Raw genomic sequence first — 110,682 nt, 5'->3', positions numbered from 1 at the left:
GCGTTCAGGCAAGTCTTCAACGAGGTTGCCGGGAAGGTCGAGGCGGCCCGCCACGCACAAGTCATCAGCACCGTCTACGTGATCACGTACTTGGGAAGTGCCGTACCGGTGATGGGGCTGGGACTGGCCGTCTCGGCACTCGGCCTGCAGGCCGCCGTCGTGGTTTTCACCGTTCTGTGCGGGATCGCTGCGCTGACGCTTGCTGCGATCTCGCTCCGCAGCGCACTGCGTTTCTGACGGGCGTCCAGCGTTCCTGACGACAGGGGACGGCGCCCTATGGCGCCCTATTCGGGCAGCGGACCGCGGTTGCCCGGTATGTGCTGGAAGACCATGGTGGTTTCCGTGTGCCCGACGACGGGGTCCGTGGCGAGGTTGTCCAGCAGCCAATTGCGGAGGTCGTCAGTGTTGGCTACGGCGATGTGGAGCAAGTAGTCCACCGAGCCCGTGGTGTGGAACGTGGAGATGACCGCCGGAAGCTTCGGTACGCGGGCAGTAAAGCGGTCGATCTGGTCGCGGTCGTGGGCTCGAAGCCGCACCGCGATGAGTGCCTGGACCGAGCGGCCGATGGCAGGAAGGCTCAGGACGGCCTCAAAACCTTCAATGATTCCGCGTTCGGACAGGGCCCTGGTCCGCATGAGGGCCGTGGACGGGGCGATCCCCACAAGCTCTGCCAACTGCTTGTTGGAGATGCGCGCGTCATCCACCAGCGCTGCGAGGATACGTTCGTCGATCGCGTCCAGCGGCTCTGCGCTACCGGTGCTTGACCGAACATTCTTCGTGGGGTTGCTCACGGATCCTCCTGAAATTGCCTTTCGTTCATCCTAATCGGTGAAATCTTCACCTGACTATTGCTTGGAGGCGGTCCGCGGAGGGTGAAGCGTCCGGCGGTCACGCCGCCGGGCCAGACGTTGGAGGGGTTCACTGAACAACATCAGCAACAACGGAAGGTTCCCGGCGCCCGGAATGGCGAGAGCCAACAGCAAGGCGGCCAGGAAAAGCCCACTCACGATGCTGCTTGCCTGGATTCCCGATCGGCTCTCCACTGCGTCCATGTCATGGAGGTCCGGGTGGGAGCGCAGGTACAGACGGGCCAGCAGGAGCACCAGGCTGGTAGCAAACAGGGTTCCGATGTAGATCAGGGGTTGAGCCCAGTCAGCCCGCATCTGGGTGGACAGCGATGTGGCAACGGGCATCACCACGATGGTGAACATCCAAGCGACCGTCAACCACAACAGGCCCGAGTCAACCCGCTTGACCTGACGGAACAGCCGGTGGTGGTGCACCCAGAAAACCGCTATGAGGATAAAGCTCAAGGCAAAACCCAGCAGGGCGTACTGCTCTTCCGCCAGCCATTTGGCCGTGGTGCCATCGTGGTCCGCCAGTTCGCCCACGCTCTCCATCAGCGGCAGGATCAGCAACGTCAAAGCGATCGCCACCACAGCATCAGTAAACGCCTGCAAACGTTCGGGCGACGACAGTTCCCGGGCTTTTGTGACCTGTGTCATGCCTCCGATTGTAGGGGCAGCAGGGCAGGAATCAGCGGGGCGGGCGCGGTGTCCGGTGCACTATCAAGGTGACTGCCGCCGTCGTGCAGGCAAGGGCGATGACGCTCAACGCCAGAGCGGGCCAGCCGAAAGCCTGGAACGCCAATCCGCCGGCCCAGCCGATGACGCTGGAACCCAGGTAGTAGGACAGGTTGTAGAGCGAAGCTGCCTGCGCCCGGCCTGTCGTGGCGATGGCGCCGGTCCAGCCTGAACCGACGCTGTGGGCGGCGAAGAATCCTCCCGTGAAGACCACGAGTCCTGCCAGGGTTGCCGCCAGGTTCTCCACCAACGTCAAAGCCAGTCCAGCCGACATGATGGCGACCCCGGCAATCAGGACATTCCGCCTGCCGAACCTCGTGGTCAACCCTGCAGCCCATCGTGAACTGACGGTTCCGGACAGATATGCCAGGAAGATGAGGCTGACCACGGTGGCAGGCAGGTGGAACGGTGCTGCGTGCAATCGAAAGCCGAGGTAGTTGTAGACGGCCACGAAGCCGCCCATGAGCAGGAAAGCCTGCAAATACAGCGCCAGCAGCTTGGGGTTGCTTGAGTGGCCCTGAAGGGTCCTGAACGCGCCACGGAATCCCAGGGCCGGTGCCGGGCTGAATCGACGCTGCTTGGGTACGAGCACCAGGAACAGGACGGCTGACACCGTGGCCAGCAGTGACACCGCCAGGGCTGCGGCACGCCACCCCCAGAGTTCGCCCACCGGGCCGGCCACCAGGCGCCCGGCCAACCCGCCCAGCGTGGTTCCGGCGACGTAGGTTCCGGCCGCCAAGGCTGTGTGGACTTTGGTGACTTCCTCATTGAGGTATGCGATGGCAATGGCTGGGATCCCGCCCAAGGCCATGCCTTCCAAGGTCCTAAGCGCCAACAACAGCGGGACCGTGGGCGCCAAGGGCACTAACAGCCCCAACAGCGTTGCAACAGCAATGCCAATGGCCATGGCACGCACCCGGCCGATCCTGTCCGCCACAAAGGACCAGGGCAGCACCGTCACCGCGAGGCCTACGGTGGCGAGCGAGATGCTGAGGGCGGCTTCTGCGGCCGTGATGTGGAGGTCGCTGGCCATAAGGGGCAGGACAGCCTGAGTGGAGTAGAGCTGGGCAAAGGTCGCGACACCCGCAAGCGCCAACGCTGCGAGTATCCGGCTGTAACCACGGGAACCTTTGGCATGGCCGTCCCATGTTTCTGCGCTGCCACCGGCGATTACGTTAGTCACCCGGCAAGGGTAGGATCCATCGGACTCAGCATTCCAATGCATGGGTTCCCTACAATTGATGCAAGAGAGCATGAATCAATGAGCGTTGCCCCTCGGGAGGCGCCGCCGACGGAAGAAGACCATGGAGCCGGACCACCAGCAGCTCATTCAACTCCTCCCGCTCCTGCCCGTCCTTGCTGAACTTGGCCGCACGGAACACATGACCGAAACCGCGGAGCTCCTTGGCGTTCCACAATCGACGGTGAGCCGGGCGGTGGCGCGGGCAAGTGCCATCGTAGGAATGGACCTCCTGGTCCGTGACGGCCGCGGCATCCGGCTGACCCCGGCTGCCAAATCCCTGCTGCCCTACATCGAGGCCGCGCTGGAGAGTTTCCAGGCCGGGCTGGACAGGGTCAGGCATGAATCGGACGTCGTGAGGGGACGCATCGGGGTGTCCTTCCAACACACGTTCGGCGAAGCGACACTTCCACTGCTCATCAGCGCCTTCCGGGGCCGGCACCCCCACGCAGTCTTCGAACTCTGGCAGGGTCCGCGCGACGATTGCCTGAAGCAGCTGGCCAGCGGGGACATGGACTTTGCGCTGACGGCGCCCATCGCGCCGGAGGGCAAGGGCATCCGATCCCTGCCGCTTTACCGCGAACCGTTGAGGGTGGTCCTGCACTACCGGCATCCGTTGGCAGGGCGGTCCAGCGTGCACCTCTCGGAGTTGCGCCACGATCCCTATGTCACGCTTCCGGCCGGAGTTGGCCTGCGGGCACTCGGCGAGGCACTCCTGCGTGAGGCCGGCTTCCGCCCGCGGATCGCCTTCGAAGTCCAGGAATCCACCTCAGCCCGCGGGCTGGTTTCGGCCGGACTGGGGTTCAGCATCCTTCCGCCCGCCGGGCCTGGTTCAGGCACGGGACAGTTCCTGCCCAAGGCCGAGCTTGGCTTGGTTGAAGTGGCCATCGAATCAGAGCTGGCGTTCCGGCAGATCGGCATCGCCTGGCGGGAAAGAAGCTTCGAACCTGACGCTGTGCGGCTGTTCCGCGAACTGGTGGTCGCCGAGGGCGGAGAGTTGCTCGCGGAACTCGTCAGAGCCCGCTCAGGAACTCCCTGACCACATCCTTCGCTGACCCTTCCCGGGCCCGCTGCCAACCCGTCCCTGCCCAGAGGTTGAGCCGCTGCGGATCTCCTGCCGCGGACGATGCAGCCCGTACCGGTGCCGTGAGGTGATGGATGGCGGGGTAGCCCTCCGGAGCGTCCTGATGGTCGCGGACGAAGTCGTTGACCAGGGCTCGGGCCATGCGCCCGGTGAAGGCCCGGGTCATGGCGGTTTGAGTGAAGGCAGGACTGCCCAAGGCGTCCTTGTGGGCTTGCCGTGCGCCGCTCTCCTGGGTACGGAGCAAGGCGGTACCGACCTGCGCGGCTGATGCGCCGGCGTCAAGCACGCCACGAAGTGCGGCATGGTCCATGATGGCACCTGCCGCGATCAGGGGAAGTCCGACGGCGGCACGCACCTGGGCGACCAGTTCCGCCGTCGTCCGCGCTGCCGGGGTTCCGGCTGATTCCTTGGCGCCCGGCAGGAAGGCGGCCGAGTGTGCGCCTGCAGAGCTGTGTTGGACGACGATGGCATCCGGTCCTTCCTCGGCAGCTGCAACGGCTTCCCGGACACTGGTGACACTGCAAATGACAGTGGTGCCGGCCTTCCGGAGCGCGGCCACCACCGGCTTGCCAGGCAAGCCAAAAGCGAAGCTGACGAACTCCACGGGATTCGCCAGCAACGCCTCGATCTTGTCCTGCCAGGCGTCGTCGTCATCGAGGCGGAGCGGCGGCAAGGTCACGCCGTACCGGGCAGCCTCGGGTTCCAGCTCTTCCCGGTAGGCCTCAAGGCGTGCCAAGGCCTCCGGGTCGGGATGCAGCTGGCGTGCGTCGGGGACGAAGACGTTCATCCCGCAAGGAACGTTGAGGGCCCGCACGGCCGCGATCTCGGAAACCATGGCCTCCGGCGTCTTATAGCCGGCAGCCAGGAAACCGAGGCCACCGCCCTCATGCACGGCCTGCACCAAGGCAGGCGTTGACGTTCCACCTGCCATCGGAGCTGCAATAAACGGTGTGGTGAACAGTGAATCAGGCATGGGCAGTTTCTCCTCCGGACGCTCCAAGCTAGTCTTTCACGGTGAACAATCATGACTCTGCCCAACATTCCCCTGCCTCGACGGAGGCCTTGAGCGGAACTGTCATCGGGCTCGATATCGGCGGCACCAAGACCCGTGGTGTGCGGTTCCAGGACGGCACGCCCGTCCGTGACGAAAGCGCCGGCAGTTCCAACGTACAGAACGTCAGCAGGGAGCAGGCAGCAGCCCACCTCGCAGAACTGTTCGGCAAGATCGGCGGCGGCAAAATCGACGAGGTCTACGCAGGCGCCGGCGGGATCGACACCGACGAAGACGCCCAGGCACTCGCGGACCTGATCGCCCCGCACGCCCCCGGAGCGCGCATCACGGTGGTTCACGATTCCCGACTGCTGTTGGCGGCCGGCGGTTCAAGCACGGGCGTCGCTGTAATCGCCGGGACCGGCTCAGCCGCCTGGGGAAAGAACGACGCCGGGGAAGAGGCCCGCGCGGGCGGCTGGGGCTACCTGTTGGGCGATGAAGGAAGCGGCTACTGGTTGGGGCGCGAAGCGGTTCGGCACAGCCTGAGGCGCATGAACCAGGGCTTGCAGCCCGATGGTCTCAGCCAGGCGCTGTTGGACTCGTGCGGCGTCGATGAGCCCGGCAAGTTGATAGCCATGTTCCATTCGCCGGAGACCGGCCGCCGATACTGGGCGCAGCAGGCCAGGATCGTTGTTGAAGCCGCCGACGCCGGCGATGAGACCAGCCAGGCGTTGGTGGACCAGGCAGGCAGGGATCTTGCCGACCTGGCCCGGCAAGCCGTTCGCCAGCTGGGCCTGGACGGGCCTGTGATCCTCGGAAGCGGACTTGGCATGAACGTCCCCCGGCTGCAGGAAGCCTTCAAAGCCAAATTGGCTGAAGATGGCATTGTGGACGTCCGCATCCTGCAGCAGGATCCGGTGTTCGGCGTCCCGCGGCTGGTGGCCGAGCAACGGTCCTAGCGAAGACTCAACCGCGGGTACGCGGGCGCAGCTTGACTCCGGGGAGTGGGGGAGCAGGAATGCGGCCGGCTTCGGGTCCTGCGTCGGGACCGTGGCCTTGGACGAATCCGAAGCGGGAGGTGGCGGCAGCAGCGTCGTCGAGCAGCCCCTCCGCTTCCCATTCCCCGCGGGCCTGTTCCACTTCTTCATGGGTCCGCCCCACGAAGTTCCACCACATGAGCAGGTCTTCACCGAACGGTTCGCCGCCGAGGAGCATGAAGCGGGTGTCCGGCTGCGCTTCAACGGCAAGGCTGGACCGGCCGGCACCAAGATAGGCCAGCGGGCCCGCCTCTATTTCCTGACCGTCGATTGTCAGGTGGCCGTCCAGTACCAACACGGCGTGTTCAAAGTCCGGACGCAAGGGCAGCTCGAGGGAGCCGGAGCCGGTGATGTCAGCTCCGACGATGGGGCTGAACATGGTGGCCGGGGAGCGCTGCCCGGCGAATTCGCCCACCATGACCGTGGCAGTGAAGCCTTCGCCCACGGCTACGGGCAGGTCCCGGACCTGTTCGAAAGACGGTGCACGATGGCGGTGTGCGTCGGGCAGTGCGACCCACAACTGCAGGCCCCGCGATACCGGGAGTTCTTCGACCACCGGGCTCGATCCCGTACCGGTGGTCGCGGGGAGCACGGAGAATTCGGAGTGGGAGATGCCGTGGCCTGCTGTCATGATGTTCAGCTCGCCCGGCCGGACCACCACATCGCTGCCGACGCTGTCACGGTGCCGGACGGCTCCTTCGAGTGGCCACGTCACTGTTTGCAGTCCGCAGTGCGGGTGGGGGAGGACGCTCATGGCCACTCTGTCCGGTCCGAAACTATCCAGGAAACACCACGCTCCCACGGTGGGCAGACCACGCTGGGGCAGCGTCCGGAGGACGTTCATGGCGCGGACGCCACCCAGGGGGACCTCGCGTTCGGGCCACAACTGAACGCAGGGCCCTTGACCTTCGCGGGCGGCCGGGCAGACTTCCTGGGCCGGAGAAGTATCAAGATTGGTCATGTGTTCATCACCTGTGCATAAATGTTGGAAATTGAGCTAATCTGTTCCGTGTGAACAACGCCCTCTTGAGCTACCACGACGCCGTCCTTTACCGTTCGGGTGAACCGTATCGTATCCTCGCCGGAGCCATCCACTACTTTCGGATCCATCCGGATCTCTGGCGGGACCGTCTGCGTCGGCTGAAGGCGATGGGCGCCAATACCGTCGACACCTACGTCGCCTGGAACTTCCACCAGCCTAAGCGCGATCAGGCCCCCGACTTCAGCGGCTGGCGTGACCTCGGGAGGTTTATCGACCTCGCGGCGGAAGAGGGACTGGACGTCATCGTCCGCCCCGGTCCCTACATTTGTGCCGAGTGGGACAACGGCGGCTTCCCTGCCTGGCTGACAGGTATCCCCGGCATTGGCCTGCGATGCATGGATCCGGTCTTCACGGCGGCCATTGAGGAGTGGTTTGACCACCTCCTGCCGGTCGTCGCATCGCGTCAAGCGTCGGCAGGCGGGCCCGTGGTAGCCGTGCAGATCGAGAACGAATACGGCAGCTACGGCGACGACCACGAGTACATCCGTTGGAACCGGCGCGTCCTGGAAGAGCGCGGCATCACGGAGATGCTCTTCACAGCCGACGGCGGCAACGACTACTTCCTCGACGGCGGTTCGATCGAGGGAACGTGGGCGACAGCTACGTTGGGAAGCCGGGGCGACGAAGCAATAGCGACATGGCAGCGACGCCGGCCCGGCGAGCCATTCTTCAATGTTGAGTTCTGGGGCGGCTGGTTCGACCACTGGGGCGAACTGCACCACCGACGCGACGCCGATGATGCCGCTCGGGAAGCACGCAAGATGCTGGACCTGGGTGGTTCGCTCTGCGCCTATATGGCCCACGGCGGGACCAACTTCGGGCTGACCTCCGGCAGCAACCACGATGGCACCATGCTCCAGCCCACGGTCACCAGCTACGATTCCGACGCCCCCATCGCAGAGAACGGCGCCCTGACGCCCAAATTCCACGCCTTCCGCCGGGAATTCTTCCGCGCCCAAGGCATCGACGAGCTGCCGGAACTCCCCGTGGAGTTGCTTGCGGACGCGCCGGTGCTTCCGGCCCGGTCCCTGACCTTATCCGAGGGGCCGGCGTTGCTCGGACTGGTCAGGAAAGCAGGCGTAGCCGTCAGCAGCGTCAAGCCGCTCAGCTTCGAACAGTTGGGACTCGACGCCGGGATGGTCCTCTACGCTGCCGAAGCCATCCTGCCCGGACGAACCGGCGATCCCACCGAGAGCCGGCTAAAGATCACCGGCTTGAACGACCGTGCCTACGTATGGGTAGACGGTGACTTCGCCGGTGTGCTCGACGATGTCACGGGCGCGGAGGGGCTCGTCGTCACCGGCACCGGAGTTCCCGCAAAGCTGGAGATCCTCGTGGAGAACCTGGGCCGCATCAATTACGGCCCATTGACTGGCCATGGCAAAGGCATCCTGGGCGGTGTCCTCATCAACCAGCGGTACACGTTCCATTGGACGCAGACACCGGTGCCCGTGGCCGACTGGAATCAGGAAGACCTGGACGGCTTGGCCGGAGCCGACTTCGAGATTGGCGAACCGGCCGACACCTACCTCGCCCTGCCTGATTCCGGGAAGGGCTTCGTGTGGATCAACGGTTTCCTCCTCGGAAGGTACTGGGAGAAGGGGCCGCAGGTGACGCTCTACGTGCCAGCGCCCCTGCTGAAGCCTGGCCACAACAGCATCAAGGTGCTTGAGCTCGGCAAGCCAGGTACCGTCGTCGAACTTCGCGAAACGCCCGATCTCGGGCCTGAGGAAGCCGGTCCGATTGCGGCTGCGGAACTTCCGTAGGGACCTGTCCCGAGCAATTATGCTGGCTCCATGAGCCTGCAGTTCGATACCCGCCCAGCCGCTTATGCCGTCATTGTCCAGGACGGGAAGATCCTGCTGGCCTATTGGAAGCAGGACGGCAAAGAAGGGTGGACGCTTCCGGGCGGTGGCCTGGACCTCGCGGAACATCCCGTGGACGGCTGCAAGCGGGAAGTTTTCGAGGAAACCGGTTACGAAGCGCGCATTGAACGCATGTTGGGTATCGACGTCGGCCACTGGCCCGGTGATATCCGCCCGGACGGTTCGGTGAAAGATTTCCAAGCCCTGCGCCTGGTCTACGAGGCCACGGTGGTCGGTGGCGAACTGACGCACGAGGTGGACGGAAGCACCACCCATGCTGCCTGGATTCCCCTGGAAGACGTCCACAAACTCAACCGGGTCTCCTTGGTCGACACTGCGCTGCGCCTCTACAGGGAGCGCCCGGTAGACGGGAAGCTCAGCTAAATCCGTTTGCGGCAAGGCCTAGCCAAATCCACGGTTGCTTGGCTACGCTGAACAACGTTGCCGGCTTCTTAGTTGCCGGCCCGGATGCCGAGGGGGTGGATTTTGATGATTGCAGCCATCTTGCGCGCCCCGCTCCCAGTTGCGGTGCGCCGTCATCAGCCCATCATTCCTGTCCCGGCATCAGCCTGCCAGAGCTAGGTGGCCGGGCCTCAGCAGAGGCTTCCATTGAACACTTTCGCTTCTTCAAGCACCCCTTTAACCAGTTCCACCCTGGACCTTCGTGGTCCCGTTGACTACGGATTCACCGAGGAAACCGCCGGGCTTTTCCGCGCCAACGCCTCCACCCACCTCCAAGAAAATGCCAGTCCGGGCCGCGTTGTCCGTTTGGACAGGAACCGGGTCCTGGTCGCTTCGGACGGCGGCCTGCTCCACCTGCCCTATCCATCCCACGGGCTGGTGCCTGCTACCGGAGACTGGGTGTGGCTCGGCCACAACGCAGCGGGTGAGCCCGCCGTCGTCGACGTCTTGCCGCGTCGTTCGGCGCTCAGCCGCAAGCGAGCCTTCGAAGCCTCCTCCGAGGAGCAGATCCTGGGCAGCAACATCGACATCGTCGCGGTGGTGGTTCCGGTGGACCGCCCGCTGACCCACAACCGCCTCGAACGGACCTTGGTTGCCGCCTGGGATTCCGGCGCCACACCGCTGGTGGTCATTACCAAAGCCGATCTTGCCCAGTTGGCGGACGACGTCGTGGGGGAAGTCATCCTGCAGGCAGCCGGCGTGGATGTCGTGACTACCTCGGCGGAGCAAGGCGACGGGCTCGACGAGCTCAGACAGCACATCCCCGCAGGGGCCACCCTGGTCTTCCTGGGACCTTCGGGAGCAGGGAAATCAACACTGATCAACGCGCTCGCCGGACGTGAGGTCCAACAGACAGGAGAGGTGCGGGCCGGTGACGGCAAAGGAAAGCACACCACTACGTCCAGGGAACTGGTGCCGTTGTCCGATGGTGCTGTGCTGATGGACACCCCCGGGGTCCGGGGGTTCGGCCTGTTCGATGCAGACGAGGGGATGGAGGAGATGTTCGGCGACCTTGAAGAACTCTTCGCCAAGTGCCGCTTCGCCGACTGTGCCCACCAGGCAGAGCCGGGATGCGCAGTCCAGGACGCCTTGGCTGACGAAACCCTCGATCCCCGGAGATGGGCAAGCTACCTGAAGCTGCAACGCGAACTGGCCGCATTGGCCCGGAAACACGATGCGGCAGCCCGCCGCGCCTATCAACGTGAATGGCATCAAAAGGTGGTCTCAGCCGACAGGGGGCAGCGCGCGGCGGAACGATACAGGCACGACCTGGCTGAGGAACGGTCCGGGAAAAGCGGCAAACGACGGAAACGTTGAACATTGCCGATTCATTACGGAAAACGTGGCGGCGCTGACATCGTCGGTGGTGCTGGCTAGTCTGGGTGAAGATTGCTTTGCAGCCAAGTAATAAGAGTGCATATGATCATGTGGCTCTGCCGATGTTCTCGACCACAGATAGGTAAGCCCGGGTATGGCCGAAGCCATGATTGAGTTCCAGAGCGTCACCAAGCAATACCAGGGCGGGCAACCGGCGGTAGACGGTCTCAGCATGTCCATCGACAAAGGCTCGATCACTGTGTTCGTTGGGCCTTCGGGCTGTGGCAAGACCACCTCCCTGCGCATGATCAACCGCATGGTGGAGCCCACCAGCGGAACCATCACCGTGGCGGGCAAGGACGTTTCGCAGGTTCCGGCACCGGAGTTGCGCCGCTCCATGGGCTATGTCATGCAGTCATCCGGCCTGATGCCGCACCGCTCCGTGCTGGACAACATCGCCACCGTTCCGCGACTCAACGGCGTTTCCAAGGCAGATGCCCGAAAACGCGCCACGGAACTGCTCGACGTCGTCGGGTTGGCTTCGGTGCTTGGCAAACGGTACCCGTCACAACTTTCAGGGGGTCAGCAGCAGCGCGTCGGGGTTGCCCGGGCGCTCGCTGCTGATCCGCCTGTGCTGTTGATGGACGAACCCTTCAGCGCCGTGGATCCCGTAGTGCGCGACGAACTGCAGCAGGAGCTGTTGCGCCTTCAGCGGGAACTGGCCAAGACCATTGTTTTCGTCACGCACGACATTGATGAAGCAACCGTGCTGGGGGACAAAGTAGCGGTTTTCGCCGTGGGCGGGAAACTTGCCCAGTATGCTGCGCCGGAAGAAATCCTTCGGGCGCCAGCCAATGATTTCGTGGCCTCGTTCGTGGGACGCGACCGCGGATTCAGGCACCTTGCCTTCAACCCGGCGGATGCCGTGACCCTGCACCCCGTAACCATGGTCAGTCCTTCCGACGGCCATGATGCGGGCCGTGTGTCAGGGGAGTGGGCGCTGGTTGTGGACGCCGATTCCCGGCCGCTGGGGTGGTCCTCGCCGCGTGACGGTGCGGGCTTGATCCCGGGTGGTTCGCTGTTCCGCAAGGGAGACACCCTTCGCCGCGCCCTGGATGCGGCATTGTCGTCGCCGTCGGGCCTTGGCGTCGCAGTGGACGACGACGGCCGCGTCGCCGGAGTCCTGAAGGCGCCGGAAGTCCTGGCACTCATCGAGGAAGTCCGTCACCACAGGGAGGACGCCACCTGATGGAGTGGTTCCTCAACAACAGTGGCATGGTCCTGGGACTGGCGGGCCAGCACATGGTGCTCGCGCTCATTCCCATGATCCTTGGCTTGCTGATTTCCATCCCGTTGGCCCAGCTGGCCAGGCGCAACAGCACGCTAAGGTCGATCGTGGCCACCGGTACGTCGCTGCTGTACACCATTCCCTCACTGGCGTTGTTCATCATTCTTCCCACCATCCTCAACACCAGGATCCTGGATCCGCTGAACGTCGTGGTGGCGCTGACCATCTATGCCGTCGCCCTGCTGGTCCGTGCAGCCATCGACGCATTCGATTCCGTGGACGACGACCTCCGCAACGCAGCTGTCGCCATGGGCTTCAAACCCCTGGCGCGTTTCTTCCAGGTGGACATTCCGTTGTCCTTGCCGGTGATGTTCGCAGGGTTGCGCGTGGTCTCGGTCAGCAACATCTCGCTGGTCAGCGTCGCAGCGCTGCTTGGCGTAGGCAATCTTGGATTTCTGTTTACTGACGGGTTGCAGCGTACGTTCATCACCGAAGTAGTGGTGGGCATTGTCGCCATCCTGGTTCTGGCTTTGCTGATGGACGCCGTCCTGGTGGTTCTTGAGCGGCTTCTGACTCCTTGGACGCGGGCAGCAGGCGGGAAGTCGTCGCGGAAGGACGGCACCGCGCTGACCACGGAACCGAAGTCAGGACCCGTGAGGCCGCACGCCGCCGGCGCCGTCCGCCCGGATCCGGGGGCGTCCGCATGAACATCTTTGCCGAAACCATCGCCTGGTTGACGAGCCCCAAGAACTGGACCGGGAGTGGAGGAATCCCCACCCGGCTGCTGGAGCACCTCCAATACAGCGCACTCGTGCTCCTGATCGCCGCAGCCATCGCCGTGCCCATCGGCCTCTACATCGGCCATACCGGTCGTGGCCGGGTAGTTGCGGTGGCGGTCGCCGGCGCACTGCGCGCCCTCCCGACCCTCGGCTTGCTGGTCCTGTTCGCCTTGCTCGCGGGCAGTGGCCTCATGCCTCCCGTGTGGGCGCTGGTCATCCTCACGGTTCCGCCACTGTTGGCCGGGACCTACGCCGGCATCTCCAGCGTCGATGCCACCGTGGTGGACGCTGCCCGCGCCATGGGTATGACAGAGCTCCAGATCCTGTTCCGGGTGGAACTTCCCAACGGCCTGCAAGTGATGTTCGGCGGCATCCGAACCGCGGTTTTGCAGGTCATCGCCACCGTATCCGTAGTGGCCTACCTTCCTCTGGGGGGACTGGGGCGCTACCTGTTTGACGGTCTCGTCCTTCAGGACTTTCCCCGGATGCTCGGCGGCTCCCTGCTCATCGCGGGTCTTGCCATCGCCGTCGACCTCATCCTTGCCGGCGTGCAGAGGCTTGTCCTCTCGCCCGGCCTGACCCTCGACTCAAGCGGCCGCCAGAAGGCGGCCGATGATCTCACAGCCACAGCTCCCGCCGGGGCTGCCGTTCAAGGAGGTACACCATGAAAAACCCTGTTCCCATGACCCTTACGCGCCGTGGTCTTGGCGGCCTCGCAGCCGGACTGGGTGTTGCCCTCGCGTTGAGCGCGTGCGGCGGCAGCCCCCTGGCCACGCCCTCCACCTCCGCCGCCAGCGGTTCCGCTGCCGGTGGTTCCCTGGTAGTTGGCTCCGCCGACTTCCCCGAAAGCCAGGTCATCGCCGAGATCTACGTTGGGGCGCTCAACGCTGCAGGTCTCACGGCCACGTCCAAGCCGAACATCGGTTCGCGCGAGATCTACTTTAAGGCCGTCCAGGATGGCTCCATCGACCTCGTACCGGACTACTCGGGCAACCTCCTTTCCTACGTTGATACCGAGGCCTCGGAGGTGTCTGCGGAGGACGTCTACAAGGCGCTTTCGGGCAAGCTTCCGGAGGGGCTGGCAGTCCTGGAGCCTTCCAAGGCAGAGGACAAGGATGCCATGGTGGTCACCAAAGCCACGGCCGAGAAGTACCAGTTGAAGTCCATCGAGGACCTGGCAAAGGTCTGCAAGGACTTCACCATGGCGGCCCCCGCCACCTTCGAGACACGCTCGTACGGTTTCCCGGGTTTGAAGAAGAACTACAACTGCGAGCTCAAGGGACTGCAGCCGTTCAATGACGGCGGCGGCAACCTGACCCTGCAGGCACTCCTGGAGGACAAGGTCCAGGTAGCCGACATCTACACCACCACTCCGTCCATCGTCGACAACGACCTCGTGGTCCTGGAGGATCCGAAGAACAACTTCAAGGCCCAGCAGGTACTGCCGCTGTACAGCAAGGCCAAGATGACGGACAAGGCCAAGGAAGCGCTGAACAATGTTTCCAAGATCCTGACCACGGACGACTTGATCAACCTGAACCGCGCCGTCAGCGGTGACCAGAAGCAGGCTCCCAAGGATGCTGCTGCCGCTTGGCTGAAGGACAAGGGCATCGTCAAGTAACGCCTGATCAAGACCGCGTACGACGGCGGTGACGGACCCGCGCGGGACCGTCAGCGCCGTCGTCGTATCTGTGAGTTAAGTCTCAGCTGAACTCCATCACCCGTGTGGCATATTTGAGGGATGGCGAATTTCAAGCAGTCCACCAAGCTTCGTAATGTCCTCTACGACATCCGTGGACCGATTCTTCAGGCCGCCCAGCAAATGGAGGCGGAGGGTCACAGGATCCTCAAACTGAACATCGGAAACCCGGCCCCTTTCGGTTTCGAAGCGCCCGACGCCATTTTGGTGGACATGATCCGGCACCTGCCCAATGCGCAGGGCTACAGCGACTCCCGCGGTATCTTCTCTGCCCGGACCGCGGTCTCGCAGTACTACCAGACCCGTGGCATCCAGAACATCCACGTTGATGACATCTATCTCGGCAACGGTGTCAGCGAGCTCATCACCATGTCCCTGATGGCCCTCCTGGAGGACGGCGACGAGGTCCTGATTCCGACGCCCGACTACCCGCTCTGGACTGCTTCAGTTGCCTTGGCCGGCGGCCGTCCCGTGCATTACCTCTGTGACGAGGATTCCGGGTGGCAGCCCGATCTTGAGGATCTGGAATCCAAGATCACGCCGCGGACCAAGGGCATTGTGGTGATCAACCCCAACAATCCCACCGGCGCGGTGTACCCGGAAGAGACCCTCAAGAAGATTGTCGCCTTGGCGGAGAAGCACGGTCTGGTGCTCTTTGCCGATGAGATTTACGAGAAGATCCTCTACGAGGATGCAGTCCACGTGAACCTGGCCAGCCTGACGGGTGACGATGTCCTGTGCCTGACGTTCAGTGGATTGTCCAAGGCTTACCGTGTCTGCGGTTACCGGGCCGGCTGGATGGCTATTTCGGGTCCCAAAAAGGACGCCGCAGATTATCTCGAAGGCATCAACTTGCTGGCCAACATGCGGTTGTGTGCCAATGTGCCGGCGCAGCACGCCATCCAAACGGCGCTTGGCGGCTACCAGAGCATCAACGACCTCATCCTGCCGGGCGGAAGGCTCCTGGAGCAGCGCAACAAAGCATACGATCTCCTGAATGCCATCCCGGGAGTCAGCACCCAGCAGGCCAGAGGAGCGCTTTACCTGTTCCCCAAGCTGGATCCCGAGGTCTATCACATCCGCGACGACGAGAAGTTTGTCCTGGATTTGTTGAAGGAACAGAAAATCCTGGTTTCCCATGGCCGGGCCTTCAACTGGGTCCGCCCGGACCACTTCCGAATGGTGACCCTGCCCAACGTCAAGGACATTGAAGAGGCCATCGGCCGCATGGCGGACTTCCTGTCGAGGTACCCGGGCAACTAGCCTGAGGACCATGGCCGCGCCACGGGGGCGCGGCCGGGCAGAAAGGCACGCCAATGGCAGTTGCAGTTGAGTTCGCCAAGAGTCCGGCCAAGGTCCTCAAAGCAGGACCCAGGTTTTCGCTTGCAGGGGTGGATCCCGATTCCACGCCCGGGTATTCCGGCGCGAAGGCTGACGGCAAAGCTCTGCTGGCTGCCCAGGACGACCGCATGGCGGAGCTGCAGGAAAAACTCTTCGCCGAGGGTAAGTTCGGCAGTACCAAACGGATCCTGTTGATCCTGCAAGCCATGGACACGGCCGGCAAGGGCGGCATCGTCAGCCACGTCGTGGGCGCCATGGACCCACAGGGTGTTCAACTGCATGCCTTCAAGGCCCCCACGGACGAGGAAAAGGCGCATGACTTCCTGTGGAGGATCGAGAAGGAAGTTCCTGCTGCCGGGATGGTGGGAGTCTTCGATCGTTCGCAGTACGAGGATGTCCTGATCCATCGCGTCCACGGGTGGGCTGATGCTGAAGAGCTGGAACGGCGATACGCTGCGATCAACGACTTTGAGGCACGGTTGGCCGGGCAGGGGACCACCATCATCAAAGTCATGCTCAATATCAGCAAGGACGAGCAGAAGAAGCGGCTGATCGCGCGGCTGGATGATCCCAGCAAGCACTGGAAGTACAGCAGCGGGGACCTTGCCGAACGTGCCTACTGGGACGACTATATGGATGCTTATGGTGCGGCGTTCGAGAAAACGTCAACGGACGTAGCGCCTTGGCACGTGATTCCAGCCAACAAGAAGTGGTACGCCCGCATCGCCGTGCAGCAACTGCTGTTGGACGCTCTTGAACGACTGCAGCTGGACTGGCCCAAAGCCGAGTTCGACGTTGCCGCCGAGCGTGCCCTCGTGGTGGCTTCCTAGGAAGACTCTTGCCCTAGGCCCTAAGGGCTTGAGCCGCGCTACTGGGTGCCGGCAGCAGTTCCGGCATCGGTGCCGGCATCCCGGGCTGTGGCGAGGCGTTTCCGCGCTCCCTCCAACCAGTCCTCGCAGCGTTTTGCCAATGCCTCGCCCCGCTCCCAGAGGGCCAGGGACTCTTCCAGGCTGGCGCCGCCTGCTTCGAGGCGGCTGACCACACCGACGAGCTGCTCACGGGCTTCCTCGTAGCTCAACGAGTCGAGGGCTTCCGCTGAAGGTGCTGCTGGGTTGTTCTCGGTCATGATGTCCTTTGTGTTCGGTAGTGGCGATGGTGACTGCAGCATCAACGCTCGACGATGTGTCCTTGGCCGGTGGAAACTGCCCTGAAACGGCCTTCCGCGACTCGAATGGCGAGTGCGGTTCCGTCAGGTGCTTCCTCAGGGCTGCTCACCACTGTGTGTCCGGCCTGGTCCTCGCCAACAATCTGAACGACGGCATAGCCGCGGTCCAGGGTCTTTTGGGGAGACAGGGCCCGGACCTGCGCCCGGAGGTGCTGCACGTGGTCCAGGGCGCGGACGACGGCGGTGCTGACCGCTGAATGGGACCGCCGCTGCAGGCGGTGGATGTCCTCCGCCCGGGCGTCAACCATCGACGCCGGTGTGGCCAAAACCGGCCGTGACCTCAACGCATGGAGGCGGTCTGTCTCCCGATCAACCATCCGGCCGATGCTCCGGCGCAGGTGGTCCCTGGCTTGGCGGACCATGGCCAACTCCTCAGCGACATCAGGAACTATTCGTTTGGCGGCGTCGGTGGGAGTCGACGCGCGAAGGTCCGCTACGTCGTCCAGGATGGGTCGGTCCGCTTCGTGTCCGATCGCACTGACCACCGGGGTGGTGGCGGCTGACACGGCGCGGATAAGGTCCTCGTTGCTGAACGGAAGGAGATCCTCCAAAGCTCCGCCACCGCGGGCAAGGACAATAACGTCCACATGGGGGTCGGCATCCAGTTTTTTCAACGCTGCGATGATTTGCGAAACGGCAGTGTTTCCTTGGACTGCGACTTCCCGGACATCGAACTCCACAGCAGGCCACCGCAAGGCTGCATTGCGCAGAACGTCCTTTTTGGCGTCCGAATCACGGCCGGTGATGAGGCCGATGCGGTGCGGAAGCAGCGGCAGCTTGCGCTTCCTGGAGTCCGCGAACAGGCCTTCTGCCGCGAGGGCTTGCCTCAGCCGCTCAATCCGCGCCAGCAGGTCACCGAGGCCTACCGGACGGATGTCCTTGACAGACATGTTCAGGCGCCCTGTTTTGACCCAGAAATCCGCCTTGACCAAGGCGACCACGCGTGATCCACGTTCCAGGGGTATTTTTTGGCGGTCCAGCACCGTGGACCACACCGATGCGGGCAGGGAAATCTCGGCATCAACATCACGCAGTGTCAGGAAGGCGTTGCCGCCCCGGCGGTTCAGCTCAATAACCTGGCCTTCGATCCACGCCGCCGGCGCACGCTCGATGTGGGCTTTCAGCTTGCGGGACAGCAGTTGGAGCGGCCAGGGGTTATCGGGGCTGGTTTCGGCCGCTGTCCCAGGCAGTGTTGATTCCGGAGTCGCTTCAGCGGACATGGGCGGTCCGTGCCTGTTCCAGTCTCCGTGATTGCTGCTGCATGATGTGTCCTCGCTCAGGGATGCGGCTTTGGTTGCCTGCCGCCTTCCAACTCTATCCATAGCTTCCATGCCGACCCCGACATTTTCTCTCTCATGTGGACAGACCTAGGATGGTGGCACGGCCCACGACCCTGAGGATGACGTTGCGTACTTTTGTTTCAGCACTGGGAGTGATCCTCGCCCCTCTGCTCACAGCCGTCGCTGTTCCTGCGGCGTGGGTGGACCAGAACATTGTCAAGGAAGAGGGATTCGTTCGGATCGCCGGCTCGCTGGGCAACGATCCGGACTTCCAGAACCGTTTGGCCTCCGCCGCTGTGGGAACCTTCGAATCGTCTGTTGACCTCCCCGGTCCTTTGCAGTCCCTGGCTGCCGACGCCTTGAAGAACGCCGCCACGGGCATGCAGTCGTGGAGTGACTATCCCCAGGCCTGGGAGGAAACCGTACGGAACAGCCACAGGTTGAACTTCGGAACGGCCACAGCAGCCGAGGAGTCGGCTGCGTCCACCGCCCTGGTCTTGGATATCGGGCCCCTTGTACGGCTGATTCGCGACCATTTCGCCGAGGCCACCCGGATCAGGCTCGATGTCCCTGCGGAAAGCCTTGTCTCTCTGGGGGAGCCGTCCCACCGCCAACTCGTGGAACGGGTGGCTGCCTTTGCTCCTTTGTGGTGGGTAGCCGCTGCCGGCGCGCTGGTATCTGCCCTTCTGGCACTGGCCGCTGCACGGCGAAGGTCCCTGGCGTTGGTATTCCTCGGACTTGGGGGCTTGGCTTTGGCAGCGCTCTGGACGGCGGGGGCAGACCTCGCGGGTGGCATGATCGGGAACCTTGCCAGCGCCAACAGCGTGGCAGAACTTTTCAAGAACGAGTTCCTCACCGCGGCCCGCAATGGATTCGGTCAGTGGGTGTGGATCGCAGCGGTGGCGTCCGGGGCCCTTTTGGTGGTCGGAGTCATAGGGACAGTGGTCTCAGGGCGACAAGGGTCACGTTCGGCCCGAAGCTAAAGGCAGGGCCGGTAGCATGGAGGAATGACCAGCACAGCAGTTTCCATTCCTATGCCCACGGTGCCCCGCAGGCGGCGATCTCCGGAAGAGGTACAGGCAGCGGCACCCGTCACGGGTCCCAAAAAGGTTCTGCTGGCAGCCCCGCGAGGGTATTGTGCCGGCGTGGACAGGGCAGTCATTGCCGTTGAGAAAGCCCTTGAACACTATGGGCCTCCGGTTTACGTGCGTAAACAGATCGTCCACAACGTCCATGTGGTGAGCTCCCTGGAGGAACAAGGAGCCATCTTCGTCGAGGAAACAGACGAGGTCCCGGAGGGCGCCCTGGTCATTTTCTCCGCCCACGGCGTATCACCGGCTGTGGTCCAGTCCGCCGAAGACCGCGGCCTCCGTACCATCGACGCCACCTGCCCGCTGGTTACCAAAGTCCATAAAGAAGCGGTGCGCTTCGCCAAGGAGGACTACGACATCCTGCTGATTGGACATGAGGGCCATGAGGAAGTCGAAGGAACCGCCGGCGAGGCTCCTGAACATATCCAGATCATCAACGGTCCGCATGAAGTGGACAAGGTCACCGTGCGGGACCCTGAGAAGACCATCTGGCTGTCGCAGACGACCCTGAGCGTTGACGAAACGATGGAAACGGTCCGTCTGTTGAAGGACCGGTTCCCGACCCTTCAGGACCCGCCCAGCGACGACATTTGCTACGCCACCACCAACCGCCAGGTTGCCATCAAGAAGATCGCCCCCCAGGCTGACCTCGTCATCGTGGTCGGCTCCGCCAACTCGTCCAACTCCGTGCGTCTGGTTGAGGTCGCCTTGGAATATGGAGCTAAGAGCTCCTACCGAGTGGACTTTGCGAATGAGGTCGACGAGGCCTGGTTCGAGGGAGTTGCCACGGTCGGCGTTACGTCCGGCGCGTCTGTTCCCGAAGTGCTGGTCAAGGATGTCCTGCGTCTCTTGGCTGACTACGGTTACGGCGAAGTCCAGGAAGTCGTGACGGCAGAGGAAGACTTGCTCTTCTCGCTGCCTAAGGAACTCAGGGCAACCCTGAAGAAAGCCGGCGACGTGACCCGTGCCCTCGGCGGCCGGGGGAACAGGCCCACCTCCTAGGGGTAACTGACCTCATCGAGCAGGCCCGTAGCGGTTGCCGTCACAAAACGACAACCACTACGGGTCTCTTCGGTTAAGCTGCCGATTCGCGGTCTTCCCTGTCCTGGTCACTGTCATCATGACGGCCCAGAGGTGACTGCTGCTCGTGGGTGTCGACAGCCAGAAGCTCCGGGGCGGCCAAAGCGCGGGGGACAACCTCGACAGACATGGGGGCCGCGAGACCGGCGTCGTCCATGGTGTTCAGCTTGCGCGCGGTGGGCAGTACCCGGGCCTCCAAAGTGCCCACCATGGCGTTGTAGCGGTCTACGGACGTCTTCAGGGAACTGCCCAGCTTGCCGACATTTTCACCCAAAGTACCCATGCGCTCGTAGAGCTGCTTGGCGAGCTCGAACAGTTCGTGGGCGCTGTCCGTGAGCACATCCTGACGCCACGTGAATGCCACCGACTTGAGGACCGCCAGCAGGGTCCCGGGCGACGCCAGCACGACGTTCCTTGACAGGGCATATTCAAGAAGGCCCGGGTCAGCTTCCAGGGCAGATGCCAGGATGGACTCAGCGGGGAGGAAGCAGATCACCAGCTCGGGGGAGTTCCCCGGAATGTCCCAGTACTTCTTGCCCGCCAAAGCATCGATGTGGGACTTCAGCGCTTTGGCGTGCTGGGACAGCAAGGTCTTTGAATCATGGTTGCTGGCGTGTGCCACCGATTCCCCAAAGGATCCTTCTCCGTGCAGTTGTTCCTGGGCGGAGAGGTACGAGGCCAGTGGGACCTTGGCGTCGACCACCAGTTGCTTGCCGCCCGGCAACTGGACGACGAGGTCCGGACGAAGGGTGTTCTCGGTCCGGCCTGAATGAACCTGCTCCTGGAAGTCCACGTGCCGCAGCATTCCCGAAGCCTCCACCACCCTGCGAAGTTGTACCTCGCCCCACTGGCCGCGCGCACTGTTGGAGCGCAGGGCCGAGGCAAGGGCGTGTGTTGACCGCAGGAGCTGCTCGTCTGACAAGCGGGCATCCTGCAGTTGCTGGGCAAGCTGTCCGTATTGCTCTACCCGGTCACGCTCCAACAACGAGACTTGTTGCTGCACCGCTGTCAGCTTCTCCGCAACCGGGGCCAGCGCCCGTAGAACACTGCCGTCCGAGTTCCTGGACGCCGTCAGCTCGCGGTTCTGTGCGAACAAGAGCCGCCGTTCGGCGTCAGCGGCTGCCAGCTGCGCGGTCACGTCCGAGAGGCGGGCAGATACGGCATCGAAGTCTTCCTCCAAGCCGGCTCCCCGGCGTCGAAAGACAACATAGCCTGCCGCCAGGCCCACGGCGGCGCCGATCAACAGCATGAGCAGGGCCAAAACCAATCCAAATCCATCCATGAGGCAACCCTGTCACAGGGGTACGACAGTTTTAGCGAAGCGGCCTCGCTGAGGGCCATCAGCGGCACCGGCACGCAAGGTCAAGGTCCCAACGGGTAGAATCAATGCTCGTGGCTCTTACTATTGGCATCGTCGGACTGCCCAACGTCGGCAAATCAACTCTTTTCAACGCACTGACCCGCAACCAGGTGCTCGCGGCGAACTATCCCTTCGCAACGATCGAACCCAACGTCGGCGTCGTGAACCTGCCGGATCCCCGGCTGGCGAAGCTGGCCGAGATCTTCGGTTCCCAGAAGTTGCTGCCCGCTCCGGTGTCCTTCGTGGACATCGCCGGCATCGTGAAGGGTGCCTCCGAGGGTGAAGGCCTGGGCAACAAGTTTCTGGCGAACATCCGCGAGGCCGAGGCCATCGCGCAGGTTGTCCGTGTGTTCGATGACCCCGATGTCATCCACGTCGACGGCAAGGTTGATCCGCGCTCCGACATGGAGACCATCAACACCGAGCTGATCCTGGCCGATCTCCAGACCATCGAAAACGCCATCCCGCGTATCGAAAAAGAAGTCAAGATCAAGAAGCGCGAAGCAGCCGAACTGGCCGCGATCAAGGCGGCGCAGGCAGTTCTGGAACGCGGCGACACCATCTTCTCCTCGATCCAGAGCGACAAGCTGGAGATGGGGCACCTCAAGGAGCTCGGACTTCTCACCGCCAAGCCCTTCATCTACGTGTTCAACGCCGATGAAGGCATCCTTGGCGATCCGGCAAAGCAAGAAGAACTGCGGGCGATGGTTGCCCCCGCAGATGCAGTCTTCCTCGACGCAAAGCTTGAATCAGACCTCGTGGAACTCGACGAGGAAGAAGCCCGCGAGATGCTGGAAATGAACGGCCAGAGCGAGTCCGGCCTGGACCAGTTGGCGCGCGTTGGTTTCCACACTCTTGGCCTGCAGACGTACCTGACGGCAGGCCCCAAGGAAACCCGTGCATGGACCATCCGCCAGGGTGACACCGCTCCCCAGGCCGCAGGTGTGATCCACTCCGACTTCCAGCGTGGCTTCATCAAGGCTGAGGTCGTCTCCTTCGATGACCTCATCGACGCCGGTTCCATGGCCGAGGCAAAGTCCCGCGGCAAGGTCCGGATCGAAGGCAAAGAGTACGTGATGGCCGACGGCGACGTGGTGGAGTTCCGCTTCAACGTGTGATTAGGCCCGTTTCCCCGCTTGTTTGCTGGGGTTAGGCTTGCTGAGTCCGCAAGGAGTCCGCAGAAATGCTGAGAGCCTCATCCATCATGGCGCCGGCAGCGGTTCTTGTGCGGTCCTCGGCGGTAGGCCAGAGGTGCGCGTAAGTGTTTAGCGTGGTTGTTGCCTTCGAATGCCCCAGTGCTCGCTGGACGGTCACCACGTCACAGCCGGCAGCAACCAAACCGGAAGCATAGTAGTGCCGCAGGTCATGAAGCCTTATACCTTCAAGGCCTGCGGCCTTTACTGTCTTACGCCACCAATACCCGGTTGTGTTCTGATGGGGTGGCAAGCCTTGGTCACCCAAGAACAACCACTGCTGCGGGCCGTGTACGCCGATCTGCTGGACGTGTGCCGCTAGAAGCTGAACTAGCCCGTCCGGGATGTGAACGAGACGCTCAGAGCCGTATTTGGGCAGCGTGATGGAAACCTGCCCCTTGCCGGCCCGCTGTATCTGTCGCCGTACCTTGAGAGTCCTGCGCAGAAAGTCGATATCACTGAGTTGCACAGCCGCAGCTTCCCCAAGGCGTAGCCCTGCGAAAGCGCACATCGCTATGAATGGCTGAAACCACACCTCCGATACAGCCATGATCTTGCCGACATCTTCGGGCGACGGGATAGTCATTGCATGCTCGGCCTTACGGGCGCGGGGGAGCGTTACTCCGTCAGCCGGATCCACAGCAAGAAGCCGGTCATTCTTTGCCCCGCGGAGCACTGAACGCACGTTGTTGTAGCGTGTCTTCACGGTCCCTGGTGCCAGGCCGTCTTGGCTCATCTTTTTTATCCACGACTCAACGTGTGAGCGCTTGAGGTTGCGAAATTCGATGTCAGCGAACGTGCATGAACGAACAGCCAAGCTCATGGCCTTTGTGGTCCCGTCCGCCCACATCTGCCGGCCTGACCACTCAGCAAAGAAGCTGGCAAGAGTGATGCGTCCAGATTTCGGATCGACATAACTGCCTGTAACGACAGAGGCCGTCACCTCATCAAGCCACCGCTGAGCATCTATCTTGCGCGGGAAGTGCTTTGCGTGCTCCTTGCCGGCTTCGTCACGGTACCGAGCCCTCCAAGAACCGTTCGCTCGTTTCTGGATGCTAGCCATTGGGTGCCGAATCGTCGGACTCGAAATTGGGATTCTCGCCAGTGCCGATGAACTTCCTTGTAAAGCGAGCAATCACGTCAACGACCTTTTCGGCGTCTACATCGTCGGGCGTGTACGTGAAGTTGTCATCCGGAACTTCCCAGCGCTCGAGCCGTCCAGCCACCCAGCTCAGGTAGTCGTCCGCCGACTTCGGCGTCCCGAGGGCGTCATCGTGGAGGGTTTCGAGAAGTTCGGGGTGCTTGTGTAAATGAGCATAGGCGTCGTAAAGAACAAAGATGGCCCGCGGAAGGCTCTCTTCCAAGTCATGGAATGCGAAATCCGCCCAACGCCTTAGCTTTCTGAATTGCTGCGCTGGTGTTTCGGAGTTTGCTATGAGCCTTTCAATGTCAACGTCCAAGACTTCGGCTATGGTCATGGCCTCTACTAGGCGCACTGACCTGGTTCCCTTCTCGATTCTGGAGACAGCGGACGCGTCAACAGGCATCCCCCGATCGGTCAATTTGGCGGCGAACTCCCGCTGACTCAAAGAGAGTGACGTGCGGACAGCGCTGACCGTTTCGCCAAACTTGGCCTCTGGGCTCATATTTTGTTGCATGGGCAACATGCTATGCGCTTGACAACAACTTTGCCAACTGCCTACTATTGAATTGTCAGCAGGAACAAGTCATGTTGACTACGACAACAAGGAGAGCTGTGGAAGCCATAAAACTACTGACTCTTCCGGAAGTGGCAGAGCTTCTCCGGAAGTCTGATGCTCAAGTTCGCTGGATGATCCATCAGGGGACTGCGCCGAAGTCGGCGCGCATCGGAGGCAGGCGGATGTTCAGGGAGTCCGATGTACGGGACTTCATCACCGCCGCTTTCGACGCAGCAGCGTAAGAAAACAGTTCCAACGCGCATGCTTTACCCGGCCCACCACCACACAAGGGCCACAAACCAGCTTGGACATTCCGCCATGGGGGCGCATCCGTCCGAGCATCACTATCCAAACCAGCAAAAGATTGGTAATTCATACAATGAACAGCAACACCCAGCCCCGCCCGCAGACCACTCGCGTAGCCGATGACACGTTCTCCATGTGGCGGGATCTGTTCGACAATGCACCCAGCGTTACAGCCAACGAGCTGACGCTTTTCAAGGCGCAGACCACCCCGGCCGGCTACGCAGCAACAGTGCTGCACCTCGCACGCACCAACAAGCTTGCACCCGAGGTTCTGACTGACGCGGTTTACTCCGCTTGGTTGTACGCCGAGAACCCCAAGAAAGCCTTGTGCGGATCCGGCTGGGCTGAACTGTTCCGCCTCGCGTACAACCCTGACCATGAGTTCTTTGAGCGTATGAACTAGCCGAAAATCGCCGGCCCCAGATGAGCGCGGGGCCGGCACCCGGCGAACCCACAACCAAATCTGCACCAACAGACCAATAGGACAACCTTTATGCTCGCGAACCCTGTGTTCCGTATTGACCTCGCTGACTACGCTACTGAACGCAATTCATACGACTCTATGGAACTCGACCGTCAGATGCGATGGGCCCTCGGCGTCCTGCCACCAGGTTCCAACGTCCGATTCATCGTCCACAAATACACACCTGCCGGGGATCCACTCGGCTGGATGCGACCGGACCTCATCTTGCAGGTAGAAGCATCGGACGCCACCAACATCGCGGCCTGGATGAATGCCCTCAACCAGGAAGAAGCTGCCGCGTGACCAGTAACCTTGCGCAAGGTGTTTCCAACGAGTGGGCACCAACCGACTGGTTCCAACGAGTATCCGGAAACCCCGTCGGTTCGGCGGTTCAGGCGGTTCCGTCGGTTCCGTCAGATACCCCTCCGGTTGAATCGGTAGCTGACGTTCTCAGGGACCTGAGAACGCAACTGGGACGGTTCATCTGCGTCATGGATGACCTTGACCTAGATCTGCTCACCCTGTGGGCATTTCACACCCACCTCGCTTTTGAGACGTACTCAACGCCTCGCCTGCAAATCGACTCCACAATGCCAGGTTCCGGGAAAACGACTGTCTTAGAACATCTCTCCCGTTACTGCCTGAACCCCATACAGGCAGCGTCTCTTTCATCCCCGGCACTGCTGACCCGCATGTTGAACAACGGTCTGCGAACGATCCTTATCGACGAGGTTGACCGCTCCCTGGACCCTAAGAAGGAAGGCGTTGGGGAACTTATCGCCGTCTTGAACTCGGGATACAAGCGCGGGGCAACGCGGCCTGTTCTCGTTCCGGGTAAGGGCGGTGACTGGGAAGTAGCGGAGATGTCCACCTTTAGCCCCGTGGCGATGGCGGGCAACGCGCCGGCACTCCCGGATGACACTAAGTCGCGGTGCATCCGCGTGCTTCTGATGCCTGATCTTCATGGGGTAGTTGAGTCATCGGACTGGGAAGAAATCGAGGAAGAAGCCCAGGCGCTTGGGCGCCGACTGGGGGAAGCCGCGGACAACGTGCGCGACTTCGTGAAGGCGGTTCGACCCGAACTGCCTGAGGGATGCATCGGCCGCATTAAGGAGCGGTGGAACCCGCTCAAGCGTGTTGCTGCATCAGCTTCTCCCGAGTGGGAAGCCATCGCAGACAAACTGATCATCCGAGACATAGCCGAGGTGGAAATGGATCGTGAAGACGGCATGACCAACCTTCCACCCGCAGTAATTCTGCTACAGGACATAGCCAAGGTGTGGGAGCAGGATGTGACATTCATGGCCAGCACCAGGGTGGTTGAGGAACTGGTCGAGTACAACCCGCAGATGTGGGGGCCCATGAGCAGCTACGGAAAGGTCCTGACCGTTCAGCGTTTCGGCAGGATGCTGGTCCAGGCGTTCAAGATTCACTCCAAAAGGCAGGGCGATTCGAAGCGTGGATACTTCCGCCACCAGTTCGATGTCGCTTTCCGTCGGATGAACATCACCCCTCCTGTCTCAACCGACGTTACTGACGGAACCGGCGAACCGACGGCAAGGGAGGCGGCATGACGGACGCGGAACTTGCTGAGTACTGGAAACGGCAGACAATCCACTACCGCAACCTCTCCAACACCTACCTACAGCAACTCCTGGCATCGAAGAACAAGCCTGAACGCCACCACGGCAAAACCACCCTCCACCGCGACCCAACAGGGACCGCAGCAGTGAACGCCGTGGACCGCGAACGCAAACGAAAGGACGCCTAATGTCCGGATATTTTTACAGCCCCAAGGCCGTCGAATGCTGGGATTGGCCCGCCCAAGCTACCTATTACCAGCAAGTCGCCCAGCATGAAGCCTCACGGGCCCGCTACTGGCAGCGCCGTTACGAATCTCTCGCGACTACCGAACAGACCTCTTAGGAAGACGACGAATGCCTACGAACGGACTCTTCACCGCAGGGCCGGAAAACTACGCCCGCAACTACGACACAGGCGCGCACCTCCGCGTCTCACCAGCAACACTCCACCACGCAGCCGGCACAACACCAGGAGTAGCAATCTTCTCCCGGCAAAGAGTCGTCATGGTCATCGCCGCCGAACACGCTTACGAACTCGCCAACGGCATCGCTGACGCACTGGAGCACGGTAGGGGCGCGGAATGACCACACCGCAGCGGCAAGCATCTGCCTACGTTCATGGCGTCGGGAGCCCCGTGGTGGTCCTCCCTGGACGCGTGTGTGCGTGGCTGGAGCGGTACGCGAAACTCAACGAGGTACGGATCCAAAACCGTGGAGCCGACGCCGAAGTTGATGCAGTCCTGGTGGCTGTAAGGCTCGCTGCTCTGGCTTGGAGGGATGCCGCCACCGGTAGTTCTGTGGCAGCAAAACCGGAAGCGGCCACAGACTTAAAGCGATGGTTCACCACAACCCAGGCAGGCGACAAGATCGGCATCACCGACCGTGCAGTGCGCCTCGCCATTAAAGAACACCGGCTCAAAGCCAGCAATATCGACGGGCGTTGGCGAATCGCCCTCGAAGACATCGAACACTTCAAAGCCGCCAAAGCGGCAGCAGCGTAAAGGACACGCAATGACTTACGACCTCCGCACCACCGCACAGGGCCAGCAAGCCGCCACCGTACAAGAAGGGCTCCGGCAGCAGCTCGCCTACATCAGAGCGGACAAACGCTTGACTGATACGGGGCGGCGTCAGCAGATCGCAGCCGTTTACCTCCAGGCGAAAAACCAGCTCACCGCGCTCAAGAATGACGAGTCTAAGAAGCGCACCGACCAAGTTAACTACCTGCGTCGGCTTCTGTTCGGTTCAGCCGGCACCTCTGACGCCCAGACCGCGATCAGCTACAGGGACGCACAGGAACGAGTGGGAGTTCTCGGATTGGAAGATCAGGATAAGGCGGCGAAGCTCTTGGACCAGGCTCAGCTCTCAGGTGACGATGTCATGGTGAAAGCCATCATTCAGCGGGCCTTGGACTTGCAGTGGGTTGATGTCGCCAACAAGTACATCGAAACGCACGCCTACTACGGCGAAAAGCTCGAAGAACTCTGGCACCTGGACAGCGAATCATCCGAAGGCATAGACACCATCGGCTTCATCAACGCCACCGTTTTCCACGCCGACAAACCCGGGGAACTCAGCGCCTACTTCGATGACAACCAACTCGCAGGCATCGCAGCCGGGATATAGGAGTTCCAGGCAGGGCCTCAGGGCGGATAGCGCGACCCCGCAAGTCAGTTGCCACTAGTCAACTGCAGAACGGACACTGCGACACCAGGGATCGATCCTAGAAGGCTTGAGGCAGTCGGGTAACCCATCTTCTCCGCGAAGTTCCTCCACCGGGACTGATTCTCGCCAGTCGTGGCTCCGGAAGCTGCGTAAAGGGAAATCCAGAGATCATAAAGACCTGTTTTCAGGTCAGCCCGCCCTGTAGCGCCAAAGTCCTCCAAACAGTCGCGCAATGTCTGCACTACACGGGCCACGTGTTCCCGTATGAGTTCTGGTAGTTCGTCATCCTCTTCCAGCGCGGTAGTCACCTCAGCCAGTAGTTCCTCGATACCTCGCCGTGCTGAATCATTCAACCTTGGAGTGTTGCTGTCTAGAAAACCCTCTAGGGCTTCAAGCATGTCAAACATATGCGGCGTTAGAGTCTGGGACTGCGTCCCGGGTTGAGTCCAGGAATGCGGCACATTTAGCAGAGCATCGATGAATAACTTCATCGACCGCTTGTAGTGGGAAACTCTATGGCCTTCGCCCTCCAGCAGCTTTAGGGCGCGAGAGATGTCGGACAGAGCGTTAATCGCTGTTTCATGCTGGGGATACGCATCACCGTTCGCGCCTTGATTAAGGCCTCGAACAACAAACGGGGCCTGCTGGTCCGGTGTTTGCCAGTCCTCGAATAGCTCTCTCAAGGTCGTCGCAGGATTCTTCATGAGTTGACCCTATCTGGGCGCACCAGGTGCCCAGCCCAGACATGCCGATTCCAGTTGTATCAGTTCCAGTGCCCGCCCATGGCGGTCTTCTTTGCCCAAAATCAGATAAGGAGCCTCATATGGCTATCGAGACAACACCATTGACAACGAGCACAGCGAGTTAGGCGGGCTCGCTGTCAGGTGGAGCCTGTGTGACAGTTGGATTCCCGAACTCGGCTTCAACTTCTGCCAACGCACCAGGAAACTCTGTAGGCCGGCGCCAGGTCAGCCCGCGGTTGTCTCTGAATTGCACCTCGACCGCTTCACGATCGAGGACTTTCCCGTTGGGATTTACGTCCAGCCGGTGCTCACTGTTCGCAGACAGGACGGGAATGTAGATGGGGCTTTCATAAAGGTTTGGATGGGTGACGCGCACGGACCAAATAGGTTGTGGTGACGCGTTGTGAACGACGATCCAGTTCGATGGGTACTTGGACGGATCAGCTTCCATCCAGCACGCCACCATCTCTGCCTGTGATCGCTTCTGTGACTCTCTCAACTCTGCGCCGGCTTTGCGTTGCTCCTGGCGCTCCTGCAACCCTGCGCGTATGGAGTAGAAAGCAACCCCAAGCGCAACGACAGACGCGAAACCGGAACTGATCGCGGACACAACGTCAGTCCACATTGGTTCTTCGGGCGTAATAACGGTGGTAAGAACGGAAACCAGCATCCCCCAATTGTTCCTCACCCATGAAAGGGCCGGGCACCCACCCCTCCCACCCCAGCGTTGTGCCTCCTCCGGCATAGGCGCATCTTTACCCCCGCCTGCTGAAACGTTTGGCCCTTGAGGGCTTCTGCGCCCTGCGTGGGCGCTGTTTTGGGTGGTTGTGGACGGTCATGAACGATGTGATTTTTAGGCCCTGTGAGGGGCCTTTTCTAGTTAATTGAGAGGTGGTCTTAATGGCTGCACCGAGAGGTTTGAACACGGCAGGCAGGAAGCTGTGGGAGGTCACGACTTCCGATTTTGAGTTGGCGGATCATGAGCTTGCCCTGTTGGAGGAAGCGTGCCGTATCCGTGACCGGATCGTGCAACTTGATGGCGCGGTTGTCGCTGATGGGTTGATGATCGGGAGTTCTCAGGGGGCGAGGTTGCATCCTGCGGTTGCTGAGAGCCGGCAGCAGCGGTTAGCGCTGGCTCGACTGCTGGCTACGTTGCAGATCCCTGGCTTGGAGGATGATTTGCCGACCGCTCGCGGCGTCCGAGGCGTTTATGGGGGCCGTCGTGGTTAGGCGCAAGGTGAAGGATCCGGTAAAGGACCTCGGGATGCGCCCTGAGTTCGTGGCGTTCGATCCAGCAGATTGGGACGGAACTTCGGACTATCAGTGCTGGGTGGCGTGGGACAAAGCTCGAACGGAGTGGGCTGAGGACCATTTGCCCGATGGTGCTGAGGGTTTGCCTGGCTGGGACATTAGCCGTTTTGCGTCTATGCCAGACCAGCCGTGGTCTGAGATTGCGGACCAAATATGAGACGTCGGAGGGAAACGGAGGACGGACTGAACGTTCCCCGGCATCTTTGGCCTGATCGGGCGGCTTTGGATCCGGAGGGGTGGCGTCGCGCCCGGTTTGATTGGGCTCGGCAGCATCCGTGGCCTGTCGGGAAGATTGGCTTTCTGGGTTTCTTCATGGAGACGCGGCAAACGCTCCAGGTGCTTCGGAGACGCGTGTGAAGACGTACAGGAATGATCGGCAGTATGTGGCGCAACGTGAGGCTCTGAAACGCACGTATCAGGCGCAGGGGCTTCCGTGTGCTGCGTGTGGTGGCCCGTTTCTGTGGGAGTTCGAGAACCGGAAGCTGTATCCGCAGTTTTGGAAGAACCCTAAGAGTTTCACTGCGGATCATATTGACGCGGTTAACGCTGGCGGGAAGATGGCGCCTGGTGTTCGTGGTCTGCGGGGTATGCATCGGGCTTGCAATTCCTCCCGCGGAGATGGATCCCGCGAAGCTGTCAAAACTGAAGCCCCGTTGAAGACAAGCCGGAAGTGGTAGGCATTCGGCATGAAATTTTGCGACACAAGCCCTCAAAACCGAGGCAAACAACATATCGAAAGGCACCCACCTTATGGGACAGATTGACAACCTTAATGCCAGCGCCTTGCCGGATCTTATCCGTAGGGTTCGTGCTCTTGAATTTGCCTCTAATCAGAACAACATGGCTGTTGGTCGTGGCGGGATCCGGGTTCATGGTGGCGGAGGGATCACGATTGAAAACGGCGGGCTCAGTGTCACAGGTACCGCAACCATTAGCGGCACTCTAACGAATACCGGCACGACTAACCTCACTGGAACGCTGACCGCTACAGGCCCCACAAACCTTAACGGCCCGACTACGATTGCCGGCAACGTCACTTCCACGGGTGACTTCACAGTGAACGGTCCAACCGATTTGAACGGTCCAACGACGGTAGCGGGCGACACTACGGTCACTGGTGACTTCAACGTGAATGGTCCGATGAAGACCACCAGCACGCTATCTGTTGAAGGCGTGACGACGCTTAAGAATGATCTGAACGTCACTACGGGCAAGGTCAAAGCTGGTGGCATGACGATCGATCCGGGCCTGTTTGGCGGCAGTGTGCAGTTCAGCGCTGGCGGCTACCTGTCGGGCACGGCGTCAGGCCCGCAGCTCACGGGCCCTGCGGGGAACTCGTTCGTCTTTACCAGGAGCGGCAAGGCAGGTTTGCAGGCCGCAGCGATCGACCTCATAGGCGCTGTGGAGGTTCAGGGCGCCTTGAGAGTCACGAGCCCTGGCACCGTCACGGGCGTAACCCCGAATGTCTACATGGACAGCTCGGGGAACCTGCGAAAGATCAACTAAAGGTTGTCGGTGTTGTACTCGGTGCAGAAGTTCCTGCTGGCATAGACGGCTACGGCGACACCGCTAGTGCGCTGTATGTCGTTCTCGCCAGCCAGGGCGCCTATCTCTGTGTAGGTCATTCCCTGGGCGAATAGGCTGCACGCTTGGGCAGCTCCAACAAGCAGTGTTTCATCTGAGGGGCGCACACCATCGCGCCAAGCATTTAGTGAGTTCTTCACGCCGTTCAGGTATTTGGCTTTGGTGCTCTCGTCCGTAAAGGCGGGCGGGAGCACCGTGGTCGGCACTGGGGCAGCCAAGAAGGGCGTCGCGGTAGCTGACGGTGTTGAAGTGGCTGTCGGTGCAGGTTCGGACGTTGCTGGCGTAGACGCGGCTGGTGCTACTTCATTGCCAGCAGTTGAACAGCCTGTCAGGCCGACAGATACAAGCAGGATAAGCCCCCCAATTTTCCTCATGTTCCGAATATTAACCGGAACAGCCACCGATTAAAACCATAAGGATCAAAAGACATGGCGTACATCATTTACCAGGGACAGAACATCGCGATTCCAGACAACGTGAAGATAGACGAGCTGGCAGAGGGCTTGAAAGCGATGCAGAACAACGTCGCATACTCCTGGCTGACGCTGAACCTTGCGGGCAGCGAGCCGAAGCGGGTCCGGCTCATGGTTGGCCCGGGTATCCCCATTGGGATTGTCAGTGACCCGTTGGACGGGCATGAGCCCAATCTGTCTGACGACAGTTTGGCTGAGTTCGTAGCGTGCTCCGAGGGCTAGTCCTCCCTGACCGCGGGGAAGGTCGTCTTGTGTCTGTAGCTGGGTTAAGGCAACTACAGGCACAAGCAAGCCGCTTACTCTCCTGGTTCCACGTCTGGGGCGGTGGCGTGCAAGCGTTCATGAGCGTCGTCGTGAGCTTTGGCCTTCCGAGCCAACTCTTCTGGTTCGAACTCTCCACGGTACCGGGCCTGCGCTTCTCGGTCCCACTCACGCAAGGTCTCTTTGTCGATTTCCCGCTGCTGCTTCATCTCTTCGTCGGTCATAGCTACATAGTTCCAGATGCAAGGTCATCGGATACGTCGCCAGCAGCTATCCGATTAGCGGTAACCCGATACGCCTGATCAATGTTGTCCTCAAGGTCCTTAGCGCCGACACGCCAGATGCCACGCCCACCGATCTGCAAACCGCGCAACTCCCCAGACTTCAACAACTGACGGACAGTAGGAAGCCCAACTGCTAGCTCGTCTGCTACCTGCTCGATGGTTAGGAACCTGGGACGACTGGGCAAGGCATCATCAATACTCACCGAACAACCATAACGAGGCGAGGGCTCAACCTTAGATTGAGGGACTTTATCGCCGGGGATAAATCCGCGCTGACGACTAGTGCTCAGAATGGCAATTCGTCGTCTGGGAGGATGCTAAATGGGGCGTATCTAAGTAGCAGTCGTTTTCTTCCTCGCACGAAGTCAACCGAGGCAACCTTCTTGTCACCGGATCCCTCCACGTCTGCTACCGGCCCAACTCCAAAAGTGGGGTGCTCTATTAGCATTCCTGGGCGAACGCTGCTCACAAGGCTTTGTGGGTTTTGGACCGTGGCCCTACGTAGACCATCTTCGGAAGAGCCGACTGGTGTTCCCGAGGGAACATGATTCTGACCCGACGCTGTCAAGTTGGCAACGGCAAGTGAAAGTTCGCGGACTTCACCGAGCAACTCTTGGATAAGGGTTTTTTCATCGCGTGATTCTGGGGCCGTGGTGGCCGGTTCAGCATTGGTATCGATTGCAGAGAGTTTTGACTCCAGGTCTGGCCACGCCATGTCGAATGCCCAGCGAACGGTATCTGGCGCGGAGCTGTCTTTCGCAGGGGACCGCAGGTGAATGGACTCAATGAGGCTCCACATCTCGTCTTTGTTCAGTAGATCGGTGTGTTGGAAGTTTGCCAAAGGCATTCCCGAAGGAATATCAGAAGGCTTAAGTCCAAGGAGAACGGGCCTGACTGCGGTTTGGCCCGTGGTCTTTGCCAGTGCACCCGCTTCATAGTTGAGCCATGGAGCCCCAACATTCGAGGGCGTAACACAGACGATTCCTTCTACGGTGTCCGTGAGCTGCTCCGAGATTTCAACCAGCCACTGAGATCCCTTGGCAATGTCCGTTGAAGAAACGAATGGCTCGGAGTATTGCAAAACCCTTTTGAGCCATTTGTGAATCAAAAGGGCAGCTGTGTGGCTGGCAGGTCCAGACCAACTGACAAAAATGCGCATGGACTCATCGTAGTAGTCAGCGGTCACGCGTTCGGAAAAAGTTGCCGACAGCGAAGCCTATTCTTCTATGACGGCAAACCGCTGCGGCTAGCGGTTAGTCATTTCCCTGCTCAGAAGGCTGGCCGAGCCTGAACTCGCCCTGCCGAAGAATTCCCAGGATGGGCACATCAAGTTCGAGCTTAGCTGCGGTGGTACTCACAGCTTCGCGGACGTACGGAAAGGCGCTCATGATCGCCACTCGCTCAATGAAGTCTTCAACGACTGCACGGCTGTGATCGTAGTCGATTTCGGTCTCATACCGAAGCGCTAATTCAACTTCATACGTGGCCTGATGGTTTTCTACTTCTACCCGGAAACGCACGTCTAGGGTGCGTGGCCCATGAGCCTCTTGGACATGGATGTTCACGTCAGAGAGCGTGTCATCAGATGAGGGCTCAGCCTTTGCGCGGCCCGAGATTTCCAGGTATCGGATCCCCGTCAACTCGACGTTAGCAACTAGTTCATGGATGTCAGGTGACTTCAAGTTAGTTTTCGGCATCAGGCGCCCAGCGCGAACTCGTGCTTGAACGATGCCGGTACGGGCATCTGACGACTGGGGCGAGTTTGACCGAAGTTGACCTCAGTAACGTTGAGGGCACCACCCAGGTGTACAGGTGTCCAAGCGGCTCGCCTGCTGTCTTGGAGCTGCCCAGAGTCTGACTCGACGCGATGAGCCACCAGGGCGCCAACAGCATGGGCATATTTCCGAATGGTTGAAAGCTTGGGGTCGTTGCCGTGTTTCTCGAATGACGCGATGCTTGCTTGGCTAACGCCGAGCCGTTCAGCGATTACCTTCTGGGTAAGTCCGCGTTCCTTGCGAACCGCAACCAGCGCGGTAAGTAGATCAAGATCTTGGTCGGCGAGGTACTCTGCACGCTGCAATGAGGGAGAGTCAATCTCCAGGCCAAGGCTTTCGGCGAGTTCTTCAAACATAAGTTCCAGTCTATATTTTTGCTACCGCGCGGTCAATTAAGAAGCCGGGGAGGGGCTTGTCCGGGCAGCTTCGCGGCGTTGCTTGTCAATGACGCGATTGCCCCACTCAAAGTTCCTGCCCAGGTCAAACCTGTCTATCGCTTCGCCTATCCTCGCCGTCTGCTCGGCATGGATTTCATCATCCGTTTTCGTAACATCTTTCATGTGGCAAAGAAGCAGAACCATCTGCAAGGGGCTGCTAGTCGGCTCGCCATGGTACATGCGAGCGTGGTCCTTAACTCCAAAAGGCTTGAGTTCCCACACTTCACTCCTGCCGCCGCTGACGGCGAAGATGTCCTTCTCGTCATCTTCATCAAGGAGCGATCCGGTCGTCATCCGTTTGACGAACGCCATTAGAGCGCCGACTCTTATTTCACGCAACTCTTTGGTTGGCTCATCGCAGATACTTCGCATCTCGTTCACGAGATCAAACGGAGCAGGCCTAGGATCCTCGTCCCAGTCGTAGCACTTCAAGACCTCATAGCCAGAGGGGTATGCCGTCATCGCCCTCGGCTTCGGATTTAGACTCAAGGTGTTCCTTCCCCCATCCCGTGGGGTAAATCATAGTTGAACCTTGCTCCTCGCCATGACCAAGAGCGCGCCCTATCTATGTCGCACCAGGCGGTTACCTTGTGCACTTGGCGAAGTTTGATCGTGAGGGTTTCCAGAAGATGATGGCTGAACTGAACGCGGAGGACCAAGGATCTGTGGTTGTGCGGTCTCTTATGAGGACATGGAACCGGACCCGGAGTACCTGCCACTGGCGAGGTGATGCGCATTTTTGCAGACTGGCTGGCTATCAGGTTGCATATGTCTGCATTTCTGTTAATCTGATTCCAGATCAACTTGCTGGTTGATAGAGCTTAGAAGGGTCCGTTGCCGTGGTGGGCGACGGACCCTTCAGCTTTTAAGCATGTACCTGCGTGCTAAGCGTTCTGGCTAAGCAGACATGTCGCCGTAGAACTCTGGTATCAGTCCAGACAGTGCAGTGATGCCTACAGGGGTTAGGTCTTCCTCGGCATTGGGGATCTGTAGCTCGGACCCGTCAACGAAGTTCAGGACCAACTCATGGTGGGTAGCAACGTCACCTGGGCGGCGTTCCTGGCCCGGCGCGAGATTGACGGTCACCTGAGAGATATTCTTACGTGCCCACACAGAGGTAGTTTCCCGCTCATGATCCGTTGCGCCTGCTGGCAGATGACCCCAAGTAATGATGATGAAGCGATCTGTCACCAAGATAACGTCATACAGGTTGGGCAGATCAGGCCAGACAATCTTTCCTGACTCGTCGAGTTCTAGTTTGTCGTGGTCGACGTTTCGCGCTAGAAGACCGCTCGCCAAGACAGGTACTTCGTCACCAATGATGGCGGTCAGCTCATCCATCACTGCTGCCAGCCGCGGCCCGAATCCGAAAACGTCTATCCCTTCCGCCCATGAGACGCTATGTGCTTTGAACTGGTCAGCGAGTCGAGTCGAGCGCTCCGTAATCTCCATCGCACCAAGGTATCCATGGTCCCGTGTGAAGGCATAGGCCGCTGACCAGTTCAAGTCCGCAGAAAGTCCGCAAGAGGTCCACTAGAGGGCTTCCAGCGCTTAATGGAGCCAACCATGCAAAGCCCTAGAATCCGGCGATCCCAACGCCTCGCCACATCCCGCGGTTATATAAGGTACGTTCCGCTTCAACGTCTAACGTCATGAGCCGCAACCCGGGCACCCAGCCAGCCGATATGGCTGGGACCGCACTGCCTACGGTGGACAGGCTTCCCCCATCTCATTGGTTGTTTTGGTCCTACCTCTGGCGGTATTACCTGCGCATCGCCATTCCGTTGAGTGCCATGGGAATGTTCTTCGGGTACATGGAGAGTTCAGGCTACAAACTGCATACCGATCCGGAGATGGTCGCCAACATCGCCGTCTTCGGCCTGATGTTCGGGTTCCTCAGCCTGGTCATTGCGGTTGTTGTCGCCCTTGCCTTTTTTCTCCGGGAGAAGCCTGCCCGCCGGCAGTGGGCCGCCTACCGTCGAGCTGGCTGGACCACGACGCAATGTCGATCCGCATACTCGCTCCGAAGGCAGGAGGCGGCAGCCCTTAGGCTCAATTCACGTCTCAACGAACTCGGGCTGGCCGCCGTGCACTCCTCGGCTCCTCTGACGCCCCCGCCGCGCAGGAAGCTGTCGAAAACAGATCGGGTTTGGGCGTGGCTTGCCATTCCTATGTCCCTGTTCCTGGTGTTCGTTTTTCTTGGTCCTTGGTTGGACTCGAAGGATGTCCAGACACTTCGGTGCGAGGTTGTGTCCGCGGAGCCGGTAACCAGCTCGGGCGGAACCAGAGGTGGAGCCTCTACGGCCTCCGTCTTGGTAAGGACGTCGAACTGCGGGACGTTGGCGATATCGCGGGGCGTTAGCTTCGAGAACCGGGACGAGGTGGCATCGGGCTTCACCATAGGCGCGACCTATGGCTTCGACGTCGGCTGGTACAGCCGTACATTCTTTAGGAACGACGTTCAGGTAGTTCGCGAATACCGACTCATCACGTCGGACCCAGAAGAAAACAACTAAGACACCACGCACAAGACTTCAAGGACCCTGGTTTAACAGAACCGGGGTACTTTTTTTGCCCAAAAACGGTCCTGTCCTGCTGTCAGACAGCGAATGCTACCACCGGGTAACGTTTGACTTGAAATCCGCGGCAATTTAGGCATGTGTAGGTTGCGGAACGGTTACAGTTTGGCCAGCAGGTTCCATCATCCGGACACAATGTGGGTAGGCTTACACACACATGTAGGCAACGTCACAGTAGGAAACTGTGCCTGTGCCTGGGGGGAATCACGAATTTCTCCTGCTCAACTCCACGACTCATAGGAGGCGGAATGCGTTTCTCGCGCACTTCCAAAGCTCTAGGCGTAGCGGCGATCATCGCCCTCGCAGTGACCGGTTGCGGCGGCGGTGGCGGCAGCAACACGAACAGCTCTGCCGCAACTGACCCGAACAGGGTCATTTCCGCATACAGCAACGAACCGCAGAACCCGCTTCTTCCGGCCAACACCAACGAGGTCTACGGTGGCCGCGTCGTCGAGCTGCTGTTCGAAGGCCTTCGTGCCTACGACTCAGACGGCAAGCCCGTCAACGCTTTGGCGGAGTCGATTGAGACAACCGACTCGCAGAACTGGACCATCAAGGTCAAGTCCGGCGCCAAGTTCACCAACGGTGAAGCCATCACGGCCAAGACCTTCGTTGATTCCTGGAACTTCGCCGCGCTGAGCACCAACCTCCAGAACAACGGCTTCTTCTTCGAGTCCATCGAAGGCTACGCCGACGTCAGTGCAGTCACTGAGACCACCGGCGCCGACGGCAAGAAGACCTCCACTCCGGCCCCTACCGCTCAGACCATGTCCGGTTTGGCTGCAACTGACGACCAGACCATTACGGTCAAGCTCGCTCAGCCCGAGGCTGACTGGTCGCTGCGCCTTGGCTACTCCGCCTTCTACCCGCTGCCTTCCGAGGCCCTGAAGGACCCGAAGAAGTTCGGCGAGAACCCGATCGGCAACGGCCCGTACAAGTTCGAAAAGGAAGGTGCCTGGGTACACGACCAGTCCATCTCCCTCGTCAAGAACGCTGACTACTCCGGCCCGCGTGCTGCCAAGAACGGTGGCGTGACCTTCAAGTTCTACACGGATCCGGGCCCCGCATACACGGATCTTCAGGCCGACAACCTCGACATCACGGATGTTGTTCCGTCAAACGCTCTGAAGACTTACACCACGGACTTCCCGGACCGTAACTCCACGCGCCCCAACGCCAACAACTCCACCCTGAACATCCCGGGCTACAACCCGAACTTCCAGGGTGAAGCCGGCCTCCTGCGTCGCCAGGCTCTTTCACACGCCATCAACCGCGACGAGATCACCAAGGTCATCTTCAACGGCACGCGTACCCCGGCCACCGAGTACACTGCACCCGTCCTCGACGGCTACAACGACTCCATTCCGGGCAGCGATGTCTTGAAATTCGATGCCGCCAAGGCCAAGGATCTCTGGGCCCAGGCCGAAAAGATCAAGCCGTACGACGGTTCCAAGCCGCTCCTGATCGCCTCCAACACTGACGGCGGCAACAAGGAATGGATCGACGCCGTTGCCAACGGTTTCAAGAACAACCTCGGCATCGAAGCTGAAATCCAGCCTTTCGCGAAGTTCGCTGAAGTTCTGGACCTGCGCAAGTCGCAGTCCCTCCCCGGCCTGACACGCGCCGGCTGGCAGGGCGACTACCCGTCGCTGTACAACTTCCTCGGACCTGTATGGGCAACCAACGCATCCTCCAACTACGAGAAGTACTCGAACCCCGAGTTCGACAAGCTCCTCAAGGAAGGCCTTGCAGCCAAGACTCCGGAAGACGCCAACAAGAAGTTCAACGAGGCACAGGAGGTCCTGTTCAAGGACCTTCCCGGCTTGCCCTTGTGGTACCGGGCAACCCCGATTGTTTGGAGCAACCACGTTGTCTCGGCTGAAACCGGCTGGAATGGCGGCATCCGTTACTTCGACATCGAAGCCAAGTAGTCCTCAGGATCTGAACTTGCCTTAGGGCATCGGGGGTCCGGCCAAAGCGCCGGGCCCCCCTTGCTTGGTTGGCAGGAAGGCACACATGACACACCAACGCCCGACCAACGGAGAGGGGTGACCCATGGTCCGCTTTATTACCCGTAGGCTCCTCCAGGTGATCCCGGTATTCCTGGGGACCACTCTCCTCGTGTACTACATGGTCTTCGCACTACCCGGCGACCCGATTGCCGCCCTCTTCGGGGATCGCCAGCCACCGCAGAGCGTTATCGACGCGCTGCGGGCCCAGTACAACCTGGACCAGCCATTCTGGGTTCAGTATGGGCTCTTCATCAAGAACTTGTTTACCTTCAACCTTGGCGTTGACTTTACCCAACAGCCCATCGCCGATTCCCTGGCCCGGGCTTTCCCGGTCACGGCGATGCTCGCCATTGAAGCTCTCATCATCCAGGCCGTGTTCGGCATCGCCTTCGGAGTTTTCGCCGGGCTCAAAAAGGGCAAGCTCTTCGACTCCACCGTTCTGGTCGTTTCGCTCCTGGTGATCGCAGTCCCGACCTTTGTTCTGGGCTTCGTTTTCCAGCTTGTGTTCGGTGTTCAGCTCGGATGGGCCAAACCTACGGTGGGCGCCAACGCCGACTGGGGCAACCTGATTCTTCCGGCCGTCGTCCTCGGATTGGTCTCCTTCGCCTACGTGCTCCGCCTGACCCGCGCGTCTGTCAGCGAGAATATGAACGCCGACTATGTTCGTACGGCAACGGCAAAGGGACTTTCCCGGCCGCGCGTCGTGATTGCGCACATCCTCAGGAACTCGTTGATTCCGGTGGTTACCTATCTGGGTGCCAACCTTGGTGGCCTCATGGGTGGTGCCATCGTCACCGAGGGCATCTTCAACGTCCCCGGAGTGGGCAACAAACTCTTCCAGGCAATCCAGCGAAGCGAGGGCCCCACCATTGTCGCGATCGTGAGCGTCCTGGTCCTTGTTTTCGTCATCACCAACCTCTTGGTTGACCTCCTGTACGCCTGGCTTGACCCGAGGATCCGCTATGACCAGTAATACTGAACACTTTGTGGCTCCCGTCGAGGAGACACCGCTTCTGGCCACTGACGCCGTCAAAACAGATCAGGCGCCCCTGAGCCTTTGGGCTGATGCTTGGCGGAAGCTTCGCCGCCGCCCACTGTTCATCGTCTCCTCGCTGCTGATCCTGCTCCTTGTGATCGTTGCAGTGTTCCCGGGACTGTTCACCAGCGTGGAGCCCAACAATGACTGCCAGTTGGCCAACTCCGAGGGCGCGCCCACTGCCGGCCACCCGCTGGGTTTCACCCTGCAAGGTTGCGACGTCTATTCCCGCGTGATCCACGGTACGCAGGCTTCCCTGTCCGTCGGTGTCCTGTCCGTGCTGGCCGTCGTCATCATCGGCGTCACGCTTGGTGCGCTGGCCGGATACTACGGCGGATGGCTTGATGCAGTTCTCGCCCGTCTTGGCGATATCTTCTTTGCCTTGCCGATCATTCTGGGGGCCTTGGTCATCACGCAGCTGCCGTTGTTCCGTGAGAACAGGAGCGTGTGGACCGTGGTCCTGACAATTTCCTTGCTTGCCTGGCCTCAAATGGCACGCATCACTAGAGGTGCCGTCATCGAAGTGCGCAACGCGGACTTTGTCACGGCGGCCCGGTCACTGGGTGTTTCCAAGTTCGGTGCCCTAGTCAAGCATGCGCTGCCGAATGCCTTGGCACCTGTGATTGTCCTTGCCACGCTGGAACTGGGCGTCTTCATCGTTCTGGAGGCCACGCTGTCGTTCCTGGGTGTCGGGCTGCCCGGCAGCGTGATGTCGTGGGGTAACGACATTTCCGCGGCCAACGCCTCAATCCGCACCAATCCGGGAATCCTGCTTTACCCGGCAGCGGCCCTGTCCATCACCGTCCTGAGCTTCATTATGCTTGGCGACGCCGTCCGCGATGCTCTTGATCCCAAGAGCCGTCAGCGCTAAGGAGGCGAACATGACTTCTGCCAACATCAGAATTGATGAAGCCACGGCACCAGTACGGCCCATCCTGGAGATCAGGGACCTGGCCATCACCTTCAAGACCGGTTCCGGGGAGGTCAAGGCTGTCAAGAACGCGCATTTGACCATCATGCCGGGCGAGACGGTCGCCATTGTGGGGGAGTCAGGCTCAGGAAAGTCGACGACGGCGCTGGCCGCCATCGGCCTCTTGCCCAACAACGGACGCGTCTCCGCGGGCCAGATCCTGCTCGACGGCGAAGACATCGCCCACGCGTCGGAGAAGCGCATGATCGAGCTCCGCGGCAGCCACATCGGTATGGTTCCCCAGGACCCCATGTCCAACCTGAACCCGGTCTGGAAGATCGGTTACCAGGTTCGGGAAACCCTGAAGGCCAACGGTCGCCCGGATGGTCCGGAGGACGTTGCCCGCGTCCTCGCGGAAGCTGGACTCCCCGATGCTGCACGGCGTGCCAAGCAGTACCCGCATGAATTCTCTGGCGGAATGCGCCAGCGCGCGCTGATCGCCATCGGACTGAGCTGCCAGCCGAAGCTCCTTATCGCCGATGAACCTACATCGGCACTGGATGTCACGGTGCAGCGCAGGATCCTGGACCACCTGGACAAGATGACCACGGAGCTCGGCACATCCGTGCTGCTCATTACTCACGATCTCGGTTTGGCCGCAGAGCGGGCCGACAAGGTGATTGTGATGTACCAGGGCAACGTGGTTGAGGCAGGTCCTTCCTTGGACCTTCTTCGCAACCCCCAGCACCCTTACACCCGTCGTCTGGTTGAGTCAGCTCCTTCACTGGCTTCCCGCCGTATTCAGGTGGCCAAAGAACAGGGTGTGGAGGCCGAGGATCTTCTGGCACCTGCAGCGGCTGCGAAGGAACGTACCCAGGACGAGGTCCTCCAGATCAAGAACCTGCGCAAGATCTATAAATTGCGTCAGGGCCTGGGACAAACGTCCGATTTCGCCGCTGTTGACGATGTCAGCTTCGCGGTAAAGCGCGGTACTACCACGGCGATCGTGGGCGAATCCGGTTCGGGTAAGTCCACTGTCGCAAAGATGGTTCTCCAGCTGGAAAAGCCCACTGAGGGCCAGATTATCTTCGACGGCGTGGATACCGCGGGGCTTAAGGGGAAGGAACTCTTCAAGTTCCGCCGCCGGGTCCAGCCCATCTTCCAGGATCCGTACGGTTCCTTGGACCCGATGTACAACATCTTCAGGACCATCGAAGAACCGCTGCGTGTCCACAAGATCGGCAATGCCGCCAGCCGTGAAAAGAAGGTTCGCGAGCTGTTGGATCAGGTGGCTCTGCCCCAGTCCATGATGCAGAGGTACCCCAACGAGCTCTCGGGCGGCCAGCGGCAGCGCATTGCCATTGCGCGTGCACTGGCCCTGGACCCTGAAGTCATCATTTGCGACGAAGCGGTCTCGGCCCTTGACGTCCTGGTGCAGGCCCAGGTCCTGAACTTGCTGGCGGACCTGCAGGACAACCTTGGCCTGACGTACCTGTTCATCACCCACGACCTCGCGGTTGTCCGCCAGATTGCGGACCACGTCTGCGTCATGGAGAAGGGCAAGCTCGTGGAGACGGGCAGCACTGACGGCGTCTTCGACAACCCCCGTGAGGCGTACACCCAGGCGCTCCTGGACGCCATCCCGGGTGGATCGCTCCTGCTGCCCCCGGCGGTGGCCTGACCGGCGTCGTAAGTTCATCAAGGCGTACAAAGCAAGAGCCGGTGGGTTCCGAAAGGAAATCACCGGCTCTTGCCGTTAACGCGCCTGTTGCGAGGCCCGCTCTGCACGGAAAGAAGCTCCCAAAACGCGCAGAGCGGGCCTCGCAACGCCCCTAGGGTGCGGGGGCTGGGGCGTTGCTGTCCGGGCGGGCGGTGAGGCCCAAGGCTGCGAGTTCTCGGGCCAGGACCGCACCAAGCTTGACGTGGCCGGACGGCTTCAGGTGCACGCCATCCTGAAGGTCTCCCACTGCGTTGTAGCGTGTCAGCCAATCACCCGTGCTGACAAAGGGGATCGCGTGTTTGGCGGCGATGCGCCCCAACAAGGCGTCCACTTCGGTGCGGCGGCCGCCTCCGTTGTCCGCCCCGCGCGCCAAGGTTCCAATCATGGCCAAGGCAGCGCCGGGATAGCGCTTCTTCAGGGCCGCCAGCAGCCGCTCAGCGTTGCTGGTGATCTGGGCATCGGTGGCCTTCTGCGAAGCGTCGTTGCCACCGCCTTGCACCACGATCAAGGGCGGGTCTCCGTAGGGGAGGATCCAGTCCCCACGCTGCAACGCGTCGATGTAATTACCTGTCTTGCCGTTGGTGGCTACGAAGCCGGTCCCACCCATGCCCACTACGTGCAACTTGTACCCCAGGGCGGCGATGCCCTGTTGTGGCCAGGAGTCCTTGGGCATGGCCTGCGAATCGCCGATCAGGACAGCCGTATGGCGCACATCGGCGAGTACCAGCTCATTGCGGTTGTTCGCCGGGTTCTTGTAGAGCGAGCCAACCGGCAAGTCCAGTGCGCTGGGAGCCGGGGCAGTCCTCAGTGGTGTAGCGGCGGCGGCCGTCTGGGCGGGTGCGGGCGCGGCCGAACGCGTGGGGGCAGAAATGGGGGTAGTTTGGCTTGGTCCGCAGCCCACCAACAGAACGCCGACGGCGATCAAAGGTGCGAGCAGGCGGAACGCGGCCGAAGATTGTCGCATCGTATGGTCTCCGTGTGGCACTGGTTCTGCAGTAATCATGGGGCACTGCGCCGAGAAAATCCAGCATCTGGAGTAGCGGTTACTAAAGCGTGACGCCTTGTGAGCGGCGCCACATTCGGATCGCTGATGGCTTGCTTTTTAGGCGCAGAAATGCAACTGCGTTTAGACTGGATGCAGGTGCCCTGTGTCCCGGGGTCTTTTCGCTGTGTGTTCCGATCAAGTCGATCAGGTATGCGCGCGGATACAAACAGCTGACTTCACCACTGAAACGAGTCATTAACGCATGTCTGAAACCATCACCAACACTGCGTCGCGGAGCGATCTGCGCAACGTCGCGATCGTCGCACACGTTGACCACGGCAAGACCACCCTGGTCGACGCCATGCTCAAGCAGACCAACTCCTTCGCTTCCCATGGTGAGGTTGAGGACCGTGTCATGGACTCCGGTGACCTGGAGCGCGAAAAGGGCATTACCATTCTCGCGAAGAACACCACGGTTGCCTACAACGGCCCGTCCTCCAACGGCGAGACCATCACCATCAACGTCATCGACACCCCCGGCCACGCCGACTTCGGTGGCGAGGTAGAGCGCGGTCTGTCCATGGTTGACGGCGTCGTCCTGCTGGTCGACTCCTCCGAGGGCCCCCTGCCCCAGACCCGCTTCGTGCTCCGCAAGGCCCTTGCCGCACACCTGCCGGTCATCCTCCTGGTCAACAAGACCGACCGTCCCGACGCCCGCATCGACGAGGTTGTCCACGAGTCCATGGACCTGCTCCTCGGTCTGGCTTCGGACCTTGCCGACGAAGTTCCGGACCTCGACCTGGACAAGGTCCTCGAAGTTCCCGTCGTCTACGCCGCCGCCAAGGTTGGCCGCGCGTCCCTGGACCAGCCGGCCAACGGCTCGGCTCCGGAGAACGAGGACCTTGAGCCTCTCTTCAAGACCATCATTGAGCACATCCCGGCTCCGACGTACAACCCGGACGGCGTGCTGCAGGCACACGTGACCAACCTGGACGCATCGCCGTTCCTTGGCCGCCTCGCCCTGCTTCGCATCTACAACGGCACGCTCCGCAAGGGCCAGACCGTTGCCTGGGCCCGTGCGAACGGTGAGCTCAAGAACGTCAAGATCACCGAACTGCTGGCCACCAAGGCGCTGACCCGCGTTCCGGCCGAGTCGGCCGGTCCCGGTGAAATCGTTGCTGTTGCCGGCATCGAGGACATCACCATCGGTGAAACCCTCACGGACGCCGAGAACCCGCAGCCGCTGCCGCTGATCACCGTGGACGATCCCGCGATCTCCATGACGATCGGTATCAACACCTCGCCGCTGGCCGGCAAGGTCAAGGGTGCCAAGGTCACGGCCCGCCAGGTGAAGGATCGCCTGGACAAGGAACTGATCGGTAACGTCTCCATCAAGGTCCTTCCCACCGAGCGTCCCGACGCCTGGGAAGTCCAGGGCCGTGGCGAGCTGGCGCTGGCCATCCTGGTTGAGCAGATGCGCCGCGAAGGCTTCGAACTGACTGTGGGCAAGCCGCAGGTAGTGACCAAGACCATCGACGGCAAACTGCACGAGCCGATGGAACACATGACCATCGACGTGCCCGAGGAATACCTTGGCGCCGTCACGCAGCTCATGGCTGCCCGTAAGGGCCGGATGACCAACATGGCCAACCACGGCACCGGTTGGTGCCGCATGGAATTCATCGTTCCCGCCCGTGGCCTCATCGGCTTCCGTACCCGGTTCCTGACGGACACCCGAGGTGCCGGTATTGCCGCCTCCATCTCCGAGGGCTACGAGCCGTGGGCCGGACCGATCGAATACCGCACCAACGGTTCGATGATCGCTGACCGTGCCGGTGTTGTGACGCCGTTCGCCATGATCAACCTGCAGGAGCGCGGTTCCTTCTTCGTGAAGCCCACCTCCGAGGTTTACGAAGGCATGATTGTTGGCGAGAACTCCCGCGCTGACGACATGGACGTCAACATCACGAAGGAAAAGAAGCTCACCAACATGCGTGCCGCTTCCTCTGACACCTTCGAGAACCTGACGCCGCCGCGCGATCTGACCCTCGAAGAGTCCCTCGAATTCGCCCGCGAAGACGAGTGCGTCGAGGTAACCCCGGAGGCCATCCGTATCCGTAAGGTCATCCTGGACTCCAACGAGCGCGCCAAGGCCAACCGCGCCCGCGCCAAGTCCTAGCCTGCACTGACTGAAACAGTCAGGAACAGCTGAATGAAGAGAGGAGCTGCCGGTACGGTCCGTGGCATTGCTGCGGCCGTACTGGCGGCTCTTTTCGTTGCTGCAGCAGGAACGGTGCTGCACCGACAAACGGTGCCGCTGTCCGGCGTCGAGGTTCCCTGGGGCGTCGTGGCAGCCCTCGTGTTGCTGGCGTCGGCCCAACTGTGGCTTGCCGCGTGGTCGCGCTCGATTATCCCGACGGCGGTCGCCGGCGTGGTGGGCTATGCCGCCGTCGGCGTCTTCTCATCAGCGGGACCGGCCAAGCAGCTGGTGCTGGGAGATGCCGTAGGCAATGTGTGGGTCTTTGGCATCGCGGCGGTCACCGTGGTCATGCTGGTGGCAGCGAGCCGCCTGCGCGCCGCACAGCCGGCCGGCGCGGCGGTGGCGGTGGAACCTCTTTCGCCGCGATGACCATCGCCAGGGGAATCACGACGTCGGACGTGCGGGTGCGCACCGTGCAACTGTTTTCGCTGGTGTCCAGCAGGTAGCCCAACGCGTCCGTCAGGCCGTCGTCGAACCTGTAACGGACCACCACACGGATACCCGGCTTTGCAGTGAGAAGGAATTGTCTGGGTGGCAAATGCGGGGGAGTCACCGTTTCATACTAAGACGCGGGCTAGGTTGGCGTTGTCGCACTGTTGGATAATAGGCTCGGAAGTTGAGTGCCCGGCATGATGCCGGCCGTAGTACCCCGGCCATCGCCGGGACAAACCGTGGAGAGGTCTGGGACGTGACGTACGTAATCGCGCAGCCGTGTGTGGATGTCAAGGACAAGGCATGTATTGAAGAGTGCCCTGTCGACTGCATTTACGAAGGTGAGCGTTCCCTCTATATCCACCCCGATGAATGTGTCGACTGTGGTGCCTGCGAACCTGTGTGCCCCGTTGAGGCCATCTACTACGAGGATGACACCCCGGAAGAATGGGCTGACTACTACAAGGCCAATGTCGAGTTCTTCGACGACCTCGGATCCCCAGGTGGAGCCGCCAAGATTGGCAACACGGGCAAGGATCACCCGTTCATCTCCGCACTGCCCCCGCAGAACCAAGACCACTAAGGGCGGTTGTTTCTTTGATTTCCGCGGCACCGGCTTTCGGCCTGAACCTGCCTGACTACCCCTGGGAGGCCATGGCACCGTATGTTGCCACGGCAGCCAAGCATCCCGGTGGCGCAGTGAACCTTTCCATTGGAACGCCGGTGGATCCCACTCCCGGGCTCATTCGGGAGGCCCTGGCGGCCGCGGCGGACGCCCACGGCTATCCCACGGTTCATGGAACCGAGGCCCTGCGGCAGGCTGTGGTGGACTGGTTCGCCGGCCGACGCGGCGTGCCCGGACTGGACCCCAGGGACGTCATGCCGACGGTGGGTTCCAAAGAGCTTGTCGCGTGGTTGCCTTTCCTGCTTGGCCTCAGCGCCGGGGACGTCGTTGTGCGGCCCACGGTGGCCTACCCGACATACGACATCGGGGCTTCCTTGGCAGGGGCCACAGCGGTAGCTGCCGATGATCTGGAGGAATTGGATCCGGCCACCCGTGCCAAAGTCCGTTTGATCTGGATCAACTCACCGGGCAATCCCACCGGCAGCGTCCGCGACGTCGAGTCGCTGCGCAGAATCGTCGGCCAGGCCCGTGAACTCGGAGCCGTGGTGGCTTCGGACGAGTGCTACGCCGAGCTCGGCTGGGGCGAATGGGATGCCCAACGCGGGGGAGAGGCTGTTCCCAGCATCCTGGATCCCCGGGTCACCGGCGGCTCAACTGACGGGCTGCTGTGCGTGTATTCCCTGAGCAAGCAGTCCAACCTGGCCGGGTACCGTGCCGCGTTCGTGGCCGGCGATCCGGCCATCATGGCCAATCTGGTCAACAGCCGCAAGCATGCGGGCATGATTGTGCCATACCCTGTCCAGGAGGCAATGCGCGTAGCCTTGGGCGACGCCGGGCACGTCCTGGCCCAGAAAGACCTGTACCGCGGCCGTCGCGAGAGGCTGCTCCCGGCGCTGGAGAAGTTCGGGCTGCAGATCCACCAATCCAAGGCCGGCCTCTATCTCTGGTCCACGGCGGGCGAAGCCACCTGGGACACCGTGGCCAGGTTTGCCGGCCTTGGCATCGTGGTGGGCCCGGGCGTCTTCTACGGGGACGCCGGCAATGGTTTCATTCGCGTCGCCCTCACGGGCAGCGACGAGCGCATTGACGCCGCGGTTGAACGGCTTGCCACAGCCTCATAACAATGCTGTGACTTGCGCCACTGTTAGCGTGATTCCGCCAGTAATCGGACGGCACGGATTAGTTCCGCAGGGTTACTGGCGGTAGCTTTTTAACTGACTATCAATGGTGGCCTTCTCTAAGAAAGCACTTCGGCCGTTGGAGCCCTGCAACAGTAGGGCCGAAGGCGGCGACACCAGAAGTTGGTTGGACAAGCGTTCGATAGAGGCCCAAAGGCCTCATGAAGGGGACTCCATGACTGAGACCACCAGCGCGACACTGCGCCATGCCGGCGGCGAACTCGAACTGCCGCGCATCAAGGTTGTAGAAGGAAACGAAGGCTACGACGTTTCCAAGCTGCTGAAGCAGACGGGCGCCGTCGCCTATGACCCCGGCTTCATGAACACAGCGGCCACCACCTCGGCCATTACCTACATCGACGGCGACGCAGGCATCCTGCGTTACCGCGGTTACCCGATTGAGCAGCTCGCGCAGCACTCGAGCTTCCTCGAAGTTTCCTACCTGCTGATCTACGGGAACCTCCCCACTCCCACGGAGCTGGAAGAGTTCGACCAGAAGATCCGCCGCCACACGCTCCTGCACGAAGAGCTCAAGGGCTTCTTCGGCGGGTTCCCCCGTGATGCCCACCCCATGCCGGTGCTCTCCTCGGCTGTTTCTGCGCTGTCCACGTTCTACCAGGACTCGCTTGACCCCTTCAACGCGGAGCACGTGGAAGTTTCCACCATCCGCCTGATGGCCAAGCTGCCGGTCATTGCTGCCTACGCGCACAAGAAGTCCATCGGCCAGCCGATGCTCTACCCGGACAACTCCATGAACCTGGTGGAGAACTTCCTGCGCCTGAGCTTCGGCCTCCCGGCGGAGCAGTATGAGATGGACCCGGTAGTGGTCAAGGCGCTGGACCTCCTGCTCATCCTGCACGCAGACCACGAGCAGAACTGTTCCACCTCCACCGTTCGCCTGGTGGGTTCGTCCAACGCGAACCTCTTCGCTTCGGTGTCCGCAGGCATCAACGCCCTCTTTGGCCCTGCCCACGGTGGTGCCAATGAGGCCGTGCTGAAGATGCTCCGCCAGATCCAGGCCGACGGCATCAAGCCCGAGGACTACATGGAGAAGGTCAAGAACAAGGAAGACGGCGTCCGCCTCATGGGCTTCGGGCACCGCGTCTACAAGAACTACGATCCCCGCGCCAAGATCATCAAGGCGACGGCCCACGAAGTTCTCGGCAAGCTCGGCGGAAACGACGAACTGCTGGACATCGCGATGCGCCTCGAAGAGAAGGCCCTGGCTGACGATTACTTCATCCAGCGCAAGCTCTACCCGAACGTCGACTTCTACACCGGCCTCATCTACAAGGCCATGGGATTCCCGGAGAAGATGTTCACCGTGCTCTTCGCCATTGGCCGCCTCCCGGGCTGGATTGCCCAGTGGCGCGAAATGATCAACGACCCCCAGACCAAGATCGGCCGTCCGCGGCAGCTCTACACAGGGGAACCGGAACGCAACTACCCGGCCAACTGATACGGCAATATCGTCAATAACGACGGCGGCCGCCCACCTCGCAAGGTGGGCGGCCGCCGTCGTTGGTTGCGGTGCTTTGCAGACTAAGCGTTGTTCGCCGCAGCAGGCTGAGCAGCGTTGTAGCCGTACGGATTGTTCTTCTGCCAGCGCCAGTGGTCCTCGCACATCTGGTCCACGGTCTTGGTGGTGGACCAGCCGAGGTCGGCCAGGGCGGAGGAAGCGTCGGCCCAGAATGCGGGGAGGTCGCCGGCGCGGCGGCCAGTGATCTCGTAGGGAATGGGCTGCCCGACGGCCTTCTCGAAGGAGCGCAGCACCTCGAGCACTGACGAGCCGCGGCCGGAGCCCAGGTTCCAACGGCGGACCCCGGCGCGCTCAGCAATGTAGTTCAGGGCCGCTACGTGGCCGTCGGCCAGGTCCACCACGTGGATGTAGTCGCGCTGTGCAGTGCCATCGGGGGTGTCGTAATCGCCGCCGAAGACCATGAGCTTCTCGCGGCGGCCAACAGCCACCTGGGCGATGAACGGAACAAGGTTGTTGGGGATGCCCTGGGGGTCCTCGCCGATGCGGCCGGACGGGTGCGCGCCCACCGGGTTGAAATAGCGCAGCAGTGCGATATGCCAGCGGTCGTCCGCGTTGCCCAGGTCCGAAAGGATGTCCTCGATCTGTTCCTTGGTGCGGCCGTAGGGGTTGTTGGCGCCGATTTCCATCTTTTCGATGTAAGGGATCGGGTTGTGCTCGCCGTACACCGTGGCAGAGGAGCTGAACACGATGGAACGGACGTTGTGCTTGTCCATGGCCCGGAGCAGGTTCAAGGTGCCCACAATGTTGTTGTAGTAGTAGGCGAGGGGTTCCTGAACGGACTCTCCTACGGCCTTCAGGCCAGCGAAGTGGATCACGGCGTCGATCCGGTGCTGGTCGAACACGGCTTCGACGGCGGGCTCGTCCACCAAGTCAACCTTGTGGAAGGCGGCGGTCTTGCCGGTGAGCTCCGAAACACGGCGGAGAGATTCCTCGCTGGAGTTCACGAGGTTATCCAGCACGACGACGTCGTGGCCGGCTTCCTGAAGGGACAAAACGGTGTGGGAACCGATGTAGCCGGTGCCACCCGTGACAAGAATTTTCATGGTCTCTACGCTAGCGGAAAGTGGAGCCACGCCGCTTTGTGTTGAGCGGTGTTGAAGCACGTTCGTGCTAAAAACTACTGGTGCCTAAAATTGTTGATGCCGAAGCCCGGCGCCAGGAAGTTGTCCAAGCAGTATTCCGGATCATTGCCGACGATGGCCTGGAACGGGCATCACTGAGGGAAGTTGCCGACGAGGCAGGCCTGGCAGTGGGCTCCGTTCGGCACTACTTCGCCAGCAGCGACGACCTCCTGGTCTTCTCGTTCGGCGCAGTGATCGACCGCATTGCCGGTCGCCTGGAATCAGCACTGGCAGCAGTTGAGAAGGAAACGCCGGCCAGCCCGGAACAGCATCTGGCCGTGGTGAACCTTCTGGGACAATTCCTGCCCTTGGACGAGGAACTCGCAGTGGATGCTTGTGTGTGGATGGCGTTCAGGCACGCCGCCCGGATCAAACCTGTCCTGGCGGCCGAAGCCGAACGCAGCCACCGGACTGTAGCCGCCGTCGTCGGGCGTCTGATCATGCTCCTGAGCCCCGGCGGAGCCGACGACCAACAAACCCTCGTCACCGAAGCGGAACGGCTCCTGGCGACCATGGACGGCTTGTGCATGCACGCTTTATTGCAGCCGGAGTGGATGACGGCCGAGATGTGCAGCGACGTCCTCACAGCCCACCTGCGGTCGCTGCCCGGCGTTCCCGCGGCCCGATAGCAGACCCGCTGGCGGGAAGTATTCCCCGGCAAAGCAAAGCCGCCGGGCCCCTACCGTCGTGACGCAACGGGAATAGACTGGAACAGTCGGGAACCTGCCAAGGGAGGAATTCGGATGCACGAGTCAGGCGGCCCGGGATGGCGCATCACCATGGACACGTCCGGGCCGATGCTCATCGCCCTGTACTTGCGGGACGTGGCCGGATTGGATGGTGCCGGTAAACCGAGCCTGTCCCACGCAGACCCTAAAGTCCGGCATGCCGATCATCAGCACCTCACCTCCGACGTCGGGGGCATCCAAGCGCTCAAGACCGAGTGGGAGGCCTGGTGGGAAAGCCTGGTGAAGTCCTACCCCAACCCCGCCTCGGAACTGGCACCTCCCAGCTTCAAAGCCTTCGGCAACTCCCCGGCACTCCAACGCGTGCTGCAGGCCCACTTCGGCTCGGCCCTGGGCTGGGCCACCGACAGGATCGACGAGTACGCCGACCTTGAAGCTACCCGTGAGGCCAACGGCGTCACGCAGATGCTTAGCGAGATGGTGGAGGACCGGCTCCTGGAGGTCGGCCGGAGTTCCCGGGACTTCGAGCTCACCATCATTGAGCTGCCGTTGAATGAGCCGAGGGCCTGGTACCTGGAACCCAGCACGATGATCATGAGCCACAAGCTTTTGGCCGAGCCCGACGTGTTCCGGAGCTATGTTCAGCCGGTGGTGGAGATCCTCGCCTGAGCGGGCTCACGTGGTGGGTGCTGAGACCGTAATGGTTACCGCCGTGGCAGGGGATGCAGAGGCTTGCCAGCCGTCGCGCTTCTCCCGGTTCCACGCCTGGCCCCCAACATCCACCTGGGTAATGGCCAGGGTCTTGGCGTTCGCCACAGCCCAGTGGGCAACGGCCCAAGCCTGGGCGCCGGTGATGTCCACCTGGACCGAACGGCCTTGGACGGTGGCCGCCTGCGTGCCGAACGCCGCCGTAAGTTCATCGACGACGGCGGCAGGGTCGCCAGCCGCTTCGGGCATTCGCAGTTCGCAGCTCAGTGACGCCTCGGAGTGCCCTGTGAGCGCAGACGCAAAGGCCCTGGCCATGCCCTCGTGCTGGGCATAGGCGCGGGGGAAGGCTGAGCGCTGCACCGCTTGGGCGGCCTGGGTGATCTCCATGGATTCGTAGCCGGGGACTTTGACCAGCCCGTCAAAGAAGGCATTCGCTGCGTAGACGGGGTCCATGACCTGGGCCTCAGTTCCCCAGCCCTGTGAGGGGCGCTGCTGGAAGAGCCCACGCGAGTCGGGGCCGGCTTCGTCGCCGTAGTTGATGTTGCGGAGCCGGGACTCCTGCATGGCGGTGGCAAGGGCAATGCTCGCTGCCCGGGGCGGCAGGCCGCGCCGGACGGATATGGCAGTGATAAGGGAAGCGTTCGCGGCCTGGTCCGTGGCGAGCTCGTGGTTTTCGGCACCGACGACGGCGACGCAGCGCTCCGTGACCAGGGTCTCGGAGCGCTGCAGCACAGCAACGATCGCATAAATGGCACCTGCTACGAGGGCCACAGCCAGCACCGCTACGATGGCGCGGCGGAACCGGCGCACGGAGGTCCTCCTGCTAGTTGGCGTGAAGGGCCTCGTTGAGCTCCACGGTCTGGCCCTTGCGCGGAAGGACTTCCACGCCACCAGTGGTGGAGTTGCGGCGGAAGAGCAGGTTGGGGACACCGGAGAGTTCCACGGCCTTGATGATCTTGCTGGTGTCCTCGCCGTTCTCGTCCTTGGGGCCGGGAACACGAACACGCGTTCCGGCAGTGACGTACAGTCCGGCTTCCACCACGGAGTCATCGCCGATGCTGATGCCCACACCGGAGTTGGCGCCGAGCAGGACGCGCTCGCCCAGGGCGATCTTTTCCTTGCCGCCACCGGAGAGCGTGCCCATGATGGATGCCCCGCCGCCAACATCGGTGCCGTCGCCGGCTACGACGCCGGCAGAGATACGGCCTTCCACCATGGACGTGCCCAGGGTGCCCGCGTTGAAGTTCACAAAACCTTCGTGCATCACGGTGGTGCCTTCGGCCAGGTGCGCACCCAGGCGCACGCGGTCGGCGTCGGCGATGCGCACACCGGTGGGGACAACGTAGTCCACCATTCGCGGGAACTTGTCCACGCCGTAAACCACTACGTTGCCGCGCTTGCGAAGGCGGGCCCGGGTCAACTCGAAACCATCAACCGCGGCGGGACCGAAGTTGGTCCACACGACGTTGGGAAGCTTGCCGAAGACGCCGTCCAGGTTGATGCTGTTCGGCTTGACCAGGCGGTGCGAGAGGAGGTGCAGGCGCAGGTACGCGTCGGCGGTGTCAGCCGGGGCGGCATCAAGGTCGATCTGTGCGAAGACGACTTTCTGCTCCGTGCCGCGATCGGCGTCCTTGCCGTCGTCGGCCAAGGCAGTGAGTGCCGGGTCGGCGTTCTCGACGTCGCGCAGGGACTCGGCGGCAACGCCCAGCGAGGGAGCCGGGTACCAGACGTCCAGCACTGTTGCTTCCCCGGAGGCCGAGGTGGCGATCGTGGCGAGGCCGAACCCGTAGGCCGATCGGTGGTGGGCGGGCGCGTCTGTGGGCACAGCAGAGGAAGCAGTTTCAGTCATGCGCCAAGTGTATCCAGCACTCGGAGGTCGGTTTAAACCCGTCTCATGCCGTGGTGGTCGCATTGAGGGTTGTTAAGCTGGACCGGTGACCCTGAACCCTGCCCCCGCCCTCCTCGACCTGCGCCAGGACGTTGCCCTGCTGACGGCCGCGATCATCGACTTCAACAGCGTCTCCGGCAACGAGACAGAACTGGCTAATGCGGTCGAGTCCGCCTTGCGCGCCATCCCTGCCTATACGGTGATCCGCGATGGCGACGCCATCATTGCCCGGACCGAACTTGGCCGCCCCGAGCGTGTCATCCTGGCCGGCCACCTGGACACGGTGCCCCTGCCCACCGTTGAAGGCTCGCTGGGCACCGTTCCGTCCACCTGGGAATCCGGCGTGCCCGGCGAGGGCGTGCTGTACGGCCGCGGAACCACCGATATGAAGGGTGGCGTGGCGGTGCAACTCGCGCTTGCGGCGACCCTGTTCGACGACGGCCGGAAACCGGACAAGGATGTCACCTTCGTTTTCTACGACCACGAGGAAGTCGAAGCCGTGAAGAGCGGATTGGGCAGGTTGGTCCGCAACCACGGTGATCAACTGCACGGCGACTTTGCAATCCTGCTGGAACCCACGCACGGCACCGTGGAAGGTGGTTGCAATGGGACCAGCCGGTTCGAGGCAACGACCCTGGGTGAAACGGCCCACTCTGCCCGCGCATGGATGGGCGTCAACGCGATCCACGCTGCTGCCCCCATCCTGGCGAGGCTCGCAGCGTATGAACCACGCACCATCAACGTGGACGGCCTCGATTACCGCGAGAGCCTCAACGCGGTGAAGATCAACGGCGGCACAGCCGGCAACGTCATCCCGGACCGCTGCGTGGTGGAAATCAACTACCGCTTCGCTCCGGACAAGACGCCGGACGAGGCCGAGGCGCACGTCCGGGAACTTCTGGAAGGATTCGACGTCGTCCGTACCGACGCTGCTGCCGGCGCCAGGCCCGGTCTGAACCATCCCGCGGCCGCATCCTTCGTGGCCGCGGTCGGTGCCGAGCCCAAGCCCAAATACGGGTGGACCGACGTCGCGCGCTTCAGTGAGCTGGGCATCCCGGCGGTTAACTTCGGGCCCGGCGACCCGCTGCTGGCACATAAGGACAACGAACACGTCGACGCCGACGCCATCCGCGAGTGCCTCCGTGCACTGAGGACGTGGCTGGCGCCCTAGCCCGGGATACCGCAACGCCCAAAAGAGAAGGTCCGCAGCCTCATGGCTGTGGACCTTCTCTTTGTTTGCTTGCGGACTACTTCTTGTCCGGACCCTCCACGGAGTCCTTGGCAAGGGGATCGTTTCCGCCCACCATGAGCCCCGTCCGGAGGCTGGGCGCCGCGACGCCACCGGCGGCCTTCTTGGAACCACGGCGTTCAATCATGATCGCGATCCGGGACACGGTCAGGTTGATCAGGATATAGATGGCCGCGCCGACGAAGAATGCCGGGAACAGGAAGTCCGGACCGAGGAAGTCGGCCATGATCTGGATCTTCCGCAGCAGTTCCTCATAGCCCACGATGTAGCCGAGCGAGGTGTCCTTGAGCAGCACCACCAGCTGGGCGACCAGCGAGGGAAGCATGCGGCGGACGGCCTGCGGAAATTCGATGGACATGCGTGACTGGAAGCTTCGCAGGCCGATGGCAAGGCCGGCTTCGCGTTGTCCCTTGGGCAGCGACTGGATGCCTGCACGGAGGATTTCGGCAAAGATGGCGGCGTTGTAGAGCGTCAGCCCCACCACCACTGCCTGGAATTGACCGGTGGCGAAGACCAGCAGGACGAACAACATCATGAGCACCACGGGCATGCCGCGAAGGAACTCAAGGACCACCTGGGTGGGGATGCGGATCCAGGCAATCAGGGAAATGCGCAGCAAGCAGAGAGCAATGCCCAGGGGGAATGCGATGATCGCTGCCACGGCAGCTGCGGCCAGCGTGGACAGGATGCCCTGGCCGATCAGGCTCCAGACATCCGGGGCCATGGGGCCGTAGAAGATCTCCCAACGGTCGGCGTCGAAGATTCCCTGCTGGGCGAGGGTCATCACTGCGATGGCGAGGATGCCGAGGATGATCAGGATGCCGGCCGCGGATCCGATCAGTGAATAAAGGCGGGCCTTGGGCCCGGGGACGTCGTACAGGACCGAAGTCATCGGGCAATCGCCACCTTTCGTTCAACAAAGTGCGCCAAAAGTCCCAAAGGCACCGTTATGAGGAGGTAGAAGAACGCCACTCCCAGCAGGATCCAGAGAACTTGGTCACCGTAGTCGTTGGAGAGCTTGCGGCCGTAGCCGAAAAGCTCGAGGACGAAGAACGCGCCGGCAACGGACGAGTTCTTCACCAAGGCGATCAGGATGTTGATCAACGGGGGGATGACTGTACGGACGGCCTGGGGCAGGACAATGAAGCCCAGCACCTGGGTGAAGGTCATACCGATGCTGCGGGCAGCTTCGGCTTGGCCTACGGGCACGCTGTTGACGCCGGAACGGACTGCTTCGGCGATGAAGGCTGCCGTGTAGCTGCTCAGCGCGATGATGGCGGCGACTTCGAATTGCTCGAACTTGACGCCCAGCCGGGGAAGAACGATCGCTGCGAAGAAGAAAATAATGGTCAACGGGGTGTTACGGGCGACTTCAACATAGAACATGCTGAAACCACGGAGTGCAGCCACGGGGGAGACCCTCATGGCCGCCAGGAGTGTGCCGACAATGAGGGCAATGATTCCTGAAATGACGGAAAGATAAAGGGTCCGGAGAAATCCGTCCCAGTATTCGGGGAGGCTTGCTATGACGGCGTCCATGGTTTCCTTTGGCAGCTGCTAATCAGGGAACAGGGTCCTGGAGTCGTCAACTGCCGCCGCCCGGAAGGGGCGGCGGCAGTCAACGGATCCCGACTAGTAGCGGTTGACCGCGGGAAGTTCAGGAGTGGTCTTGATGACCTTGCCTGCAGTGGCTTCCCAAGCCTTCTTGTAATCGCCGTCCTTCTGGAATGCTTCGAGCTGGTCGTTGATCCAGTTGCGGAAGACAGTGTCGTCCTTCTTCAGGCCGATACCGTAGGGCTCCTTGGTGAAGGTTTCATCCGAGGCGAGCTTGAACGCATCCGGTTCCTTATCCACGTAGCCGGCCAGGATCACGTTGTCAGTGGTCACGGCAACTACCTGCTTGTTGCGCAGCGGCTCCAGGCAGGCGGTGTAGGTCGCAGCAGGTACAACCTCGGCGCCGTACTTTTCAGCGATGGTTTTGGCCGGGGTGGAACCGGTCACGGAGCAGACCTTCTTGCCCTTGACGTCCTCGGGCTTGGTGATGGAGGTGTCGTCCTTGTTGACCAAGAGGGCCTGGCCCGCTTCGTAGTACGGTCCAGCGAAGGCAACCTTCTCCTTGCGGGCGTCGTTGATGGTGTAGGTGGCGATGACGAGGTCAACGCGTCCCTGCTCGATGAACGATTCGCGGTTCTGGGAGACGGTCTCCACCCATTCGATCTTGTCGGCCGGAATGCCCAGCTTGGCGGCGATTGCCTTGCCCATTTCAACGTCGAAACCGACAGGCTTGCCGTCCAGGCCCTTCTGGCCGAAGAGCGGCTGGTCGAACTTGGTGCCAATGGTGATCTTCTGGGCCTTGTTCAGCTTCTCCATCGTGGTGCCGGCCTCGAAGCTGGCCGAAGCAACAGGGGGAGTGGTGGTGCTGCTGCCGCCACATGCGCTCAGCGAGAGGGCGAGCACGGCAGAAGCGGCCACCAGCAGCGACTTCCTCCGGGTAATGAAAGCCTTCATGACATTCCTTTCTTAGGTTGGCCGTCTTACGGCCTGGGTGCGGTCTCTACGGCCTGGGTGCGGGCGGTAAAGAGCTAGTGGGTCAAAAGCTTGGACAGGAAATCCTTGGCGCGTGTGCTCTTCGGGTTCGTGAAGAATTCCTCGGGAGTGGCGTCCTCCACGATCTGGCCGTCAGCCATGAACACCACGCGGTCAGCGGCTTTGCGGGCGAAGCCCATCTCGTGCGTGACCACGATCATGGTCATGCCTTCCTTGGCCAGCTGGATCATGACGTCCAGGACTTCGTTGATCATTTCGGGGTCCAACGCCGACGTGGGCTCGTCAAACAGCATGACCTTGGGCTTCATCGCAAGAGCACGTGCGATGGCCACACGCTGTTGCTGGCCACCGGAGAGCTGTGCAGGAAGCTTCGGGGCCTGGTGCCCGACGCCGACGCGTTCCAGGAGAGCCATGGCTTCCTTGTCGGCAGTTCCCTTGGCCACGCCCTTCACCTTGATGGGACCCAACGTGACGTTCTCAAGAATCGTCTTGTGGGCGAACAGGTTGAAGGACTGGAAGACCATTCCGACGTCGGCACGAAGGTGCGCGAGGTCCTTGCCTTCTTCGGGAAGCTTCTTCCCGTCGATGGCGATGTCACCGTCGTCGATGGTTTCCAAACGGTTGATGGCACGGCACAGGGTGGATTTACCGGAACCGGAAGGCCCGATGACCACCACCACTTCGCCCTTCTTGACCTGGAGGTTGATGTCCTTGAGGACGTGCAGTTGACCGTAGTGCTTGTTGACGCCGTTCAGTGAGACGAGGGCATCGCCGGACGCTTGAGTAGTCATACGACGAATCTAGCGAACAAAGAAGCAAATATGACCACGGTCACGGCAACTTCCTGAAGATCGTGACTGAACAGAAACCTGCTCCCCAGCGATATACCAGACTGCAATGCAAGAAGCGGGTCGCAGTAACGGAGCAGCCGCCTGTAAGCGCTAGCCTTGGGCAATGAGCATCAGCCAGCACCCAGTACCCCGCCCGGATGCCAACGGCCAGGTCAGGACCAGCAATGTGCCCCTGCCCTCGGACATCGCGCCGGCCAAGCACAAGGGCTCCTTGGAGCTTCGCCGCAAACAGGCGGATACGGGAATGTCTGATCAACATTTGCTGGACACCAGTGGTGCCGGGCAGTTCATCCATACGGATCCATGGCGGGTCCTGAGGATTCAAAGCGAATTCGTTGAGGGCTTCGGAGCGCTCGCAGACCTGGGCCCGGCAGTAAGCGTTTTTGGCTCGGCCCGCACCAAGCCCGGAACTGAATACTACGAAATGGCCGTGGACGTCGGACGCAAACTGGCAGAGGCCGGCGTCGCCGTCATCACGGGCGGCGGACCGGGCTCCATGGAGGCGGCCAACAAGGGCGCCGTCGAGGGCAACGGGGTTTCCGTGGGCTTGGGCATTGAGTTGCCTTTCGAACAGGGCCTCAACCAGTGGGTGGACCTGGGGATCAACTTCCGGTACTTCTTCGCCCGCAAGACCATGTTCGTCAAGTACGCCCAAGGCTTCGTGGTCCTGCCGGGTGGGCTCGGGACGCTCGATGAACTGTTCGAAGCCATGGTGCTGGTGCAGACCCGCAAGGTGACGTCCTTCCCCATCGTGCTCCTGGGCGTCAGGTTCTGGGGTCCCATGATCGAATGGATCCGGGAGACACTGGTGGCGGAGGGCATGGTGTCCGAAAAGGACCTGGACCTGATCCAGTTGGTGGATGACCCCGCTGACGCCGTTCACCGCGTTTTGCACGGCGCCCCGCTCCCTCCCACACCCAACGGGAACCAGCGCCCGGAATAGGGCACCCGTTTCTGGCACGATGGACCTGTGAGCTTTTTCCTGGTGTTTCTCGCGATTGTCCTCATCGGCGCTGTGCTGTACCTCGGAGCCGGGATGGTCCGGGGGAAGTCCATCGGAGCGGGCCTGGACGATCCCGTGCCCAACCTTCCTCCGGTGGTCCTTCCGGCCAAGGCCACGCCCTCCGACGTCGACTCCCTGCGTTTCGCCCTGGGGCTGCGGGGATATCGCATGGACCAGGTTGACCAGGTCCTCGATGATCTTCGGGACCAGCTGCAGGCCAAGGACCAGGAGATCGAACGCCTCAGTGCACCGGCTCAGCCTCGGCTGGAGGACGGCGGAACCGGCCGGACCACACCGTGAGCCAACAGTCCCGGAGCCAGCCAGTGCAGGGACCCACGGAACGGATATCGCGCTCAGTTTCTGCCGCAGCCACCCGGATGGCCGGGTGGCCGTGGTGGATCCAGGTTTCGTTGGTGTTCGTGGCGGCCAGACTGGTCAGCGCCTGCATTTTCATGGCCGCTGCCATCCAGCAGGGCACCAACCCGTGGTTCCCGCCCGCCCCCGATTACTGGAACTTCATCACCATTTGGGACGGACGCTGGTACCAGGAAGCAGCGGAGAACGGCTATCCGGCAGACCTTCCTGTGGATGCCAACGGCGTGGTCAAGGAAAACGCCTGGGCCTTCTACGCACTGTTTCCCTTTCTGGCCCGGGGCCTGTCTGCCATCACGGGCATCGGAACCCTCCCTGCGCTGACGGCGATAGCGATGGTGGCCGGCCTCGGCGCGGCTTTGGTCATCTACACGCTCTTCCGGGAGTTTGCAGGCCGGCGTACAGCCATGTGGGGCGTCGTCTTCGTGTCGACGTTCCCGGTGTCACCCATCCTGCAGGTTCCGTATGCAGAGTCCCTGAACCTGATGCTCCTGGCCGCGTCCCTGTTGCTCGTCGTCAGGCGCCACTATCTGGCCGCCATCCCCGTAGTGCTCCTGATGTGTTTGTCGAGGCCCACGGGAGTGCCGTTTGCCACGATGCTGGGGCTGCTGTTCCTGTGGCGCTTGTGGCAGCGGTGCCGGCCCTCGACAACGGCGCTGACGTCTGATGGCTCCACTGCAGCTGCCGGCGGTGGAGCAGACCCCACGTCGACGCGCAATCTGGTATCACTGGCCGTCCTGGTCGCCACCACGGGCCTGGGTGCTCTGGCCTGGCCGGCCATCGCGTGGGCCGTGACAGGGGACCCGACGGCGTACACCCGCACCGAGACTGCGTGGCGTGGCCACGACCTTGTGCCGTTCAAACCGTGGTTCGATACCGGCCGTATGTTGTTCGGACCGGTCTTGGGACCCTTGGCTCCCTTCATTTTTACGGGACTTTTCGTGCTGGTGATGGTCTCCAAGCCGGTCAGGGCGATCGGGACGGAGCTGCGGCTGTGGTGTGCCTGCTACATGGCATACCTGCTGGTCTTCCTGCACCCGCAAACCAGCACCTTCCGCATGCTCCTGCCGCTGTTCCCGCTGGCCCTCGGGGCAGCCATGCTGTCCAAATCCAAGGCGTACAGGGGCACCGTGGTGGCCATGTTCGTCCTTCTCCAGATTGTCTGGGTGGTCTGGCTGTGGGCATGGGCCCCCTTGCCCGGGGGAGGCGACTATCCGCCCTGACGTGGAGCTTTGCCGGGGAAAGGCAATATGTACAAAGCCCGGACAAATCACGTGCTGATTCGCTACGGACGGGTAAGTACGGGATAATGGTCTACGAGCAAGGACAAAGCACCTAAAAGTGCCCGGCCAAGGCGGCCTCCCAAGCGGTGCCGCCGGCTGCAATTGCGATGCGGATCCAGCCCGGCCGGGTTGGGCGTGACTTGGGACAAATGGAGGGGATTTTCCTAATGGCGGCGATGAAACCACGTACTGGCGACGGCCCGATGGAAGTAACCAAAGAGGGACGCAGCCTGATCATGCGTGTGCCGCTCGAAGGCGGCGGACGACTTGTGGTCGAGCTCAACGCCGCTGAAGCGGAGAACCTCAAGGAATGCCTCGTAGGTGTGACCGAATAGATGTACCAAGCAGGGCCCGGCTGGAGCCGGGACCCTGCTTTTTGGTTTAACGCTGGTGCCTGCCAACGCTGGCGCCTACTTCTTGACCGCCACCAAAAGTCCGTCGCCGGTGGGCAGCATCGCCGAAGCCAGCCGCTCGTCGTCGCGGATTGCTTTGCCGATCTGACGCAAAACAACGGTGGTGGCATCGCGTGCAGCCGGGTTGGAGACGCGGTCCTTGTCCAGGGCATCGTTGATGACCAGGGTGCCACCGGCCTTCAGGAGGCGGATCGCCTGCTCCACGTACTTGGGGAAGTTGGGCTTGTCGGCGTCGATGAAGACGAGGTCGTAGGCGGAGTCGGTCAAGCGTGGCAGCACGTCCGCTGCCCGGCCGGAAATGGTGCGGGTCCGGTTTGCGGGGCTGCCGGATTCCAGAAACGCCTCCCTGGCCGCCTTGAGGTGCTCAACGTCAACGTCGATGGTGGTCAGGACGGCCTGCGGGCCCAAGCCGCGCAGGAGGCAGACGCCTGACACTCCAGCTCCCGAACCGACTTCAACCACTGTCTGCGCTTTGGAAGCTGCGGCCAGAACGGTCAGGACCGCGCCCACGCCCGGGCTGATGGGGGTCACTCCCAGCTCGAAGGACCGCTCCCGGGCACGCAACAAGACGTCATCCTCAGCCGGCAGATCTTCGGCATAGGACCAGCTGCTTGACTTGTCGGCACTCATGAAGGGTTTCGCTTTCCGCGGGTAGGGGTGTTTGTACCAAGACTACTGTGTAGGGACCGCGAATCCCGCTGTTGCGCAGCCGCCCCGCGGTTGTGTCCGGCGACGTTTTCAGCCCTCCGGGAAAAAGTCCTGCCAGTCAGGAAATTCCCAGACAACCTTGGGATGATGTTGCTCCGGTCATCCATGAGGTGGGCGGCACCGAAAGCCTCGGTGAACCACAGTTTGAGGGGAGTGGACGATGCCGGCATCGCATGCTGCGCCAGTCCAGACATCGGAGAGCATTGAGGGCGTTACCGACTGGGTCATGCCCAGCTGGGAAGAAGTGGTTGCGAACCACTCCGCCAAGGTATATCGCCTCGCCTATCGCTTGACCGGCAACAAGTTCGACGCCGAAGACCTCACCCAGGAAGTTTTTGTCCGGGTGTTCCGTTCGCTGGAGAACTTCAAGCCGGGAACCTTGGACGGCTGGTTGCACCGCATCACCACCAACCTGTTCCTGGACCAGGCCCGGCGCAAGAGCCGGATCCGTTTCGATGCGCTTGCGGAGGACGCCGAGTCCCGGTTGCCCGGCCGCGAACCCGGCCCGGAGCAAAGCTTCGAGCACAACAACCTCGACCTTGACGTGCAGCGTGCCCTGGAAGAGCTGCCCCCTGACTTCCGCGCAGCCGTCGTGCTGTGCGATCTTGAAGGTCTGTCCTATGACGAGGTCGCGGAAGCGCTCGGCGTGAAGCTGGGAACCGTGAGGTCCCGTATCCACCGAGGCAGGACCATGCTGCGCGAGAAACTTGCCCACCGTGACCCCCGTCCGGCAGAGGCCCGCAAGCCGCGCCTGAAGATGCCGCGCATCGCAAGCATCCTTTAGGACGTCGATGCCTCGACACCCTCGTCGGCCGGGATTGCGGTCCAGGCGCACCTTGGCTGCGCTGCGCCACACTCGAAACCCGGAACACCTGCAGGTCTGTACCGATTGCAGCAACGCCCTTCGCCGGGAACGTCAGTATCTTGAACGTCTCCGGGGTGCCTCCGTGCCCGAAGCCAGCCAGGATCTGGCGGCCCGGCTGATTCAGCACACAGAGCGTCTTGCCAACGAGCCTGGGCCGGCCTTCATGGCCGAGCCGCCACCCAGCGGGGTTCGGCGCGGCCTTCGCCTCGCCGGTGTCGCGGCCAGCACGCTGGCTGTCAGCGCCGGTGCTTTGGCAGTGTCCGCCTACGTGGTGGCCGGCGATGAAGACCGGCAGCTCCGTGCCGGGACCAGCGACGTCGGTGCACTCGCCGGTGCGTGGACGGGCAGCCCTGTGGAAACGATGGTGGGGCCCGCGTTCCGGGCCGGGAGTTCCGTCAGCCTTGACCCCGCCCAGCTGGAAGACCTGCGCGACCAAGGATGGGCCTGCCCCGAGCTGTCCGGGATGGGCTTCCACGTGGTTTCAGCCCAGGCGACCATGCGCAACGGGCATCCTGCGGTGGAGATCCGGCTCGAGAGCAATGGCCACTACGCGACCATAGTGGAAGAGCACCTGCCGGCTGATACGTCCGAACATGGGCAATCGGCGTCCGCCCGGCTTTCCGTCACCCAGGGAAGCCCTTGGGAGGCCGTTTACACCATGCCGGCGGCGGTGATCAGCTACTCTTCGGATCTTCCGGCAGATTCTGCCGATGATGCGGTGCCGGAAATCGTCCGGGCGGGCGAGTCCATGGCCGTTGCCGCTCCGAACGAAGGGACCGAGGCGTGGTATGCGAGGCTGCTGCGCGGGCTCCAGACCCTTCTTCGTCCCGCCGGTTTATGAGCGACACCACAGACAAGGTAATCTTCGTAGCGTGTTTGGAATCAACGGCCCGGAGTTCATACTCCTTCTGATTATCGGCGTACTCGTCATCGGTCCCAGCCGTTTGCCCGAATACACTCAAAAGCTTGCAAACCTAGTGAAGGAAGTCCGTCGGATGGCTTCGGGTGCGCGTGAGCAGATCAAGGAAGAAGTCGGCATCGATATCGATGAAGTCGACTGGAAGAAGTACGATCCCCGCCAGTACGATCCCCGGCGCATCATCAAGGACGCACTCCTGGATGACGACACCAAGCCGGTCAGTGCGGGAGGGCCTGCCGCCGCGGCGACGGCTGCTGCAGCCACCTCCGCAGAGACCAAGCCACAGGCACCCACCAGGGTCATAGAACGCTTGGCTGAAGGCGAAGCTGCGCCTTTCGATTCCGAAGCCACCTGATTCGGGAGCCCAGGCCGCGGGCTAAGCGGAGTCGCTAGCGGGGTTGGATTCCCAACGACAGCCCTGACAACCCCCGCGGACGCGAGGCCAACGCCGCCGCCACATCCTGCATGGCCTTGGCAGCGGCAGTTTCTGGTGCGGCGAGGACGACGGGCTTCCCGGCGTCACCACCTTCGCGCAGTTGGATGTCCAAGGGAATCTGGCCCAGCAGCGGTACCTCGCTGCCCACGGCGGCGCTCAACCGCTCAGCCAGGATGGCACCTCCGCCACTTCCGAACAATTCCATCCGGCCGCCGTCGGGCATCTCCAGGAACGACATGTTCTCGATGACGCCGGCCACTTTCTGGCCCGTCTGGGTAGCGATGGTGCCGGCACGTTCGGCGACGTCGGCGGCAGCGGCCTGCGGCGTGGTTACCACCAGGATTTCTGCGTTGGGCAACAGCTGGGCTACGGATATGGCGATGTCGCCCGTGCCGGGAGGCAGGTCCAGGAACAAGGCATCGAGGTCACCAAAATAGACGTCGGTGAGGAATTGTTCCAAGGCCCGGTGCAGCATGGGACCACGCCACGCCACTGGCTGGTTGCCTGCAACGAACATGCCGATCGAAATGACCTTGACGCCGTAGGCCACCGGCGGCAGGATCATGTCGTCCACCTGCGTGGGTTTCTGGGTAATGCCCATCAGTGCCGGCACGGAGAAGCCGTGGACATCAGCGTCCACGATGCCCACCCGCAGGCCCTGCGCGGCCAGTGCGCAGGCCAGGTTGACGGTGACGGACGACTTGCCGACACCGCCCTTTCCGCTGGCCACGGCGTAGACCTTGGTCAATGAACCCGGCTTGGTGAAAGGTATGCCGCGCTGGCCGCCGGGGCCGCGAAGCTGTTCCTTAAGTGCTTCGCGCTGGGCCGGGGTCATGACCTTCAGTTCGACGTTCACTGCATTGACGCCTGCCACCTTGGACAAAGCCGCGGTAGCGTCCGCCGTGATTGTCTCGCGGAGTGGGCAGCCGGCAATTGTCAGCAGAACGGCGACGTGGACTGTACCGGCATCGTCGGATGACACGGATTCCACCATTCCGAGCTCCGTGATGGGCCGGCGAAGCTCGGGGTCGATAACGGTTGCCAAGGCAGCATGCAGGGCCTCGGCAGATGCGGTGCTCATTCGGTCAGGCTCGGCTTTCGGGGTTGTCAGGCGACGGTTTCGCGGTGGAGTGCTGGGGTCCCGCGGTCCGAGCCGGACGGACTTTCGGGATCTGCTGCGTGCGGGGACCTCGCGACTTGTCCCGCTTCTCCTTGAGCTTCTCCTTCACTTTCTCGCCCGACGACTCTGAGCCGTCTGCCGCGGATTCACTCTCGCGGAGTTCTTCCTGGGCATCAATGATGTCCTCCAGGAGGCTCCGAAGCTCTGCGCGGACGTAGTCGCGGGTGGCAACTTCGCGCAGGGCGATACGGAGTGACGCAAGTTCCCTGGTCAGGTACTCGGTATCGGAGAGGTTCCGCTCGGCGCGCTGACGGTCCTGCTGGAGGGACACGCGGTCGCGGTCATCCTGCCGGTTTTGGGCCAGAAGGAGCAACGGCGCAGCGTACGAGGCCTGGAGGGACAGCATGAGCGTCAGGAGGGTGAAGCCCAGTTCCATCCGGTCGAACTGCCAGTCCGTGGGCGCAAACGTGTTCCAGACAAGCCAGAAAACGCAAAAGATCGTCATGTAGACGAGGAACGTCGGCGTACCCATGAAGCGGGCGAAGCCTTCGGTGGCGTTGCCGAAAGCATCCGGGTTGGGGGAGAACTTGGGCAGGATCCGTTGGCGGCCGCTCAGGGGCGTGTCGAGGCTGCTGCTTGAGCGTCCCGACGTCTTGGGGGATCGGGTGGCGTTGTTATCAGCCAATGCGGCCTCCAAGTTTCCTTATAGGGGCGTCGTCCTCGTGGGCGCGCCAGTCATCCGGCAACAGGTGATCCAGCACGTCATCAACAGTCACCGCCCCCACGAGGCGGCCGTCGTCGTCAACGACTGGGAGGGAATTGAGGTTGTAGGTGGCCAAGGTCCGGGCGACTTCGCTGATGTGGGCCTGGTCCGAGAGCGGTTCAAGATTTTTATCCACGAGGTTCCCCAGCGGTTCCGGTGGCGGGAAGCGTAAAAGTTGCTGGATATGCACAACGCCCAGGAACCGGCCCGTGGGTGTCTCCAGCGGAGGCCGCGCAATGAAAATGGAGGATGCCAACGCGGGGGAGAGTTCCTCGCGGCGGACGTGGGCCAGTGCTTCGGCAACGGTTGCTTCCGGGGGGAGGATGACGGGAACCGGGGTCATCAGGCCACCGGCGGTGTCTTCGTCGTACTCCAGGAGGCGACGGACATCTTCGGCTTCCTGGGGTTCCATGAGTTGCAGCAGCTCTTCCGCCTGCGCCGAAGGAAGTTCGGCGAGGAGGTCGGCGGCGTCGTCGGGGTCCATCTCTTCGAGGACGTCGGCGGCACGCTCCACGTCCAGGGCGGAGAGAATTTCCACCTGGTCATCTTCGGGTAGTTCCTGGAGGACGTCCGCAAGGCGCTCATCCTGAAGCTCGCTGGCAACTTCGAAGCGGCGCTTGTCGCTCATCTCCTGGAGGGCTTCGGCGAAGTCGGCGGGCTTGAGGTCCTCGTGGGTGGCGACGAACTGGGTAGCCGCCTGCGGTTCGTTGTGGGCGCCGGTCTGGGCATCGGCCCAATCGATGATCAGGGTTTCATTGCGGCGAAGCCTGCTCAGCGGTGACAGGGAGTGACCGCGGCGCACGAACAGCTTGCTGACGAACCAGTCCTTGGACCGGTGCTGGTCCATGGCGATGTCCTCGATCGTGGCGTCACCGGAGCCATCGGCCAGCGTGACCCGGCGGTCGAACATCTCGGCGACCACGAGGGTTTCGGCACCCCGCTGTTCGAAGCGGCGCAAATTGACCAGTCCAGTGCAAATGATCTGCGTCTGGTCAATGGACGTAATCCGGGTCATTGGAACGAAGACGCGCTTCTTGCCCGGTACCTCCACCACGATGCCCACCACGTGGGGAGCGCCGCGGGTGCCCCTGGAGAGCACCACGACGTCGCGCAACCGGCCCAAACGGTCGCCCAAGGGGTCGAAGACGTCCAGGCCGAGCAGGCGCGCGACAAAGACGCGTGAAGGATGTGTGCTCATGTTTACAGGCTACCGAGTCTGCTCTCTTTTAGCTGAATTCCAGCAGGTTCACATGTACATGGGACACAATGGGGCTATGTCTAACATTTTTGGTGCCCCCAAAGCCGTTGAGGAATCCCGCAGCGTCCCGCAAGGCGACACCGTGGGTTCGTACACCTCGTATTTGGATGCCCAGAAGGCGGTGGACTACCTCGCGGACCAACAGTTCCCGGTGCAGCTGGTGTCCATCGTGGGCAACGACCTCAAAATGGTGGAGCGGGTGACCGGCCGGCTGAGCTACCCGAGGGTGGCACTGTCCGGGGCTTTGAGCGGCATGTGGTTCGGCCTCTTCGTGGGCGTCATGCTCTCCTTCTTCACCCCGGCCGGCGGTCCGTTCTCCATCATCACCTCGGTGCTGATGGGTGCCGCCTTCTTCATGCTGTTCGGAATCGTCACCTACGCCACTCAGCGCGGCAAGCGTGACTTCACCTCCACCAGCCAGGTAGTGGCCACGAACTATGACGTCATTGTCGCCGTGGAAGCTGCCCATGAAGCCCGCCGGTTGCTCCAGCAGCTGCCCATGAACCCGTCGCAGGCGGCCACGGCGCAGCCCACCGGCTACAACCCCCACAATGCCCCGCTGCAGCAGCCGGGCCAGACGCCTGAGCGGCCCTCCACCTGGAACGACCCCTACGGCCAGCGCGGGCCTGAGTCCACCGCGGGCGCCCCGGAGGGACAGAACGCACCTGCGGGGAACACTGCGCCCGCGGCGCAGCCCGCGCCGAACCCGGCGCCGGCAGCCGTCCGCTACCCGGACCTTCCCGATGGCCGGCCGCAGTACGGTGTCCGTGTCACAGAAGGCCAGAATTCGGCGCAGAACCCGCCGCAGGAGGACGGGCAGCAGCACGGCCCGGAAGGTTCGTCCAGGCAGTAGTCCGTCCACGCGGAGGCATTTAACACAGCTGCTGCGCGCGCACTAACGCATGCATTAACCATGTATTAACAAGGAACGGCCACCGGATCTCCGGTGGCCGTTCCTTTGTTCTGTAACCGTCCAGCCGGGTCTAGCCCTGGGCCTCCTGGTAGATGCCGGCCATCCAGGACTCGACGTCGTCGGCCTTGCGGGGCAGTGCGGCACTGAGGTTTACGGGGCCGTCGGCGGTCATGAGGATGTCGTCTTCGATCCGGACGCCGATTCCGCGGTATTCCTCCGGGATGGCAAGGTCCTCGTTCTTGAAGTACAGACCTGGCTCGATGGTGAACACCATGCCCTCGGTGAGGATCCCGTCGAGGTAAAGCTCGCGCTTGGCCTGGGCGCAGTCATGGACGTCGAGGCCAAGGTGGTGGCTGGTGCCGTGGGGCATCCAGCGGCGGTGCTGCTGGCCTTCGGGGCTGATGGCTTCCTCGACGGAGACGGGGAGCAGGCCCCACTCGGCGAGGCGTTCGGCCAGGACCGTGGTGGCCGCGGTGTGGATGTCACGGAATTTCACGCCCGGCTGCGCGGCTGCGAATCCGGCGTCGGCGGCGTCCAGCACGGCCTCGTAGACCTTTCGCTGGACGTCCGTAAACGTGCCGGTGGCAGGCAGGGTGCGCGTGACGTCGGCCGTGTACAGGGAATCGGCTTCAACCCCGGCATCCAGGAGCAGGAGTTCGCCGGCGTTGACGGTTCCCGAGTTGCGGTTCCAGTGCAGCACCGTGGCGTTGTTGCCGGAAGCGGCAATGGTGTCGTAGCCGAGTTCGTTGCCCTCCTCACGGGCGCGGGCAAAGAAAGCGCCTTCAACAACGCGCTCGCCACGCTTGTGGGTCAGGGCGCGGGGAAGGGCCCGGACCACGTCTGCGAAACCCTCAACGGTGGCCGAAACAGCGATCTTCATCTGCTCGATTTCCCACTCGTCCTTGATCAGGCGCAGCTCGGAGAGTGCTTCGCTGAGTTTTTCGTCCAAGGCGTCCAGTTCACCGAGGTCCAGGTTTTCGGGGTCCTTGGCCGTGTTGTAGCGGGCGGTGTCCACCAGGGCATCGATGTTCTCGTCCACCTTGCGGACCAGGCGAATGGAAATGCCACCGATTTCCGGGGCACCCACGTTTTTGGTGATGGCCATCTCGAGTTCGGAGATGTGTGCGGTGGGCAGTCCCAGACGCGCTTCGAACTCGGCCAGGGTGGGGCGGGCGCCGATCCAGAACTCGCCCGCGCGGGAGTCCGCGTAGAACTGTTCGGTGTCGCGTCCGGCCAATGGGCGGAAGTAGAGCGTGGCAGTGTGGTGACCGCCGTCGTCGCCCTTTCCTTCAGCGACGGGCTCCAGGATGAGGACGGCATCGGGCTCGTGGTCCAGGCCCAACCCGGTGAGGTGGGCGAATCCGGAGTGCGGGCGGAAGCGGTAGTCGCAGTCGTTGGAGCGGACCTTCAACGGTCCCGCGGGGACTACAAGCCGTTCGCCCTTGAACAGTTCGGAGATGGCACGACGGCGGCGGGCGGCATGGTCTGCGACGGCGTCACGCGCAGGGGTCACCTGCGGCGCCGGCGCCCAATTGCTGGCCATGAATGCCTTGAAGGCATCGGACGTGGGCCTCTGTGAGCGGTTGTTGACGCGCTCTTCCAGCGGCTGGGAATTTGAGGAGTCCATGGTTTGGGTGTTTTCGGCATCGTTCACCGTTCCATCGTCCCACCAGTTCGGTGAGGAGGCCAACGGCGCAACCCGCCAAGCAGGCCCGCATCCCCTAGGCTGGGAAAGTGAGGATAGACCTGCATGCGCACTCGAATGTTTCCGACGGAACCCAGACACCCGCCGGGGTGATCATTTCCGCTGTCGCGGCAGGCTTGGACGCAGTGGCATTGACCGACCACGATTCCACGGATGGCTGGGATCCGGCCGCCGCAGCCGCCCGCGAACACGGCATTGCGTTTGTTCCGGGAATGGAGATCTCCTGCCGGACAGAGCAGGGCATCAGCGTCCACCTGCTCAGTTACCTTCACGACCCCCGCCATCCGGGCCTGCTGGAGGAGATCACCAAGTCCAAGGACGCAAGGTTGACCCGTGCCGAGCACATGGTCTCCCTGTTGTCCGAGGATTATCCATTGACGTGGGACGACGTCATCCACCACGTCGCTCCTGGTGCCACGGTGGGCCGCCCGCATATCGCGGATGCCTTGGTCGCCGCAGGCGTCGTTTCGGACCGAACGGAAGCCTTCACCTCCATCCTCACCTCCCGTTCGCGGTATTTCGTGCAGCATTATGCGCCCAACCCGGCGGTCGCCGTCGAGCTTGTCCGTGCCGCCGGCGGCGTTCCTGTTTTCGCCCATCCGGTGGCGTCCTCGCGGGGACGCATCGTGGGGGAGGGGACCTACCGGGACATGATCGACGCAGGATTGCTGGGCTTGGAAGTCGAACACCGGGACAACCCGGAGGAAGGACGCACTTTCCTGCGTGCACTGGCTGCAGAGCACAACCTCCTCATCACCGGATCCTCGGATTACCACGGAGCGGGCAAGCCGAACCTGTTGGGCGAGAACACCACCTCGCCGGCGGTGTTGGCGCAAATAGAGGAGATGGCAACAGGCAGCACGGTAATTCGTTGAGAGGGGTCCGTTGATGGACTTGCAGTTGCTCGCATCGGTGATCGTGACCCTGTTCGTGATCATGGATCCACCGGGTACCGTGCCGATCTTCATGTCGCTGACGGCACAGATGTCCGCCAAGGACCGCAATCGCTCCGCGTTCCAGGCGTTGCTGGTAGCCACCGGCGTGATCGTGGTGTTCGCTATTTTCGGCCAGTCGATCCTGAACTACATGCACATTTCGCTGGCTGCCTTGCAGGGGGCGGGTGGTTTGCTGCTGGTCCTCATTGCGCTGCAGCTTCTGACCGGTTCCACCAGCGGTGAAGAAAACGCGGCGAAGTACAAGAACGTGGCCTTCGTTCCGCTGGGTACCCCGCTCATGGCCGGCCCCGGCGCGATCGTTGCCGTGATGGTCTTCGTCCAGCAGTCCGGCGGGTTCCCGGAATACCTGGCCGTCGGGCTCGGGATCGCCGTGGTGCTGGCTTCGCTGTATCTGGCGATGCGTTTTGCAGGCGTCGTGCAGCGCGTGCTGGGCGAAAACGGCGTGGAGCTCGTCACCCGGATTGCAGGCCTTCTTCTCTCGGCCATTGCGGTGCAGATGATCGCGGACTCCGTGACGGCCTTTGTGCAGGGCGCAGCCTGAAGCAGTCCTGGAGCTGAGAGGCAGTCTGCGGGCTAGAGGCTGGTCGGCTGGACGTTGTGGAACACAGCCTTGCTCCCCAACCGCTTCCGCATGACGTCGATGGCCTGTTCGTTCTGGTCCACGCAGACAAACCTGCGGCCGAGTTTGGCTGCAACAGCACCCAGGGTTCCCGAACCGGCGAAGAAATCGAGGCACCAGTCGCCGTCGCGGCTTGATGCGGATACGATCCTGCGCACCAGGCCCTCGGGTTTCTGGGTGGGGTAGCCGGTCTTCTCCCGGCCGGTCGGCGACACGATGGTGTGCCACCAAACGTCCGTGGGCAGTTTGCCAAGCTCGCGCTTAGCGGGCGTGACCAAGCCCGGCGCCATGTAAGGTTCCCTGTCCACCTCGGCATTGTCGAAGTGGTACTTGGTAGGGTTCTTGACGTACACCAGGATGTTGTCGTGTTTGGTGGGCCAGCGGTTCTTGGCGCGGGCGCCGTAGTCGTAGGCCCAGATGATCTCGTTGAGGAAGCATTCCCTGCCGAAGATGGCATCCAGCATCACCTTGGCGTAATGCACCTCGCGGTAATCGAGGTGCAGGTACAGGGTGCCGTCGTCGGCCAACAATCGCCACGCCTCAACAAGCTTGGGTTCCAGGAAGGACCAGTAGTCGCTGAAGGCGTCGTCGTAACTGTGAAGGGCACCCTTGATGGTGTCGTAGGAGCGGCCCTTGAAACCGACCCGGTCACCATCGCCGTCCGCGTTGCGGACCATGCGCGTTTCCTGGCGGCGCTGCACCCGGCCCGTATTGAAGGGCGGGTCGACGTAAATGAGTGTGAAGGCGCCGTCCGGCAGCGTAGGGAGGAAGTCCGCGTTGTCCGCGTGCACCACCATGTTGCCGCCGTCCGGCGCCCAAACAGTTTCAGTCATTGAGGGTTTTAGGCCTCGGCGCTGCCGGACCGGGCAGATGCGGTCTCACCGGAGACCACTTCGCCGTTACGGCGGCGGGTGCGGGTACGACGCGTCCTGGCAGGCTTTTCGGCGCTGTCCGTACGGGTTTCGGAGGCACCTGAGGCGGGGGCTGCTTCGGCATCAGAAGTACGACGGCGGCGCGTACGGTTGCGTCCGCCCTCGCCCTTGGATTCGCTGGAGTCGGAGTCGGACTTGCCCTGGCGACCACGGCCGCCGTCGCGTCCGCCGTCGCGCTTACCGTCACGTCCGCCATCGCGGCCGGAGCCGCCGGAGCGCGTGTTCTTCTTGCCGGTTTCACCCAGGTCCTCCAGGACCTCGGCGTCCACGCCGGCGAGGACGCGCTTGTTGCGGGGCAGGCGGCCTTTGGTGCCCTCGGGAATGTCGAGGTCGGTGTAGAGGTGCGGCGAGGAGGAATAGGTTTCAACGGGCTCGGGAACGCTGAGTCCCAGGGCCTTGTTGATCAGTCCCCAGCGGGGCATGTCGTCCCAGTCGACGAACGTTACAGCCGTGCCCTTGTTACCGGCGCGACCGGTACGGCCAACACGGTGCAGGTAGATTTTTTCGTCTTCAACGCACTGGTAGTTGATGACGTGGGTGACGTCGTCAACGTCGATACCGCGGGCGGCAACGTCAGTGGCCACCAGGACGTCAACCTTGTTGTTGCGGAAGGCGCGGAGGGCTTGCTCACGTGCGCCTTGGCCGAGGTCGCCGTGAATGGCAGCCGCAGCGAAACCGCGGTCGACCAGTTCCTCGGCCACCTTTGCCGCCGTGCGCTTGGTCTTGGTGAAGATGATGGTCCGGCCACGTCCACGGGCCTGCAGGATGCGGGCCACGACCTCTGTTTTGTCCATGCTGTGGGCACGGTAGATGAGTTGGCGGATGTCGCGCTTGGTGAGGCCTTCATCGTTCGGATCAGCGGCCCGGATGTGGGTTGGCTGCGTCATGTAACGGCGTGCCATCGCAATGACAGGGCCGGGCATCGTTGCCGAGAAGAGCAGCGTCTGGCGAACGGCAGGAGTGCCGGCGATCAGGGTTTCAACGTCCGGAAGGAAGCCGAGGTCCAGCATCTCGTCAGCCTCATCGAGAATGACCATCTTGACGTTCTTGAGGCTCAGGTGCTTCTGCTTGTAAAGGTCGATGAGGCGGCCCGGGGTGCCCACAACAATTTCGACGCCCTTCTGCAGGGCATCGACCTGGGGCTCGTAGGCACGTCCGCCATAGATGGTGGCGATGCGTGCATTGCGCTTGCGTGATGCGGTTTGCAGGTCGTTGGCGACCTGTACGGCAAGTTCACGCGTCGGGACGATGACCAGGGCCTGCGGAGCCCCGGGGACAGCGAGTTTGTCGTAGGCGGCGTCGTCCCGGCCAGCGACACGCTGCAGGGCGGGAATGCCGAAGCCCAGCGTCTTGCCGGTACCCGTCTTGGCCTGGCCGATGATGTCGTGTCCACTGAGGGCGACCGGCAGGGTCATGGCCTGGATGGGGAAGGGGTGCGTGATGCCGGCGTCGGCCAGCGACTCGACAATGTCGGCGCGGACGTTGAAGTCGGCGAACGTCTTCTCTTCGATCTCGTGGGGCGTCTCATCCGAGATGATCGTTTCCTCGGGTTCGATGGTTTCAGTTCCGGTGGAGTCCGTCAGGACTTCATGGGTATGCAATTCACTCACAGGGAGTTTCCTTATTCATTTGGGCATTGGCGCTGCATGCTCAACGGGGCGGCGAAGCCGTACCGGAGCACGAACGGGCGCGCAAGCAAATCCAGTGGAAGCCGATCGCGGGCTATCTAAGTACTGGCACTGGTGACCAGTTGGTACATCTCAAGATCGCGTAGGGGCGGGCTTGTTGAATTCAAAAATTAACTGAATCAACGACCGGGCATCCATTACTACAGGGCCAGTCTATCCTCTGGGAGCCATAAAGCCCGGATCACCGCTGGAATGGCCTCACGGCTGCAGTTCGAACCTGATCTCCCGGCTGGCGATATCTGCCTTCACCAGGCGTACGCGAACCTTTGTACCGGACTCCAGTTCACCGTCGCAGCGGGCTGTGACGGCCGGTTCAGCGATCTGCACAACACCGTAGGGACCGCCCCCGTTCGCGGCGCCGTTCCCGTTCCCCTTGCTGCCGTTGCCGTTGGGAGGCTTGGAACCCGAGATCACCACGGCCTCGAACTCCTGGCCGACGTGATTGGCCACCAGTGCTGCTTCCACCGTGTCCAAGGCCGCCCGCTCGAGGCGTCCGGCCACTTGGTCTGAGGCAGCCATGATCTCGGGCAACGACGGCAGGGCCTCACGGGCCCAACGCGGGATGTCCTTGTTGTTGCTGAGGGCTTCGCAGATGACCAGGACAAACCTGTCGATAAGGCGCCGCAACGGTGCAGTGGTGTGGGCGTAAGGAGCCCCGATGGCCGCCTGGATCACGACATCGGGCACGTCGCCGTCAAAGGGCGTGTAGCCGGCGCCCCTGAACAGTGTCCCGGCCGAGTGCAGGATGGCCAACTGCCGGGGATCGGACGCATCCAAGGTCCGCAAATACTCGCCATAGGTCACCTGGCCGTCCCAGGGTTTGCCCAACGCCCTGGTTTGGCGCTTGAAATGCTGGAGGGATCGCTCGTCCGGGGCAGGCATGGTGCGGAGGATGCCCACTTTGCCTTCAAGCATCAGCTCTGCGGCCGCCATCCCGGTCATCAGGGAAATTTGCGCGTTCCAGTCCTCCACCGGCAAGGAGGGGGCCGCCACGATCCTGTACCCGCCGCCGTCGGTAGCCTGCACTATTTCCTGTTCCGGCATGTTCAGGCTGGCGCCACCGCGCTGCCGTTCCAGTTCCACCCTCTTCAACCCCACTTCTTTGAGGAGTTGCAGCACAAGCGGGGCGGTCCCGTCGTCGATCTGTCGCTGGGCGCCCTTGTAGCTCAGCTTGGCCCGGCTGCGGACAGTCGCGCGGGCCAGGGAAACGGCTACGACCTCTGCTGCTGCATCAAGGTCGAAGTTCCACACGAACGCGCCACAGTCCTGCTCAGCCAGCAGGCTCCCGGCATTTTCGCTGATGACCTCCGGGTGCAGCGGGATGCGGCCGTCGGGAGCGTAGAAAGTCTGTCCGCGGTGCCGGGTCTCGGCGTCCAGTGCGCCGCCGGGAGCTACGAAGGACGGTACGTCGGCGATGGCATAGAGGACCTTGTAGCCGTCTCCTGCACGCTCAATGAATAAAGCCTGGTCCAGGTCGGTCGAGGTAGCGGGGTCAATGGTGACAAAGGGGACGTCCCGCAGGTCCTGGTCCGGCAGCTTGAGGGTTTCCACAGCCTGCCGCGCTTCCTGTACTGCCTCGGCCGGGTACGCGCCGGGGAGTTCCAACTCCGTCCTCAGGGCCGCAAGTGCTGCGGCGAGCTGGTCCGACGAGTCGTCGACGTTGGGAGATATCCGATGATGTGACACGAAAATCAGGGTAGCCCGAAACAGGCGGATAGTCTTGGATGCTCCACGCAAGAGCCCGCCGCCCCAAGGGGGCAACGGGCTCGAGGCACAGCGGCTGTTTGCGGACCGGGGCGGTTAGCTGGCCGGGGTCAGGGTGAAGGTGGCTGCCTTGTCGCCGAAGTCATCGTTGATCACCACAGTGGTGGGGCCGTTCTTGATGTCGAAGGCAATGACGCCCTGCTGTACGTCTCCGGCGGCAACATCGCCCGATGTCAGACCGCCCAAAGCGTTGTCGAGGAAGATTCGGTCGCCCTCCTTGCCATCAGCGTCGTAAGCCTCGAAGTTGGTGGACGCGGCGAAGCTCGTTCCGGACACGGCCTCCCAGGAAACCTCCACCAGGAGGAACCCGCCGTTGAGAGGCTTCATGTAGGCCATTTCCGGGATTTCAGTGGTGTATCCGGAGTTCAGGACAGTGACCTTGGCTGTGGTGCCCTCCGAGACGGTGACCATGAAGGAATTGCCGTCAGCGGCAGTGCCTTGCGACGGGAGCGGTGCCTCTTGTGACGCCGACGGGATGGCCGGCACGGGCGTCGCCTGTCCTTGAACCGCAGCAGCGAAGAGAGTCAACGACACCACCGTGGACACGATTCCGAGGATCAAGCCTGCACACCACACAACCACCGTGATGATCCATGCCTTCTTCTTGTTCTCCGGGTAGCCCAGCAGCGGACGGCCATCCTTGTCCCTGGCATTTCCGGTGAGGGTGATGATCAGGTCAACGATGGACCAGATGCCGAATCCGCCCGCAGTCAGGAGCTTCGCGACACCAGTGCCGATCTTGCCCAGGTAAAAGCGGTCCACGCCGAGGCCACCCAGCAGCAGGGACAGGATCCAGGTGGTCATGAAGGACTTCGCCGGAGCCCCCTGCGTGGGAGCCCCATAGCTGGAACCGGGTCCAGGCTGGTACCCGGCACCTGGTCCGCCCGGGTACTGGGTGCCGAAAGCGGCGGGCGCAGGAGGGACTGCCGGGGCCGCTGTTCCGGATTCGTTCCGGGGCGCGGGAGGGTAGCTCGGGTTACTCATGGATCATCCTTCAATGGAGTGGGTGCGGGGAGGAGGACACAAGGGCTGCGGGGCAGGCCTGACAGTCAACTCACTTCCAGCAGCCTAGTAGGACCACGGTGCGAAGCAGTAAAGCCGTACTACGGGGGGGGGCTGTGGACAGCCGGGATATTCTTGGACCATGGGCACTTCCCCGGCCGCCACAGCTCCTGACGGCCAACTCGCTGCAGAGCTGCTCGGAGCCATGGCGTACGGCGAGTTGTCAGCGTTTGGGCGGCTCTCTTTTGATTCCCGGTACGCACCCACGCTCCATGACCGCTCGGTGCTCGCTAAAATCGCCGTCGGCTCCTACGGAAATTTCGCCCTCTTGAACGATCGGTTGTCGGAAATGGGCATCGATCCCGAGGAGGCCATGCTGCCGTTCCAGCGCTCATTCGACCACTTCCATGAACGCACCAAGCCGGGGGACTGGTTCGAGTCCGTGATGAAGGCCTACGTCATCGATACGGTGTCCTCGGACTTCTACCGGGCGGTCGCCGCCTTCCTGGATGCCACAACCCAACACTTCGTTGATCGGGTGGCTTCACCCGACCAGGCGACGGAAGTCCTTCGCGTCCTGTTGCGGCGCGCGCTCGCAGATGACCCGCGCTTGGCCTCGCGCCTGGCGCTGTGGGGACGCCGGCTGGTGGGTGAAGCCCTGACGCAGGCGCAGCGTGTCGGCATGGAGCACCCCCACCTGGGGCCGATCTTGAAAAGCGGCGGGGACGCCCGCGCCGCCGTCAAAAGACTGACGGGCGAGCTGGCCGAACGGCATGCCCGCCGAATGACGGGCCTCGGCCTGACGGCGTGACGGCCTCCGACGTTGAAGAGCGCTTGTTGCTACGCGGCATCCAGCGCCTGCAGCAGCGACTTCGCTGCCGCCGTCGGATCCGTCGCTTCGGTGATGGCCCGGACAACGACGATGCGGCTGGCTCCGGCGGCAACCACGTGCTCCACGTTGCTGAGGTCGATCCCGCCGATGGCAAACCAGGGGATGTGGACGGCGCCACCGGTGGTTTCATCCGCACGCTTCGTGGCTTCTGCGGCGTATGTGACCAGATCAAGTCCGACGGCCTGGCGGCCGGGTTTGGTGGGTGTCGCCCAGACGGGTCCTACACAGAAATAGTCCAACCCTCCTTGGCCCGGTGAGGCTGCGATGGCCGCGTTCACCTGCTCAGGAGTGTGGGTCGAAAGACCGATCCGGGTGGGTTCGGGAAGCAGTGTCCGGGCTACTCCCAAGGGCAGGTCCTTTTGTCCGATGTGGAACACCGGAGCCCCGGAAACACTGGCAATATCGGCGCGGTCGTTGACCGCCCAGAGCCGTCCATGGCGTTGCGCAGCGCCATGGAGGACGGCAAGCAGGTCCAATTCTTCGGCTGCTTCCAAGGTCTTGTCGCGCAGCTGGATGATGTCCACACCGCCCTCGAACGCGGCGTCCACAAAGTCTTCAAAATCGCCTTGCCGTTTCCGCGCATCGGTGCACAGATACAAGCGGGCGGTGGCGAGGGCATCAGTCTGGGTCATGGAACCCAGAGTAGTTCCTCTAAACTGGGCACGTACTGCGGGAGCCGCGACGTTCGTCATATGACTGTCCGGCTGAGAGGGCTTAAGAGCCGACCGCTTGACCTGATCCGGCTAGTACCGGCGTAGGGAAGGAAACGCGCTATGGCAGATCCCCGCCAAACCCCGCTCCAGGCCGACGTGGCCGTCATTGGCGGTGGCGTCATCGGCCTGGGCATCGCCCACGAAGCACGTCGGCTGGGCCGGTCGGTGGTGGTGATCGATCCCGCACCGGCAACCGGCGCCACGTTCGCTGCAGCAGGAATGCTTGCCCCCGTGAGCGAACTGCATTACCAGGAGGAGGACCTCCTGGAACTGATGCTTGAGTCATCCCGCTTGTGGCCGTCCTTTGTTGGGAGCCTGGCCCACGGCGGCGGGGACGCCGGTTACCGTACGACGCCGACACTCGCCGTTGGTGCCGACGCCGCGGACCGCAGGGCGCTGGCAGACCTCCGTGCAGTGCAGCTGGCTGCGGGCCTGGCGGTTGAACCGCTGGCCCTGCGGGCTGCCCGGGAACGCGAACCGCGCCTCAGCCCGCACATCTCGTGCGCTTTCGACATTCCAGCCGACCACCAGGTGGATCCCCGGAGGTTGGCTTCACGCCTCCTGGCAGGGTTGGCAACCCATTCGCCCGGCGGCTCCACCTGGGTTCCGGGGGCCGATGATGGGTTCTCCGTGCGGTCCGCGGCGCTGGGCCTGTTGTGGAACGATGCCCGCGTTTCAGGAGTAGTGCTCGATTCCGGTGGCGTCGTCCACGCCAGGGAAACAGTGGTGGCCAACGGCCTGGGTGCCTCGGGACTGTCCGGGCTGCCGGACGGCCTCAGCCTTCCCGTCAGGCCGGTGTACGGCGACATCCTCCGCCTGCGGGTACCCGGGGACCTCCGCCCATTGGTCACCTCCACCATCCGCGGGATGGTCCGCGGAGTACCCGTCTACATCGTCCCCCGCGATGACGGCACGGTGGTCATCGGGGCCACCCAACGCGAGGACGGACTGTCCGCATCCTCCAACGCCGTCTCAGCCGGGGGCGTGTACCAGTTGCTGCGCGACGCCCAGGTGCTGGTCCCCGCGGTATCGGAACTCGAACTCCTCGAAGCAACGGCCCGCGCCCGCCCCGGGACCCCGGACAACGCCCCGTTGCTTGGACGCGTTGCCGGTTCCACCGGGGAAGTGGAAGGTTTGGTGATTGCCACAGGATTCTTCCGCCACGGGGTGCTCCTGACGCCGGTGGCTGCCAGGATCGTGGGCGAACTGCTCAACGGATCAGCGGACCCCCGATGGGCCGCCTTCCGTCCGGACCGCTTCGCAACCAATCCATCCACAGGGCGGGCACTGACGCCGGCACACGCACCCAGCAAGGAGTCAGCATGAACATCAAACTCAACGGATCCGATCACGCAGTGCCGGAGGACGCTTCCGTCAGCACCCTGGTCACGGCTGTCACCGGCCGTGTCCTGGACCACCGCGGACAGGCAGCCGACGGCGGCAAGCTGGGCGTCGCCGTCGCCCGCAACTCCGAAGTGGTGCCCCGCAGCCAATGGTCGGCCACGGCGCTCGCCGAGGGCGACGAACTCGAACTCGTTACAGCAGTCCAAGGAGGCTGAACCATGACAACAGCAAACACAGAGGTCCGCACGGACGCCTTGGCGATCGACGGCGTCGAATTTGGCTCCCGCCTGATCATGGGCACGGGCGGCGCTCCGAGCCTGGACGGCCTGGGTGCGGCGCTCCTGGCGTCCGGGACAGAACTCACCACCGTGGCCATGCGGCGCTACTCACCCGCCGAAACGGGGTCGCTGTTCCAACTCCTGGTGGACCACGGCATCCGCGTGCTGCCCAACACCGCCGGCTGTTTTACTGCCAAGGACGCCGTGATGACCGCTGAACTGGCACGCGAGGCACTGGAGACAGACTGGGTGAAATTGGAAGTCATTGCGGACGAACACACCCTCCTTCCCGATGCCGTGGAACTCGTCGAGGCAACGGAGCAGCTGGTAAACCGCGGTTTCAAAGTCTTCGCCTATACCAACGACGACCCCGTCCTGGCCCTGCGCCTGGAAAACCTGGGCGCCACGGCCGTCATGCCCCTCGGATCGCCCATCGGCACCGGCCTGGGCATTCTCAACCCGCACAACATCGAACTCATCGTGTCCCGGGCTTCCGTGCCGGTGGTTTTGGACGCCGGGATCGGGACAGCCTCCGACGCCGCTCTCGCCATGGAGTTGGGCTGCGACGCCGTGCTCCTGGCCACCGCAGTGACCCGGGCGCAGAACCCGGTTCAGATGGGCGAAGCCTTCAGGCACGCCGTGATCGCAGGTAGGCTGGCCAAGCAGGCAGGCCGGATTCCGCGGCGTGAGCACGCCTTGGCCTCTTCGGCCATGGAAGGCCGGGCAGAGTTCCTCTAAGCGAAGGACACGTCATGGCCGAACATGGTGGGCAACTGACCCGGGCGGACCTCGATGCCGCATTGCAGAAGCTGCCAGGCTGGCGTTACCAGGAGGGCTTGGTGACCGTCTACAAAACTCCGACAGCAGCCCTTGCGCTGGACCTTATTGCAGCGATCGGACAGATCGCCGAACAGCAAAACCATCACCCTGACCTGGAATGGCGCTACAACAGGGTCTTCCTCCGGTACGTTTCGCACGATGCGGGAGGCCAGGTCACCGAACGGGATATCGCGGCCGCGGGTGCCGTGAGTGAGGCGGCAGCAGGGATAGGCGCTGCCGCCCAGCCGGAGCGCTATCCGGGCGTGTGACCGGCATTGGCCCGCCGGACGTTCTGTAGGCAAGGTCCTTAAGCAGCAGTGGCCATCGCCCGAGGGACGATGGCCACTGTTTGCTTGTCGCTGCTAGAGCCTCAGCGCCTTGGTCAGAGCCGCGGTATCGTGCTGCGTGCGGATCCGGCCCAGGTAGACTACGACGCCGGCTGCGGCGGCAGTTCCCAGGACGATGGGCAGGACCCAGGGGATCCAGGTCGCCCCCGGCTGGTAGCCCAGGCCGGCACTGATGAAGGCAATCCAGCTCAGGGTGCCCACAGCCGCCGATACGCCGGCCGGCAAAGCGATCCCGTATTTGCCGTGCCTCTTGTCGTTGGCCCACACGATGAAACCGGTGGCTACGGTGGCCAGAACCACCACGACGAGTGAAAGCATCAAGACTCCTTAGCGGACGACGTTGGGTAACTAAGCCCTAGAGGGCGCCGAACCCGACGCGGCGGACTTCTTCGGCGCCAATCTCCACATAGCCCAGGACACTGCCGGGAACAATGATCTGGCGGCCCTTTTCGTCGGTCAGGCGCAGTTCCGAGCCTTTGGACACGGCTTCTGCCACGATCTTGGCCACGGCGTCTGCATCCAAAGCGGATTCGAGCACGATTTCACGGCCAACGTTCTGAATGCCGATCTTTACTTCCACAGCAAGGCCTCCAAGCCAATCAAGTGTTAAGTCAGTCCTCTATTTGTAGCCTAGGACTCTTTGGGGAATCGACTGATTCCGCGCCAAGCTAAACGATAGATCAGATCGCTGGCCACATCGAGGTCGAGATTTCCGTCCGTTTCAAGCCAGTAGCGTGCGCTGACCTGCGCCATTCCCGCCAGGCCGCGGCCCAGGAGCTGGGCCTCGAGGGGAGGCAGCTTGGTGTCTTCCGCGATGACATGGGCTACCGCGTCGGCGAAGGTTTTGTTGAAAGTCTCCAAACGGGAACTCACGTCGGGATCGTTGATCAGGTCCGATTCGAAGACCAGGCGGTGGGCTTGGTCGTCATCGGCAATGAACCTGTAGTAGGCCCGCATGACGGCTTTGACGCGTTCCTTGTTATCCGTCGTGGAGTTCAGGGCACTGAGCATCAATTCCGTCAATGTTGCCAGGTGGCTGTCCAAGAGGGCCATATAGAGCTCGCGCTTGGACGGAAAGTGCTGGTACAGCACCGGTTTGCTCACGTGGGCAGCCTCGGCGATTTCGTCCATGGCTGCGCCATGGAAACCGTTGGAGACAAAGACTTCCAACGCAGCATTCAGCAACTGCGCGCGGCGCTCATCACGCGGCAACCTTGGTGAACGCGTTGAAACAGCCCGCTCCTGCTTGGCTGGTGCCCCATCGTGTGCGCGTGTGCCGTCAGCCACAGTCTGCCGCCTTTCCTTTGCAGTTATGACCACTCTACCGGTGGGTAATATGACCGGGCGGCATCGGCAGGCATACATTGGGGTATGGCCTCAATTGTTGCTGCCCGCCCTGCTGCGCCCGCTGTCCTGCCGCCCCTCGTTGAACCGGCCGCCGAACTCACGCCGGCCGAGGTGGAGCGTTACTCCCGGCATCTCATCATTCCTGAAATCGGAGCCTTGGGCCAACGCAGGCTTAAGAATGCGAAAGTCCTCGTCATAGGTGCCGGCGGACTTGGGTCGCCTGCCCTGTTGTACTTGGCGGCGGCCGGCGTCGGCACACTCGGAATTGTTGACGACGACGTCGTGGACCTCAGCAACCTGCAACGCCAGGTCATCCACGGGGTGAAGGACGTGGGCGTCCCCAAAATCGAGTCTGCCCGCAACGCCATTGCTGAACTCAATCCCTTGGTCAACGTCGTCCTGCATGACGTCCGCCTGGACTCATCCAACGCCCTGGACTTGTTCGCCCAGTACGACCTCATCCTGGACGGTGCGGACAACTTTGCCACGCGCTACCTCGTCAACGACGCCGCAGCCATCCTGGGCAAGCCCTACGTGTGGGGGTCCATCTTCCGCTTCGATGGCCAAGTCAGCGTCTTCTGGGCCGAGCACGGGCCCACGTACAGGGACCTCTACCCGGAAGCCCCTCCTGCCGGGTCGGTGCCATCGTGCGGCGAAGGCGGAGTCTTCGGCATGTTGTGCGCGGCGGTTGGCTCGCTCATGGTGACCGAAGCCGTTAAGTTGATCACCGGCGTCGGGCGTTCACTGCTGGGCCGTGTTGCCCTCTTTGACGCGTTGGGCGGCAGCTGGCGCGAAATCAAGGTTTCCAAGGACCCGGAGGCTGAACCCATCACGGAACTCACGGACTACGAGGCTTTCTGCGGCGTAACACCGGTGGCCGTGACCGACCAGGACCATACGGTTTCGGCCAAGGACCTTGCGGTGATGCTCGCCGAGCGTGCGTCGGGGGAGCGGGACTTCGACTTGGTGGATGTTCGGGAGTCGGGCGAGCACAGCATCGTCAATATTGACGGTTCAGTCCTTATCCCGCAGGGCCGCATACTCTCAGGCGAGGCGTGGGTGGAGTTGCCCCAGGACAAGGACATCGTCTTCCACTGCAAAGCCGGCACGCGCTCGGCCGCTGTCCTTGAGGCGGCCAGGAAGGCCGGCTACACCCGCGTCAGCCATCTCGACGGCGGTATCCTCGCCTGGGTGCGCGACATCGAGCCGGAGAAGCCCGTCTACTAAGGACGCACGCCCGCCAAGGGTGTTGCCCGGCAGCCTGTGTGTCTGGGAAGCTCAACCATGAGCGAATCGACGGACACCCCGCAGCGGCCCCTGGGTACGGAATTTGGACACGGCTCGACCGCCATGGACGTGATCTCCGGAATCGACCTCGCGGGCAAGACGGCGATCGTTACCGGTGGATATTCGGGCCTCGGCCTGGAAACGGTGCGGGCCCTGGCCTCGGCCGGAGCACACGTCACCGTCCCGGCCCGCAGGCTGGACCACGCCCGTGCGGTCCTCGCAAAAGCCGGGCTGGGCGACGTGGAGGTGGAGCACCTGGACCTGGCAGACCAGGACAGCGTCAAGGACTTCGCCGCACGATTCCTGGCGGGACACCCGTCCTTGGACATCCTCATCAATAACGCCGCCATCATGGCGAGTCCGGAACATCGCGTAGGGCCCGGCTGGGAAGCGCAGTTCGCGACCAACCATCTGGGGCACTTCACCTTGGTGAACGCGCTGTGGCCGGCGCTGGCCGCCTCCGGAGGCGCCCGCGTGGTCTCGCTGTCCTCGACGGGACACAAGTTGTCGCCGATTCGGTTCGACGATGTCGATTTCGCCTCCGGCTACGACAAGTGGCGGGCTTACGGCCAGGCAAAGACGGCAAATTCCCTCCTTGCCGTGGAGCTGGACCGACTGGGCAGGGGATCAGGAGTCCGGGCGTTCGCTGTTCATCCCGGCGGGATCATGACGGAGCTGCAGCGGCACCTGCCCAAGGAAGAAATGGTGGCTGCGGGCTGGATGGATGCTGAGGGAAATCTCCGCGAAGGATTCAAGACGCCGGAACAGGGAGCGGCGACCTCGGTGTGGGCGGCGACTTCTCCCGCTTTGGCGGGCAAGGGCGGGGTTTACTGCGAGGACTGCGATATCGCCCACCCTACGGACAAGGATTCGCCATTGGCCAGGTACCAAGGAGTGGACGCGCACGCGGTCGACAAGGCCGAAGCGAAGAAGTTGTGGAGCCTTTCCGCTGAATTGACCGGGGTCAACGCCTTCGCATAGGGGGCAAGGCCCGCAGCCGCTCAGGCGCTCTCTGAGCGGAGCTGTTGGTGGTCCACAGGGCACTCCGCGGCCGGGGCTTGCGCCTGGGGTTGCTCCACCTGGATTCCGTAAAGCGCCTCGAGGGCTGCAACGTAATCGTCCTGCTGGCCGTTCGCAGCGAGTTCCCTTGCGCGGACGGTGGGGATGTGGAGGAGTTGCTTGACCATGCGGCGCAGCGCGAATTCCACCTCTTCGGCAGCAGCCGTGCAGCCGTGGCGGGCACGGACCTTTTCCATTTCGGCGTCGAGGACATTCATGGTGTGGCGGCGCAGGGCCACGATGGCGCTGTCCACTGAACGGGCTTCGCGCTCGGACTCGAAGGCGGTGGCGGCACCATTGACGATCGCACTGGCCTGCGACAACGACTCTGCCTGTTCCTGCGGTGCAGCGAGCCGCACGGACTCCAGGGTCAGGAGTTCAACGCCGTCAAGTTCGCCCACGGCGGGGTCGAAATCATGGGTGAGGGCGAGGTCGATGGCGATCAGCGGCTTGCCCGAGTTGGCCCGGACATGGGCGAGGTCTGCTGCCTCAACCCGGTTGTCGGAACCGCTGCAGCCAATCATGACGTCAGCTGCGGCAACAGCAGCGGGAAGTGTGTCGGCGTCGAGCGCTGTTCCGCCGCGGGTGGCCACGAAGCCTTCGGCGCGGCCGGAAGAGGAGTAAACGGAGATGTGCGTGCAGCCGCGTTCGCGGAGAAGCGACATGGTGGCCCCGGCGTATGCGCCAGTACCAAAGACAACAACCTTCTTGGTGGTCCAATCGCCGTTTTCGGCGAGGTCGGTGGCCAGGTCCAAAGCGACGGAGACGATGGAAAGGCCGCGGGAGCCGAGCGCAGTCTGGGCGCCGACGTCCTTCGCGGTCTTGGAAGCTGCCTGGAACAACCGGACCAGCCCGGAGCTTGCCGTGCCTTCCTGCTGGGCCGTGATGAGTGCCCGACGGACCTGGCCTGCGATTTCACGCTCGCCCACCACGGCGGAGTCCAGTCCTGCGCTGACGGCAAAAAGGTGACGGGTGACCTCGGGGCCGGTGCGGGTTGCGAAGGAACGGGAGACCAATTGCTCGTTGAGGCCGCTGAGTTCGCTGATCTGGGAAACCAGGGCGGAACGGGCTGCCTCAAGGTCGGCCCCGTTGGCCGTTTCCCCGTAAACCTCGTAGCGGTTGCAGGTTGCGAGGACCACGGCGCCGGAGACCACGGGGGAATCCGTCAGGGCTGCCGAGGCAAGCCCAGAGGAACCGTTGCTCAACTGAGCGACAGTTTCGAGGTCGATGTCGGCGTGTGTAGCCACCAATGAGAAAAGAACCACAGCACCCCAATCATAGCTTTTTCGTAGCCCGGTAGAACAATGTGGCGCCGTGGTGATCCACACGCAGGCGAGTGATCCCCGCCACAACGGCCCGGGCGGGGCGCGACGTGACAGCTTGTCGTTATCTTTTGCCCCGGATCTTCGGCACAATCGAAGGCATGACTTCTAGCGCGGCAGCATCCAACAGTACGGCCTCCACCGCCCCGGCGGGAACCCTCGGCGCCAACCACCCGCTGAAGGACGGCCGCACCTCGGACTCTCCGCTGATCACGGCCTACCGTGGTGGCACACCATCCCGCAGGCCCGTGTGGTTCATGCGCCAGGCGGGGCGTTCCCTGCCTGAATACCTCAAGGTCCGGGAGGGTGTCGCCATGCTCGACTCCTGCCTCCGCCCGGAACTTGCCGCAGAGATCACACTCCAGCCGGTGCGCCGCCACGATGTTGACGCCGCGATCTTCTTTTCCGACATCGTCATTCCGCTGAAGCTTGCCGGCGTGGGGGTGGACATCGTCCCGGGTGTTGGGCCGGTGCTGGATAAGCCCGTGCGCACGGCTGCGGACGTGGCAGCGCTTCCCACCCTGACGTGGGAGGCACTCGAGCCCATCCGCGAAGCCGTCCGCCTGACGGTTGCCGAACTCGGCAAGACACCCCTCATTGGCTTCGCGGGCGCACCGTTCACGCTTGCCGCCTACATGGTCGAAGGAAAGCCTTCCCGCGACCACCTCGGCCCGCGGACCATGATGCACGCCGACCCCGAAACCTGGGCGGCGCTGGCCAACTGGGCCGCCGATACGTCCGGAATGTTCCTCCAGGCCCAGCTTGAAGCCGGCGCCTCGGCCGCGCAGCTCTTTGACTCGTGGGCAGGTTCCCTGGGGCTGGCTGACTACACCAAGTACGTCGCGCCGGCGTCGACCAGGGCACTTGACCACGTTCGCGGACTGGGGGCTCCTTTGGTCCACTTCGGAACGGGCACGTCGGAACTGCTGGTGGCCATGCGCGACGTCGGAGTGGACGTCGTGGGTGTCGACTACCGGCTTCCGCTTGATGAAGCGAACCGCCGCCTTGAAGGCACGGTGCCGCTGCAGGGCAACATCGACCCCGCCCTTCTGTCCGCGCCCTGGGAGGTCCTTGAAGCCCACGTCCGCGAGGTCATCGCAGCCGGAGCACACGCTCCCGGCCACGTGCTGAACCTGGGCCACGGAGTGCCACCCGAGACGGATCCCACCGTTTTGACCCGCGTGGTGGAACTCATCCACTCCATCCCCTCGGAGTAGGACCCATGCGCGGGGGACACGCAACGCCGGCGACACCGCAACAACGGCCAGCCGCCGTGGTTGTGGGCGGTGGCGTCTCCGGCTTGATCGCTGCCAGGGAGCTCGCCCTGGCCGGTCTGGCTGTCACCATCCTGGAGGCACGTGACACCTGGGGCGGCTGCGTCGGAAGCCATGTAGTGGCCGGACTGCGGCTGGACAGCGGGGCGGAGTCTTTCGCCACCCGGTCCACAGCGGTGGCCGATCTCGCGCGGGAACTCGGCCTGGCGGACAGGATTGTTGCTCCGCGCCCGGGAGGTGCCTGGGTGCAATTGCCCAATGGGCCGAAGGAGCTTCCCAAAACGGGAGTCCTGGGCATACCAGCCAATCCCTGGGATCCGGAAGTACGGCGGACCCTGGGGCTCGCCGGAGCCATCCGGGCGTCCATGGACCGCTGGTTGCCGGCCTCTGTGGGCACGTCCTCAACGGTGACCAGTGTTTCGTCGCTGGTTCGCTCCCGGATGGGCAAGAGAGTCCTGGAACGGCTGGTGTCCCCGGTGGTGGGCGGCGTACATTCCGCCGACCCGGCGCTCCTGGATGTCGATATGGTCGCGCCGGGCCTGCGAACCGGCCTGCGGAAGCATGGCTCCCTGGCCTCTGCTGTCGCTGCCCAGCGCAAGGCAAGCGGGGGCTTAACCTCGGGTCCGGCGAAAGCGGGGTCCGCCGTCGCGGGCTTGAAGGGCGGCATGCATACGCTGGTGTCCGCCCTGGTGGCAGACCTGCGCGAACGTGGGGTCGAGCTGAAAGCCGGACAGCGGGCCGACGCCGTGGTGAAGACCGCTGGTGGTTGGCGCGTCACCGCAGCCGGAGGCACGTACGACGCCGACCGGTTGGTGGTTGCGCTCGACGGTCCGGCCGCCGTCGGGCTTCTTGAGTCGTCACTGCCGGAATTGTCCGGCTTGCGTCCCGCCCCCGGACCGCTGGTGAGCCTGGTGACCATGGTGGTGGACCTTCCCGAACTCGATGGCAGGCCCCGCGGTACCGGGATACTGGTGGCGCCCCAGACGCCGGGCATTACGGCCAAGGCACTGACCCACGCAACAGCTAAATGGGGCTGGTTGTCCGACGAGGCCGGACCAGGGACGCACGTCCTTCGGCTCTCCTACGGCCGTCGTGAAGAAGCGGGTGGGGGAGCGGACCTGGTCCTGGACGATGAATCCCTCCTGTCCGCTGCCTTGGATGACGCCTCCACCTTGTTGTCCGTGCGGGTATCCCGGACGGACATTGTGGATTGGGATGTGGTGCGGTGGGCGGGCGCTTTGCCGTTCGCCGCCGTCGGTCATAAACAGCGCGTCGGGCAAGTGCGCGCGGTGTGCGCGTCGGCAGCCGGACTGACGGTGGTCGGCGGCTGGTTGGCGGGGAATGGCCTGGCTGCGGTGGTGGCCGATACGCGGTCGCAGCTCGCTGCCGACATTGCCGGGGACCCCTCGGGTGTGTGAATTGCATCACTTCTACGCATTGTAGAACTGATCCGTTTCGACTTAGGGGCTGGCACGGGGCAAACTTGAACCATGAGCCACACTTCTGCCGAATCTGTCACTAAAACTGCTGAAACCGAAGAACAGTTCTACACGCTGTGGACGGTCTTCAAGCGCTCGGCCGACGTCCTGCGCAGCGGCGATGCTGCACAGGAATTCGAAGCCCTTACGGAGAAGCTCGCGGAGGGTGGAGTGATTCTCCGCGGCAGCTACGACGTCTCGGCGATGCGCTCGGACGCGGACATCATGGTGTGGCTCCACGGGCCCAAGCCGGAGGACCTGCAGGCAGCCGTCCGCTCCATCCGCCGCAGCAAACTCTTCGCGGGAACCGGGATCGTCTGGTCCGCCATGGGCGTGCACCGCGAGGCCGAATTCGCCAAGAGCCACGTACCCGCGTATGCCCGGGGCGTCGAGCCGAGCACCTGGCTCTGCGTGTACCCGTTCGTCCGCTCGTACGAGTGGTACCTGCTCCCGACGGACGAGCGCGGCAAGATGCTTCGCGACCACGGCCTGCTGGGACGCGAGTTCCCGCAGGTCATCTCCAACACCGTTTCCTCGTTCGCCCTGGGCGACTGGGAATGGATCCTTGGCCTTGAAGCGCCTGAACTCGTTGACCTCGTGGACCTGATGCGCCACCTGCGGGCCACCGAGGCACGCCACCACGTCCGGGAAGAAATCCCCTTCTACACCGGCCGCCGAGTCACGGCTGCCGAGATTGCCGAGGTTCTCGCATGACCAGCCCCGCTGTCTCCACCGCACCGAACGCCATCACTGAGCGTGGGCGCCAGGAAGCCAAGCACTACGATGCCGTGCTGCTCGCTTCCTTTGGCGGACCGGAAGGGCAGGATGACGTCATCCCGTTCCTGCGCAACGTCACCCGTGGCCGTGGTATCCCGGATGAGCGACTGGAAGAGGTATCGCACCACTACCGCGCCTTCGGCGGCATCAGCCCCATCAACCAGCAGAACCGTGAGCTGAAGGCAGCTATCGAGGCCGAGCTGGCCCGACGCGGCATCGAACTGCCGGTTCTTTGGGGCAACAGGAACTGGGATCCGTACATCGCACCGGTCCTGCAGGACGCCTACGACGCCGGACACCGCCGGATCCTGATGCTCACCACCAGCATCTACTCCTGTTACTCCAGCTGCCGCCAGTACCGCGAAGACATCGGCATTGCGCTGACGGAAACCGGGTTGGACGGCAAGCTTGAGGTGGACAAGATCCGCCAGTACTTCGACCACCCCGGCGTCGTCCAGCCCTTCCTTGAGGGTACGTCCGCTGGCCTGGAGGAGATCCGTGGCAAGCTTGCCGCAGCCGGCGAAGCCGACCCGGATTCGAAGATCCGCGTGCTGTTCGCGACGCACTCCATCCCCACCCGGGACGCGGAGGCGGCGGGACGTTCGGAGGATGAACCGCGCGACTTCGCGGAAGGTTCGGCTTATGCAGCCCAGCATCTGGCCAACGCCAAGGCGATCATGGATGCCGTAGCCCCCCATGTTGCCTGGGACCTCGTGTACCAGTCGCGCTCCGGCGCGCCGCACATTCCGTGGCTCGAACCGGACATCAACGACCACCTCGAGGAGCTTGCTCCCCAAGGCGTCCGCGGCGTCGTCATCGTTCCGCTGGGCTTTGTCAGCGATCACATGGAAGTTGCCTGGGACCTCGACACCGAGGCACTGGAGACCTGCAAGAACCTGAACATCGAAGCAACCCGCGTTCCCACCCCGGGCACGCACGCAGCGTTCGTGTCCGGCCTGGTGGACCTCATCTGTGAACGTACGGTGGAGAACAACATCGCCGAACGCCCCCACGTCACTGACCTTGGCCCGTGGTACGACGTGTGCCGTCCCAACTGCTGCGAGAACTTCCGCGGTGCCAAGCCTGTCATTGCAGAAGTTGGCACCACTGTGGGCATTGGCCACGATGCCTACCCGGCAACGGAGGCCGCGAAGTGACCGTTCGCATCGGCACCAGGGCCAGCAAGCTGGCCTTGACGCAGACGCAGCAGACCGCAGACAAACTGGCTGCGGTTGGCGGTTTCCCCGTGGACCTGGTTCATATCAAGACCGAGGGCGACGTCAAAACCGGCTCCCTTTCCCAGATGGGCGGGACCGGTGTGTTCGTGGCCGCACTGCGCGACGCCCTGCTGGCTGACAGCTGTGACGTCGCAGTCCACTCACTCAAGGACCTGCCCACCGGGGCGGCCCTGGGACTCAGCATTGCCGCTACGCCCCAACGCGTTGACGTCAGGGACGTTCTCTGCGCCCGCGACGGGCTGACCCTGGCTGAACTGCCGGGCGGCGCCAAAGTAGGCACAGGTTCACCGCGCCGTGCTGCGCAGTTGAGGGCAGCACGGCCCGACATTGAGGTGCTGGACATCCGCGGCAACGTGGACACCCGCCTTGGCAGGGTCCCGGGGCTGCCGGGAAACATCACCGACGACGTAGTTCCGGGCAAGTCCTGCGATCTTGACGCCGTGGTGCTGGCGGCCGCGGGCCTGGAACGGATGGACCGTCTGGACACCGTCAGTGAGTTCTTCGAGACCGACGTCATGCTGCCCGCACCCGGGCAAGGCGCCTTGGCCATCGAATGCCGAACTGAGGATGCTCCGCGCCAGGCAGGATCCACCGAGGGCTCCAACGGAGTACTGGCCCAGGCTCTTGCCGCCCTGAACGACGACGACACCAGACTGGCGGTGACGGCCGAGCGCGCCGTGCTTGCCAGGCTGGAAGCGGGCTGCGCCGCTCCAGTGGGTGCTTATGCCTTCCGCAAGGGCAGCATGCTTCACCTGGAAGCCGTTGTTTGCGCCGTGGACGGGACCAAGACTGTCCGCGAGAAGAAAGCCACGGACGGGCTCACTGAAGTAGGCGCCACGTTGCTCGGCATCGAAGTGGCTGAGCTCCTGCTCGCCGCCGGTGCCGCGGAGATCGCGGACCTTGCCGCGTCCTGACCTGCATGTTCCATCGAGGCTGGCCGGCCGGCGCGTCCTGATCACCAGGAGCGCCGACCGTGCCAGGCCGTTGGCAGCACTTCTGCACAGCCTGGGCGCTGCACCGTTGGTGCTGCCGCTCATTGATTTCGAGCGGGCACGGGACCAGGACTCCCTCGACTCCGCGCTGGACCGTTTGGCCGCCGGGGGCTTCGATTGGCTGGTGATCAGCAGCATCACCAGCGCCCGGGTCCTGCTGGAGAAGGCAGCAGAACGGGGAACAACGCCGGCCGGCCTGGTCCCGCCCGCTACCCGGGTGGCCGCCATTGGGCCGTCGTCGCAGCAGGTCCTGGAAGCAATCGGCCTTTCCGTCCACCGTGCACCCTCGGACCGCCAGTCCGCGGAGGGCCTGGTGGAGCTGTGGGACGCGGGAGCTGCGCAGGTCCTTCTGCCCCAGGCAGACATCGCAGCACCGGGGCTCCGGGAAGGCCTGGCTTCCAAAGGTGCGAAGGTGACGTCCGTTGTTGCCTACCACACCGTCGACTACCCGGCCCGGGAAGAAGTCCGCCTGAAAGCGGAACTGCCGCCCGCCGTCGTACTATCCGATGACGGACTGACGCCAACGCTCAGCCCGGACGAGGCACGGAGCGGCATTGGCGCCGGAACCGTGGATGCCGTGGTGGCCGCGTCACCCAGCGCCGCACGGCGCATCGCCCAAACCCTCCTGCCGCTGGGCAGGTGCCGCCTGATTGCCATAGGGCGTCCGACGGCGGCTGAGGCCTCGCGCCTGGGCCTCACCGTGGCTGCCACAGCCAACGAACCAACCCCTGACGGCATCGTGGCCGCCTTGGAATCTGTTTTCGCCTACGAAGGGAACCCGCAATGAGCTTTCCGAACCATCGTCCCCGCCGCCTGCGGACAACTCCCGCCATGCGCAGGCTCACCGCAGAGAACCGGCTGGCGCCTGCAGACCTGATCCTTCCGGCGTTCATTCGCGAAGGCCTCACCGAACCGAGCCCCATCAGCTCCATGCCGGGCGTCGTTCAACACACCACCGACTCCCTGAAGCGCGCAGCAGCCGAAGCCGTGGAGCTGGGAGTGGGCGGCATCATGCTGTTCGGAGTCCCCGCCGTTCGTGATGCACAGGGCACGGCGTCGCTGGACCCCGAAGGTGTCCTGAACAAGGCGATCCGCGACGTCAAGGCCGAAGTTGGCGACGACTTGGTGATCATGGGCGACGTTTGCCTGGATGAGTTCACCGATCACGGCCATTGCGGTGTCCTCGATGCCGAGGGCTACGTGGACAACGACGCCACGCTGGAGATCTACGGACAGATGGCCGTGGCCCAAGCCGACGCCGGCGCCCACGTGCTGGGACCCTCGGGCATGATGGACGGCCAGATCGCCGTCATCCGCCAGGCGCTGGAGGAATCAGGCCACAAGAACACCGCGGTCCTCGCGTACGCGGCGAAGTACGCGTCCGCGTTCTACGGTCCTTTCCGTGAGGCCGTCGATTCCCAGCTCAAGGGCGACCGCCGGACGTACCAGATGGACGCCGCCAATCGCCGTGAGGCCATCCTGGAAGTCGAACTGGACCTTGAAGAAGGTGCGGACATGGTGATGGTCAAGCCGGCCATGAGCTACCTGGACATCCTGGCCGACGTCGCAGCCATGAGCCCGGTGCCGGTGTCGGCCTACCAAATCTCCGGTGAGTACGCCATGATCGAAGCTGCTGCGGCCAACGGCTGGATCGACAGGAGGGGCGCCATTACCGAATCCGTCCTGGGGATCAAGCGCGCCGGAGCAGATACCGTGCTGACCTACTGGGCCTCCGAACTGGCGGGCTGGCTGAAGGAGTCCTGATCATGACATCCGTTCCCTCCGACCCCACCGCCCCGGTCGCGGCCAACGAGCTCCTCCTTGGCCTGAACACCTTTGGCGACGCAGGCGTCGACGCAGACGGGAACCCCAAGGAACACGCCGTCGTCCTGCGCGAACTGCTCGAAGAAGCGAAGCTGGCTGATGCCGTCGGGATCCATGCCTTCGGCGTCGGGGAACACCACCGCCGGGATTTCGCGGTGTCCGCTCCCGAGGTGTTCCTTGCAGCTGCAGCCGCAGTGACGTCCAGGATTCGCCTGGGCTCAGCGGTAACGGTGCTCAGCTCGGATGACCCCATCCGCGTTTTCCAGCGTTTCGCGACGGTGGATGCACTGTCCAATGGCCGGGCAGAGGTCATGCTCGGCAGGGGGTCCTTCGTGGAATCCTTCCCGTTGTTCGGCCTGGACCTGGCCGACTACGAAGTCCTGTTCGAGGAAAAACTGGAACTCTTCGACAAAGTGCGTGCGCAGAAGCCGGTCCATTGGGAAGGCCGGACCCGCCCCAACGTCAGCGGGCTGCAGGTTTACCCGAAATTGCAGCACCACCTGTTGCCAGCGTGGATTGGGGTGGGCGGCACACCCGAATCCGTACTGCGTTGCGCGCAATACGGCTACCCGATCATCTTCGCCATCATTGGGGGTGAACCCCGCAGGTTCGCCCCGCTGGTGAACCTGTACCGCGAAGCGATGGCGAAATACGGCCACCCGATGCGACAGATTGCAACGCACTCGCCCGGCTTCATCGCTGATACGGATGAGGACGCCCGTGATGAACTGTTCCCGCACTGGATTGACCAGCGCAACAGGATCGGCGCCGAACGCGGCTGGGGTCCAGGGAACAGGGCCGAATTCGATGCCATGTGCGGCCCTGAAGGCGCGCTCTATGTCGGTTCGCCCGAGACTGTGGCGCAAAAGATCGCCCTGCTCAAGCGCAACCTTGGGGTGGACCGCTTCGACCTCAAGTACAGCAACGGGACATTGCCGCACTCCTCCATGATGCGTTGCATCGAGCTCTACGGCACCGAGGTGGCCCCGCGGGTTGCCCGGCTGCTGGCGTCCGCGTAGGCGCATCCGCCGCAAACCTGCTGCTCCAGAATCACTGAAAGAATAGGAACCATGACTTCCAACACCCCTGTGTCCGATCAGCTCTTCGACCGTGCCCGGTCCCTCATGCCCGGTGGCGTGAACTCTCCGGTCCGCGCCTTTGGATCCGTGGGCGGCAACCCGAAGTTCATGGTTTCGGCCAAGGGTGCCTACCTGACGGATGCCGACGGCAAGGAATACGTCGACCTCGTGTGCTCCTGGGGGCCGGCGCTGCTGGGCCATGCACACCCGGCAGTTCTCGACGCCGTGCACGCAGCCGTGGACCGGGGGCTGTCATTCGGTGCCTCTACACCGGATGAGGCCAACCTGGCCGAGATCGTCAAGGAGCGCGTGTCCGCCGTCGAGCGCCTGCGCATGGTGTCCACCGGGACCGAAGCGACCATGACGGCCGTTCGCCTCGCGCGGGGCTTTACAGGACGCAACCTGATCATCAAGTTCGCAGGCTGCTACCACGGGCACCTGGACGGTCTGTTGGCAGCGGCAGGATCCGGCGTTGCCACCCTGGCGCTGCCCGGCTCGGCCGGCGTCACGGAGGCCACTGCGGCGGAAACCCTGGTTCTGCCCTACAACGATCTCGCCGCAGTCGAGGCCGCCTTCGCCGCGCACGGCAGCAACATCGCCGCGGTCATCACGGAAGCCGCACCCGCCAACATGGGCGTCGTGACCCCGGGGGAGGGCTTCAACGCAGGGCTTTCCCGCATCACCAAGGAACACGGGGCACTGCTGATCCTCGATGAAGTCCTCACCGGATTCCGCACCGGCTACGCCGGCTACTGGGGGCTGACGGGCCGCCAGGAAGGCTGGGCCCCCGACCTGCTCACTTTCGGTAAGGTCATCGGCGGCGGGATGCCGACGGCGGCACTTGGCGGCCGTGCCGACGTCATGGACTACCTTGCTCCGGTTGGCCCGGTCTACCAGGCAGGAACCTTGTCCGGTAATCCGGTGGCCATGGCCGCCGGTGTGGCCACACTGACCAACGCAACCCCCGAGGTCTACGCCTACGTTGACGCACGTTCGCTGGAACTCTCGGCCGCACTCTCCTCAGCCCTGGATGCTGCAGGCGTCGACCACTCCATCCAGCGCGCCGGAAACCTGTTCTCGGTAGCCTTCGGTACATCGGCCCGCGGCGTACACAACTACGACGACGCCCAAGCCCAGGAGAGCTTCCGCTACGCCCCGTTCTTCCACTCCATGCTGGACTCGGGAGTTTACCTTCCGCCGTCAGTCTTTGAAGCCTGGTTCCTGTCTGCTGCCCACGACGACGCGGCCATGAACCGTATCGTGGAGGCACTCCCGGCAGCGGCGCAGGCTGCGGCGGCTGCCTCGGCCTGACCTGCCGATGCCCCGGGGAGCTGCGGAAGGCCGCTGCCCGGGGCATCGTTGCGTCCACACGGGGTAGGCTCGTAGGTGGAAACCCAACCCCAACGAACTAACGGTTTACCATGCGCAAGATCCAGACAATTGCATCCCTCGGTACGAGCATCGCGGCGGCTGGAGCTCTCCTCGCCATGGCGTCCGGCTGCTCAACCGGCAGCGGAACCACCGCCGACCCCACCACGGAAGGGACGCCGTCGGCCTCCGCCCCGTCGTCGCCCTCTGCGACCCCGCAATCCAGCGCCGCGTCAGCGGCTCCCACCCCGCCGGCCGCAAGTCCCTCGCCGTCTGCCGCCCCCGCGACCAGTGCTCCCGCCGCCGAGCAACAGCTTGCGGGGCTGAGCCTGGAGCAGAAGGTGGGCCAGTTGTTCATGGTGGCGGCCAAGGCCACCGGCGCCGAACCAGGCACCATCCAGGCTTTGACCAAATACCACGCGGGCAACGTCTACCTCAGCGGACGAAGCAAAGCGGGCAGTGTGGCCACAGCAGCCGTGGTGTCGTCGCTGACGGACACTGTCTCGTCGGAGACCACCGGAGGTGTTCCCCTCTTCGTGGCAACAGACCAGGAGGGCGGCTATGTCCAAGTGCTCTCAGGCCCCGGGTTCTCGACGATTCCCACGGCCTTGGCGCAGGCAGGATCGGGTCAAGCAAAGCTCCGGGCCGATGCTGCAACCTGGGGCAAGGAACTCCGGAGCGCCGGCGTCAATGTCAATCTGGCTCCTGTGCTGGACACTGTCACCAGCCCGGAGTTCGCACCGTCCAATGCCCCCATCGGCCACTTCCAACGCGAGTACGGTTACGCACCCGGCACCGTTTCAACCCTCGGCAATGCCTTTGCCGATGGTATGAAGGACGCCGGGGTGGCGCCTGTGGTGAAGCACTTCCCGGGCTTGGGCAGGGTTGTCCCCAATACCGATGTCACCAGCGATGTCAGGGACACCGTCACTACGCGGGAGGACCCCTCCCTGGAGCCGTTCCATGCTGCCATCAAGTCCGGCACAGAGTGGGTGATGGTCTCCAATGCGCTCTACGACAGGATCGATCCGGCAAACATCGCACCGTTTTCCCCGACGGTGATGGATACGATGCTCCGTGCCGATGCCGGCTTTAAGGGAATCATTCTCTCGGATGATCTCTGCAGCGCAGCCCAACTGGAAGCCTGGTCCGATGCGGACCGTGCCCTGAACTTCTTTGGTGCCGGTGGAACCATGCTGGTGTGTGCCGATCCCGCGAGTATTCCGGCCATGCACCAAGCCGTGGTGAAGAAAGCCCAAACAGATCCCTCCTTCAGCGCCAAGGTGGATGCGGCCGCGTTGACGGTGCTGCGGGTGAAAGCCGGGCAGTGAGCGCAGCAAAGAACCCCGCCTTCCCAGGGAAGGCGGGGTTCTTTGTGGCGTTTGTTCGTCCCGGCTAGAGGACGTCCGAGAGGAAGCCCTGCAGGCGTTCCGTCTGCGGATCGGTGAACAGTTTTTCCGGGGGACCGGATTCCACGACGACGCCGGCGTCCATGAACGTTACGACGTCCGAGACGTTCCGTGAGAAGCCCATCTCGTGGGTCACTACCACCATGGTCATGCCACCCTGGGCCAGATCCGTCATGAGGGCGAGGACGCCCTTGACGAGTTCCGGGTCCAAAGCGGACGTGGCTTCATCGAAGAACATGACCTCGGGCTTCATGGCCAAGGCACGCGCAATGGCCACACGCTGCTGCTGGCCACCGGAGAGGTTTGCCGGACGTGAATCGGCCTTGTGCTTCAGCCCTACCAGGTCCAACTGCGCCAGGGCCTCTTCGCGGGCCTGTTCCTTGGACATGCCGCGGAGCTTGCGCAGGGCCAGGGAGATGTTCTCCGCCACCGTCTTGTGGGGGAAAAGGTTGAACTGCTGGAAGACCATGCCAATGCGTCGGCGCAGTTCGTCCGGGTTGTCCTTGAGCACAGAACGTCCATCAAGGAGGATGTCGCCCTGGTCCGGCTCGATGAGCCGGTTCATCACACGCAGCAGAGTCGACTTGCCCGAGCCGGAGGGGCCGATCACGGATGCCGTGGTGCCCTTCTCCACGTGCAGGTCGATGCCACGCAGCACGTGATTGCTGCCGAATGACAGGTGGATGTTCTTCGCAGTCAATGTGCCTGAAGCAAATTCACTCATGCCTGGGCTCCCTTTCCTACGACGGCTGCTGCTTCGTCCGGTTCCTTCTTCTCCGGCCGGCCGGAGCGCATACGGGCGTCAATCCAGTTCACGAAGTGGGTGAGCGGGATGGTCAGCGCGAGGTAGAAGATGGCTGCCGCGACATACGGGGACAGGTTGCCGCTGTTTGCGGCGGCATCCTTGCCGATCTGGAAGATCTCACGTTCTGTTGCCAGGAGGCCGAGCATGAACACCAGCGAGGATTCCTTGATCAAGGCGATGAATTGGTTGACCAAGGCAGGGAGGACCCTGCGGATTCCCTGGGGTACCACCACAAGGCGCATGGAGGAGCCGTAGCTGAACCCGAGGGCCCTCGTCGCTTCGAGCTGCCCCTTGTCCACGCTCTGGATGCCGGAGCGGAAGATTTCACCGATGTATGCGCCGGACATCATGGACAGCGCGGTGATGGCCATGGGGTACGGGTTGCTGGAACCGGTGAGTTCACGAACGATCGGGCCAAATCCGAATCCGATGACCAGGATGGTCAAGACCGGCGGCAAGCCACGGAGGATGTCCGTATAAATGCGGGCAATCCACCGGGCTGCTGCGTTCCGGGAGATCCCCATCAGTGCCAGCAGCATACCGATGGCTGTCCCGATGATGCCTGAGGTGACAGCCAGGATCAGCGTGTTCGGAAGACCGACGGCGAACATCTTGGGGATGACTTCGCCCATCGCCTCCCAGTCCAGGAAGGCGTCAGCTAATTGATTGAGGATATCCATGGAACGTCCGGTTACTTGGCAGGAACCTGGACGGCCTTGCTGCCCGGCGTCCAGCCCTGGGGGGTCTGCTCTGCGGCAGTCGGACGGTCCTTGTACCACTCAGCCGTCAGCTTGGCCCAGGTACCGTCGGCAATGACAGCGTCCAAACCGGAGTTCAGGGCGTCGATCAGCGGCTGGTTGTCCTTGTTCACAGCGTATGCGGTGAAGTTCTGGGTGTTGACGACCTTCTCGGCGATCTTGGTGTTGTCGCCTTCTTTGACCTGGCCGTCAGCCTGCTGGGAAGGAGCCACCCAAGCGTCGATCTGGCCGTTCTTCACGTTGCCGTAGACCGTGTTGTAGTCGGGGAAACGAACCGGCTCAATCTTGAGGGTGTTCGTCATGTAGTCATCCTGGACGGTGCCCTGGACAACGCCGACCCGGAGGCCTTCCTTAAGGTCTGCGAAGCCCTTGATGGCGGAGTCGTTCTTGGTCACGACGGCCATGTAGCCGAAGTCGTAGCCGTTGGTGAACGCGACAGTCTTGCGGCGTGCGTCCGTGGTGGAGATCGAGGAGGATCCGACGTCGAACTGCTTGTTGGCTACCTGGGAGAGCAACGCCGAGAAGTCGGTGGAAGCGAACTCGACCTTGAGGCCCAGCTTGTCACCGATGGCGCGGAGAAGCTCATTGTCGTAGCCGGTGAACTTTCCGGACGGATCAATGAAGATGTTCGGCGGGGCATCGGAGAGGGTGCCGACGCGCAGGGTGCCTTCGGTCGCGAGGCCGAGTTTGGACTTGTCGATTTTGTCCAAGGGGGTAACGTCGGCGGTGGTGTACTTGTCCAGCGTCTGCTGGTCACTGCCGGCGAGAGCGTCGGTGGGGGAGCCGCTGGGCTCGGAGCTTCCTCCGCCGCATGCTGCCAGGGAAATCACCAGGGCTGCGGCCACGGGGGCAACAGACAGCCACTTAGGGGCTTTGAATTTCATGAAGAAATCACTTTCATCGAGTCACTGGGACGTTTCGCGGTGGGCGGGGAATATGGCAACCCAAAGGTGGTTGGCTGCCCTAGCAGACTTCAACCCGCCAAAACTTAATTATGTCACCAGCCCGCCAGAGGGCGGTGAATCGAAGAAGTGGTTGCTCGCACTCGATTTTCCCGAAGAAAGTTCCTGAATACGGCTGGTCAACCTCTGGACTATTCAGAGGACAGGGGTGGACGTGGAATCCGCGCGCTCGTGGGCCCGCGTCGGGGGTTCCCGAAATTGCTGTGACTTGCGTCGCAGAACGTAACTGTGCGTGGGATTATCCGGCTTAGAAGCCGCCCCGGCTTGCATCCTCGGGCGGAAGGACGGGCCACTGGCCCTCTATGACTGCCGTGGGTTTGCTGCGTCGCAGATACTGCTGGAAGTCCGCGGCTTGGGACGCTGCCCAGTCAACTTGGAGCTGGTGGAGTGTGGACGCCGGCATCTGCAGCTTGGGGAATTTGCCTGCCATGGCGTCCAGGACGCGAAGGGTGGCAAGCGCATCTGCGGCAGATGTGTGTGCATTGGTCAGGTCCACCCCGTACTCCTCGCACAAGGCCGTCAGGGTGCGCTTGCCCTTACGGTAGCGGTCCACTTGCTTGTTCATGACATACGGATCCAGCACGGGGAAACGGCTCAGCTGCGGGACGCCGTAGCGGGCAGACTCGGCTGCCAGCACCGTGAAGTCGTAACTGGCGTTGAAAGCGATCACCGGAGTCCCGGCGTCGAACAGTTCCTGAAGTACCGCAGCGACTTCGCGTGTGACGTCCGCCGCGGGACGGCCTTCCGCGCGTGCCTTCTCTGTGGTCACGCCGTGCACTTCACTTGCTTCGAGGGGAATCTCAACACCGGGATCCGCCAGCCACTCGTGCTCGGCAATAAGCTCTCCGTGATCATCCACGACAGTGATCGAAGCGGTAACGATCCGCGCGGACCGCGAGTTCTTCCCGGTGGTCTCTAGGTCGAATGCGGCGCGGGAGAGGGTGTTCCAGGAACTCATGCCTTCAAGCTACCGGCTGGGTCCGACACTCTTTGGGCACGACACTCCTGCCGTTACGCTGAACACATGCGGATGGAGTATGTGACGGCGGTTCTGGCCGTTGTGGACCTCGTTCCGTCGGGCTCGGTGGTCTCCTATGGTGACGTCGCTGAGCTCCTGGGGGCCGGTGGCCCCCGGCAGGTCGGGGCAGTCATGAGCCACTACGGCAGCCCTGTTGCCTGGTGGAGGGTGCTGCGGGCCAGCGGCGAGGCGCCCCCTGGCCACGAAGCAGACGCCTTGCGGCACTACCTGGAGGAATCGACGCCGCTCCATGGCGCCCATGAGGCATTCCTCAGGACGGGCGAAGGCCGGTGGCGGGTGGACCTGACGGCCGCGCGATGGGCTCCGACGGACGCTGACTTCGACCAACTTGATGTGATCTCGGACCAGTTGGAGCGTCAACTCCATAAATTGTCGGTGCCCGATGATGAAATGACTGTGTGACCGCCACTCCCGCCAGAACCCGCCAAGCAGCGGCAGCCCTTCGCCTGCTGCCCCCTCGCGAAACCTACTACGCGGCGCCGGAATTGTCTGAAGACCAAAGGGCGGTCGTTTCCCTTCGGCAGGGCAGCGGCCCGGTGCTGGTGCCCGGTGGCCCCGGAACCGGCAAGTCCACGGTGCTCGTCGAATCCGCTGTACGCCGTGTTCGTGAGGACGGGCTTGACCCCGAGCGGATCCTGATTCTCGCTCCTGGACGGCATGCGGCAGCAGCGTTGCGGGACACCTTTACGGGCCGGCTGGACCGCAGCCTCAGTACGACGCCGGCACGCACCTGGGCGTCGTATGCCTTCGATGTCATCCGGCGCGCTAAAGCCGAAGGCGTCATCCCGCTGCCGCGGCCGCCCAAACTTTTGTCAGGTCCGGAGCAGGACCTCATCATCAAAGAACTGCTGGAAGGCCACGTGCGAACCGGTTTCCAGCTGCCATGGCCGGAGGACCTCACCGCGGCGCTGCCCACCAGGGGCTTCCGCCACGAAATCCGCCAGTTGTTCGACCGCATCATTGAGTCCGGCCGAACCGCGGAGGACCTGGTGGGGCTGGCGTATGAATGCGGACGCCCCGACTGGATGGCCGCGGCCGAGTTGTACAGCGAATACCGGGATGTCCTGGACCTCCGCATGCCTGAGGCCTTTGATCCCGCGGGAATCATCACCACGGCGCGGCAGATCTTCCAGGATTCCCCGGCCTTCCTTGCCGCGGAACGGGAACGCCTCCAGCTCATCCTGGTGGACGATGCCCAGGAGTCCAATCCGGCCGTTTTCGAGCTTCTCGCCGATATTTCGGAGGGCAAGGACGTGGTGGTGACGTATTCTCCGGACACTGTGGTCCAGGGATTCCGGGGTGCACGTCCGGACCTTGTCGCTGAACTGCCTGCCCTGCTGGGCGGCATGCAAGGTGGGGTTCATGAGTGCCCGCTGTGGTTCACCCACCGGCACCGGCCGGGGGTAGCCGACGCCTGGACTCGCGTCGCGTCCCGCATCTCGCAGCGTTCCGGTGGTCAGTTGGCCAGGCGGCTGGAGCAACCACCGCGTGCTGACAGACCCGGGCAGGCGCCGGCCGGTGACGGCAGGGTGGAAGGGCACGTCCTGCCATCAGCTGTCCACGAGCTTCGCTATGTGTCACAGCGGATCCTGGAAGCGCAACTGCGCGAACAGCGGGAGTTCAGCGATATCGCGGTGATCGTGCGGAACGGCGGCCAAATTTCGCAGCTGCAACGCTACCTGGGCGGACAGGGAATCCCGGTGCGTGTTCCGGTGGCGGACTCAGCGGTCCGGGACGAAGTGGCAGTCCGTCCGCTGCTGGAGGTCTTTGCCGTCGTCCTGGATCCCTCCAAGCTGACACCGGAAACAGCAGTCTCCCTCCTGGCATCGCGTATCGGCGGAGCCACTGCCATCGAGCTGCGCAGGCTCAGGCAATCCCTCCGGCGCGAGGAACTCCTCGGTGGAGGTGGCCGGTCCAGCGATGTCCTCCTGGTGGAAGCCCTGCTTCAACCCGGGGCATTGGCCTCGCTGGGCATCGAAGGCAGCTCGGCCCGCCGGCTCTCCCGTATGATCGCGGCCGGATCCACAGCCGCCGCCCAGCCCGGTGCCAACGCTGAGTCCGTTCTCTGGGCTTTGTGGCAGGCCACCGGTTTGTCGTCACGCTGGGCGGACATGGCCATGGAAGGCGGGAATGCCGGTGCCCGCGCGGACCGTGACCTCGATGCCATGATGGCGCTCTTCCATACAGCCGAACGTTTCGTGGACCAGCTCCCCGGTTCCGGTCCGGAACAATTCCTGGACTATGTCCTGAACCAGGAACTTCCCATGGATACCCTCGCGGCACGGGCACAGCTTGAAGCCTGCGTGGAGATCATGACGCCGGCCAGTGCCGCCGGCCGCGAATGGCCCGTGGTGATCGTCGCCGGTCTGCAGGAAGGTGTCTGGCCGAACACCCGTTTGCGTGGTGAGCTTCTCGGCAGCACCGTCTACGCCGACGCCGTGGAACACGGAGTGGACTATGCCGTCAGGCGGGGACCGCTGAGCAGGCTCCGGGACATCCGTTACGACGAACTCAGGAGTTTCTCCACAGCGGTGTCGCGTGCCCGCGAGGTCCTGATTTGCACCGCCGTCTCCTCGGAGGACGAGCAGCCCTCGGCTTTCCTGGACTATGTTGCACCACTGGAGCCCGGCCAGTACAAACGGGACTACACTCCTGTGGATCGTCCCATGACGCTCAGGGCCCTTGTTGCGGAGCTAAGGCAGCACGCCCAGTCTGAGGATTCCGCCCCCGGTGCCATGAGTGCAGGGCAGGAGGCTGCGCGGGTTCTGGCCCGGCTCGCCAGCACGGAGCCACCTGTTCCCGGGGCGCACCCGGACACATGGTGGGGATTGGCGCCGCTGAGTTCCCTGGAACCTGTCGTTCCTCCCGGCGGCACGGTCTTTGTCTCGCCCTCCAAGGTCGAGGCTGTCCACAAGTCCCCACTGGACTGGTTCGTCCAGGCTGCTGGAGGGGAGGCTGCTACTGATTTTGCGCGCAGCCTCGGGACGTTGGTCCACAGCATCGCCCAGGAACTGCCGGATGCTTCGGGATCAGAGTATGTGGCTGAACTTGTCCGCAGATGGCCAACATTGGGCATGAAGGACAACTGGGAAGGCAAGCTCGACTTCCAGCGCGCCGAACAGATGGTGCGTAAATTGGCCCAGTACATCCTGATCATGCGCAGCGAAGGACGGAGCCTTCTGGCCGTGGAGCATGACTTCGAAGTTCAGCTTCCCGATGTCCGGGTAAATCCCGTCATCGCGGCAGATCCCGAATCGGACTCTGCCCGGCACGCCGTGCTCCGGGGGCAGGTGGACCGCCTGGAGGTCGATGCCGAAGGCCGGCTGGTCATTGTCGACCTCAAGACGGGCAAGCGCCAACCCGGCAAAGCCGAAGTGGCCAGGCATCCACAACTGGGCGCCTACCAGGCTGCCGTCCTCAAAGGCGCCTTCCAGGACGCCGGAGCCGGCGAAGAAGCGGTCGACGCTGGATCCCCCAACGCTGCTGCGGCCGGTTTCGTCCCCGGCGGGGCTGTCCTGGCCCACCTCGGGACCAAGACCAAGGCGCCTGTGGTTCAGCAGCAGGATCCCCTGGACCCGTCCGACAACTGGGCGGCAGATCTGGTCACAGAGGCCGCTGCCCTGATGGCAGGGGCATCGTTCGAAGCACGGCACGATGCTGGCAAAGGCGGGCACGGCGGCCATGGCTGCCGGCTCCCTGATGTTTGCCCGTTGTGCGCCAGAGGAAAGCAGGTCACCGAATGACAACTGAGCTCCTGGACGGCTTCGCGGCCGCTCTTCCCGACGAGCCCGGTCTCCCGGATGTTCCAGAACCCCGGTTCACTCCGTCCGAACTGGCAGACATCCTTGGTGAGAAAAACCACCCCACAGCCGAACAGGCGGACATCATTGCTTCGGCCTTGTCGCCACGCCTGGTGATTGCCGGTGCCGGATCGGGGAAAACTGCCACCATGGCTGACCGGGTGGTGTGGCTCGTGGCCAATGGTTGGGTGCGCCCGGAGGAAGTACTCGGTGTAACCTTCACGCGCAAGGCTGCGGGGGAACTGGCCAGCCGGATCCGGTCCAAGCTGGCCACCCTGCAGCGAATCGCAGCCGAGGACAACGGCAGCATCGGCTTTCCTGAAGGACTCCTGGAGGCTGACGACCTCGAACCAAAGGTGTCCACCTACCACTCGTATGCCAGCGGAATCGTGTCCGACTATGGCCTGCGGCTGGGGATTGAGCGTGACGTCGTCTTGTTGGGCGGGGCACAGTCCTGGCAATTGGCCAGTGAAGTGGTAGAGGCCTACGACGGCGACTACGAACATTTCACAGCGGCCAAGTCCACCTTGGTCAACGCAGTGATTCAGCTCGCGGGAGAGTGCGCCGAGCACCTGCAGGATCCCGGGTCGGTGCGGGACTGGGTCCTGGAGCGGGTGCAGACCTTCGAGCAGCTTCCTTACGTCGCCGGTGCCAGTAAGAACCCGACCCAGGCCGCAGCCTCCCTGTCGGCAATGCTCCGCACCCGCGCCAGCGTCGCGGACATGGTGGTGCGGTACCAGGAAGCGAAGCGGCAACGTGGAGTTCTCGACTTCGGTGACCTCGTGGCCCTGGCTGCCCGGATCGCCAGCGACATTCCGCTCGCAGCGTCCACGGAGAGGGCCAGGTACAAGGTGGTCCTCCTGGACGAATTCCAGGACACCTCCCACGCCCAACTGGTTCTGTTCTCGCGTCTCTTTGGGCAAGGGCACGCTGTCACAGCCGTGGGTGACCCCAATCAGGCGATCTACGGATTCCGTGGTGCCTCGGCCGGACAGCTCTTCCATTTTGTACAGGAGTTCCCGGTCAGGCACAGGGATGCCACCGATGGGTCGGAGGTCTACTCAGTGGCCCCCACTTCCTACTTGACCACGGCCTGGCGAAACGGCAGGAACATCCTCCAGGCCGCCAACACCATCGCAGCACCCCTGAACAAAGCTGCTGCATCCGGTGGCCCGGCAGGGGAGCGGGAGACGGCCAGCAGTGTTTCAGTACCCGCGTTGGTCCCGAGCCCGGCGGCGGCAGACGGAAGCGTCGTGATCGGTCGTTTCGGGACGGACGAGGACGAAGCTGCCGTCATAGCCCGCGATGTCCGCCGCTACCAGCGGACCGTCTTCGAGGAAGAGAAAGACGGGACGCCCATCAAGCCGACCATGGCGGTCTTGTGCCGCAGGCGGGCGCAGATGGAGTGCATCCGCCGGGAGTTCGAGCTGCAGGGAATCGCCTATGAGATCGTGGGTCTTGGTGGCTTGTTGGATACCCCGGAGATCGTCGACCTCGTGGCTACCCTGCGTGTCTTGGCTGATCCCGGGCGCTCCGATGCCTTGATGAGGTTGCTGGCCGGCGCCCGATGGCGCATAGGCCCAGCAGACCTGATGGCCTTCAGTGACTGGTCCCGGTTCCTTGCACGACGCCGCTCGGCTCCCGGTGCCACGGCCGAAACCACTGACGACAATGAGGAGCCGGCAGCAGTAGTCGAAAGCGACATTACCGATGCCGCAAGCCTGGTGGAGGCGCTGGACTTCCTGCCGAAGCCCGGCTGGACGTCCGGGCACGGGAGGAGCCTGAGCGTGGCTGCGCTGGAGCGCCTGACCAGCCTTGCCTCGGAACTTCGTTCCCTGCGGAGCTATATCGGTGACGACCTCACGACGCTCCTTGGCGAGGTGGAACGCGCCATGCTCCTGGACATCGAAGTGGCAGCCAAACCGGGGATCAGCATCCACCAGGCACGTCGCAACCTGGATGCGTTCCAGGATGCTGCGGCCGGCTTCCTGCAGACTTCACAGCGTATCGACCTGCTGGCATTCCTGTCGTGGTTGGAAGCTGCGGCATCCGAGGAAGGCGGCTTGGATGTGGCCCCCGTGGAGACGAACCGGGAAGCCGTGCAGTTGCTGACGGTCCACGCCTCCAAAGGACTGGAATGGGACGTTGTCTTTGTCCCGGGCCTCAACGCAGGGTCATTCCCGAGCTCCAGGGACTCGCGATGGAGCAGCGGTGCTGCGGCCTTGCCGTGGCCCTTGCGGGGTGACCGGTCAGACCTCCCGCAGTGGGACCTGGACCAGCCCGACCAAAAGGGATGGCTGGATGCCGAGAAGGACTTTAAGTCCGAGGTCCAGCATCACGGCGAGGCCGAAGAGCGGAGGCTGGCCTATGTCGCCTACACCCGGGCGAAGTTTGTCCTGTGGGCGTCCAGCGCTGCCTGGAACGGTTCGCGCTCTGGAATGGCCGGTATGTCCGCCTTCCTTTCCGAGCTTGCACCGCTTGCCGGAGTTGCCGGAGAAGACGAAGGCGGCTCCTCGGACCGACCGGCACGCGCCGCCTTCGTCCATCCGGAGTCAGTGGCGGAGGAGGCACTTCCCGGGGAAAGCCCCCTGACGGCAATTCCCGAGGTTGCCGGGTTCCCATACGATCCCCTGGAAGGTCCCTCCGATCCACGGACCGGCGCCCGACTCAGGCTGGTGCCCGGACGCAGGCTCGCCATGGACCAGGCGGCTGCAAACGTCCGCGCCTGGATCGAGGACGGCTCCTACTCAACCCCGTCCACGGAGCTCGCTGGACCCGCTGGAAAATGGTCCCAGGAGGCGGAACTCCTGCTGGACCGTCAACAGCAACGTAAGACCATCCAGGATGTTCACCTGCCCAGCCATATCTCCGCCTCTCTTTTCGTTGACCTCGGCGCTGACCCAGCCGCAGTCCTCTCCCAGCTCCGCAGGCCGGTTCCCCGCGAACCGGGCATTTCTGCCCGTAAAGGCACGGCCTTCCATGCCTGGGTTGAAGAGTACTTCGGGACTACCGGCATGTTGGACCTCGATGAAGCCCCGGGCTCGGATGCCCACATCGACGAGGCCTACGGCTTGGACGAGATGGTCGCGGCCTTCAAAAAGTCCGAGTGGGCCCAGCGTGCCCCCGCTTTCGTGGAGGTACCCGTCGAAACCCGGATCGGCGACGTCGTTGTCCGGGGACGGATCGATGCCGTCTTCCGTGAGGCCGATGGCAGTTGGCAGTTGATCGACTGGAAGACCGGACGGCGTCCCGCAGGTCAGCAGTTGGCGACGCGCGCCGTGCAGCTGGCTGTCTACCGGCTCGCCTGGGCGCGGCTCAAAGGCGTTCCCCTCGAAGAAGTCAGCGCGGCTTTCTATTACGTGGCGGATGATTCAGTGGTGCGCCCGCATGATTTGGGCAGCGCCGAGGAACTGGAGGAGATCGTTGCCAAGGCGTTGGAGGGCGACGGCCAAGGGCGCGGAAACGAGTCGGGGCGCCAGGACCGATCAGCGCGTTAGGACCGCGACAGGGCGCCAGGACCGATCAGTGCGTCAGGACCGATCAGCAGCGTGGATGGGCGTGACGTTGACCACGCTGATGGCCGCAGTGGACGTGTCATCCGGGTCGTCGCTGTCCTCTGGCGTTGGCTCCGGCGAGGGGCTGGTGGTTGGGTCAACCGCGTCCGCATCGGCCGGTATGGCTGCCACCGTCACTGGTGGCCCGGCGTCGGAAATTTCCACGACACTGACCGGAGGCTTCTGGCTGGCTACAGCCCTGGAGGCCTCGAGCTCAGCGGCCTGCATTTCGGCGGCCTCGTCCTCGGCGGCCCGCGCCGCTTCTTCTTCGCGCCTGGCTTGCTCGTCGATGTCGTCGGAGAGCGATTGGAGCATCGATTCAGCCTCCG

The 110,682-nt window shown here is 62.8% G+C and carries 117 protein-coding genes and 1 riboswitch (2 of these 118 only partly in view); of the genes, 69 read left to right on the top strand and 48 right to left on the bottom strand.

What is annotated here, in order from left to right; genetic code table 11:
• Positions 1–237 carry the 3' portion of an MFS transporter gene (locus QF015_RS11000; protein ID WP_429388975.1) on the top strand. The gene continues 999 nt to the left of window position 1, outside the view, so the window shows 237 of its 1,236 coding nt (coding positions 1,000–1,236); its start codon lies beyond the left edge, outside the window; it ends in the stop codon at positions 235–237.
• A 47-nt stretch (positions 238–284) separates the two neighbouring features.
• Here QF015_RS11000 and QF015_RS10995 read toward each other — a convergent pair whose 3' ends face one another.
• From QF015_RS10995 to QF015_RS10985, 3 genes are read right to left on the bottom strand one after another with little or no spacing between them, the layout of a single operon-like run.
• Positions 285–791, bottom strand: a complete 507-nt coding sequence (locus QF015_RS10995) for an Lrp/AsnC family transcriptional regulator (protein ID WP_011775479.1) — start codon at positions 789–791, stop codon at positions 285–287.
• A 54-nt stretch (positions 792–845) separates the two neighbouring features.
• Positions 846–1,505, bottom strand: a complete 660-nt coding sequence (locus QF015_RS10990; protein WP_310205774.1) for a TMEM175 family protein — start codon at positions 1,503–1,505, stop codon at positions 846–848.
• A 31-nt stretch (positions 1,506–1,536) separates the two neighbouring features.
• The gene (locus QF015_RS10985; protein ID WP_429388973.1) at positions 1,537–2,766 is read right to left on the bottom strand and encodes an MFS transporter; all 1,230 of its coding nucleotides are present in this window, start codon (positions 2,764–2,766) and stop codon (positions 1,537–1,539) included.
• Positions 2,767–2,887: 121 nt separating this feature from the next.
• Between QF015_RS10985 and QF015_RS10980 the strand changes: the two genes are divergently transcribed.
• Positions 2,888–3,862, top strand: a complete 975-nt coding sequence (locus tag QF015_RS10980; protein ID WP_429388970.1) for a LysR substrate-binding domain-containing protein — start codon at positions 2,888–2,890, stop codon at positions 3,860–3,862.
• Here the strand turns inward: QF015_RS10980 and QF015_RS10975 are convergent.
• The gene (locus QF015_RS10975) at positions 3,837–4,880 is read right to left on the bottom strand and encodes a nitronate monooxygenase (RefSeq protein WP_429388967.1); all 1,044 of its coding nucleotides are present in this window, start codon (positions 4,878–4,880) and stop codon (positions 3,837–3,839) included. The two genes, QF015_RS10980 and QF015_RS10975, sit on opposite strands and share 26 nt — an antisense overlap.
• A gap of 41 nt (positions 4,881–4,921) precedes the next feature.
• Here QF015_RS10975 and QF015_RS10970 point away from each other — a divergent pair, with 41 nt between their 5' ends.
• On the top strand, positions 4,922–5,857 hold the full coding sequence (locus QF015_RS10970) for an N-acetylglucosamine kinase (protein WP_310205766.1): 936 nt from the start codon (positions 4,922–4,924) through the stop codon (positions 5,855–5,857).
• A 7-nt stretch (positions 5,858–5,864) separates the two neighbouring features.
• On the opposite strand, the gene QF015_RS10965 is transcribed toward QF015_RS10970, so the two are convergent.
• A complete protein-coding gene (locus QF015_RS10965) occupies positions 5,865–6,896 on the bottom strand; it encodes a pirin family protein (protein WP_310205763.1) in 1,032 nt (343 codons plus the stop codon).
• A 50-nt stretch (positions 6,897–6,946) separates the two neighbouring features.
• Between QF015_RS10965 and QF015_RS10960 the strand changes: the two genes are divergently transcribed.
• The 9 genes from QF015_RS10960 to QF015_RS10920 all read left to right on the top strand — a co-directional run bounded on the left by QF015_RS10960 (position 6,947) and on the right by QF015_RS10920 (position 16,558).
• Positions 6,947–8,743: a glycoside hydrolase family 35 protein gene (locus QF015_RS10960; protein WP_429388963.1), complete on the top strand. Its 1,797-nt coding sequence runs from the start codon at positions 6,947–6,949 to the stop codon at positions 8,741–8,743.
• A gap of 30 nt (positions 8,744–8,773) precedes the next feature.
• On the top strand, positions 8,774–9,226 hold the full coding sequence (locus tag QF015_RS10955; protein WP_310205757.1) for an NUDIX hydrolase: 453 nt from the start codon (positions 8,774–8,776) through the stop codon (positions 9,224–9,226).
• A 225-nt stretch (positions 9,227–9,451) separates the two neighbouring features.
• On the top strand, positions 9,452–10,621 hold the full coding sequence (gene rsgA / locus QF015_RS10950; RefSeq protein ID WP_310205754.1) for a ribosome small subunit-dependent GTPase A: 1,170 nt from the start codon (positions 9,452–9,454) through the stop codon (positions 10,619–10,621).
• Between the two features lie 154 nt (positions 10,622–10,775).
• Positions 10,776–11,870, top strand: a complete 1,095-nt coding sequence (locus tag QF015_RS10945) for an ABC transporter ATP-binding protein (RefSeq protein WP_429388960.1) — start codon at positions 10,776–10,778, stop codon at positions 11,868–11,870.
• The gene (locus QF015_RS10940; RefSeq protein WP_429388957.1) at positions 11,870–12,616 is read left to right on the top strand and encodes an ABC transporter permease; all 747 of its coding nucleotides are present in this window, start codon (positions 11,870–11,872) and stop codon (positions 12,614–12,616) included. Before QF015_RS10945 ends, QF015_RS10940 begins: the two co-directional genes overlap by 1 nt.
• The gene (locus QF015_RS10935) at positions 12,613–13,356 is read left to right on the top strand and encodes an ABC transporter permease (protein WP_310205746.1); all 744 of its coding nucleotides are present in this window, start codon (positions 12,613–12,615) and stop codon (positions 13,354–13,356) included. Before QF015_RS10940 ends, QF015_RS10935 begins: the two co-directional genes overlap by 4 nt.
• The gene (locus QF015_RS10930; protein ID WP_310205743.1) at positions 13,353–14,309 is read left to right on the top strand and encodes an ABC transporter substrate-binding protein; all 957 of its coding nucleotides are present in this window, start codon (positions 13,353–13,355) and stop codon (positions 14,307–14,309) included. Before QF015_RS10935 ends, QF015_RS10930 begins: the two co-directional genes overlap by 4 nt.
• A gap of 120 nt (positions 14,310–14,429) precedes the next feature.
• Complete coding sequence (locus QF015_RS10925; protein WP_429388954.1) at positions 14,430–15,650, top strand: pyridoxal phosphate-dependent aminotransferase; 1,221 nt, start codon at positions 14,430–14,432, stop codon at positions 15,648–15,650.
• A gap of 53 nt (positions 15,651–15,703) precedes the next feature.
• On the top strand, positions 15,704–16,558 hold the full coding sequence (locus QF015_RS10920; RefSeq protein WP_429388951.1) for a polyphosphate kinase 2 family protein: 855 nt from the start codon (positions 15,704–15,706) through the stop codon (positions 16,556–16,558).
• A gap of 38 nt (positions 16,559–16,596) precedes the next feature.
• Here QF015_RS10920 and QF015_RS10915 read toward each other — a convergent pair whose 3' ends face one another.
• Together QF015_RS10915 and xseA are read right to left on the bottom strand one after the other, a co-directional pair.
• Positions 16,597–16,854, bottom strand: a complete 258-nt coding sequence (locus QF015_RS10915; RefSeq protein WP_310205735.1) for an exodeoxyribonuclease VII small subunit — start codon at positions 16,852–16,854, stop codon at positions 16,597–16,599.
• A 41-nt stretch (positions 16,855–16,895) separates the two neighbouring features.
• On the bottom strand, positions 16,896–18,173 hold the full coding sequence (xseA, locus tag QF015_RS10910; RefSeq protein WP_310205732.1) for an exodeoxyribonuclease VII large subunit: 1,278 nt from the start codon (positions 18,171–18,173) through the stop codon (positions 16,896–16,898).
• 179 nt (positions 18,174–18,352) lie between these two features.
• Between xseA and QF015_RS10905 the strand changes: the two genes are divergently transcribed.
• Together QF015_RS10905 and QF015_RS10900 are read left to right on the top strand one after the other, a co-directional pair.
• Positions 18,353–19,216, top strand: coding sequence for a hypothetical protein (locus tag QF015_RS10905; protein ID WP_429388948.1), 864 nt, complete (start codon positions 18,353–18,355; stop codon positions 19,214–19,216).
• Positions 19,217–19,240: 24 nt separating this feature from the next.
• A complete protein-coding gene (locus QF015_RS10900) occupies positions 19,241–20,326 on the top strand; it encodes a 4-hydroxy-3-methylbut-2-enyl diphosphate reductase (protein ID WP_310205726.1) in 1,086 nt (361 codons plus the stop codon).
• A gap of 73 nt (positions 20,327–20,399) precedes the next feature.
• Here QF015_RS10900 and QF015_RS10895 read toward each other — a convergent pair whose 3' ends face one another.
• Positions 20,400–21,686: a DNA recombination protein RmuC gene (locus QF015_RS10895; protein ID WP_429388946.1), complete on the bottom strand. Its 1,287-nt coding sequence runs from the start codon at positions 21,684–21,686 to the stop codon at positions 20,400–20,402.
• 110 nt (positions 21,687–21,796) lie between these two features.
• On the opposite strand from QF015_RS10895, the gene ychF reads away from it, so the two are divergent.
• A complete protein-coding gene (gene ychF / locus QF015_RS10890; protein ID WP_429388944.1) occupies positions 21,797–22,882 on the top strand; it encodes a redox-regulated ATPase YchF in 1,086 nt (361 codons plus the stop codon).
• A gap of 31 nt (positions 22,883–22,913) precedes the next feature.
• Here the strand turns inward: ychF and QF015_RS10885 are convergent, their stop codons facing one another.
• Entirely contained in the window at positions 22,914–24,020 is a 1,107-nt protein-coding gene (locus QF015_RS10885) for a tyrosine-type recombinase/integrase (protein WP_429388941.1), read from the bottom strand.
• Entirely contained in the window at positions 24,013–24,615 is a 603-nt protein-coding gene (locus QF015_RS10880; protein WP_429388939.1) for a helix-turn-helix domain-containing protein, read from the bottom strand. The genes QF015_RS10885 and QF015_RS10880 overlap by 8 nt, the downstream gene beginning before the upstream one ends.
• Positions 24,616–24,686: 71 nt before the next feature.
• Here QF015_RS10880 and QF015_RS10875 point away from each other — a divergent pair, with 71 nt between their 5' ends.
• The 9 genes from QF015_RS10875 (at position 24,687) to QF015_RS10835 (ending at position 28,635) form a co-directional block, all read left to right on the top strand.
• A complete protein-coding gene (locus tag QF015_RS10875; protein ID WP_429388938.1) occupies positions 24,687–24,899 on the top strand; it encodes a helix-turn-helix transcriptional regulator in 213 nt (70 codons plus the stop codon).
• A 137-nt stretch (positions 24,900–25,036) separates the two neighbouring features.
• Positions 25,037–25,366, top strand: coding sequence for a hypothetical protein (locus tag QF015_RS10870; RefSeq protein WP_429388935.1), 330 nt, complete (start codon positions 25,037–25,039; stop codon positions 25,364–25,366).
• Between the two features lie 90 nt (positions 25,367–25,456).
• On the top strand, positions 25,457–25,729 hold the full coding sequence (locus tag QF015_RS10865; protein ID WP_429388932.1) for a hypothetical protein: 273 nt from the start codon (positions 25,457–25,459) through the stop codon (positions 25,727–25,729).
• Positions 25,730–26,118: 389 nt separating this feature from the next.
• Positions 26,119–27,000, top strand: a complete 882-nt coding sequence (locus QF015_RS10860; RefSeq protein ID WP_429388929.1) for a DUF3631 domain-containing protein — start codon at positions 26,119–26,121, stop codon at positions 26,998–27,000.
• Entirely contained in the window at positions 26,997–27,197 is a 201-nt protein-coding gene (locus QF015_RS10855; RefSeq protein ID WP_429388926.1) for a hypothetical protein, read from the top strand. The genes QF015_RS10860 and QF015_RS10855 overlap by 4 nt, the downstream gene beginning before the upstream one ends.
• The gene (locus QF015_RS10850) at positions 27,197–27,352 is read left to right on the top strand and encodes a hypothetical protein (RefSeq protein WP_429388924.1); all 156 of its coding nucleotides are present in this window, start codon (positions 27,197–27,199) and stop codon (positions 27,350–27,352) included. Before QF015_RS10855 ends, QF015_RS10850 begins: the two co-directional genes overlap by 1 nt.
• 11 nt (positions 27,353–27,363) lie before the next feature.
• The gene (locus QF015_RS10845) at positions 27,364–27,594 is read left to right on the top strand and encodes a hypothetical protein (RefSeq protein WP_429388921.1); all 231 of its coding nucleotides are present in this window, start codon (positions 27,364–27,366) and stop codon (positions 27,592–27,594) included.
• A complete protein-coding gene (locus QF015_RS10840; RefSeq protein ID WP_429388918.1) occupies positions 27,591–28,010 on the top strand; it encodes a helix-turn-helix domain-containing protein in 420 nt (139 codons plus the stop codon). The genes QF015_RS10845 and QF015_RS10840 overlap by 4 nt, the downstream gene beginning before the upstream one ends.
• 10 nt (positions 28,011–28,020) lie before the next feature.
• Positions 28,021–28,635: a hypothetical protein gene (locus tag QF015_RS10835; RefSeq protein WP_429388915.1), complete on the top strand. Its 615-nt coding sequence runs from the start codon at positions 28,021–28,023 to the stop codon at positions 28,633–28,635.
• 44 nt (positions 28,636–28,679) lie between these two features.
• Here the strand turns inward: QF015_RS10835 and QF015_RS10830 are convergent, their stop codons facing one another.
• Positions 28,680–29,378, bottom strand: coding sequence for a hypothetical protein (locus QF015_RS10830; protein ID WP_429388912.1), 699 nt, complete (start codon positions 29,376–29,378; stop codon positions 28,680–28,682).
• 160 nt (positions 29,379–29,538) lie between these two features.
• On the bottom strand, positions 29,539–30,087 hold the full coding sequence (locus QF015_RS10825) for a hypothetical protein (RefSeq protein WP_429388910.1): 549 nt from the start codon (positions 30,085–30,087) through the stop codon (positions 29,539–29,541).
• Between the two features lie 1,391 nt (positions 30,088–31,478).
• Here QF015_RS10825 and QF015_RS10820 point away from each other — a divergent pair.
• Positions 31,479–32,234 carry a hypothetical protein gene (locus tag QF015_RS10820; protein WP_429388907.1) on the top strand — a complete coding sequence of 252 codons (756 nt, stop codon included), beginning with the start codon at positions 31,479–31,481 and terminating at the stop codon, positions 32,232–32,234.
• Here QF015_RS10820 and QF015_RS10815 read toward each other — a convergent pair.
• Positions 32,231–32,518: a hypothetical protein gene (locus tag QF015_RS10815; RefSeq protein ID WP_429388904.1), complete on the bottom strand. Its 288-nt coding sequence runs from the start codon at positions 32,516–32,518 to the stop codon at positions 32,231–32,233. The genes QF015_RS10820 and QF015_RS10815 overlap by 4 nt on opposite strands.
• Before the next feature lie 222 nt (positions 32,519–32,740).
• Here QF015_RS10815 and QF015_RS10810 point away from each other — a divergent pair, with 222 nt between their 5' ends.
• On the top strand, positions 32,741–33,007 hold the full coding sequence (locus QF015_RS10810) for a hypothetical protein (RefSeq protein WP_429388902.1): 267 nt from the start codon (positions 32,741–32,743) through the stop codon (positions 33,005–33,007).
• A 74-nt stretch (positions 33,008–33,081) separates the two neighbouring features.
• On the opposite strand, the gene QF015_RS10805 is transcribed toward QF015_RS10810, so the two are convergent.
• From QF015_RS10805 to QF015_RS10775, 7 genes are all read right to left on the bottom strand, one after another.
• Entirely contained in the window at positions 33,082–33,270 is a 189-nt protein-coding gene (locus tag QF015_RS10805; RefSeq protein WP_429388899.1) for a hypothetical protein, read from the bottom strand.
• A gap of 2 nt (positions 33,271–33,272) precedes the next feature.
• Positions 33,273–33,533, bottom strand: a complete 261-nt coding sequence (locus QF015_RS10800) for a helix-turn-helix domain-containing protein (protein ID WP_429388897.1) — start codon at positions 33,531–33,533, stop codon at positions 33,273–33,275.
• Between the two features lie 83 nt (positions 33,534–33,616).
• The gene (locus QF015_RS10795) at positions 33,617–34,489 is read right to left on the bottom strand and encodes a TIR domain-containing protein (RefSeq protein WP_429388895.1); all 873 of its coding nucleotides are present in this window, start codon (positions 34,487–34,489) and stop codon (positions 33,617–33,619) included.
• Between the two features lie 94 nt (positions 34,490–34,583).
• Positions 34,584–34,895, bottom strand: a complete 312-nt coding sequence (locus tag QF015_RS10790; RefSeq protein ID WP_429388892.1) for a hypothetical protein — start codon at positions 34,893–34,895, stop codon at positions 34,584–34,586.
• A 131-nt stretch (positions 34,896–35,026) separates the two neighbouring features.
• Positions 35,027–35,461: a helix-turn-helix domain-containing protein gene (locus tag QF015_RS10785; RefSeq protein WP_429388890.1), complete on the bottom strand. Its 435-nt coding sequence runs from the start codon at positions 35,459–35,461 to the stop codon at positions 35,027–35,029.
• Positions 35,462–35,497: 36 nt separating this feature from the next.
• On the bottom strand, positions 35,498–36,004 hold the full coding sequence (locus tag QF015_RS10780; RefSeq protein WP_429388888.1) for a hypothetical protein: 507 nt from the start codon (positions 36,002–36,004) through the stop codon (positions 35,498–35,500).
• Between the two features lie 435 nt (positions 36,005–36,439).
• Positions 36,440–36,994, bottom strand: coding sequence for a hypothetical protein (locus QF015_RS10775; protein WP_429388885.1), 555 nt, complete (start codon positions 36,992–36,994; stop codon positions 36,440–36,442).
• A 200-nt stretch (positions 36,995–37,194) separates the two neighbouring features.
• Here QF015_RS10775 and QF015_RS10770 point away from each other — a divergent pair, with 200 nt between their 5' ends.
• From QF015_RS10770 to QF015_RS10750, 5 genes are all read left to right on the top strand, one after another.
• On the top strand, positions 37,195–38,058 hold the full coding sequence (locus QF015_RS10770) for a hypothetical protein (RefSeq protein WP_429388882.1): 864 nt from the start codon (positions 37,195–37,197) through the stop codon (positions 38,056–38,058).
• Between the two features lie 311 nt (positions 38,059–38,369).
• Positions 38,370–40,052, top strand: coding sequence for a peptide ABC transporter substrate-binding protein (locus tag QF015_RS10765; RefSeq protein ID WP_310205716.1), 1,683 nt, complete (start codon positions 38,370–38,372; stop codon positions 40,050–40,052).
• 124 nt (positions 40,053–40,176) lie between these two features.
• Positions 40,177–41,106 (top strand): ABC transporter permease, encoded by a 930-nt coding sequence (locus QF015_RS10760; protein ID WP_310205713.1) that lies wholly within the window; start codon positions 40,177–40,179, stop codon positions 41,104–41,106.
• Positions 41,096–42,040, top strand: a complete 945-nt coding sequence (locus QF015_RS10755) for an ABC transporter permease (RefSeq protein ID WP_429388877.1) — start codon at positions 41,096–41,098, stop codon at positions 42,038–42,040. The genes QF015_RS10760 and QF015_RS10755 overlap by 11 nt, the downstream gene beginning before the upstream one ends.
• Before the next feature lie 10 nt (positions 42,041–42,050).
• The gene (locus QF015_RS10750) at positions 42,051–43,760 is read left to right on the top strand and encodes an ABC transporter ATP-binding protein (protein ID WP_310205707.1); all 1,710 of its coding nucleotides are present in this window, start codon (positions 42,051–42,053) and stop codon (positions 43,758–43,760) included.
• Positions 43,761–43,911: 151 nt separating this feature from the next.
• Here the strand turns inward: QF015_RS10750 and QF015_RS10745 are convergent, their stop codons facing one another.
• Positions 43,912–44,763, bottom strand: coding sequence for an SGNH/GDSL hydrolase family protein (locus QF015_RS10745; RefSeq protein ID WP_310205704.1), 852 nt, complete (start codon positions 44,761–44,763; stop codon positions 43,912–43,914).
• A 283-nt stretch (positions 44,764–45,046) separates the two neighbouring features.
• On the opposite strand from QF015_RS10745, the gene typA reads away from it, so the two are divergent.
• Together typA and QF015_RS10735 are read left to right on the top strand one after the other, a co-directional pair.
• A complete protein-coding gene (gene typA, locus QF015_RS10740) occupies positions 45,047–46,963 on the top strand; it encodes a translational GTPase TypA (RefSeq protein ID WP_310205701.1) in 1,917 nt (638 codons plus the stop codon).
• 33 nt (positions 46,964–46,996) lie between these two features.
• Positions 46,997–47,413: a hypothetical protein gene (locus QF015_RS10735; protein ID WP_429388872.1), complete on the top strand. Its 417-nt coding sequence runs from the start codon at positions 46,997–46,999 to the stop codon at positions 47,411–47,413.
• Here the strand turns inward: QF015_RS10735 and QF015_RS10730 are convergent.
• On the bottom strand, positions 47,331–47,534 hold the full coding sequence (locus QF015_RS10730; protein ID WP_429389001.1) for a hypothetical protein: 204 nt from the start codon (positions 47,532–47,534) through the stop codon (positions 47,331–47,333). The genes QF015_RS10735 and QF015_RS10730 overlap by 83 nt on opposite strands.
• Positions 47,535–47,732: 198 nt before the next feature.
• Here QF015_RS10730 and fdxA point away from each other — a divergent pair, with 198 nt between their 5' ends.
• The 3 genes from fdxA to QF015_RS10715 all read left to right on the top strand — a co-directional run bounded on the left by fdxA (position 47,733) and on the right by QF015_RS10715 (position 50,738).
• A complete protein-coding gene (gene fdxA, locus QF015_RS10725; RefSeq protein WP_024817464.1) occupies positions 47,733–48,059 on the top strand; it encodes a ferredoxin in 327 nt (108 codons plus the stop codon).
• A gap of 14 nt (positions 48,060–48,073) precedes the next feature.
• Positions 48,074–49,222 carry a succinyldiaminopimelate transaminase gene (gene dapC, locus QF015_RS10720; RefSeq protein ID WP_310205696.1) on the top strand — a complete coding sequence of 383 codons (1,149 nt, stop codon included), beginning with the start codon at positions 48,074–48,076 and terminating at the stop codon, positions 49,220–49,222.
• Between the two features lie 232 nt (positions 49,223–49,454).
• Entirely contained in the window at positions 49,455–50,738 is a 1,284-nt protein-coding gene (locus QF015_RS10715) for a citrate synthase (RefSeq protein ID WP_024817462.1), read from the top strand.
• Between the two features lie 83 nt (positions 50,739–50,821).
• Here QF015_RS10715 and galE read toward each other — a convergent pair whose 3' ends face one another.
• Positions 50,822–51,862, bottom strand: a complete 1,041-nt coding sequence (gene galE, locus QF015_RS10710; RefSeq protein WP_310209258.1) for a UDP-glucose 4-epimerase GalE — start codon at positions 51,860–51,862, stop codon at positions 50,822–50,824.
• 80 nt (positions 51,863–51,942) lie between these two features.
• Between galE and QF015_RS10705 the strand changes: the two genes are divergently transcribed.
• Positions 51,943–52,569, top strand: coding sequence for a TetR/AcrR family transcriptional regulator (locus QF015_RS10705; protein WP_429388868.1), 627 nt, complete (start codon positions 51,943–51,945; stop codon positions 52,567–52,569).
• Positions 52,570–52,683: 114 nt separating this feature from the next.
• Positions 52,684–53,295 carry a hypothetical protein gene (locus tag QF015_RS10700; RefSeq protein ID WP_429388866.1) on the top strand — a complete coding sequence of 204 codons (612 nt, stop codon included), beginning with the start codon at positions 52,684–52,686 and terminating at the stop codon, positions 53,293–53,295.
• 6 nt (positions 53,296–53,301) lie between these two features.
• On the opposite strand, the gene QF015_RS10695 is transcribed toward QF015_RS10700, so the two are convergent.
• Complete coding sequence (locus QF015_RS10695) at positions 53,302–54,144, bottom strand: hypothetical protein (protein ID WP_310209253.1); 843 nt, start codon at positions 54,142–54,144, stop codon at positions 53,302–53,304.
• 13 nt (positions 54,145–54,157) lie between these two features.
• Positions 54,158–55,183 (bottom strand): 2,3,4,5-tetrahydropyridine-2,6-dicarboxylate N-succinyltransferase, encoded by a 1,026-nt coding sequence (gene dapD / locus QF015_RS10690; protein ID WP_310209252.1) that lies wholly within the window; start codon positions 55,181–55,183, stop codon positions 54,158–54,160.
• 85 nt (positions 55,184–55,268) lie between these two features.
• Here dapD and dapE point away from each other — a divergent pair, with 85 nt between their 5' ends.
• Positions 55,269–56,393, top strand: coding sequence for a succinyl-diaminopimelate desuccinylase (gene dapE, locus QF015_RS10685; RefSeq protein ID WP_310209249.1), 1,125 nt, complete (start codon positions 55,269–55,271; stop codon positions 56,391–56,393).
• A 76-nt stretch (positions 56,394–56,469) separates the two neighbouring features.
• On the opposite strand, the gene QF015_RS10680 is transcribed toward dapE, so the two are convergent.
• From QF015_RS10680 to QF015_RS10665, 4 genes are all read right to left on the bottom strand, one after another.
• A complete protein-coding gene (locus QF015_RS10680; protein WP_429388861.1) occupies positions 56,470–57,363 on the bottom strand; it encodes an amino acid ABC transporter permease in 894 nt (297 codons plus the stop codon).
• A complete protein-coding gene (locus QF015_RS10675) occupies positions 57,360–58,010 on the bottom strand; it encodes an amino acid ABC transporter permease (protein ID WP_026539962.1) in 651 nt (216 codons plus the stop codon). The genes QF015_RS10680 and QF015_RS10675 overlap by 4 nt, the downstream gene beginning before the upstream one ends.
• Before the next feature lie 93 nt (positions 58,011–58,103).
• Positions 58,104–58,979 carry a glutamate ABC transporter substrate-binding protein gene (locus tag QF015_RS10670; RefSeq protein ID WP_310209243.1) on the bottom strand — a complete coding sequence of 292 codons (876 nt, stop codon included), beginning with the start codon at positions 58,977–58,979 and terminating at the stop codon, positions 58,104–58,106.
• Between the two features lie 74 nt (positions 58,980–59,053).
• A complete protein-coding gene (locus tag QF015_RS10665) occupies positions 59,054–59,809 on the bottom strand; it encodes an amino acid ABC transporter ATP-binding protein (protein ID WP_026539964.1) in 756 nt (251 codons plus the stop codon).
• 163 nt (positions 59,810–59,972) lie between these two features.
• Here QF015_RS10665 and QF015_RS10660 point away from each other — a divergent pair, with 163 nt between their 5' ends.
• The 4 genes from QF015_RS10660 (at position 59,973) to QF015_RS10645 (ending at position 62,862) form a co-directional block, all read left to right on the top strand.
• A complete protein-coding gene (locus QF015_RS10660; RefSeq protein ID WP_310209241.1) occupies positions 59,973–60,812 on the top strand; it encodes a TIGR00730 family Rossman fold protein in 840 nt (279 codons plus the stop codon).
• A 27-nt stretch (positions 60,813–60,839) separates the two neighbouring features.
• Entirely contained in the window at positions 60,840–61,172 is a 333-nt protein-coding gene (locus tag QF015_RS10655; RefSeq protein WP_429388855.1) for a DivIVA domain-containing protein, read from the top strand.
• 77 nt (positions 61,173–61,249) lie between these two features.
• Positions 61,250–62,467 (top strand): hypothetical protein, encoded by a 1,218-nt coding sequence (locus tag QF015_RS10650; RefSeq protein WP_429388999.1) that lies wholly within the window; start codon positions 61,250–61,252, stop codon positions 62,465–62,467.
• A gap of 227 nt (positions 62,468–62,694) precedes the next feature.
• Positions 62,695–62,862 (top strand): DUF3117 domain-containing protein, encoded by a 168-nt coding sequence (locus QF015_RS10645; RefSeq protein ID WP_064721643.1) that lies wholly within the window; start codon positions 62,695–62,697, stop codon positions 62,860–62,862.
• Positions 62,863–62,937: 75 nt separating this feature from the next.
• On the opposite strand, the gene QF015_RS10640 is transcribed toward QF015_RS10645, so the two are convergent.
• Positions 62,938–63,570: an O-methyltransferase gene (locus tag QF015_RS10640; RefSeq protein ID WP_429388852.1), complete on the bottom strand. Its 633-nt coding sequence runs from the start codon at positions 63,568–63,570 to the stop codon at positions 62,938–62,940.
• Between the two features lie 238 nt (positions 63,571–63,808).
• Here QF015_RS10640 and sigE point away from each other — a divergent pair, with 238 nt between their 5' ends.
• The 3 genes from sigE to QF015_RS10625 are packed head-to-tail and all read left to right on the top strand — an operon-like array spanning position 63,809 to position 65,787.
• Positions 63,809–64,432 (top strand): RNA polymerase sigma factor SigE, encoded by a 624-nt coding sequence (gene sigE, locus QF015_RS10635; protein ID WP_310209235.1) that lies wholly within the window; start codon positions 63,809–63,811, stop codon positions 64,430–64,432.
• A gap of 7 nt (positions 64,433–64,439) precedes the next feature.
• Entirely contained in the window at positions 64,440–65,354 is a 915-nt protein-coding gene (locus tag QF015_RS10630) for a hypothetical protein (protein WP_429388849.1), read from the top strand.
• 31 nt (positions 65,355–65,385) lie between these two features.
• Complete coding sequence (locus tag QF015_RS10625) at positions 65,386–65,787, top strand: Sec-independent protein translocase TatB (RefSeq protein ID WP_310209231.1); 402 nt, start codon at positions 65,386–65,388, stop codon at positions 65,785–65,787.
• 34 nt (positions 65,788–65,821) lie between these two features.
• Here the strand turns inward: QF015_RS10625 and QF015_RS10620 are convergent, their stop codons facing one another.
• Genes QF015_RS10620 through QF015_RS10610 form a run of 3 tightly spaced genes read right to left on the bottom strand, consistent with a single transcriptional unit; the run spans position 65,822 to position 68,949 of the window.
• Positions 65,822–66,949 (bottom strand): Mrp/NBP35 family ATP-binding protein, encoded by a 1,128-nt coding sequence (locus QF015_RS10620; RefSeq protein WP_429388847.1) that lies wholly within the window; start codon positions 66,947–66,949, stop codon positions 65,822–65,824.
• Between the two features lie 4 nt (positions 66,950–66,953).
• The gene (locus QF015_RS10615; protein WP_429388844.1) at positions 66,954–67,685 is read right to left on the bottom strand and encodes a DUF1003 domain-containing protein; all 732 of its coding nucleotides are present in this window, start codon (positions 67,683–67,685) and stop codon (positions 66,954–66,956) included.
• Positions 67,666–68,949 carry a magnesium transporter MgtE N-terminal domain-containing protein gene (locus tag QF015_RS10610; RefSeq protein WP_026539974.1) on the bottom strand — a complete coding sequence of 428 codons (1,284 nt, stop codon included), beginning with the start codon at positions 68,947–68,949 and terminating at the stop codon, positions 67,666–67,668. The genes QF015_RS10615 and QF015_RS10610 overlap by 20 nt, the downstream gene beginning before the upstream one ends.
• Before the next feature lie 76 nt (positions 68,950–69,025).
• Between QF015_RS10610 and QF015_RS10605 the strand changes: the two genes are divergently transcribed.
• Positions 69,026–69,862, top strand: a complete 837-nt coding sequence (locus tag QF015_RS10605; protein WP_310209226.1) for a general stress protein — start codon at positions 69,026–69,028, stop codon at positions 69,860–69,862.
• 130 nt (positions 69,863–69,992) lie between these two features.
• Here the strand turns inward: QF015_RS10605 and QF015_RS10600 are convergent, their stop codons facing one another.
• Positions 69,993–71,576, bottom strand: a complete 1,584-nt coding sequence (locus tag QF015_RS10600) for an aminopeptidase P family protein (RefSeq protein WP_310209223.1) — start codon at positions 71,574–71,576, stop codon at positions 69,993–69,995.
• A gap of 80 nt (positions 71,577–71,656) precedes the next feature.
• Here QF015_RS10600 and QF015_RS10595 point away from each other — a divergent pair, with 80 nt between their 5' ends.
• Entirely contained in the window at positions 71,657–72,502 is an 846-nt protein-coding gene (locus QF015_RS10595) for a PHP domain-containing protein (RefSeq protein ID WP_310209221.1), read from the top strand.
• 13 nt (positions 72,503–72,515) lie between these two features.
• The gene (locus QF015_RS10590; RefSeq protein ID WP_310209219.1) at positions 72,516–73,124 is read left to right on the top strand and encodes a MarC family protein; all 609 of its coding nucleotides are present in this window, start codon (positions 72,516–72,518) and stop codon (positions 73,122–73,124) included.
• A gap of 32 nt (positions 73,125–73,156) precedes the next feature.
• Here QF015_RS10590 and QF015_RS10585 read toward each other — a convergent pair whose 3' ends face one another.
• The 4 genes from QF015_RS10585 to QF015_RS10570 all read right to left on the bottom strand — a co-directional run bounded on the left by QF015_RS10585 (position 73,157) and on the right by QF015_RS10570 (position 78,570).
• The gene (locus QF015_RS10585; protein WP_429388841.1) at positions 73,157–74,035 is read right to left on the bottom strand and encodes a DNA-methyltransferase; all 879 of its coding nucleotides are present in this window, start codon (positions 74,033–74,035) and stop codon (positions 73,157–73,159) included.
• A gap of 8 nt (positions 74,036–74,043) precedes the next feature.
• Positions 74,044–75,744: a DEAD/DEAH box helicase gene (locus QF015_RS10580; RefSeq protein WP_429388838.1), complete on the bottom strand. Its 1,701-nt coding sequence runs from the start codon at positions 75,742–75,744 to the stop codon at positions 74,044–74,046.
• Between the two features lie 276 nt (positions 75,745–76,020).
• Positions 76,021–77,508 (bottom strand): RNB domain-containing ribonuclease, encoded by a 1,488-nt coding sequence (locus tag QF015_RS10575; protein ID WP_310209214.1) that lies wholly within the window; start codon positions 77,506–77,508, stop codon positions 76,021–76,023.
• A 114-nt stretch (positions 77,509–77,622) separates the two neighbouring features.
• Positions 77,623–78,570, bottom strand: coding sequence for a TM2 domain-containing protein (locus QF015_RS10570; protein ID WP_429388836.1), 948 nt, complete (start codon positions 78,568–78,570; stop codon positions 77,623–77,625).
• Positions 78,571–78,730: 160 nt separating this feature from the next.
• On the opposite strand from QF015_RS10570, the gene QF015_RS10565 reads away from it, so the two are divergent.
• Positions 78,731–79,399: a ferritin-like fold-containing protein gene (locus QF015_RS10565; protein WP_429388834.1), complete on the top strand. Its 669-nt coding sequence runs from the start codon at positions 78,731–78,733 to the stop codon at positions 79,397–79,399.
• A gap of 29 nt (positions 79,400–79,428) precedes the next feature.
• Here the strand turns inward: QF015_RS10565 and thiE are convergent, their stop codons facing one another.
• Positions 79,429–80,112 carry a thiamine phosphate synthase gene (gene thiE, locus QF015_RS10560; protein ID WP_429388831.1) on the bottom strand — a complete coding sequence of 228 codons (684 nt, stop codon included), beginning with the start codon at positions 80,110–80,112 and terminating at the stop codon, positions 79,429–79,431.
• 27 nt (positions 80,113–80,139) lie between these two features.
• Positions 80,140–80,258, top strand: a riboswitch (TPP riboswitch).
• Here thiE and thiO point away from each other — a divergent pair.
• The 4 genes from thiO to QF015_RS10540 all read left to right on the top strand — a co-directional run bounded on the left by thiO (position 80,254) and on the right by QF015_RS10540 (position 82,903).
• Entirely contained in the window at positions 80,254–81,519 is a 1,266-nt protein-coding gene (gene thiO / locus QF015_RS10555; RefSeq protein ID WP_310209206.1) for a glycine oxidase ThiO, read from the top strand. Its footprint overlaps the riboswitch before it by 5 nt.
• Positions 81,516–81,752 (top strand): sulfur carrier protein ThiS, encoded by a 237-nt coding sequence (thiS, locus tag QF015_RS10550; RefSeq protein WP_310209204.1) that lies wholly within the window; start codon positions 81,516–81,518, stop codon positions 81,750–81,752. Before thiO ends, thiS begins: the two co-directional genes overlap by 4 nt.
• 3 nt (positions 81,753–81,755) lie before the next feature.
• Positions 81,756–82,553 (top strand): thiazole synthase, encoded by a 798-nt coding sequence (locus tag QF015_RS10545; RefSeq protein ID WP_429388827.1) that lies wholly within the window; start codon positions 81,756–81,758, stop codon positions 82,551–82,553.
• 14 nt (positions 82,554–82,567) lie between these two features.
• Positions 82,568–82,903 (top strand): 4a-hydroxytetrahydrobiopterin dehydratase, encoded by a 336-nt coding sequence (locus QF015_RS10540; protein WP_429388825.1) that lies wholly within the window; start codon positions 82,568–82,570, stop codon positions 82,901–82,903.
• A gap of 93 nt (positions 82,904–82,996) precedes the next feature.
• Here the strand turns inward: QF015_RS10540 and QF015_RS10535 are convergent, their stop codons facing one another.
• Genes QF015_RS10535 through QF015_RS10525 form a run of 3 tightly spaced genes read right to left on the bottom strand, consistent with a single transcriptional unit; the run spans position 82,997 to position 84,346 of the window.
• A complete protein-coding gene (locus tag QF015_RS10535) occupies positions 82,997–83,299 on the bottom strand; it encodes a hypothetical protein (RefSeq protein ID WP_310209197.1) in 303 nt (100 codons plus the stop codon).
• A 37-nt stretch (positions 83,300–83,336) separates the two neighbouring features.
• Positions 83,337–83,561 carry a DUF3107 domain-containing protein gene (locus QF015_RS10530; RefSeq protein ID WP_026539987.1) on the bottom strand — a complete coding sequence of 75 codons (225 nt, stop codon included), beginning with the start codon at positions 83,559–83,561 and terminating at the stop codon, positions 83,337–83,339.
• A gap of 50 nt (positions 83,562–83,611) precedes the next feature.
• Positions 83,612–84,346, bottom strand: a complete 735-nt coding sequence (locus QF015_RS10525; protein ID WP_310209195.1) for a TetR/AcrR family transcriptional regulator — start codon at positions 84,344–84,346, stop codon at positions 83,612–83,614.
• Between the two features lie 6 nt (positions 84,347–84,352).
• Between QF015_RS10525 and moeB the strand changes: the two genes are divergently transcribed.
• Both moeB and QF015_RS10515 read left to right on the top strand, forming a co-directional pair.
• A complete protein-coding gene (gene moeB, locus QF015_RS10520; protein WP_310209194.1) occupies positions 84,353–85,555 on the top strand; it encodes a molybdopterin-synthase adenylyltransferase MoeB in 1,203 nt (400 codons plus the stop codon).
• Positions 85,556–85,612: 57 nt separating this feature from the next.
• Entirely contained in the window at positions 85,613–86,596 is a 984-nt protein-coding gene (locus tag QF015_RS10515) for an SDR family NAD(P)-dependent oxidoreductase (protein ID WP_429388822.1), read from the top strand.
• 20 nt (positions 86,597–86,616) lie between these two features.
• Here QF015_RS10515 and QF015_RS10510 read toward each other — a convergent pair whose 3' ends face one another.
• Positions 86,617–87,939: a glutamyl-tRNA reductase gene (locus QF015_RS10510; RefSeq protein ID WP_429388819.1), complete on the bottom strand. Its 1,323-nt coding sequence runs from the start codon at positions 87,937–87,939 to the stop codon at positions 86,617–86,619.
• Between the two features lie 158 nt (positions 87,940–88,097).
• On the opposite strand from QF015_RS10510, the gene hemE reads away from it, so the two are divergent.
• From hemE to QF015_RS10460, 10 genes are all read left to right on the top strand, one after another.
• Complete coding sequence (hemE, locus tag QF015_RS10505) at positions 88,098–89,213, top strand: uroporphyrinogen decarboxylase (RefSeq protein ID WP_429388816.1); 1,116 nt, start codon at positions 88,098–88,100, stop codon at positions 89,211–89,213.
• A 5-nt stretch (positions 89,214–89,218) separates the two neighbouring features.
• Complete coding sequence (gene hemG, locus QF015_RS10500; RefSeq protein WP_429388814.1) at positions 89,219–90,688, top strand: protoporphyrinogen oxidase; 1,470 nt, start codon at positions 89,219–89,221, stop codon at positions 90,686–90,688.
• 72 nt (positions 90,689–90,760) lie between these two features.
• The gene (hemQ, locus tag QF015_RS10495) at positions 90,761–91,462 is read left to right on the top strand and encodes a hydrogen peroxide-dependent heme synthase (RefSeq protein WP_429388812.1); all 702 of its coding nucleotides are present in this window, start codon (positions 90,761–90,763) and stop codon (positions 91,460–91,462) included.
• Complete coding sequence (locus QF015_RS10490; RefSeq protein ID WP_429388810.1) at positions 91,459–92,682, top strand: ferrochelatase; 1,224 nt, start codon at positions 91,459–91,461, stop codon at positions 92,680–92,682. Before hemQ ends, QF015_RS10490 begins: the two co-directional genes overlap by 4 nt.
• Positions 92,679–93,677, top strand: a complete 999-nt coding sequence (gene hemC / locus QF015_RS10485; RefSeq protein ID WP_310209181.1) for a hydroxymethylbilane synthase — start codon at positions 92,679–92,681, stop codon at positions 93,675–93,677. Before QF015_RS10490 ends, hemC begins: the two co-directional genes overlap by 4 nt.
• On the top strand, positions 93,664–94,542 hold the full coding sequence (locus QF015_RS10480; RefSeq protein WP_429388807.1) for a uroporphyrinogen-III synthase: 879 nt from the start codon (positions 93,664–93,666) through the stop codon (positions 94,540–94,542). The genes hemC and QF015_RS10480 overlap by 14 nt, the downstream gene beginning before the upstream one ends.
• Positions 94,539–95,519, top strand: coding sequence for a porphobilinogen synthase (gene hemB, locus QF015_RS10475; RefSeq protein ID WP_310209177.1), 981 nt, complete (start codon positions 94,539–94,541; stop codon positions 95,517–95,519). Before QF015_RS10480 ends, hemB begins: the two co-directional genes overlap by 4 nt.
• A 2-nt stretch (positions 95,520–95,521) precedes the next feature.
• Entirely contained in the window at positions 95,522–96,598 is a 1,077-nt protein-coding gene (locus QF015_RS10470) for an LLM class flavin-dependent oxidoreductase (protein ID WP_429388805.1), read from the top strand.
• A gap of 51 nt (positions 96,599–96,649) precedes the next feature.
• On the top strand, positions 96,650–97,969 hold the full coding sequence (hemL, locus tag QF015_RS10465; RefSeq protein WP_310209172.1) for a glutamate-1-semialdehyde 2,1-aminomutase: 1,320 nt from the start codon (positions 96,650–96,652) through the stop codon (positions 97,967–97,969).
• Between the two features lie 110 nt (positions 97,970–98,079).
• The gene (locus QF015_RS10460; RefSeq protein WP_429388803.1) at positions 98,080–99,357 is read left to right on the top strand and encodes a glycoside hydrolase family 3 N-terminal domain-containing protein; all 1,278 of its coding nucleotides are present in this window, start codon (positions 98,080–98,082) and stop codon (positions 99,355–99,357) included.
• A gap of 64 nt (positions 99,358–99,421) precedes the next feature.
• Here the strand turns inward: QF015_RS10460 and QF015_RS10455 are convergent, their stop codons facing one another.
• The 4 genes from QF015_RS10455 to QF015_RS10440 form a co-directional block, all read right to left on the bottom strand.
• Positions 99,422–100,159, bottom strand: coding sequence for an amino acid ABC transporter ATP-binding protein (locus QF015_RS10455; RefSeq protein ID WP_310209168.1), 738 nt, complete (start codon positions 100,157–100,159; stop codon positions 99,422–99,424).
• Positions 100,156–100,920, bottom strand: a complete 765-nt coding sequence (locus QF015_RS10450) for an amino acid ABC transporter permease (protein WP_231337946.1) — start codon at positions 100,918–100,920, stop codon at positions 100,156–100,158. The genes QF015_RS10455 and QF015_RS10450 overlap by 4 nt, the downstream gene beginning before the upstream one ends.
• Before the next feature lie 11 nt (positions 100,921–100,931).
• Positions 100,932–101,882: an ABC transporter substrate-binding protein gene (locus QF015_RS10445; protein ID WP_310209165.1), complete on the bottom strand. Its 951-nt coding sequence runs from the start codon at positions 101,880–101,882 to the stop codon at positions 100,932–100,934.
• Between the two features lie 325 nt (positions 101,883–102,207).
• Complete coding sequence (locus tag QF015_RS10440; RefSeq protein WP_429388800.1) at positions 102,208–102,918, bottom strand: 3'-5' exonuclease; 711 nt, start codon at positions 102,916–102,918, stop codon at positions 102,208–102,210.
• A gap of 66 nt (positions 102,919–102,984) precedes the next feature.
• On the opposite strand from QF015_RS10440, the gene QF015_RS10435 reads away from it, so the two are divergent.
• Genes QF015_RS10435 through QF015_RS10425 form a run of 3 tightly spaced genes read left to right on the top strand, consistent with a single transcriptional unit; the run spans position 102,985 to position 110,296 of the window.
• Complete coding sequence (locus tag QF015_RS10435) at positions 102,985–103,401, top strand: MGMT family protein (RefSeq protein WP_310209161.1); 417 nt, start codon at positions 102,985–102,987, stop codon at positions 103,399–103,401.
• On the top strand, positions 103,398–106,742 hold the full coding sequence (locus QF015_RS10430; RefSeq protein ID WP_429388798.1) for an ATP-dependent helicase: 3,345 nt from the start codon (positions 103,398–103,400) through the stop codon (positions 106,740–106,742). Before QF015_RS10435 ends, QF015_RS10430 begins: the two co-directional genes overlap by 4 nt.
• Complete coding sequence (locus QF015_RS10425) at positions 106,739–110,296, top strand: ATP-dependent helicase (RefSeq protein ID WP_429388796.1); 3,558 nt, start codon at positions 106,739–106,741, stop codon at positions 110,294–110,296. The genes QF015_RS10430 and QF015_RS10425 overlap by 4 nt, the downstream gene beginning before the upstream one ends.
• A gap of 33 nt (positions 110,297–110,329) precedes the next feature.
• Here the strand turns inward: QF015_RS10425 and QF015_RS10420 are convergent, their stop codons facing one another.
• On the bottom strand, positions 110,330–110,682 hold the final stretch of the coding sequence (locus QF015_RS10420; protein ID WP_429388794.1) for a macrolide 2'-phosphotransferase. Its footprint extends 862 nt past the window's final position; only the last 353 of its 1,215 coding nucleotides appear in the window; its start codon lies beyond the right edge, outside the window; it ends in the stop codon at positions 110,330–110,332.

This window comes from Paenarthrobacter sp. TE4293 (genome assembly GCF_050435325.1).
GTDB classification, from domain to species: domain Bacteria; phylum Actinomycetota; class Actinomycetes; order Actinomycetales; family Micrococcaceae; genus Arthrobacter; species Arthrobacter nitroguajacolicus_C.
This window is presented reverse-complemented; position numbering and strand designations above follow the sequence as displayed.

Bases quoted from the DNA above. Each gene is read 5' to 3' on its own strand.
- QF015_RS10645 (WP_064721643.1), top strand. From the start codon at position 62,695: ATGGCGGCGATGAAACCACGTACTGGCGACGGCCCGATGGAAGTAACC.
- QF015_RS10875 (WP_429388938.1), top strand. From the start codon at position 24,687: ATGTTGACTACGACAACAAGGAGAGCTGTGGAAGCCATAAAACTACTG.
- QF015_RS10765 (WP_310205716.1), top strand. From the start codon at position 38,370: ATGCGTTTCTCGCGCACTTCCAAAGCTCTAGGCGTAGCGGCGATCATC.
- QF015_RS10535 (WP_310209197.1), bottom strand. From the start codon at position 83,299: ATGCTTTCACTCGTCGTGGTGGTTCTGGCCACCGTAGCCACCGGTTTC.
- QF015_RS10750 (WP_310205707.1), top strand. From the start codon at position 42,051: ATGACTTCTGCCAACATCAGAATTGATGAAGCCACGGCACCAGTACGG.
- sigE (WP_310209235.1), top strand. From the start codon at position 63,809: ATGCCGGCATCGCATGCTGCGCCAGTCCAGACATCGGAGAGCATTGAG.
- QF015_RS10700 (WP_429388866.1), top strand. From the start codon at position 52,684: ATGCACGAGTCAGGCGGCCCGGGATGGCGCATCACCATGGACACGTCC.
- typA (WP_310205701.1), top strand. From the start codon at position 45,047: ATGTCTGAAACCATCACCAACACTGCGTCGCGGAGCGATCTGCGCAAC.
- thiE (WP_429388831.1), bottom strand. From the start codon at position 80,112: ATGACCCAGACTGATGCCCTCGCCACCGCCCGCTTGTATCTGTGCACC.
- QF015_RS10545 (WP_429388827.1), top strand. From the start codon at position 81,756: ATGACAACAGCAAACACAGAGGTCCGCACGGACGCCTTGGCGATCGAC.
- QF015_RS10565 (WP_429388834.1), top strand. From the start codon at position 78,731: ATGGGCACTTCCCCGGCCGCCACAGCTCCTGACGGCCAACTCGCTGCA.
- QF015_RS10835 (WP_429388915.1), top strand. From the start codon at position 28,021: ATGACTTACGACCTCCGCACCACCGCACAGGGCCAGCAAGCCGCCACC.
- QF015_RS10965 (WP_310205763.1), bottom strand. From the start codon at position 6,896: ATGACCAATCTTGATACTTCTCCGGCCCAGGAAGTCTGCCCGGCCGCC.
- QF015_RS10780 (WP_429388888.1), bottom strand. From the start codon at position 36,004: ATGACGGCATACCCCTCTGGCTATGAGGTCTTGAAGTGCTACGACTGG.
- QF015_RS10845 (WP_429388921.1), top strand. From the start codon at position 27,364: ATGCCTACGAACGGACTCTTCACCGCAGGGCCGGAAAACTACGCCCGC.
- QF015_RS10455 (WP_310209168.1), bottom strand. From the start codon at position 100,159: ATGAGTGAATTTGCTTCAGGCACATTGACTGCGAAGAACATCCACCTG.
- QF015_RS10850 (WP_429388924.1), top strand. From the start codon at position 27,197: ATGTCCGGATATTTTTACAGCCCCAAGGCCGTCGAATGCTGGGATTGG.
- QF015_RS10785 (WP_429388890.1), bottom strand. From the start codon at position 35,461: ATGTTTGAAGAACTCGCCGAAAGCCTTGGCCTGGAGATTGACTCTCCC.
- QF015_RS10975 (WP_429388967.1), bottom strand. From the start codon at position 4,880: ATGCCTGATTCACTGTTCACCACACCGTTTATTGCAGCTCCGATGGCA.
- QF015_RS10440 (WP_429388800.1), bottom strand. From the start codon at position 102,918: ATGAGTTCCTGGAACACCCTCTCCCGCGCCGCATTCGACCTAGAGACC.
- QF015_RS10460 (WP_429388803.1), top strand. From the start codon at position 98,080: ATGCGCAAGATCCAGACAATTGCATCCCTCGGTACGAGCATCGCGGCG.
- QF015_RS10955 (WP_310205757.1), top strand. From the start codon at position 8,774: ATGAGCCTGCAGTTCGATACCCGCCCAGCCGCTTATGCCGTCATTGTC.
- QF015_RS10870 (WP_429388935.1), top strand. From the start codon at position 25,037: ATGAACAGCAACACCCAGCCCCGCCCGCAGACCACTCGCGTAGCCGAT.
- QF015_RS10865 (WP_429388932.1), top strand. From the start codon at position 25,457: ATGCTCGCGAACCCTGTGTTCCGTATTGACCTCGCTGACTACGCTACT.
- QF015_RS10745 (WP_310205704.1), bottom strand. From the start codon at position 44,763: ATGCGACAATCTTCGGCCGCGTTCCGCCTGCTCGCACCTTTGATCGCC.
- QF015_RS10435 (WP_310209161.1), top strand. From the start codon at position 102,985: ATGCGGATGGAGTATGTGACGGCGGTTCTGGCCGTTGTGGACCTCGTT.
- QF015_RS10935 (WP_310205746.1), top strand. From the start codon at position 12,613: ATGAACATCTTTGCCGAAACCATCGCCTGGTTGACGAGCCCCAAGAAC.
- hemE (WP_429388816.1), top strand. From the start codon at position 88,098: ATGACTTCTAGCGCGGCAGCATCCAACAGTACGGCCTCCACCGCCCCG.
- QF015_RS10640 (WP_429388852.1), bottom strand. From the start codon at position 63,570: ATGAGTGCCGACAAGTCAAGCAGCTGGTCCTATGCCGAAGATCTGCCG.
- QF015_RS10855 (WP_429388926.1), top strand. From the start codon at position 26,997: ATGACGGACGCGGAACTTGCTGAGTACTGGAAACGGCAGACAATCCAC.
- dapD (WP_310209252.1), bottom strand. From the start codon at position 55,183: ATGACTGAAACTGCTTCCTCTGCTGTGCCCACAGACGCGCCCGCCCAC.
- QF015_RS10650 (WP_429388999.1), top strand. From the start codon at position 61,250: ATGGCCGGGTGGCCGTGGTGGATCCAGGTTTCGTTGGTGTTCGTGGCG.
- QF015_RS10915 (WP_310205735.1), bottom strand. From the start codon at position 16,854: ATGACCGAGAACAACCCAGCAGCACCTTCAGCGGAAGCCCTCGACTCG.
- xseA (WP_310205732.1), bottom strand. From the start codon at position 18,173: ATGTCCGCTGAAGCGACTCCGGAATCAACACTGCCTGGGACAGCGGCC.
- QF015_RS10945 (WP_429388960.1), top strand. From the start codon at position 10,776: ATGGCCGAAGCCATGATTGAGTTCCAGAGCGTCACCAAGCAATACCAG.
- QF015_RS10820 (WP_429388907.1), top strand. From the start codon at position 31,479: ATGGGACAGATTGACAACCTTAATGCCAGCGCCTTGCCGGATCTTATC.
- QF015_RS10990 (WP_310205774.1), bottom strand. From the start codon at position 1,505: ATGACACAGGTCACAAAAGCCCGGGAACTGTCGTCGCCCGAACGTTTG.
- QF015_RS10895 (WP_429388946.1), bottom strand. From the start codon at position 21,686: ATGGATGGATTTGGATTGGTTTTGGCCCTGCTCATGCTGTTGATCGGC.
- galE (WP_310209258.1), bottom strand. From the start codon at position 51,862: ATGAAAATTCTTGTCACGGGTGGCACCGGCTACATCGGTTCCCACACC.
- QF015_RS10470 (WP_429388805.1), top strand. From the start codon at position 95,522: ATGACATCCGTTCCCTCCGACCCCACCGCCCCGGTCGCGGCCAACGAG.
- QF015_RS10885 (WP_429388941.1), bottom strand. From the start codon at position 24,020: ATGGCTAGCATCCAGAAACGAGCGAACGGTTCTTGGAGGGCTCGGTAC.
- QF015_RS10930 (WP_310205743.1), top strand. From the start codon at position 13,353: ATGAAAAACCCTGTTCCCATGACCCTTACGCGCCGTGGTCTTGGCGGC.
- QF015_RS10760 (WP_310205713.1), top strand. From the start codon at position 40,177: ATGGTCCGCTTTATTACCCGTAGGCTCCTCCAGGTGATCCCGGTATTC.
- QF015_RS10825 (WP_429388910.1), bottom strand. From the start codon at position 30,087: ATGCTGGTTTCCGTTCTTACCACCGTTATTACGCCCGAAGAACCAATG.
- QF015_RS10775 (WP_429388885.1), bottom strand. From the start codon at position 36,994: ATGGAGATTACGGAGCGCTCGACTCGACTCGCTGACCAGTTCAAAGCA.
- QF015_RS10630 (WP_429388849.1), top strand. From the start codon at position 64,440: ATGCCTCGACACCCTCGTCGGCCGGGATTGCGGTCCAGGCGCACCTTG.
- QF015_RS10860 (WP_429388929.1), top strand. From the start codon at position 26,119: ATGTTGAACAACGGTCTGCGAACGATCCTTATCGACGAGGTTGACCGC.
- QF015_RS10490 (WP_429388810.1), top strand. From the start codon at position 91,459: ATGACCAGCCCCGCTGTCTCCACCGCACCGAACGCCATCACTGAGCGT.
- QF015_RS10940 (WP_429388957.1), top strand. From the start codon at position 11,870: ATGGAGTGGTTCCTCAACAACAGTGGCATGGTCCTGGGACTGGCGGGC.
- QF015_RS10570 (WP_429388836.1), bottom strand. From the start codon at position 78,570: ATGAGTAACCCGAGCTACCCTCCCGCGCCCCGGAACGAATCCGGAACA.
- thiO (WP_310209206.1), top strand. From the start codon at position 80,254: ATGGCAGATCCCCGCCAAACCCCGCTCCAGGCCGACGTGGCCGTCATT.
- moeB (WP_310209194.1), top strand. From the start codon at position 84,353: ATGGCCTCAATTGTTGCTGCCCGCCCTGCTGCGCCCGCTGTCCTGCCG.
- QF015_RS10770 (WP_429388882.1), top strand. From the start codon at position 37,195: ATGAGCCGCAACCCGGGCACCCAGCCAGCCGATATGGCTGGGACCGCA.
- QF015_RS10980 (WP_429388970.1), top strand. From the start codon at position 2,888: ATGGAGCCGGACCACCAGCAGCTCATTCAACTCCTCCCGCTCCTGCCC.
- QF015_RS10715 (WP_024817462.1), top strand. From the start codon at position 49,455: ATGACTGAGACCACCAGCGCGACACTGCGCCATGCCGGCGGCGAACTC.
- hemL (WP_310209172.1), top strand. From the start codon at position 96,650: ATGACTTCCAACACCCCTGTGTCCGATCAGCTCTTCGACCGTGCCCGG.
- QF015_RS10620 (WP_429388847.1), bottom strand. From the start codon at position 66,949: ATGAGCACCGCATCTGCCGAGGCCCTGCATGCTGCCTTGGCAACCGTT.
- QF015_RS10445 (WP_310209165.1), bottom strand. From the start codon at position 101,882: ATGAAATTCAAAGCCCCTAAGTGGCTGTCTGTTGCCCCCGTGGCCGCA.
- QF015_RS10755 (WP_429388877.1), top strand. From the start codon at position 41,096: ATGACCAGTAATACTGAACACTTTGTGGCTCCCGTCGAGGAGACACCG.
- QF015_RS10585 (WP_429388841.1), bottom strand. From the start codon at position 74,035: ATGACTGAAACTGTTTGGGCGCCGGACGGCGGCAACATGGTGGTGCAC.
- QF015_RS10610 (WP_026539974.1), bottom strand. From the start codon at position 68,949: ATGAGCACACATCCTTCACGCGTCTTTGTCGCGCGCCTGCTCGGCCTG.
- thiS (WP_310209204.1), top strand. From the start codon at position 81,516: ATGAACATCAAACTCAACGGATCCGATCACGCAGTGCCGGAGGACGCT.
- hemB (WP_310209177.1), top strand. From the start codon at position 94,539: ATGAGCTTTCCGAACCATCGTCCCCGCCGCCTGCGGACAACTCCCGCC.
- QF015_RS10805 (WP_429388899.1), bottom strand. From the start codon at position 33,270: ATGACCGACGAAGAGATGAAGCAGCAGCGGGAAATCGACAAAGAGACC.
- QF015_RS10665 (WP_026539964.1), bottom strand. From the start codon at position 59,809: ATGACTACTCAAGCGTCCGGCGATGCCCTCGTCTCACTGAACGGCGTC.
- QF015_RS10670 (WP_310209243.1), bottom strand. From the start codon at position 58,979: ATGAAGGCTTTCATTACCCGGAGGAAGTCGCTGCTGGTGGCCGCTTCT.
- QF015_RS10515 (WP_429388822.1), top strand. From the start codon at position 85,613: ATGAGCGAATCGACGGACACCCCGCAGCGGCCCCTGGGTACGGAATTT.
- QF015_RS10795 (WP_429388895.1), bottom strand. From the start codon at position 34,489: ATGCGCATTTTTGTCAGTTGGTCTGGACCTGCCAGCCACACAGCTGCC.
- QF015_RS10830 (WP_429388912.1), bottom strand. From the start codon at position 29,378: ATGAAGAATCCTGCGACGACCTTGAGAGAGCTATTCGAGGACTGGCAA.
- QF015_RS10680 (WP_429388861.1), bottom strand. From the start codon at position 57,363: ATGACTTCGGTCCTGTACGACGTCCCCGGGCCCAAGGCCCGCCTTTAT.
- QF015_RS10925 (WP_429388954.1), top strand. From the start codon at position 14,430: ATGGCGAATTTCAAGCAGTCCACCAAGCTTCGTAATGTCCTCTACGAC.
- QF015_RS10425 (WP_429388796.1), top strand. From the start codon at position 106,739: ATGACAACTGAGCTCCTGGACGGCTTCGCGGCCGCTCTTCCCGACGAG.
- QF015_RS10605 (WP_310209226.1), top strand. From the start codon at position 69,026: ATGTCTAACATTTTTGGTGCCCCCAAAGCCGTTGAGGAATCCCGCAGC.
- QF015_RS10660 (WP_310209241.1), top strand. From the start codon at position 59,973: ATGAGCATCAGCCAGCACCCAGTACCCCGCCCGGATGCCAACGGCCAG.
- QF015_RS10540 (WP_429388825.1), top strand. From the start codon at position 82,568: ATGGCCGAACATGGTGGGCAACTGACCCGGGCGGACCTCGATGCCGCA.
- QF015_RS10810 (WP_429388902.1), top strand. From the start codon at position 32,741: ATGGCGTACATCATTTACCAGGGACAGAACATCGCGATTCCAGACAAC.
- QF015_RS10905 (WP_429388948.1), top strand. From the start codon at position 18,353: ATGACGTTGCGTACTTTTGTTTCAGCACTGGGAGTGATCCTCGCCCCT.
- QF015_RS10735 (WP_429388872.1), top strand. From the start codon at position 46,997: ATGAAGAGAGGAGCTGCCGGTACGGTCCGTGGCATTGCTGCGGCCGTA.
- QF015_RS10590 (WP_310209219.1), top strand. From the start codon at position 72,516: ATGGACTTGCAGTTGCTCGCATCGGTGATCGTGACCCTGTTCGTGATC.
- QF015_RS10880 (WP_429388939.1), bottom strand. From the start codon at position 24,615: ATGCAACAAAATATGAGCCCAGAGGCCAAGTTTGGCGAAACGGTCAGC.
- QF015_RS10900 (WP_310205726.1), top strand. From the start codon at position 19,241: ATGACCAGCACAGCAGTTTCCATTCCTATGCCCACGGTGCCCCGCAGG.
- QF015_RS10525 (WP_310209195.1), bottom strand. From the start codon at position 84,346: ATGTATGCCTGCCGATGCCGCCCGGTCATATTACCCACCGGTAGAGTG.
- hemG (WP_429388814.1), top strand. From the start codon at position 89,219: ATGCGCGGGGGACACGCAACGCCGGCGACACCGCAACAACGGCCAGCC.
- QF015_RS10920 (WP_429388951.1), top strand. From the start codon at position 15,704: ATGGCAGTTGCAGTTGAGTTCGCCAAGAGTCCGGCCAAGGTCCTCAAA.
- QF015_RS10840 (WP_429388918.1), top strand. From the start codon at position 27,591: ATGACCACACCGCAGCGGCAAGCATCTGCCTACGTTCATGGCGTCGGG.
- QF015_RS10675 (WP_026539962.1), bottom strand. From the start codon at position 58,010: ATGGACGCCGTCATAGCAAGCCTCCCCGAATACTGGGACGGATTTCTC.
- QF015_RS10450 (WP_231337946.1), bottom strand. From the start codon at position 100,920: ATGGATATCCTCAATCAATTAGCTGACGCCTTCCTGGACTGGGAGGCG.
- hemQ (WP_429388812.1), top strand. From the start codon at position 90,761: ATGAGCCACACTTCTGCCGAATCTGTCACTAAAACTGCTGAAACCGAA.